Annotated in this window: 107 protein-coding genes and 7 tRNA genes (2 of these 114 running past the window's edge); 82 read left to right on the top strand and 32 right to left on the bottom strand. The window is 72.8% G+C overall.

The genetic code is table 11. The features are described 5' to 3' along the window. Positions 1–159 carry the final stretch of a GNAT family N-acetyltransferase gene (locus tag ACH499_RS25875; protein ID WP_399018624.1) on the top strand. It extends 423 nt beyond the left edge of the window, so only the last 159 of its 582 coding nucleotides appear in the window; its start codon lies beyond the left edge, outside the window; the stop codon is at positions 157–159. Positions 160–259: 100 nt separating this feature from the next. On the opposite strand, the gene ACH499_RS25870 is transcribed toward ACH499_RS25875, so the two are convergent. Then, complete coding sequence (locus ACH499_RS25870) at positions 260–1,102, bottom strand: siderophore-interacting protein (RefSeq protein WP_399018622.1); 843 nt, start codon at positions 1,100–1,102, stop codon at positions 260–262. Between the two features lie 166 nt (positions 1,103–1,268). Beyond that, positions 1,269–2,222 carry a 5'-3' exonuclease H3TH domain-containing protein gene (locus ACH499_RS25865; protein ID WP_399018643.1) on the bottom strand — a complete coding sequence of 318 codons (954 nt, stop codon included), beginning with the start codon at positions 2,220–2,222 and terminating at the stop codon, positions 1,269–1,271. A gap of 154 nt (positions 2,223–2,376) precedes the next feature. On the opposite strand from ACH499_RS25865, the gene ACH499_RS25860 reads away from it, so the two are divergent. The 4 genes from ACH499_RS25860 (at position 2,377) to ACH499_RS25845 (ending at position 7,800) form a co-directional block, all read left to right on the top strand. Further along, complete coding sequence (locus ACH499_RS25860; RefSeq protein WP_399018620.1) at positions 2,377–3,465, top strand: glycine betaine/L-proline ABC transporter ATP-binding protein; 1,089 nt, start codon at positions 2,377–2,379, stop codon at positions 3,463–3,465. Continuing rightward, on the top strand, positions 3,458–6,082 hold the full coding sequence (locus ACH499_RS25855) for an ABC transporter permease/substrate binding protein (RefSeq protein ID WP_399018618.1): 2,625 nt from the start codon (positions 3,458–3,460) through the stop codon (positions 6,080–6,082). Before ACH499_RS25860 ends, ACH499_RS25855 begins: the two co-directional genes overlap by 8 nt. A gap of 421 nt (positions 6,083–6,503) precedes the next feature. Next, positions 6,504–7,073, top strand: a complete 570-nt coding sequence (locus ACH499_RS25850; protein ID WP_356199519.1) for an XRE family transcriptional regulator — start codon at positions 6,504–6,506, stop codon at positions 7,071–7,073. Between the two features lie 7 nt (positions 7,074–7,080). Continuing rightward, positions 7,081–7,800, top strand: a complete 720-nt coding sequence (locus ACH499_RS25845; protein ID WP_356199517.1) for a helical backbone metal receptor — start codon at positions 7,081–7,083, stop codon at positions 7,798–7,800. Here the strand turns inward: ACH499_RS25845 and ACH499_RS25840 are convergent. After that, on the bottom strand, positions 7,727–8,884 hold the full coding sequence (locus ACH499_RS25840) for a TDT family transporter (protein ID WP_399018615.1): 1,158 nt from the start codon (positions 8,882–8,884) through the stop codon (positions 7,727–7,729). The two genes, ACH499_RS25845 and ACH499_RS25840, sit on opposite strands and share 74 nt — an antisense overlap. A 70-nt stretch (positions 8,885–8,954) precedes the next feature. Between ACH499_RS25840 and ACH499_RS25835 the strand changes: the two genes are divergently transcribed. Further along, complete coding sequence (locus tag ACH499_RS25835; protein WP_399018613.1) at positions 8,955–9,911, top strand: LysR family transcriptional regulator; 957 nt, start codon at positions 8,955–8,957, stop codon at positions 9,909–9,911. 105 nt (positions 9,912–10,016) lie between these two features. Here the strand turns inward: ACH499_RS25835 and ACH499_RS25830 are convergent, their stop codons facing one another. Beyond that, entirely contained in the window at positions 10,017–10,712 is a 696-nt protein-coding gene (locus tag ACH499_RS25830; RefSeq protein WP_356199514.1) for a gamma-glutamyl-gamma-aminobutyrate hydrolase family protein, read from the bottom strand. Positions 10,713–10,776: 64 nt separating this feature from the next. Then, positions 10,777–11,511 (bottom strand): FadR/GntR family transcriptional regulator, encoded by a 735-nt coding sequence (locus ACH499_RS25825; protein ID WP_399018611.1) that lies wholly within the window; start codon positions 11,509–11,511, stop codon positions 10,777–10,779. Positions 11,512–11,585: 74 nt separating this feature from the next. Here ACH499_RS25825 and ACH499_RS25820 point away from each other — a divergent pair, with 74 nt between their 5' ends. Genes ACH499_RS25820 through ACH499_RS25805 form a run of 4 tightly spaced genes read left to right on the top strand, consistent with a single transcriptional unit; the run spans position 11,586 to position 16,065 of the window. Then, complete coding sequence (locus ACH499_RS25820; RefSeq protein ID WP_399018609.1) at positions 11,586–12,950, top strand: glutamine synthetase family protein; 1,365 nt, start codon at positions 11,586–11,588, stop codon at positions 12,948–12,950. Between the two features lie 7 nt (positions 12,951–12,957). Continuing rightward, positions 12,958–14,349, top strand: a complete 1,392-nt coding sequence (locus tag ACH499_RS25815) for an aldehyde dehydrogenase family protein (protein ID WP_399018607.1) — start codon at positions 12,958–12,960, stop codon at positions 14,347–14,349. Further along, positions 14,346–15,128, top strand: a complete 783-nt coding sequence (locus ACH499_RS25810) for a 3-oxoacyl-ACP reductase (RefSeq protein ID WP_356199507.1) — start codon at positions 14,346–14,348, stop codon at positions 15,126–15,128. Before ACH499_RS25815 ends, ACH499_RS25810 begins: the two co-directional genes overlap by 4 nt. 37 nt (positions 15,129–15,165) lie before the next feature. Beyond that, positions 15,166–16,065, top strand: coding sequence for a DUF2510 domain-containing protein (locus tag ACH499_RS25805; RefSeq protein WP_356199571.1), 900 nt, complete (start codon positions 15,166–15,168; stop codon positions 16,063–16,065). Between the two features lie 12 nt (positions 16,066–16,077). Here the strand turns inward: ACH499_RS25805 and ACH499_RS25800 are convergent, their stop codons facing one another. Beyond that, complete coding sequence (locus ACH499_RS25800) at positions 16,078–17,280, bottom strand: amino acid deaminase/aldolase (RefSeq protein ID WP_356199505.1); 1,203 nt, start codon at positions 17,278–17,280, stop codon at positions 16,078–16,080. A 778-nt stretch (positions 17,281–18,058) separates the two neighbouring features. On the opposite strand from ACH499_RS25800, the gene ACH499_RS25795 reads away from it, so the two are divergent. The 3 genes from ACH499_RS25795 to ACH499_RS25785 all read left to right on the top strand — a co-directional run bounded on the left by ACH499_RS25795 (position 18,059) and on the right by ACH499_RS25785 (position 20,888). Beyond that, positions 18,059–18,871 carry a hypothetical protein gene (locus ACH499_RS25795; protein ID WP_399018604.1) on the top strand — a complete coding sequence of 271 codons (813 nt, stop codon included), beginning with the start codon at positions 18,059–18,061 and terminating at the stop codon, positions 18,869–18,871. After that, positions 18,868–20,049 carry a type VII secretion-associated serine protease mycosin gene (gene mycP / locus ACH499_RS25790; RefSeq protein ID WP_356199502.1) on the top strand — a complete coding sequence of 394 codons (1,182 nt, stop codon included), beginning with the start codon at positions 18,868–18,870 and terminating at the stop codon, positions 20,047–20,049. Before ACH499_RS25795 ends, mycP begins: the two co-directional genes overlap by 4 nt. Before the next feature lie 98 nt (positions 20,050–20,147). Beyond that, the gene (locus ACH499_RS25785; RefSeq protein WP_399018602.1) at positions 20,148–20,888 is read left to right on the top strand and encodes an SseB family protein; all 741 of its coding nucleotides are present in this window, start codon (positions 20,148–20,150) and stop codon (positions 20,886–20,888) included. Here ACH499_RS25785 and ACH499_RS25780 read toward each other — a convergent pair. Then, positions 20,885–21,241, bottom strand: a complete 357-nt coding sequence (locus ACH499_RS25780) for a DUF1844 domain-containing protein (protein ID WP_356199499.1) — start codon at positions 21,239–21,241, stop codon at positions 20,885–20,887. The genes ACH499_RS25785 and ACH499_RS25780 overlap by 4 nt on opposite strands. Positions 21,242–21,628: 387 nt before the next feature. On the opposite strand from ACH499_RS25780, the gene infC reads away from it, so the two are divergent. The 10 genes from infC (at position 21,629) to ACH499_RS25730 (ending at position 32,330) form a co-directional block, all read left to right on the top strand. After that, entirely contained in the window at positions 21,629–22,267 is a 639-nt protein-coding gene (gene infC, locus ACH499_RS25775) for a translation initiation factor IF-3 (RefSeq protein ID WP_356199569.1), read from the top strand. A gap of 110 nt (positions 22,268–22,377) precedes the next feature. Continuing rightward, positions 22,378–22,572, top strand: a complete 195-nt coding sequence (rpmI, locus tag ACH499_RS25770; protein WP_003977225.1) for a 50S ribosomal protein L35 — start codon at positions 22,378–22,380, stop codon at positions 22,570–22,572. A 96-nt stretch (positions 22,573–22,668) separates the two neighbouring features. After that, on the top strand, positions 22,669–23,052 hold the full coding sequence (rplT, locus tag ACH499_RS25765) for a 50S ribosomal protein L20 (protein ID WP_004002577.1): 384 nt from the start codon (positions 22,669–22,671) through the stop codon (positions 23,050–23,052). Between the two features lie 183 nt (positions 23,053–23,235). Then, on the top strand, positions 23,236–24,084 hold the full coding sequence (locus ACH499_RS25760) for an RNA methyltransferase (protein WP_356199497.1): 849 nt from the start codon (positions 23,236–23,238) through the stop codon (positions 24,082–24,084). A 54-nt stretch (positions 24,085–24,138) separates the two neighbouring features. Continuing rightward, positions 24,139–25,275, top strand: a complete 1,137-nt coding sequence (locus ACH499_RS25755; protein ID WP_356199495.1) for an ATP-binding protein — start codon at positions 24,139–24,141, stop codon at positions 25,273–25,275. A gap of 147 nt (positions 25,276–25,422) precedes the next feature. Then, positions 25,423–26,544, top strand: a complete 1,122-nt coding sequence (gene pheS, locus ACH499_RS25750; RefSeq protein ID WP_356199494.1) for a phenylalanine--tRNA ligase subunit alpha — start codon at positions 25,423–25,425, stop codon at positions 26,542–26,544. Next, positions 26,544–29,057: a phenylalanine--tRNA ligase subunit beta gene (gene pheT / locus ACH499_RS25745; protein WP_399018599.1), complete on the top strand. Its 2,514-nt coding sequence runs from the start codon at positions 26,544–26,546 to the stop codon at positions 29,055–29,057. Before pheS ends, pheT begins: the two co-directional genes overlap by 1 nt. Before the next feature lie 444 nt (positions 29,058–29,501). Next, positions 29,502–30,842: a transcriptional regulator gene (locus tag ACH499_RS25740; RefSeq protein WP_399018598.1), complete on the top strand. Its 1,341-nt coding sequence runs from the start codon at positions 29,502–29,504 to the stop codon at positions 30,840–30,842. A 121-nt stretch (positions 30,843–30,963) separates the two neighbouring features. Then, positions 30,964–31,509 carry an NUDIX domain-containing protein gene (locus ACH499_RS25735; RefSeq protein WP_356199489.1) on the top strand — a complete coding sequence of 182 codons (546 nt, stop codon included), beginning with the start codon at positions 30,964–30,966 and terminating at the stop codon, positions 31,507–31,509. A gap of 329 nt (positions 31,510–31,838) precedes the next feature. Then, positions 31,839–32,330, top strand: coding sequence for a hypothetical protein (locus ACH499_RS25730; RefSeq protein WP_399018596.1), 492 nt, complete (start codon positions 31,839–31,841; stop codon positions 32,328–32,330). 138 nt (positions 32,331–32,468) lie between these two features. Here the strand turns inward: ACH499_RS25730 and ACH499_RS25725 are convergent, their stop codons facing one another. Then, complete coding sequence (locus ACH499_RS25725) at positions 32,469–33,341, bottom strand: 3-hydroxybutyryl-CoA dehydrogenase (RefSeq protein WP_356199487.1); 873 nt, start codon at positions 33,339–33,341, stop codon at positions 32,469–32,471. Between the two features lie 173 nt (positions 33,342–33,514). On the opposite strand from ACH499_RS25725, the gene ACH499_RS25720 reads away from it, so the two are divergent. Beyond that, positions 33,515–34,750 carry a glycoside hydrolase family 10 protein gene (locus tag ACH499_RS25720; protein WP_399018593.1) on the top strand — a complete coding sequence of 412 codons (1,236 nt, stop codon included), beginning with the start codon at positions 33,515–33,517 and terminating at the stop codon, positions 34,748–34,750. 24 nt (positions 34,751–34,774) lie between these two features. Here the strand turns inward: ACH499_RS25720 and ACH499_RS25715 are convergent, their stop codons facing one another. Together ACH499_RS25715 and ACH499_RS25710 are read right to left on the bottom strand one after the other, a co-directional pair. Beyond that, complete coding sequence (locus tag ACH499_RS25715) at positions 34,775–34,969, bottom strand: DUF1918 domain-containing protein (protein ID WP_356199483.1); 195 nt, start codon at positions 34,967–34,969, stop codon at positions 34,775–34,777. Positions 34,970–34,997: 28 nt separating this feature from the next. After that, a complete protein-coding gene (locus ACH499_RS25710; RefSeq protein WP_399018590.1) occupies positions 34,998–35,966 on the bottom strand; it encodes a DMT family transporter in 969 nt (322 codons plus the stop codon). On the opposite strand from ACH499_RS25710, the gene ACH499_RS25705 reads away from it, so the two are divergent. Together ACH499_RS25705 and ACH499_RS25700 are read left to right on the top strand one after the other, a co-directional pair. Beyond that, positions 35,965–37,419: a PLP-dependent aminotransferase family protein gene (locus tag ACH499_RS25705; protein ID WP_399018588.1), complete on the top strand. Its 1,455-nt coding sequence runs from the start codon at positions 35,965–35,967 to the stop codon at positions 37,417–37,419. The genes ACH499_RS25710 and ACH499_RS25705 overlap by 2 nt on opposite strands. A 40-nt stretch (positions 37,420–37,459) precedes the next feature. Next, positions 37,460–37,900, top strand: coding sequence for a GNAT family N-acetyltransferase (locus tag ACH499_RS25700; protein ID WP_356199478.1), 441 nt, complete (start codon positions 37,460–37,462; stop codon positions 37,898–37,900). A gap of 102 nt (positions 37,901–38,002) precedes the next feature. Here ACH499_RS25700 and ACH499_RS25695 read toward each other — a convergent pair whose 3' ends face one another. From ACH499_RS25695 to ACH499_RS25685, 3 genes are all read right to left on the bottom strand, one after another. Next, positions 38,003–39,133, bottom strand: a complete 1,131-nt coding sequence (locus ACH499_RS25695) for a PP2C family protein-serine/threonine phosphatase (RefSeq protein ID WP_399018586.1) — start codon at positions 39,131–39,133, stop codon at positions 38,003–38,005. A gap of 222 nt (positions 39,134–39,355) precedes the next feature. Continuing rightward, positions 39,356–39,811 (bottom strand): DUF6314 family protein, encoded by a 456-nt coding sequence (locus tag ACH499_RS25690; protein ID WP_399018584.1) that lies wholly within the window; start codon positions 39,809–39,811, stop codon positions 39,356–39,358. A gap of 66 nt (positions 39,812–39,877) precedes the next feature. Further along, positions 39,878–41,077 (bottom strand): SMI1/KNR4 family protein, encoded by a 1,200-nt coding sequence (locus ACH499_RS25685; protein WP_399018582.1) that lies wholly within the window; start codon positions 41,075–41,077, stop codon positions 39,878–39,880. Between the two features lie 157 nt (positions 41,078–41,234). On the opposite strand from ACH499_RS25685, the gene ACH499_RS25680 reads away from it, so the two are divergent. From ACH499_RS25680 to ACH499_RS25655, 6 genes are all read left to right on the top strand, one after another. Then, positions 41,235–41,975: a VOC family protein gene (locus ACH499_RS25680; protein ID WP_399018580.1), complete on the top strand. Its 741-nt coding sequence runs from the start codon at positions 41,235–41,237 to the stop codon at positions 41,973–41,975. 150 nt (positions 41,976–42,125) lie between these two features. Continuing rightward, complete coding sequence (gene argC / locus ACH499_RS25675; RefSeq protein WP_399018578.1) at positions 42,126–43,154, top strand: N-acetyl-gamma-glutamyl-phosphate reductase; 1,029 nt, start codon at positions 42,126–42,128, stop codon at positions 43,152–43,154. After that, a complete protein-coding gene (gene argJ / locus ACH499_RS25670; protein ID WP_399018576.1) occupies positions 43,151–44,302 on the top strand; it encodes a bifunctional glutamate N-acetyltransferase/amino-acid acetyltransferase ArgJ in 1,152 nt (383 codons plus the stop codon). The genes argC and argJ overlap by 4 nt, the downstream gene beginning before the upstream one ends. Beyond that, positions 44,299–45,201 carry an acetylglutamate kinase gene (gene argB, locus ACH499_RS25665; RefSeq protein ID WP_356199465.1) on the top strand — a complete coding sequence of 301 codons (903 nt, stop codon included), beginning with the start codon at positions 44,299–44,301 and terminating at the stop codon, positions 45,199–45,201. The genes argJ and argB overlap by 4 nt, the downstream gene beginning before the upstream one ends. Beyond that, positions 45,198–46,403: an acetylornithine transaminase gene (locus tag ACH499_RS25660; RefSeq protein ID WP_399018574.1), complete on the top strand. Its 1,206-nt coding sequence runs from the start codon at positions 45,198–45,200 to the stop codon at positions 46,401–46,403. Before argB ends, ACH499_RS25660 begins: the two co-directional genes overlap by 4 nt. A gap of 7 nt (positions 46,404–46,410) precedes the next feature. Continuing rightward, entirely contained in the window at positions 46,411–46,959 is a 549-nt protein-coding gene (locus ACH499_RS25655) for an arginine repressor (RefSeq protein WP_356199461.1), read from the top strand. 61 nt (positions 46,960–47,020) lie between these two features. Here ACH499_RS25655 and ACH499_RS25650 read toward each other — a convergent pair whose 3' ends face one another. Together ACH499_RS25650 and ACH499_RS25645 are read right to left on the bottom strand one after the other, a co-directional pair. Beyond that, positions 47,021–47,728: a L,D-transpeptidase gene (locus tag ACH499_RS25650; protein WP_399018571.1), complete on the bottom strand. Its 708-nt coding sequence runs from the start codon at positions 47,726–47,728 to the stop codon at positions 47,021–47,023. Positions 47,729–47,731: 3 nt separating this feature from the next. Continuing rightward, on the bottom strand, positions 47,732–48,319 hold the full coding sequence (locus tag ACH499_RS25645; RefSeq protein WP_399018569.1) for a pyridoxamine 5'-phosphate oxidase family protein: 588 nt from the start codon (positions 48,317–48,319) through the stop codon (positions 47,732–47,734). A gap of 118 nt (positions 48,320–48,437) precedes the next feature. On the opposite strand from ACH499_RS25645, the gene argH reads away from it, so the two are divergent. The 4 genes from argH (at position 48,438) to ACH499_RS25625 (ending at position 53,096) form a co-directional block, all read left to right on the top strand. Next, entirely contained in the window at positions 48,438–49,871 is a 1,434-nt protein-coding gene (argH, locus tag ACH499_RS25640) for an argininosuccinate lyase (RefSeq protein WP_399018567.1), read from the top strand. A gap of 87 nt (positions 49,872–49,958) precedes the next feature. Further along, entirely contained in the window at positions 49,959–50,930 is a 972-nt protein-coding gene (locus ACH499_RS25635; RefSeq protein ID WP_356199453.1) for an aldo/keto reductase, read from the top strand. Positions 50,931–51,014: 84 nt separating this feature from the next. Further along, the gene (locus tag ACH499_RS25630; RefSeq protein WP_356199451.1) at positions 51,015–51,560 is read left to right on the top strand and encodes a helix-turn-helix domain-containing protein; all 546 of its coding nucleotides are present in this window, start codon (positions 51,015–51,017) and stop codon (positions 51,558–51,560) included. 3 nt (positions 51,561–51,563) lie between these two features. Next, positions 51,564–53,096: an MFS transporter gene (locus tag ACH499_RS25625; RefSeq protein ID WP_356199449.1), complete on the top strand. Its 1,533-nt coding sequence runs from the start codon at positions 51,564–51,566 to the stop codon at positions 53,094–53,096. Positions 53,097–53,165: 69 nt separating this feature from the next. Here ACH499_RS25625 and ACH499_RS25620 read toward each other — a convergent pair whose 3' ends face one another. Next, positions 53,166–53,837: a lysophospholipid acyltransferase family protein gene (locus ACH499_RS25620; protein WP_356199447.1), complete on the bottom strand. Its 672-nt coding sequence runs from the start codon at positions 53,835–53,837 to the stop codon at positions 53,166–53,168. 504 nt (positions 53,838–54,341) lie between these two features. On the opposite strand from ACH499_RS25620, the gene ACH499_RS25615 reads away from it, so the two are divergent. The 3 genes from ACH499_RS25615 (at position 54,342) to ACH499_RS25605 (ending at position 56,645) form a co-directional block, all read left to right on the top strand. Further along, the gene (locus ACH499_RS25615; protein WP_356199445.1) at positions 54,342–55,520 is read left to right on the top strand and encodes a glycerophosphodiester phosphodiesterase; all 1,179 of its coding nucleotides are present in this window, start codon (positions 54,342–54,344) and stop codon (positions 55,518–55,520) included. A gap of 75 nt (positions 55,521–55,595) precedes the next feature. Further along, a complete protein-coding gene (locus ACH499_RS25610) occupies positions 55,596–56,090 on the top strand; it encodes a sigma-70 family RNA polymerase sigma factor (protein WP_399018563.1) in 495 nt (164 codons plus the stop codon). A gap of 57 nt (positions 56,091–56,147) precedes the next feature. Then, positions 56,148–56,645 (top strand): GNAT family N-acetyltransferase, encoded by a 498-nt coding sequence (locus ACH499_RS25605; RefSeq protein ID WP_356199567.1) that lies wholly within the window; start codon positions 56,148–56,150, stop codon positions 56,643–56,645. A gap of 67 nt (positions 56,646–56,712) precedes the next feature. Here the strand turns inward: ACH499_RS25605 and ACH499_RS25600 are convergent, their stop codons facing one another. Together ACH499_RS25600 and ACH499_RS25595 are read right to left on the bottom strand one after the other, a co-directional pair. Continuing rightward, the gene (locus ACH499_RS25600; RefSeq protein WP_356199441.1) at positions 56,713–57,141 is read right to left on the bottom strand and encodes a hypothetical protein; all 429 of its coding nucleotides are present in this window, start codon (positions 57,139–57,141) and stop codon (positions 56,713–56,715) included. A 1-nt stretch (position 57,142) separates the two neighbouring features. Continuing rightward, entirely contained in the window at positions 57,143–57,502 is a 360-nt protein-coding gene (locus ACH499_RS25595) for a hypothetical protein (protein ID WP_399018559.1), read from the bottom strand. 652 nt (positions 57,503–58,154) lie between these two features. Between ACH499_RS25595 and ACH499_RS25590 the strand changes: the two genes are divergently transcribed. The 8 genes from ACH499_RS25590 to ACH499_RS25555 all read left to right on the top strand — a co-directional run bounded on the left by ACH499_RS25590 (position 58,155) and on the right by ACH499_RS25555 (position 69,639). Beyond that, positions 58,155–59,201: a methionine ABC transporter ATP-binding protein gene (locus ACH499_RS25590; RefSeq protein ID WP_399018557.1), complete on the top strand. Its 1,047-nt coding sequence runs from the start codon at positions 58,155–58,157 to the stop codon at positions 59,199–59,201. Continuing rightward, complete coding sequence (locus ACH499_RS25585) at positions 59,198–59,935, top strand: methionine ABC transporter permease (protein WP_356199436.1); 738 nt, start codon at positions 59,198–59,200, stop codon at positions 59,933–59,935. The genes ACH499_RS25590 and ACH499_RS25585 overlap by 4 nt, the downstream gene beginning before the upstream one ends. A 75-nt stretch (positions 59,936–60,010) precedes the next feature. Then, positions 60,011–60,838: a MetQ/NlpA family ABC transporter substrate-binding protein gene (locus ACH499_RS25580; RefSeq protein WP_356199434.1), complete on the top strand. Its 828-nt coding sequence runs from the start codon at positions 60,011–60,013 to the stop codon at positions 60,836–60,838. Between the two features lie 127 nt (positions 60,839–60,965). Further along, the gene (locus tag ACH499_RS25575) at positions 60,966–61,604 is read left to right on the top strand and encodes a GNAT family N-acetyltransferase (protein ID WP_356199432.1); all 639 of its coding nucleotides are present in this window, start codon (positions 60,966–60,968) and stop codon (positions 61,602–61,604) included. A gap of 114 nt (positions 61,605–61,718) precedes the next feature. Further along, the gene (gene cbiE, locus ACH499_RS25570) at positions 61,719–62,939 is read left to right on the top strand and encodes a precorrin-6y C5,15-methyltransferase (decarboxylating) subunit CbiE (RefSeq protein WP_356199430.1); all 1,221 of its coding nucleotides are present in this window, start codon (positions 61,719–61,721) and stop codon (positions 62,937–62,939) included. A gap of 347 nt (positions 62,940–63,286) precedes the next feature. Further along, the gene (cobT, locus tag ACH499_RS25565; protein WP_399018553.1) at positions 63,287–67,339 is read left to right on the top strand and encodes a nicotinate-nucleotide--dimethylbenzimidazole phosphoribosyltransferase; all 4,053 of its coding nucleotides are present in this window, start codon (positions 63,287–63,289) and stop codon (positions 67,337–67,339) included. Between the two features lie 223 nt (positions 67,340–67,562). Next, entirely contained in the window at positions 67,563–68,795 is a 1,233-nt protein-coding gene (cobA, locus tag ACH499_RS25560; protein ID WP_399018551.1) for a uroporphyrinogen-III C-methyltransferase, read from the top strand. A gap of 1 nt (position 68,796) precedes the next feature. After that, entirely contained in the window at positions 68,797–69,639 is an 843-nt protein-coding gene (locus tag ACH499_RS25555; RefSeq protein WP_399018549.1) for a TrmH family RNA methyltransferase, read from the top strand. Positions 69,640–69,896: 257 nt separating this feature from the next. Here the strand turns inward: ACH499_RS25555 and ACH499_RS25550 are convergent, their stop codons facing one another. Next, positions 69,897–71,345, bottom strand: a complete 1,449-nt coding sequence (locus ACH499_RS25550) for a serine/threonine-protein kinase (RefSeq protein WP_399018640.1) — start codon at positions 71,343–71,345, stop codon at positions 69,897–69,899. Positions 71,346–71,856: 511 nt separating this feature from the next. On the opposite strand from ACH499_RS25550, the gene ACH499_RS25545 reads away from it, so the two are divergent. The 3 genes from ACH499_RS25545 (at position 71,857) to ACH499_RS25535 (ending at position 73,571) form a co-directional block, all read left to right on the top strand. Beyond that, complete coding sequence (locus ACH499_RS25545; RefSeq protein WP_399018547.1) at positions 71,857–72,039, top strand: hypothetical protein; 183 nt, start codon at positions 71,857–71,859, stop codon at positions 72,037–72,039. Positions 72,040–72,256: 217 nt separating this feature from the next. Then, positions 72,257–73,192, top strand: coding sequence for a phosphotransferase (locus tag ACH499_RS25540; RefSeq protein ID WP_399018545.1), 936 nt, complete (start codon positions 72,257–72,259; stop codon positions 73,190–73,192). Positions 73,193–73,292: 100 nt separating this feature from the next. After that, entirely contained in the window at positions 73,293–73,571 is a 279-nt protein-coding gene (locus ACH499_RS25535) for a zf-TFIIB domain-containing protein (RefSeq protein ID WP_356199420.1), read from the top strand. Between the two features lie 56 nt (positions 73,572–73,627). Here ACH499_RS25535 and ACH499_RS25530 read toward each other — a convergent pair. The 5 genes from ACH499_RS25530 to ACH499_RS25510 form a co-directional block, all read right to left on the bottom strand. Then, positions 73,628–73,699, bottom strand: a tRNA-Val gene (locus ACH499_RS25530). Positions 73,700–73,713: 14 nt separating this feature from the next. Next, positions 73,714–73,785, bottom strand: a tRNA-Val gene (locus ACH499_RS25525). Between the two features lie 49 nt (positions 73,786–73,834). Beyond that, positions 73,835–73,906: transfer RNA gene (locus ACH499_RS25520), tRNA-Val, on the bottom strand. A gap of 1 nt (position 73,907) precedes the next feature. Then, positions 73,908–73,981, bottom strand: a tRNA-Cys gene (locus tag ACH499_RS25515). 38 nt (positions 73,982–74,019) lie between these two features. Then, positions 74,020–74,092 (bottom strand) — tRNA-Gly (locus ACH499_RS25510). Between the two features lie 176 nt (positions 74,093–74,268). Between ACH499_RS25510 and ACH499_RS25505 the strand changes: the two genes are divergently transcribed. The 3 genes from ACH499_RS25505 to ACH499_RS25495 are packed head-to-tail and all read left to right on the top strand — an operon-like array spanning position 74,269 to position 77,015. Further along, on the top strand, positions 74,269–75,321 hold the full coding sequence (locus ACH499_RS25505) for a chorismate-binding protein (RefSeq protein ID WP_399018543.1): 1,053 nt from the start codon (positions 74,269–74,271) through the stop codon (positions 75,319–75,321). Then, positions 75,318–76,139 (top strand): aminotransferase class IV, encoded by an 822-nt coding sequence (locus ACH499_RS25500; protein ID WP_399018541.1) that lies wholly within the window; start codon positions 75,318–75,320, stop codon positions 76,137–76,139. The genes ACH499_RS25505 and ACH499_RS25500 overlap by 4 nt, the downstream gene beginning before the upstream one ends. 51 nt (positions 76,140–76,190) lie before the next feature. Beyond that, positions 76,191–77,015, top strand: a complete 825-nt coding sequence (locus tag ACH499_RS25495) for a GNAT family N-acetyltransferase (RefSeq protein WP_399018539.1) — start codon at positions 76,191–76,193, stop codon at positions 77,013–77,015. Between the two features lie 21 nt (positions 77,016–77,036). Here the strand turns inward: ACH499_RS25495 and ACH499_RS25490 are convergent, their stop codons facing one another. Continuing rightward, on the bottom strand, positions 77,037–77,558 hold the full coding sequence (locus ACH499_RS25490; RefSeq protein ID WP_356199415.1) for a DsbA family protein: 522 nt from the start codon (positions 77,556–77,558) through the stop codon (positions 77,037–77,039). A 191-nt stretch (positions 77,559–77,749) separates the two neighbouring features. On the opposite strand from ACH499_RS25490, the gene ACH499_RS25485 reads away from it, so the two are divergent. Beyond that, entirely contained in the window at positions 77,750–78,196 is a 447-nt protein-coding gene (locus tag ACH499_RS25485) for a hypothetical protein (RefSeq protein WP_356199414.1), read from the top strand. Between the two features lie 149 nt (positions 78,197–78,345). After that, positions 78,346–78,525: a hypothetical protein gene (locus tag ACH499_RS25480; RefSeq protein WP_356199412.1), complete on the top strand. Its 180-nt coding sequence runs from the start codon at positions 78,346–78,348 to the stop codon at positions 78,523–78,525. A 60-nt stretch (positions 78,526–78,585) separates the two neighbouring features. On the opposite strand, the gene ACH499_RS25475 is transcribed toward ACH499_RS25480, so the two are convergent. Together ACH499_RS25475 and ACH499_RS25470 are read right to left on the bottom strand one after the other, a co-directional pair. Beyond that, on the bottom strand, positions 78,586–79,146 hold the full coding sequence (locus ACH499_RS25475) for a CGNR zinc finger domain-containing protein (protein ID WP_356199411.1): 561 nt from the start codon (positions 79,144–79,146) through the stop codon (positions 78,586–78,588). Between the two features lie 280 nt (positions 79,147–79,426). Continuing rightward, entirely contained in the window at positions 79,427–79,840 is a 414-nt protein-coding gene (locus ACH499_RS25470; protein ID WP_004002642.1) for an SsgA family sporulation/cell division regulator, read from the bottom strand. 191 nt (positions 79,841–80,031) lie between these two features. Here ACH499_RS25470 and ACH499_RS25465 point away from each other — a divergent pair, with 191 nt between their 5' ends. The 4 genes from ACH499_RS25465 (at position 80,032) to ACH499_RS25450 (ending at position 81,458) form a co-directional block, all read left to right on the top strand. Then, positions 80,032–80,484 carry a TIGR02611 family protein gene (locus tag ACH499_RS25465; protein WP_356199409.1) on the top strand — a complete coding sequence of 151 codons (453 nt, stop codon included), beginning with the start codon at positions 80,032–80,034 and terminating at the stop codon, positions 80,482–80,484. A gap of 79 nt (positions 80,485–80,563) precedes the next feature. Beyond that, positions 80,564–80,635: transfer RNA gene (locus ACH499_RS25460), tRNA-Val, on the top strand. A gap of 262 nt (positions 80,636–80,897) precedes the next feature. Continuing rightward, positions 80,898–81,347, top strand: a complete 450-nt coding sequence (locus tag ACH499_RS25455) for an SRPBCC family protein (RefSeq protein WP_356199407.1) — start codon at positions 80,898–80,900, stop codon at positions 81,345–81,347. A gap of 39 nt (positions 81,348–81,386) precedes the next feature. Next, positions 81,387–81,458, top strand: a tRNA-Val gene (locus ACH499_RS25450). 71 nt (positions 81,459–81,529) lie between these two features. Here ACH499_RS25450 and ACH499_RS25445 read toward each other — a convergent pair. Next, entirely contained in the window at positions 81,530–82,255 is a 726-nt protein-coding gene (locus ACH499_RS25445) for a 3'-5' exonuclease (protein WP_356199406.1), read from the bottom strand. Between the two features lie 171 nt (positions 82,256–82,426). On the opposite strand from ACH499_RS25445, the gene ACH499_RS25440 reads away from it, so the two are divergent. The 4 genes from ACH499_RS25440 to ACH499_RS25425 all read left to right on the top strand — a co-directional run bounded on the left by ACH499_RS25440 (position 82,427) and on the right by ACH499_RS25425 (position 86,910). Then, the gene (locus ACH499_RS25440) at positions 82,427–82,993 is read left to right on the top strand and encodes a DUF4365 domain-containing protein (protein WP_356199404.1); all 567 of its coding nucleotides are present in this window, start codon (positions 82,427–82,429) and stop codon (positions 82,991–82,993) included. Continuing rightward, positions 82,990–84,210 (top strand): hypothetical protein, encoded by a 1,221-nt coding sequence (locus tag ACH499_RS25435; RefSeq protein ID WP_399018535.1) that lies wholly within the window; start codon positions 82,990–82,992, stop codon positions 84,208–84,210. Before ACH499_RS25440 ends, ACH499_RS25435 begins: the two co-directional genes overlap by 4 nt. An 89-nt stretch (positions 84,211–84,299) precedes the next feature. Continuing rightward, positions 84,300–86,279, top strand: a complete 1,980-nt coding sequence (thrS, locus tag ACH499_RS25430; RefSeq protein WP_356199401.1) for a threonine--tRNA ligase — start codon at positions 84,300–84,302, stop codon at positions 86,277–86,279. A gap of 82 nt (positions 86,280–86,361) precedes the next feature. Then, positions 86,362–86,910, top strand: a complete 549-nt coding sequence (locus tag ACH499_RS25425) for an HIT domain-containing protein (RefSeq protein ID WP_356199399.1) — start codon at positions 86,362–86,364, stop codon at positions 86,908–86,910. Between the two features lie 48 nt (positions 86,911–86,958). Here the strand turns inward: ACH499_RS25425 and ACH499_RS25420 are convergent, their stop codons facing one another. Both ACH499_RS25420 and ACH499_RS25415 read right to left on the bottom strand, forming a co-directional pair. Beyond that, on the bottom strand, positions 86,959–88,620 hold the full coding sequence (locus tag ACH499_RS25420; RefSeq protein WP_399018532.1) for a hypothetical protein: 1,662 nt from the start codon (positions 88,618–88,620) through the stop codon (positions 86,959–86,961). Between the two features lie 218 nt (positions 88,621–88,838). After that, positions 88,839–91,037, bottom strand: a complete 2,199-nt coding sequence (locus ACH499_RS25415; RefSeq protein ID WP_356199396.1) for an elongation factor G-like protein EF-G2 — start codon at positions 91,035–91,037, stop codon at positions 88,839–88,841. 178 nt (positions 91,038–91,215) lie between these two features. On the opposite strand from ACH499_RS25415, the gene pgsA reads away from it, so the two are divergent. The 15 genes from pgsA to relA all read left to right on the top strand — a co-directional run bounded on the left by pgsA (position 91,216) and on the right by relA (position 106,552). Continuing rightward, entirely contained in the window at positions 91,216–91,941 is a 726-nt protein-coding gene (gene pgsA, locus ACH499_RS25410) for a phosphatidylinositol phosphate synthase (protein WP_356199563.1), read from the top strand. Beyond that, positions 91,938–92,885 (top strand): phosphatidylinositol mannoside acyltransferase, encoded by a 948-nt coding sequence (locus ACH499_RS25405; protein WP_399018530.1) that lies wholly within the window; start codon positions 91,938–91,940, stop codon positions 92,883–92,885. The genes pgsA and ACH499_RS25405 overlap by 4 nt, the downstream gene beginning before the upstream one ends. Beyond that, positions 92,882–94,048 carry a glycosyltransferase family 4 protein gene (locus ACH499_RS25400; RefSeq protein ID WP_356199393.1) on the top strand — a complete coding sequence of 389 codons (1,167 nt, stop codon included), beginning with the start codon at positions 92,882–92,884 and terminating at the stop codon, positions 94,046–94,048. Before ACH499_RS25405 ends, ACH499_RS25400 begins: the two co-directional genes overlap by 4 nt. Positions 94,049–94,187: 139 nt before the next feature. Further along, complete coding sequence (locus ACH499_RS25395) at positions 94,188–94,730, top strand: hypothetical protein (RefSeq protein WP_399018527.1); 543 nt, start codon at positions 94,188–94,190, stop codon at positions 94,728–94,730. 136 nt (positions 94,731–94,866) lie between these two features. Then, positions 94,867–95,778: a pyridoxal 5'-phosphate synthase lyase subunit PdxS gene (gene pdxS / locus ACH499_RS25390; protein ID WP_356199390.1), complete on the top strand. Its 912-nt coding sequence runs from the start codon at positions 94,867–94,869 to the stop codon at positions 95,776–95,778. Positions 95,779–95,797: 19 nt separating this feature from the next. Continuing rightward, positions 95,798–96,406 (top strand): pyridoxal 5'-phosphate synthase glutaminase subunit PdxT, encoded by a 609-nt coding sequence (gene pdxT / locus ACH499_RS25385; protein ID WP_356199388.1) that lies wholly within the window; start codon positions 95,798–95,800, stop codon positions 96,404–96,406. 47 nt (positions 96,407–96,453) lie between these two features. Next, the gene (locus ACH499_RS25380; protein ID WP_356199386.1) at positions 96,454–97,206 is read left to right on the top strand and encodes a YebC/PmpR family DNA-binding transcriptional regulator; all 753 of its coding nucleotides are present in this window, start codon (positions 96,454–96,456) and stop codon (positions 97,204–97,206) included. Between the two features lie 118 nt (positions 97,207–97,324). After that, on the top strand, positions 97,325–97,891 hold the full coding sequence (gene ruvC / locus ACH499_RS25375) for a crossover junction endodeoxyribonuclease RuvC (protein WP_399018524.1): 567 nt from the start codon (positions 97,325–97,327) through the stop codon (positions 97,889–97,891). After that, positions 97,888–98,493, top strand: a complete 606-nt coding sequence (gene ruvA / locus ACH499_RS25370; protein ID WP_356199382.1) for a Holliday junction branch migration protein RuvA — start codon at positions 97,888–97,890, stop codon at positions 98,491–98,493. Before ruvC ends, ruvA begins: the two co-directional genes overlap by 4 nt. A 27-nt stretch (positions 98,494–98,520) precedes the next feature. Further along, entirely contained in the window at positions 98,521–99,594 is a 1,074-nt protein-coding gene (gene ruvB, locus ACH499_RS25365) for a Holliday junction branch migration DNA helicase RuvB (protein ID WP_399018522.1), read from the top strand. A 175-nt stretch (positions 99,595–99,769) separates the two neighbouring features. Further along, positions 99,770–100,264 (top strand): preprotein translocase subunit YajC, encoded by a 495-nt coding sequence (yajC, locus tag ACH499_RS25360; protein ID WP_399018520.1) that lies wholly within the window; start codon positions 99,770–99,772, stop codon positions 100,262–100,264. Between the two features lie 131 nt (positions 100,265–100,395). Next, entirely contained in the window at positions 100,396–102,177 is a 1,782-nt protein-coding gene (gene secD, locus ACH499_RS25355; protein WP_399018518.1) for a protein translocase subunit SecD, read from the top strand. A gap of 1 nt (position 102,178) precedes the next feature. After that, on the top strand, positions 102,179–103,297 hold the full coding sequence (gene secF / locus ACH499_RS25350; RefSeq protein WP_356199374.1) for a protein translocase subunit SecF: 1,119 nt from the start codon (positions 102,179–102,181) through the stop codon (positions 103,295–103,297). Further along, positions 103,294–103,842 carry an adenine phosphoribosyltransferase gene (locus ACH499_RS25345; RefSeq protein WP_356199372.1) on the top strand — a complete coding sequence of 183 codons (549 nt, stop codon included), beginning with the start codon at positions 103,294–103,296 and terminating at the stop codon, positions 103,840–103,842. Before secF ends, ACH499_RS25345 begins: the two co-directional genes overlap by 4 nt. A 172-nt stretch (positions 103,843–104,014) precedes the next feature. Next, the gene (relA, locus tag ACH499_RS25340) at positions 104,015–106,552 is read left to right on the top strand and encodes a GTP pyrophosphokinase (protein WP_399018516.1); all 2,538 of its coding nucleotides are present in this window, start codon (positions 104,015–104,017) and stop codon (positions 106,550–106,552) included. A 75-nt stretch (positions 106,553–106,627) separates the two neighbouring features. Here relA and ACH499_RS25335 read toward each other — a convergent pair whose 3' ends face one another. Together ACH499_RS25335 and ACH499_RS25330 are read right to left on the bottom strand one after the other, a co-directional pair. Then, a complete protein-coding gene (locus tag ACH499_RS25335) occupies positions 106,628–107,857 on the bottom strand; it encodes a DUF349 domain-containing protein (RefSeq protein WP_356199368.1) in 1,230 nt (409 codons plus the stop codon). Positions 107,858–107,992: 135 nt separating this feature from the next. Beyond that, entirely contained in the window at positions 107,993–108,841 is an 849-nt protein-coding gene (locus ACH499_RS25330; RefSeq protein ID WP_356199366.1) for a peptidylprolyl isomerase, read from the bottom strand. Positions 108,842–109,020: 179 nt separating this feature from the next. Between ACH499_RS25330 and ACH499_RS25325 the strand changes: the two genes are divergently transcribed. The 4 genes from ACH499_RS25325 to ACH499_RS25310 form a co-directional block, all read left to right on the top strand. Then, positions 109,021–109,728 (top strand): MBL fold metallo-hydrolase, encoded by a 708-nt coding sequence (locus ACH499_RS25325; RefSeq protein WP_356199364.1) that lies wholly within the window; start codon positions 109,021–109,023, stop codon positions 109,726–109,728. A gap of 13 nt (positions 109,729–109,741) precedes the next feature. Beyond that, a complete protein-coding gene (gene hisS, locus ACH499_RS25320) occupies positions 109,742–111,004 on the top strand; it encodes a histidine--tRNA ligase (RefSeq protein ID WP_356199362.1) in 1,263 nt (420 codons plus the stop codon). Between the two features lie 189 nt (positions 111,005–111,193). Beyond that, positions 111,194–111,856: a vitamin K epoxide reductase family protein gene (locus ACH499_RS25315; RefSeq protein ID WP_356199360.1), complete on the top strand. Its 663-nt coding sequence runs from the start codon at positions 111,194–111,196 to the stop codon at positions 111,854–111,856. 43 nt (positions 111,857–111,899) lie between these two features. After that, positions 111,900–112,347, top strand: the 5' portion of a protein-coding gene (locus ACH499_RS25310; protein ID WP_399018512.1) for a replication-associated recombination protein A. The gene runs 908 nt beyond the window's last position; only the first 448 of its 1,356 coding nucleotides appear in the window; its start codon is at positions 111,900–111,902; the stop codon falls past the right edge of the window.

Genomic DNA, 112,347 nt, shown 5'->3' with positions numbered 1-112,347 from the left:
TTCCAGCGGCTGGAACTGCTGCACTCCGTGGCCAACGAGGCGTCGTGCCGCGTCGCGCGCAAGAGCGGGTTCGCCCTGGAGGGCACCAAGCGGCGGGCCCTCATGCATCCCGACGGCTGGCACGACATGCACCTGCACGCACGCGTCCACGGCGACTGAGGCGGACGGACGGCACGGGCCCGCGCGGCACGCGGGCCGGGGGCCTTCCCTCCGCGCGGCCGACGGCGGCGACCGCCCCCAGGCCGTGCTGTCGCCGCCCCTAGGCGGCCGGCGCGCCCTCCTGCTCCGCCTCGATGCGGGCGTTCCACTCCCGCTTGGACGCCTGCCAGCCGTCCTCGTTGTGGCCGAGCCGCCAGTAACCGGAGATGGACAGGTGCTCGCGGGGGATCTCCCGCTCGACCCGCAGGAGCCTGCGCAGCTCCTTCACGCAGCCCGCCTCGCCGTGCACGAAGGCGTGCACCCGGCCCTCGGGGAAGTCCAGGCCGCGTACGGCCTCCACGAGGGCCCGGCCCGCGGGACGGCCGCCGCGGTGCAGCCAGACGACCTCGACGTCCGAGTCGATCTTCTGCTCCTCCTCGGGCCCCGCGACCTCGACGAAGGCGTAGGCGCGGGCGCCGTCGGGCAGCGCCTCCAGGGACCGGGCGATGGCGGGCAGCGCGCTCTCGTCACCGGCGAGCAGGTGCCAGTCGGCGGTGGGATCGGGGGCGTAGGCGCCGCCGGGCCCCATGAAGCGGACGGTCTCGCCCGGCCGGACGCGTCGCGCCCAGGGCCCGGCGAGCCCCTCGTCGCCGTGGAGCACGAAGTCCAGGGTCATCTCGCCGTGCTCGGGGTCCCACTGGCGCACCGTGTAGGTCCGGGTCACCGGCCACTGCCCGCGCGGGAACTCCTCGCGGATCCGCTCCAGGTCGAAGGGCTCGGGGTAGGACACGCCCTCGGCGGGGAACAGCAGCTTCACATAGTGGTCGGTGCAGGTGTCCGCGGCGAGCGCGGAGACTTCCTCCCCGCCGAGCACCACGCGCTGCATGTGCGGGGTCAGCCGCTCGGTGCGGACCACCTGCGCGGTGTGCGGTGTGCGCGGCCTGCGGCCCGGACGCTCTGCCATGACGGCCTCCCAGATCCCCGAGTTAGGTTCACCTAAGTTAGCATCCCCGCCCCCGCCGGGGCCCCGTGCCCCACAGCTCCACCGGGCCGCCGGGCGCACCTTACGGCTTCCCCTCGCCGCGAGGCTGATTCCGTGCGCGGGCACGGCCTGCCCGGGCCCGGCGGGCTCAGGCGGCGAGCGTGGTGAGCGTGGTGAGCAGCCGCTCCAGGGATCCGCCCAGCCCCCAGCGGGCCGCCAGCTCCCCGAGGGCCGCGGGGTCGCGCGGGGCGTGGGGCAGGGCGGTGGGGACGTCCGGCAGCGGGACGTCGTCGGCGACCCGGACGACCTTCGGGGCGACCGCGAGATACGGCCGGGCCTCGGTCAGCCGCTTGCGCTGCGAGGGGGTGAGCTTCGCCGCCGGGTCGTCCACCGCCGCCAGGATCCCCGCGAGGTTCCCGAACTCGGCGAGCAGCTTGGCGGCCGTCTTCTCGCCGATGCCGGCCACGCCCGGCAGGCCGTCGCTCGGGTCGCCGCGCAGCAGCGCCAGATCGGCGTAGCCGCGGCCGTCGACGCCGTACTTCTCGCGCAGCACCGCCTCGTCGGTGAGCTGGAGCGTGCCGACGCCCTTGAGGGGATAGAGCACGCGCACACCACGGGCGTCGTCGACGAGCTGGTAGAGGTCCCGGTCGCCCGTGACGATGTCGACCGGGCCCTCTGCCCGCGCCGTGTACGTGCCGATCACGTCGTCCGCCTCGTACGCGGCCACGCCGACGCGGGCGATGCCGAGCGCGTCGAGGACGGCCTCGATGACCGGGACCTGCGGGGAGAGCGTGTCGGGCACCTCCTCCTCGTCCGGGCCGGCCGGGCGTTCCTCGGCGACGCGGTGCGCCTTGTACGAGGGGATCAGCTCCACCCGCCAGTGCGGCCGCCAGTCGGCGTCCATGCAGGCGACCAGGTGGTCGGGGCGGTGGTCCTTCACGAGGCGGTCGATGAAGTCGAGCAGTCCGCGCACGGCGTTCACGGGCGTCCCGTCGGGGGCCTTCACCGAGTCGGGCACGCCGAAGTAGGCGCGGAAGTAGAGGGAGGCGGTGTCGAGGAGCATCAGTCGTCCGGTCACGCCACGCATCATGCCGCAGGGCATGTGGGTGAGCGGTGGAAGGTGTGTGAACTGGGTCACTCATGTGTTTGGGTCGGGGCGATCAGGGCAGGCGCGCTCCCGGGTCGAAGCTGGTTGATGCATTCAACTGTTAGCCGGCCTTCGCACCCTGTCCCTGCCCCCGATCCAAGAGGTAAGCGTGTCAGCGAGGCTAGAGGCCGAGCACCTGTACAAGGTGTTCGGGAGAAAACCGGACCAGGCGGTCGAACGACTGCGCAAGGGAGCCGACCGGGAGGAGCTGCGCGCCGACGGCACCACCGCCGCCGTCATCGACGCGTCCTTCACCGTGGAGCCCGGCGAGATCTTCGTGGTCATGGGACTGTCCGGGTCCGGGAAGTCCACGCTGCTGCGCATGCTCAACGGTCTGCTGGAGCCGACCGCCGGGCACGTCCGCTTCGGCGGGCAGGACCTGACCGAACTCGGTGACCGGGGCCTGCGCGAGGTCCGCTCGCGGAAGATCAGCATGGTCTTCCAGCACTTCGCGCTCTTCCCGCACCGCAGCGTCCGCGACAACGCCGCCTACGGCCTGGAAGTGCAGGGCGTGCCCCGCGCCGAGCGCGAACGCCGCGCCGACGAGGCGCTCGCCCTGTGCGGCCTGGCCGGGTGGGAGAAGTCGTGGCCGGACGAGCTGTCCGGCGGTATGCAGCAGCGTGTCGGCCTGGCCCGCGCACTCGCCACCGACGCCGACCTGCTGCTGATGGACGAGTCGTTCAGCGCCCTCGACCCGCTGATCCGCCGCGACATGCAGGACCAGCTCCTGGAACTGCAGAAGACCCTGAAGAAGACCATCGTCTTCATCACCCACGACCTCAACGAGGCCATGCGCCTCGGCGACCGCATAGCCGTCATGCGCGACGGCCGCATCGTGCAGACCGGCACCGCGCAGGACATCCTCATGCGTCCCGCCAACGACTACGTCGCCTCCTTCACCCAGGACGTCGACCGCTCCCGCGTGCTCACCGCCGGCTCCGTCATGGAGACCGAGCTGAACGGCGACGAGGCCGACTGCGACTGCGAGACGGCCACGCCCGACACTCCCTTCACCGAGCTGTGCGCGATCAGCACTCGGGTGTCCCACCCCGTGGCGGTCCTGGACGCCGACCGCCGGCTCGTCGGCGTCGTCCCGGCCCGGCGCCTCGTCGGCTTCATGGGCGAGGACCGGAGCGCGGCCGACGGCGGCGACGCGCCGAGCGGGCACGGGCCGAAGAAGGTGATGTCCCGTGCCTAGGATCCCGCTCGGCGACTGGGTCAACGACACCGTCGACTGGCTGCTCGAACACGTCGCGTGGCTCTTCGACTTCTTCAAGACGGTCTTCACGGGCACCTACGACGGCATCAACGCCGTCCTCCAGGCGCCCGAACCGCTGCTGCTGGCCGGCATCTTCGCGGTCGTCGCCTTCTGGCTGCGCGGCACGGTCGCCGGTGTTCTCACCTTCCTCGGATTCGCGTTCATCGTCTCCATGGATCTGTGGGAGAACGCGATGATCACCCTGGCGCTCGTCCTGGTCGCCACGATCATCGCCCTGGTGATCTCGGTGCCCGTCGGCATCTGGGCGGCCCGCTCCGACCGCGTCAGCGGCGTCGTGCGGCCCGTGCTGGACTTCATGCAGACGCTGCCCGCGATGATCTACCTCATCCCGGCGATCCTGTTCTTCGGTACCGGAGCCTCCGCGGGCATCGTCGCCACCCTGATCTTCGCGCTCGCCCCGGGCGTGCGCATGACCGAGCTGGGCATCCGGCAGGTCGACAAGGAACTGGTCGAGGCCGCCGAGGCCTTCGGCACCACGCCCCGCAACACCCTGCTGCGCGTCCAGCTCCCGCTGGCCCTGCCGACCGTGATGGCCGGCGTCAACCAGGTCATCATGCTCGGACTGTCCATGGCCGCGATCGCCGGCATGGTCGGCACCGGCGGCCTCGGCGGCGACGTCAACGAGGCCATCGGCCAGCTCAACGTGGGCCTCGGCTCCGAGGCCGGCGTCGCCATCGTCATCCTGGCGATCTACCTGGACCGCATGACCAGCGCCCTGGGCACCCAGGTCTCCCCGCTCGGCCGCCGCGCCGCCGCCAAGGCCCGCAGCATGCAGGGCCTCAAGATCTGGTCCTACCGGCCGCACCCCAAGGTCGCCGCCGTCGGCGTGGTGATCCTCGCGCTGGTGGCCGGCGGCATGGGCGTCTTCGGCGGCGGCAGCGGCAGTGCCCCCGCCGTGGCCGCCGACAAGAACGTCGGCCAGGGCAAGAAGGTCAGCATCGGCTACATCCCCTGGGACGAGGGCGTCGCCTCCACCTTCCTGTGGAAGGAGATCCTGGAGCAGCGCGGCTACCAGGTCGAGGCCAAGCAGTTCGAGGCCGGACCGCTGTACACCTCCCTCGCCCAGGGCAGCATCGACTTCCAGACCGACGCCTGGCTGCCGACGACGCACGAGCAGTACTGGAAGAAGTACGGCAAGCAGCTCGACGACCTCGGCGCCTGGTACGACCAGACGTCCCTGGAGCTGTCCGTCCCGGCGTACATGAAGGGCATCGACTCCCTCGAGGACCTCAAGGGCAAGGCGGACCTCTTCGGCGGCAAGATCACCGGCATCGAGTCCAGCGCCGGCGAGATGGCCCTGCTCAAGAGCAAGGTCCTCAAGGAGTACGGCCTGGACAAGGAGTACAAGGTCGTCGACAGCTCCACCCCGGCGATGCTCGCCGAGCTGAAGCGCGCCTACGCCAAGCAGGAGCCGATCGTCACCACGCTCTGGTCCCCGCACTGGGCGTACAACGACTACGACCTGAAGAAGCTCAAGGACCCGAAGGGCGCCTGGGGCAAGGGCGACGGCGTGCACACGCTGTCCCGCAAGGGCTTCGCGGACGACAACCCGGTCGTCGCCAAGTGGCTGAAGAACTTCTCGATGACCGAGAAGCAGCTCACCAGCCTCGAGGCCGAGATCAACAAGGCCGGCAAGGGCGGCCAGCAGGACGCCGTCCGCGCCTGGCTGAAGAGCAACCCCGGCGTCGTCGACAAGCTGGCCCCGGTCGAGGGCGGCTCGGGTTCCGGCGCCACCCCGGCCGAGGCCAAGCGCCCGGTGGACGTCGCCTGGTTCCCGTGGGACGAGGACATCGCCGTCACCTACCTGTGGAAGAACGTCCTGGAGCGGCGCGGCTACAAGCTGAACCTCAAGCAGATGGACGTCGGCCCGGTCTACACCGGACTGGCCGCCGGCGACCTCGACCTCAACTTCGACGCGTGGCTGCCGCACGCCCAGAAGAACTACTGGGAGCGCAACAAGGACAAGCTGAACGACCTGGGCACCTGGTACGAGCCGACCTCGCTGGAGATCGCCGTCCCCTCGTACGTGAAGGACGTCAAGTCCCTCGCGGACCTCAAGGGCAAGTCCGACCTCTTCAAGGGCCGGATCATCGGCATCGAGCCCGGCACCGGCGAGATGCAGCTCCTCAAGAAGGAGGTCCTGCCCGGCTACGGCCTGGAGGACGAGTACAAGGTCGTCGACGGCTCCACCCCGGCCATGCTGGCCGAGCTGAAGCGGGCCTACGCAAAGCACGAGCCGGTCGCGGTCGTCCTGTGGTCGCCGCACTGGGCGTACAGCGAGTACGAGCTGACCAAGCTGGCGGACCCCGAGAAGGCCTTCGGCGAGGGCAACACGATCCGCACCATCTCCAGCAAGGCGTTCCCGGACCAGTACCCGCAGCTCACCGAGTGGATCAAGAACTTCCGGATGAGCGAGGACGAGCTCGGCAGCCTGGAGGCCGAGATCAAGAACCGCGGCCAGGGACACGAGGAAGAGGCCGTCGCGGCCTGGCTGAAGGAACACCCGGACATGGTCGAGCGGATGACCCCGCGGTAGTACGGCCGTCCGTACCGCGGTGGTACGGATTTTCGTACCGGACGTCCCCGAGGGGTGGGTCCGCGCTCCGAGCGAGCGCGGGACCCACCCCTCGGGTCTTTCCCCGCCCGCGGCACGGTTAGGATCCGGACAATCACGGAGCGCCATGCGACCGCCCGAGCCCTGCGGCGAGGCGGTGCGGACCGGCGGGAACACGCGGAGCCGCGTGTGCCTTGAACCGGTAGGACGTCCGCCACCGAGGGCGGACCGTCCGTCGCGTGGCGAGAACCGTGAGGTCGCGGCCACAGTGCCGGGACACCGATGTGACGGCCGCATGAAACGGTTCGCCGAACATGCGTAGGGTGCAGAGAAGTCCTCGACGAGGACGGAGCGCCCGGTCGCGGGCACGGCACGACGACGGGCGAAGGAGGGAGCCGGAGCGATGGGCGACCACAAAGACCAGCAACTCCGCGTGGGCGCGGCCGTACGGCGCCGGCGCCGGAGTCTCGAGCTGACCCTCGCCGCGGTGGCCGAGCGCAGCGGCCTGTCCGTGCCCTTCCTGAGCCAGATCGAGAACGACCGCGCCCGGCCCAGCCAGAGCTCCCTGGAGAAGGTGGCCGACGCCCTGCGCACCACGGCAGTGGAACTGCTCGCCGCCGCCGACCCCGCGTGCAGCGTGGACGTCGTCCGCGCCGAGGACCCGGACCCCGAGCTCGCGCCCAAGGTGCGGTCCCTGGTGCGCGGGCACCACCAGATGCACGCCTCGGAGTTCACCGGCGACCACGACGCCGGCCGGGAACTGCAGTACCGCAACGACCAGTTGATGTTCGTCGCCGAGGGCGCCGTGGAGATCGAGGCCGAGGGCCGCGCCTACCGGCTGGGCCGCGGCGACACGCTCTACCTGACCGGCGGGGTGCGGCACCGCTGGCGGGCCACCGTGCCCGACACGCGGCTGATCGTCGTCGCCGTCGCCGAGCACATCGAGGCCGTCCGGGACCGGCCGCGCCGGTGAGGCCGCGATGAGGGTCGTCTCCCTGGTGCCGTCGCTGACGGAGTCGGTGGCCCGCACGGTCCCCGGCGCCCTCGTCGGCGCCACCGACTGGTGCACGCACCCGGCCGGCCTCGACGTCGCACGCGTCGGCGGCACCAAGAACCCGGACGTCGAGCGCGTCCTCGCCCTCGCCCCCGACCTGGTGATCGCCAACGAGGAGGAGAACCGCGCCCCCGACCTCGACGCCCTGCGCGCGGGCGGGGCGGAGGTCCTGGTCACCGAGGTGCGCACGGTCCCGCAGGCCTTCACGGAACTGGACCGGGTGCTCACGGCCTGCGGCGCGCCCGCCCGGCCCCGCTGGCTGGACGACGCCGAGAGCGCCTGGTCGGCCCCGCCGTGCGCGGAGCGCCGCGCCACGGCCGTCGTACCGGTGTGGCGGCGGCCCTGGATGGTGCTGGGCCGCGACACCTTCGCCGGCGACGTCCTCGCCCGCCTCGGCGTCGACCACCTGTACGCCTCGCACGCCGAGCGCTATCCCAAGGTGCCCGTCGGGGAACTGCGGGAGGCCCGCCCGGACCTCGTGGTGCTGCCGGACGAGCCGTACCGCTTCACCGCCGACGACGGCCCGGAGGCCTTCCCCGGCCTGTCCTGCGCCCTCGTCGACGGCCGGTCGCTCACGTGGTACGGGCCGTCGCTGGCCGAGGCGCCCCGGCTGCTCGGCGCGGCCCTGCGAGCAGCGCGCCGCTGACCAGGCCGCGGGCGGTGTTCACGGCGGCGACGGCCCAGGCGGCGACCAGCAGGGCGTACAGGGCGATGGCGAGCACGTCACAGGCGACGAGTCCGGTCCGCCGGGCCAGCGCCTCGGCACCGGTGACACAGGTGCCCACGGGGAAGGTGAACGACCACCACGTCATCGAGAAGCCCATGCCCTCCCGCCGGGCCCGCAGGACGTGCGCGGCGGCGAAGGCCAGCCACATCAGCGCGAACCCCATCACCGGCACGCCGTACAGCACGGCGAACACGGCGAAGCCCTCGGCGTACGGACCCGGGACGGCACCGGGAGCTGCGTCCGCGAACTTCCCCACGGCGGTCGTGGACTGCCCGAGCGGGCCCAGCACCAGGAACAGCGACGGGGTGAGCGCGAGCGGCAGCGGACCGCCCGTGAGCAGCCTCCCGAAGATCACCGGGAGCGTCACCAGGGTCGCGAGCAGGCTCAGCCCGAACATGGCGACGCAGGCGAGCAGGAGCGTCTGGCGGGGCTGGCCCGGCGGCAGGTGCGGGACCAGCAGCGGACCGACCGCCGCCGACACCATGGGCGCGACGAGCGGCAGCAGCCACACGGGGCTGGCCTGCCCCGGCTCGATCCGGTGCCGCACGGCCATCAGGTACGGGACGGCGACCGCCGCGGCGAGTCCGGTCAGCGTGCCGGCCGTGAACAGGACCGTGCCGAGCGCGACCGCGGCCGGCTCGCCCGTCCAGTCCCGGCCCACGGTGAGGGCGCCGCCGCCGACCGCCAGCAGGGCCATGGCCAGGCAGCCGTAGAAGGGGGCCGCCGCCGGGTCCAGCAGATGCGCGCGGGCCTGGTCCCGGTGGTGCCGCCAGTGCAGCGACCGGGCCACGAGCAGGGCCGTCAGCAGCGCGAGGGACAGCGCCCATACGGCGGTGCAGGCGGTGCGCAGACCGGGCACGTGCCAGGGGAGTCCGGCGCCCGCCGTCCCCACGACGGCGGTGCCCATGACGCACGCGTACCAGTTCGGGCCGAGATGCCGGACGGCCGGGCGGCGCCGCGCCGGGGCGGCGGTGGGGGACAGGGGCTGGGCTGCGGTGACCATGTTCCTACCGTGTCGGCGCCCGACGTCCCTGACCAGGGACCATGCCCCTATGAGGGCATAAGCTGGGGTTATGAGCGACACCGATTTCAGGAGCGGCGGGGAGGGCGTACAGGGCGAGGCGGGGCGGCATGCGGCGGGCTCGCTCGCGCACCGGGTACCGGATCTCGGCGCCATGGAGCTGCTGCTGGCGGTGGCCCGGCTGGGCAGCCTCGGCGGGGCCGCGCGCGAGCTGGGCATCAGCCAGCCGGCCGCCAGCAGCCGCATCCGCTCGATGGAACGCCGGCTGGGGGTCGCCCTGGTGGACCGCTCCCCGCGCGGCTCCCGGCTCACCGACGCCGGGGCGCTGGTCACGGACTGGGCGCGGCGGATCGTGGAGGCGGCGGAGGCGTTCGACGCGGGGGCGCAGGCGCTGCGGGACCGGCGGGACTCGCGGCTGCGGGTGGCGGCGAGCATGACCATCGCCGAGTACCTGCTGCCGGGCTGGCTCGTCGCGCTGCGCACGCAGCTCCCCGACACCGCCGTGTCCCTGCTCGCCGGGAACTCCGCGGCCGTCGCGGAGCGGCTGCTCGCCGACGAGGCCGACCTGGGGTTCGTGGAGGGCGTGAGTGTCCCCACGGGGCTGGACTCGGCCGTCATCGCCCACGACCGGCTGCTCGTCGTGGCCGCGCCGAGCCATCCGTGGGCCCGCCGGCGCCGTCCGCTGGCCGCGGAGGAACTGGCGACGACCCCGCTGATCCTGCGGGAGGAGGGCTCGGGCACCCGGCAGGTCCTGGAGGCGGCGCTGGGGGGCCTGGCCCGGCCCCTGATCGAACTGTCGTCGACCACCGCGGTGAAGGCCGCCGCCGTCGGCGGAGCCGGCCCCTCGGTCCTCAGTGAACTCGCGGTGGGCGACGAGCTGACCCTGCGGCGCCTGGTCAGCGTGCCCGTGGCCGACGTCGCCCTGACCCGCGACCTGCGAGCCGTCTGGCCGACGGGCCACCGCCCCACGGGGCCGGCCCGGCGGTTGCTGTCCCTGACACGGGGCTGACGGGCCTCCCTCCCGCCGGATGCACGGGCCGGCCCCGCCGTCGTCGGCGAGGCCGCTCGCCGTACGTTCCCGCCGGGCCGCGGGGGCGCCGTCTACGGCGTCCCGTCACCCGGCTTCGCCCGCCGCCTCCACCAGTGCGCGCATCACCCGTACGTCCTCGCCCATCTCCGGATGCCACTGCACGCCGAGGGCCCAGCCGTCGGCGGGTGGGAGCTCCACCGCCTCGATCGTGCCGTCCGCCGCGTGGGCCGAGGCGAGCAGGCCCGTGCCGAGGCGGTCCACCGCCTGGTGGTGGTACGTCGGTACGAACGTCTCCTCCGCGACGGCGGCCGCGTACCGCGTCCCCGGCACCGGTGTGACCGGGTGGCCGCCGAACACGCCCACCACCTCGGCGTGGCCCTCGATGTGCTGGACGAGCGTCCCGCCGAGGGCGACGTTCAGCAACTGCATGCCCCGGCAGACGCCCAGCAGCGGGACGCGTGCCGTGAGGGCCGCCCCGATCAGCGCCAGCTCCCACGCGTCGCGGGCCCGGGCGGGCGGGCCGGTGCGCGGGTCCGGCTCGGCCCCGTAGCGCGCCGGATCCACGTCGGGGCCGCCCGCGATCACCAGACCGTCGAGACGGGCGACGGTGGCGGCGGCGTGCTCCGGCGCGTCCGGCGGAAGCATCGCGGCCAGCCCGCCCGCCCGCTGCACGAGCCGCGGATACCCGGCCGGCAGCAGCGCCGCCTCCAGTTCCCACACGCCCCAGCGCGCCCCGGACTCCAGATACGTACTGACGCCGATCAGCGGCCTGCCCGCCATCCGACCTCCCGGTAATGGACACGTCCCATACCTTTGCCGACGAGGCCGACGGCGGGCAAGACGCTCACGCCAGGAACCCCCGCAGCAGCGCCGCCGTCCCCGCGCAGTGCTCGCGCATGATCTCCCGCGCCCCGTCCGCGTCCCCGTCGAGCACGGCCTCCACCAGCGCGGTGTGCTGCCGCTGAGAGTGCTCCAGATTCCGCACCAGCAGCGGGATGCAGTCCAGCAGCCCGTTCACCGTCGCCCGGACGGCCGCGTACTGCGCGGTCAGCGTCGGCGAACCGCACAGCTCCGCGAGGGCGAGGTGCAACGCCGTGTCCAGCCGCCGGTACTCCGCGAGCGGCGCCTCGTGCGTGGCGTCCAGCGCCCCGCGCAGCCGCGCCGCCCGCTCGTCCGTCAGCCCGTGCGCGGCGCACAGCCCGGCCGCGCCCACCTCCAGCACCTCCCGGAAGCGCAGCACGTCCTCCAGGTCCACCCCGGCCACCCGGCGCCGCAGTTCGTCCTCGCCGCCGGCGTCCGGCCGGGGCAGGACGAACGTGCCGCCGTACCGGCCGCGCCGGGACTCCACCAGCCCCTCGTCCTGAAGCACCTTCAGCACCTCGCGCAGCGTCACCCGGCTCACCCCCAGCCGCTCCGCCAGTTCCCGCTCGGCCGGCAGCCGCCCGCCCCGCGGCACCAGGCCCAGCCGGACGACCTGGAGTATCTGCTCCAGCGCCTCCTCGAAGCCGTTGCCCGCCCGCACCGGCCTCAGCACGGGCGCGAGCCGGTCCGACACGCTTCCCCCGGACACCTCCGGCATACGGCCGCGCCCCCTTCCCAAGCAATGGTTCCCGGCAATACCTTATGGCTCCCGGCCAGAAGGAGGCTCTCCCCGTGGCAGAGCGCACACCCCCGCTCGGGGTCGAGGAACTGCACGCCCTCGTCGCCGCCGGTGACATCGACACCGTCGTCCTGGCCTTCCCCGACATGCAGGGGCGCCTCCAGGGCAAGCGGTTCGCCGCGCGGTTCTTCCTCGACGAGGTCCTCCACCACGGCACCGAGGGCTGCAACTACCTCCTCGCCGTGGACGCCGACATGAACACCGTCGACGGATACGCCATGTCCTCCTGGGACCGCGGCTACGGCGACTTCGTCCTGCGCGCCGACATGGACACCCTGCGCCGCCTGCCCTGGCACGGGGGCACCGCCATGGCCGTCGCCGACCTCGCCTGGGAGGACGGATCCCCGGTGGATGCCGCGCCCCGCCAGATCCTGCGCCGCCAGCTCGACCGGCTCGCCGGGCACGGCTGGAGCGCGCGGGCCGGCACCGAGCTGGAGTTCATCGTCTTCCGCGACACCTACGAACAGGCCTGGGACGCCGGCTACCGCGGACTGACCCCGGCCAACCAGTACAACGTCGACTACTCGGTGCTCGGCACCGGCCGCATCGAGCCCCTGCTGCGCCGCATCCGCAACGAGATGGCCGGCGCGGGCATGACCGTCGAGTCCGCCAAGGGCGAGTGCAACCCCGGCCAGCACGAGATCACCTTCCGCTACGACGACGCCCTCGTCACCTGCGACCAGCACGCCGTCTACAAGACCGGCGCCAAGGAGATCGCCGCCCAGGAGGGCATGGCCCTGACCTTCATGGCCAAGTACAACGAGCGCGAGGGCAACTCCTGCCACATCCACCTCTCCCTCGCGGACGCCGACGGCACCAGCCTCATGCCGGGTGACCGCGACGGCGGCATGTCCGACCTCATGCGGCACTTCCTCGCCGGACAGCTCGCCGCGCTCAGGGAGTTCACCCTGCTCTACGCCCCCCACATCAACAGCTACAAGCGGTTCCAGCCCGGCTCCTTCGCCCCGACCGCCGTCGCCTGGGGCCACGACAACCGCACCTGCGCCCTGCGCGTCGTCGGCCACGGCCGCTCCCTGCGCTTCGAGAACCGGCTCCCCGGCGGCGACGTCAACGCGCACCTCGCCGTCGCCGGCATGATCGCGGCCGGGCTGCACGGCGTGGAGCACCGCCTCGATCTGCCCGAGCCCTGCCCGGGCAACGCCTACGCCGCGGACTTCGCACACGTCCCCACGACCCTGCGGGAGGCCGCCGATCTGTGGGAGCGCAGCACCCTCGCCAAGGCCGCCTTCGGTGACGAGGTCGTCGCCCACTACCGCAACATGGCCCGCGTCGAACTGGACGCCTTCGACGCCGCCGTCACGGACTGGGAGCTGCGCCGCTCCTTCGAACGCATGTGAGGCCCCGTTGTCCGAAGAGCTGCGGGTACTGAACCCCGCCACCGAAGAGGTCCTCGCCACCGTCCCGGCCGCCGGCGTTGCCGACGTGGACGCCGCCGTCGTCCGCGCCGCCCGGGCCCAGACCGCCTGGGCCGCCCTCGCGCCCGCAGACCGCGCCCGGCTCCTGCGCCGCTTCGCCTCCGCCGTGGACGGGCACCTGGAGGAACTGGCCGCACTGGAGGTGAAGGAGGCCGGGCACACCGTCGCCAACGCCCGCTGGGAGGCGGGCAACGTGCGCGACCTGCTCGACTACGCCGCCGGGGGAGTGGAGCGGCTCACCGGCCGGCAGATCCCCGTCGCCGGCGGCCTCGACGTGACGATCCTCGAACCGCTCGGCGTCGTCGGCGTCATCGCGCCCTGGAACTTCCCGATGCCGATCGCCGCCTGGGGCACCGCCCCCGCGCTCGCGGCCGGCAACGCCGTCGTCCTCAAGCCCGCCGAGACCACCCCGCTGACCGCGCTCCGCCTCGCCCGGCTCGCCCTGGAGGCCGGGCTGCCCGAGGACCTGTTCCAGGTGCTGCCCGGGCACGGGCCTGTCGCGGGCGACGCGCTCGTCCGCCACCCCGGCGTCGCCAAGATCGTGTTCACCGGGTCGACCGCCGTGGGCCGGCGGGTGGCGGCGACGGGGGCGGCCCTCCTCAAGCCCGTCACCCTCGAACTCGGCGGCAAGAGCCCCAACATCGTCTTCGCCGACGCCGACCTGGAGGCTGCCGCGGCCGCCGCCCCGATGTCCTTCCTCGACAACTGCGGCCAGGACTGCTGCGCCCGCACCCGCATCCTCGTCCAGCGCGAGGTCCACGACCGCTTCCTCGGTCTCCTCGCGCCCGCGATCGAGGCCGTCCGCGTCGGCGACCCGGCCGACGAGAGCACCGACATGGGCCCGCTGATCTCCCGCGCCCAACTGGACCGCGTCCGCTCCCGCGTCCCCGACGGAGCCGAGGGCATCCGCGGCAAGGCCCCCGAGGGCGGCCCCGGCTTCTGGTTCCCGCCCACCGTCCTGACCGGCGTCGACCCGCGGGCCCCCGTGGCGGTCGAGGAGGTCTTCGGGCCCGTCGCCGTCGTCCTGCCCTTCGACGACGAGGCCGACGCCGTCCGCCTCGCCAACGCCACCGACTACGGCCTGTCCGGCTCCGTCTGGACCCGGGACCTCGGCCGCGCCCTGCGCGTGTCGGGCGCCGTGCGCGCCGGGAACCTGTCCGTCAACTCCCACTCCAGCGTCCGCTACTGGACGCCCTTCGGCGGGTTCAAGCAGTCCGGGCTGGGCCGCGAGCTGGGCCCGGACGCGCTGACCGCCTTCACCGAGACCAAGAACGTCTTCCTCAGCAACGTCCCGTCGAGCACGGAGGGCCCCGCACAGTGACCGAAGACATCGTCTGCCGCAGGCTCGTCGGCCGCACCGCCGTCGTCACCGGGGCCGGCAGCGGCATCGGCCTCGCCTCCGCCCGCCGGCTCGCCTCCGAGGGCGCCCACGTCGTCTGCGGCGACGTGGACGAGACCAGGGGCAAGGCGGCGGCCGAGGAGACCGGCGGCACCTTCGTCCACGTCGACGTCACCGACCCCGAGCAGGTCGAGGCGCTGTTCGGGACGGCGTACGACACCTACGGCAGCGTCGACGTGGCCTTCAACAACGCCGGCATCTCACCGCCCGACGACGACTCCATCCTGGAGACCGGCCTGGAGGCCTGGAAACGCGTCCAGGAGGTCAACCTCACCTCCGTGTACCTGTGCTGCAAGGCCGCGATCCCCTACATGCGGCGCCAGGGCAAGGGCTCGATCATCAACACCGCCTCCTTCGTGGCCCGGATGGGTGCCGCCACCTCGCAGATCTCGTACACGGCCTCCAAGGGCGGCGTCCTCGCCATGTCGCGGGAACTGGGCGTCCAGTTCGCCCGGGAGGGCATCCGCGTCAACGCCCTGTGCCCCGGCCCCGTCAACACCCCCCTGCTGCGGGAGCTGTTCGCCAAGGATCCCGAGCGCGCCGCGCGCCGCCTCGTGCACGTCCCGGTCGGGCGGTTCGCCGAAGCAGAGGAGATCGCCGCCGCCGTCGCGTTCCTGGCCAGCGACGACTCCTCCTTCGTCAACGCCACCGACTTCCTGGTGGACGGCGGGATCGCCGGGGCGTACGTCACACCGCTGTAGATCGCCCGCGCCCTCGCCCTACAGTGCCGGGATGAGCATGACGCCGCCGCCCGGCTGGTACCGCGATCCGTCGGCCCCGCACCACGAGCGCTGGTGGGACGGCACGGCCTGGACCGAACACCGGCGCGCGCCCGAGGCCTTCGGCCCGCCGGTGCCGCCGCCCCCGCGGCGAAGCGGGGGGCGCGGCAAGGCCGTCGCCCTCACCGCGGCCGCGGCGGTTCTGGTCGCGGCCGTGGTCACCGGTGCCGTCCTCCTCGGCGAGGACGGCACCGGGGCACCGCCGCGTACCTCCCCGACCGCGCCCGCCTCCCCGTCCACCGCGCCGACGAGCGGGCCGCCGAGCCCCTCCCCGTCCGTCTCCGACGGCCCCGCCGTCGTCGAGGACCAGCTCAACGGCATCACCTTCCCGCTGCCGGACGGCTGGGTGCTGCCGGAGTACGTCACCCAGGACGACGCCGTGATGACCACCGACGGCACCTACAAGTGCCCCGCCGACGGCAGCGTGTGCCGGCACGGACTCGTCATCTCCCGCACCGTCACCGCGAACGCCGAGAACTCCCCGAAGATCCTCGCCGAGCAGGACATCGAGGACGCGGCCGACGACGCCTACGAACGCAACCCCGTCGGCAGCAAGCCCTTCGGCGGCATCCGGTCCCACGAGGTCGTCGGCTCCGGGGCGGTCGCGGTCGCCGGACGCGCCGGGTACTACGTGCGCTGGCGGGTGACGACGGCCGAGGGACCCGGCGGCTACGTGCAGTCGATGGTCTTCCCGTCCACCGTCGGCACCGAGTCGCCCGTCCTCGTCCGCTATGTCTTCGACGCCGGCGAGGACGGGCCGCCGCTCGCCGACATGGACAGGATCACCGAGGGCATCCGGCCCGCCGGCGACGCGGCCACGGGCGGCGGCGCGGGCAGCGGCATCGGCCCCTCGCACTGACCGGGGGGCGCCCTACAGGAAGGTGCGTCCCTCGCCCCGGTACGTCGGCACCGTCGCCGTCACCCGGTCCCCCTCCACGAGGTGCAGCGCGTCGAACCGCTCGCACAGCTCGCCCGCCTTGGCGTGCCGGAACCACACCTTGTCGCCGATCAGCAGGTCGTCGGCGGGGGAGCCGAGCAACGGCGTCTGCACCTCGCCCGCGCCCTCCTGCGGGTCGTAGCGCAGCCCCTCGGGCAGATACGGGACCGGCAGCCGGTCGGCGCCGGCGACCCCGGAGGCCGGATAGCCACCGCCGAGCACGGTGACGGCCCCGACGCCGGGCCTGCGGACGACGGGCTGCGCGAAGAGCGCGGCCGGACGCCCGCGGAACGACGTGTAGTTGTCGAACAGCCGCGGCACGTACAGCCCGGACCCGGCGGCGACCTCCGTGACCGCGTCCTCCGCGGCGGTGTGCTGCACGCTGCCGGTGCCGCCGCCGTTGACGAACTCCAGGCCCGGCACCACCGCCCGCACCGCCCGCACCACCGCGGCGCGCCGCTCGGCGAGTTCGCGGCGGGCGGCGGCCTGCATCAGCCGCACCGCCCGCGACCGCAGCGGCCGTCCCGCCACCGCGTCCCCGACCCCGGCGACATGCCCTTCGTACGCCATCACGCCCACGACCTCGAAGCCCGGCCGCCGGACCACCGCGCGGGCCAGATCGGCGACCTGCGCGGGGGAGTGCAGCGGGGACCGCCGCGCCCCGACCCGCACCCGGCCGCCGAACAGCCGCAGGGAGGTGTCCAACTCCAGGCAGACCCGGACCACTTCGCGCCCGCCGTCGCGCGCCGCGTCGATGAGGCCGAGCTGCGCCGGGTCGTCGATCATCACCGTCACGGCGGAGGCCAGCTCGGGGTCGGCGGTCAGCTCCGCGTACCCGGCGCGGTCCGCGGACGGATAGGCGAGCAGCACGTCATCGAACCCGGAGCGCGCCAGCCACAGGGACTCGGCCAGCGTGAAGGACATGATCCCGGCGAAACCGTCCTTCGCCAGGGCGCGTTCGAGCAGGGCACGGCACCGGACGGACTTGCTGGCGACCCGGACCGGCTTGCCGCCGGCCCGGCGGACCAGGTCCGCCGCGTTGGCGTCGAAGGCCTCCAGGTCCACGATGGCCACGGGGGCGTCCAGATGGGCGGTGGCCCGGTCGTAACGGGCCCGGTCGGCGGCGCGCGCAGTCATGAACGAAGCCTGCCAGACGGGATTACCGCAGGGTAGGGGGACGTTCCGGGCCAATGCCCCGGCCACGCGGACTGGTTCCCCTCCGGGCGGGGGCACGCCGTAGAGTGACGCGCACGCAGGGCGGAACGGTCCGGGCAGCGGACCGGGTCCGCGCGGATGGCGGCCCGTCCGTGCGGGTATGCGTGCCCGGGACGGCGAGTCCGCGCCGGGCCCGGGCAGGAGAACGCCGGCCCGCGCCGGGGAACCGGACCGGGCCCGAGGAAACGGGGGGTGCATGAGCACGGAAGCGCGCCGCGCGTCCCACCCCTCGTCCCCGCCCCGCCCGGCGACACCGCCGCAGCCCCGCACGCCGTCCACCGCGCCCACCGCGGAGCCGATGCCGCGCGCCGCCGGGCAGGACGCGGACGCGACTCCCCGCCCGAGCACGACCGGGGAGTCGGCCCCGGCCGGCCCCGCCGGCGCCCAGAGCCCCGGTTCCGCCCCGCCCGGCCGCGTAGGCCCCCTGGGGACCGGATCCGCGCCCCCTCCGCCGCGCGCCACCGCCCGCTTCCCGGACGCCCCGCCGACCGTCGGCCGTGCCGTGGCCGCTTCCGGGCGGCGTGGTGGGCCGGCGGCGCCCGGCGCCCCCGCGGAGAGCCCGTCGGAGACCACCACACGGCTGCGCCCGGTCCCGGCGCAGGCCGGCCCGGGGACGGGCCGGGGCCCGGTGCCCGCGACGGGAGAGGCACACGCGCCGCGGCCGGCGACGGACCGGGATGGCGCCGCGCGACGGCCCAGTGTGTCGTTCGGGCGACCCGAGGGGTACGACGAGCACGCCCGGCCGCGCCCGCTCGGCGGACGCCTGCGGCCCCAGGCCGTCGCCGCGGCCGTCTGCCTCGTCCTCGGGGCCGGACTCGTCACCGGCGCCGTCACCGGGAGCTGGCTCGCCGGGGACTCCGCGGACGCCGAGGCGCGCAGCGCCTTCACCGCGGCCGGGGACCTGTGGCACAGCGTGCCCGTCGACCAGCTCTTCCCGCCCGTCGTGCAGGGACGCGGCGCCGGACCCGGCGGCGCGGACCGCATCTGGACCCGCGTCGCCGTCGCCCCCGACAGCGGCTGCGCCGGCGCCTTCGACCGGCTGCTGGCCGAGGTCCTCGCCCCGGCAGGCTGCGAGCGCCTGCTGCGCGCCACCTACACCGACGCCACGCAGAGCCACGTCACCACCGTCGGCCTGCTCTTCACCGAGGCCGACCCCGCCGCCGCCACCGCGCTGGCCGGCCGGTTCGAGAAGGAGGGCCTGGCCCGGCGCGCCGACCTCGTCCCGCGTCCGTACGCCGCCCGGGACACCGTCGCCGCCGGTTTCGGCACCCGCCAGCGCGCCGCGTGGACCGTGTCCGTGCTCACCGACGCCCCCGTCGTCGTCTACGCGGTCTCCGGCTGGGCCGACGGCCGCACCGTCGACCGGCCCGAGCCCGCCGAGGAGGCCATGGAGTCCGGCGCCACCTCGGCCGCGGCCCAGGCCGGCCTCGGTCACGAGGCGCAGGGCCTCGCCGACCGCGTCGAACGCGCCCTGCGCAAGAACGTCGGCCCGGCCCGGGGGGAGCCCTCGTGAACACCGCCACGACCCGCCGGACCGGCGGCACCCTCGCCGTCCTCCTCGCCGCCGCCCTCCTCCTCGCCCCGGCGCCCGCCGCGCACGCCGACGGCATCCGTGCCAAGCAGTGGGGCCTGGAGGCCCTGCGCACCCAGGAGGTGTGGGCCACCACCAAGGGCGCGGGCGTCACCGTCGCCGTCCTGGACACCGGCGTCGAGGCCGACCACCCGGACCTCGTCGGGAACGTCCTCACCGGCAAGGACCTGGTCGGCTTCGGAGCGAAGGAGGGCGACCGCTCCTGGGCCCGGCACGGCACCGCCATGGCCGGGATCATCGCCGGTCACGGTCATGGACCCGGCGGCACCGAGGGCGTCATGGGCGTCGCGCCGGAGGCCCGGATCCTCCCCGTCCGCGTGATCCTCGAAGACGGCGACCCCTCCCGCGCCCAGGCCCGCAAGACCCGCGGCAACGCCCTCGCCGAGGGCATCCGCTGGGCCGTGGACCACGGCGCCGACATCATCAACCTCTCCCTCGGCGACGACTCCGCCTCCGCCCACCCGGAATCGGCCGAGGACGAGGCCATCCAGTACGCCCTGCGCAAGGGCGTGGTCGTCGTCGCCTCGGCCGGCAACGGGGGCGAGAAGGGCGACCACGTCTCCTACCCGGCCGCCTATCCGGGCGTCATCGCCGCGACCGCCGTGGACCGCTTCGGCACCCGCGCCTCGTTCTCCACCCGCCGCTGGTACGCCACGGTCAGCGCGCCCGGCGTGGACGTGATCATCGCCGACCCGGACCACCGCTACTACGAGGGCTGGGGCACCAGCGCCGCCTCCGCGTTCGTCTCCGGCGCCGCCGCCCTGGTCAAGTCGGCCCACCCGGACCTCACCCCCGCCCAGGTCAAGAAGCTCCTGGAGGACACGGCCCGCAACGCCCCCGCGGACGGCCGCGACGACTCCCGCGGCTACGGCTTCGTCGACCCCGCCGCCGCCATCGAGGCCGCCGGACGCCTGGAGCCGCGCGGACTGAGGGCGGCGGCCTACGGCGAGAAGTACTTCGGCCCCGGGCCGGACGCCCCCGCGGACGACGACACGCCCTCCGCCTGGGCGGCACCGCTGGCCGGCGGCGCGGGCGGCGTCCTGATCGTCGCGTCCGTCGTCCTGTGGCGCACCCGCCGCCAAGACCTCGACGACCTCTGACCCGCCCCCGCCGTCCGGGCCGCCGCCGGCCGCCTGCTCCAGCCTGCTGAGAGAGCCCGGTGAGGGCCGCGGGGCACCCCCCGATAGGCTCGGTGACCGTGGCGAACAAGAACATTCCCGACCCCGGTTTCTCCGACGACGACGGCTCCGCCGACCCCCGGCTGAGCGCGGCGCTCGCCGCCTGGGCCGTGGACCGCACCGCCCTCGCGCCGGTACTGGAGGCGCTCAGGGGCACCCGGCTGCTCGTGCCCGTCGTGGCCGTCCTCGGCGAGGTCGAGGAGGACGAGAACGGACTGCGCCGCGAGAAGACCAGCGACATGGCCGTGCCCACCCTCAGGGCCGGGGACCGCACCGCCCTGCCCGCCTTCACCTCCACCGACTCGCTGGCCCTGTGGGACCCGGCGGCCCGCCCCGTCGCCGTACCGCTGCACCAGGCCCTGCAGGCCGCCGCCCACGAGAAGGCGGACACGGTCGTCCTGGACATGGCCGGGCCCGTGCCCTTCGAGCTGAGCGGCGCCGCGCTGCTCGCGCTGGCCGAGGGCCGGACGACGACCGACCCGCTGGCCGACCCGGCGGTCGTGGAGGCCGTACGCGCCGCCGTCGCCGCCGAGCCCGCCGTGCTGAGCGCCCACCTCGGGCCGGGGCAGGCCGACGGCACCCTGGCCCTGCTGCTCGACCCCGCGGCGGCCCCCGCCGAGGCCGCCCGCGCCGTCGCCGGACGGCTGGCCGCCGACGAGACACTGAGGGCCCGCCTGGTGCGCGGCCTCGACCTGGCACTGCTGCCGGCCGGGGCGACGCCGCCGGGCGAGCCCTTGTACGTGAAGGAGCGGCGGGACTAGCCGTAGACCGGGCCGGTGTACTTCTCGCCCGGCCCCTGGCCCGGCTCGTCCGGCACCAGCGACGCCTCGCGGAAGGCGAGCTGCAGCGACTTCAGGCCGTCGCGCAGCGGCGCCGCGTGGAAGGAGCTGATCTCGGTCGTGCTCGCGTCCAGGAGACCGGCCAGCGCGTGCACCAGCTTGCGGGCCTCGTCCAGGTCCTTGTGGGCGTCGCCCTCCTCGGACAGTCCGAGCTTCACGGCGGCGGCGCTCATCAGGTTGACGGCGACCGTCACGATCACCTCGACCGCGGGAACCTCCGCGATGTCGCGGGCCATGGCGTCGAAGTCGGGCGTCTCAGGAGGGGTCTCACTCATGCCGCTCACGATAGGCGCAGGAGGGATCCGGGCCGTACTCGGTCTCGGTTAGCCCTTCCCCCGGCGAGCTGCTAACCTTGTGTAACGACCGGTCGGACACGCGCGCCCCCAGGGCAGCGGGCCCGGCCCACAAGTGGAGGCTCCGAACTCCCACCTGGCCGTCCCCCGGGACGGCGGGTCACCGGTCAGGCGGTCCCGTCCTCGCGACGGCGATCGGCCCGAAATCGCGCCCCGCGACCATCGCGGCGGTGCTCCGGTAGCAGTTCCAGGAGCCCCGCCTGTGATCGTCCGGGGCATTTTTTGTGCGCCGGCGCGGTTAGGTCTAACGAACACAGACGTTACGCGGCTGTCCGCCAGACCGTCGCGTGGTGCTACCGAGGAGGATCCATCAGCGCCGAGCCCCGCATCAACGACCGGATTCGCGTTCCCGAGGTGCGACTTGTCGGTCCCAGCGGCGAGCAGGTCGGGATTGTCCCGCTTGCCAAGGCCCTGGAGCTTGCGCAGGAGTACGACCTCGATCTCGTAGAGGTCGCGGCGAACGCCCGTCCGCCCGTGTGCAAGCTCATGGACTACGGGAAGTTCAAGTACGAGTCGGCCATGAAGGCCCGTGAGGCGCGCAAGAACCAGGCGCACACGGTCATCAAGGAGATGAAGCTCCGGCCGAAGATCGACCCGCACGACTATGACACCAAGAAGGGTCACGTCGTCCGGTTCCTCAAGCAGGGCGACAAGGTCAAGATCACGATCATGTTCCGTGGGCGCGAGCAGTCCCGGCCGGAGCTCGGCTACCGGCTGCTGCAGCGTCTCGCGGAGGACGTCCAGGACCTCGGTTTCGTGGAGTCGAACCCGAAGCAGGACGGCCGGAACATGATCATGGTCCTCGGTCCGCACAAGAAGAAGACCGAGGCGATGGCCGAGGCTCGCCAGGCGCAGGAAGCCCGCAAGGCGGAGGCGAAGGCCAACCCCGGCAAGTCGCAGAACGCCGCGGACGCCGACGCCACGGCCGAGGCTCCCGCCGAGGCGTGACCCCCGGGGGCGCGAGCCTCCAGGACGTAACCGATACAAGAGCGACGCTCCACCGTGCCCGGTTTTCCGACCGGGCATCGGAGCGCCACCGACGAGGAGATAACGGCGCTATGCCGAAGAACAAGTCGCACAGCGGTGCCAGCAAGCGCTTCAAGATCACCGGCTCCGGCAAGGTGCTCCGCGAGCGCGCCGGCAAGCGCCACCTGCTCGAGCACAAGTCGTCCCGCGTGACGCGCCGCCTCACCGGCAACGCCGAGATGGCCCCGGGCGACGCCGCGAAGATCAAGAAGCTTCTCGGCAAGTGACGTCCGGCGCCACCGAGCGCCGTACGTCAGGACCGGGACCCATTCGATACCGGGCCGCGTGAGGACCACCGCGGCCCCGCTACAAGGAGTTAACAAGTGGCACGCGTCAAGCGGGCAGTCAACGCCCACAAGAAGCGCCGGGCGATCCTCGAGCAGGCCTCCGGCTACCGCGGTCAGCGTTCGCGCCTGTACCGCAAGGCCAAGGAGCAGGTCACCCACTCGCTGGTCTACAACTACAACGACCGCAAGAAGCGCAAGGGTGACTTCCGGCAGCTCTGGATCCAGCGCATCAACGCCGCTGCCCGCGCCAACGGCATCACGTACAACCGCTTCATCCAGGGTCTGAAGGCCGCCAACGTCGAGGTGGACCGCAAGATCCTCGCCGAGCTGGCCGTCAACGACGCCGGTGCGTTCGCCGCGCTGGTCGAGGTCGCCCAGAAGGCGCTGCCGAGCGACGTCAACGCGCCCAAGGCCGCGTGACGCCGCGCCGGCTCTGAGCCGACGTGACTGGACCCGCAGGTTGTGAACCTGCGGGTCCTGTCGTTGCCGTCCGCACCTGTCGTCTGCCCGGCCGCGGGCCCTGGTGTGGCTGGTCGCGCAGTTCCCCGCGCCCCTGACGGAGCGCTCCGGCCCGCGTCGAATCAACTGTGAAGGTGAAGAAGAGTGCGCCCCGCCGCCCCCGAGCTGATCTCTCCCCGCTCTCCCCGTGTCGTCGCCGCGCGGCGGCTGGCCAAGCGGAACTTCCGGGGGAAGGAGCGGCTGTTCCTGGCCGAGGGGCCGCAGGCCGTGAGGGAGGCCGCCGCGTACGGTGACACCCTGGTCGAGCTGTTCGCCACCGTCGAGGCCGCCGAGCGCTACGCCGACATCATCGGAGCCGCCCGGGACGCCGGCGCCCGCGTGCACCTCGCCGCCGAGCAGGTGATCGAGGACATCTCCACCACCGTCACCCCTCAGGGCATCGTCGGGGTCTGCCGCTTCCTGGACACCCCCTTCGAGGACATCCTCGCCGCCCGTCCGAAGCTCGTCGCCGTCCTCGCCCACGTCCGCGACCCCGGCAACGCGGGCACCGTGCTGCGCTGCGCCGACGCCGCCGGCGCCGAGGCGGTCGTCCTCACCGACGCCTCCGTCGACCTCTACAACCCCAAGGCCGTACGCGCCTCCGTCGGCTCCCTGTTCCACCTGCCCGTCGCCGTCGGCGTCCCCGTCGAACGGGCCGTCGCCGAGCTGCGGGAGGCCGGCGTGCGGGTGCTGGCCGCCGACGGCGCGGGCGAGGACGACCTCGACGCCGAACTGGACGCCGGCACCATGGGCGGGCCCACCGCCTGGGTCTTCGGCAACGAGGCCTGGGGGCTGCCCGAGGAGACCCGCGCCCTCGCCGACGCCGTCGTCCGCGTCCCGATCCACGGCAAGGCGGAGAGCCTGAACCTCGCCACCGCCGCGGCCGTATGCCTCTACGCGTCCGCGCGTGCACAGCGCGCCGCCGGAGGGTGCCGCTCCGTCACCGAGAGCTAGTAGGGTGGCCACCTCGGGGACCCCTCAGGCGTAGGTGAGAGGTGGGGTACGGGGATGAGTGTCGGCGCGAGCAGCGCACCGGGAGCACCACGGGTGCCGCGGCCGTCCGCGTCCCGGTCCGGTGACCCGGCCCAGCCGGCCTTCGACCCCGACGACCTGCCCGACGGCCTCGTCGTCGCCGACGCGCACGGACACGTCGTCGGCTTCAACGCCGCCGCCGAGCGCATCACGGCCGTCCGCGCCGCCGACGCCCTCGGACAGCGGCTGGAGAAGGCCCTGCCGCTGGAGGACCTGGAGGGCCGGCGCTGGTGGCAGCTCACCGACCCCTACGGCGGGCCGGCCATCCGGCGCAGGCAGCCCGAGCGCAACCTCCTCCTGCCCGGCGGACGGGAGGTCCTGGTCGCCGCGCGCTACGTACGGGCCGCGCCCACCGGCCCCGTCCAGCGTGTCGTCGTCACCCTGCGCGACACCGAGGCCCGCCGCCGCACCGAGCGCAGCCACGCCGAGCTGATCGCCACCGTCGCCCACGAGCTGCGCTCCCCGCTCACCTCCGTCAAGGGGTTCACCGCGACGCTGCTGGCCAAGTGGGAGAGGTTCACCGACGACCAGAAGAGGCTGATGCTGGAGACCGTCGACGCCGACGCCGACCGGGTCACCCGCCTCATCGCCGAACTGCTCGACATCTCCCGCATCGACTCCGGCCGCCTCGAGGTCCGCCGCCAGCCCGTCGACATCGGCGCCGCCGTCGGCCGCCACATCCAGGCCTACGTCGCCGCCGGACTGCCCGCCGACCGCTTCCTGCTCCGCCTCGTCCAGCCGCTGCCCGCGCTGTGGGCCGACCCCGACAAGATCGACCAGGTGCTCAGCAACCTCATCGAAAATGCCGTGCGGCACGGCGAGGGAACCGTCACCATCGACATCACGCCCGCGGCGTCCCCCCGAGAGGGAGAGGACACCGGCACGTCGGTCACGGTGAGCGACGAGGGGCCGGGAATCCCGGAGGAGTCCATGAACCGCGTCTTCACCCGCTTCTGGCGGGGCAGCAAGCGCGGCGGCACCGGCCTCGGGCTCTACATCGTCAAGGGCATCGTCGAAGCCCACGGCGGCACCATCACGGTCGGACGCGCCCCCGTCGGCGGCGCCGAGTTCCGATTTACGTTGCCCGTGGCGGCCCCGGCCTACCTCACCTGAGACGGCCGGCGACCCCACGGGCGCGATCCGCGTTCCACAGCCCCGTTAGACTCGGTCTTTGGCACCTTTGCGTCCAGTTCCGCAGACGAGAGGTCTCCGGACCGTAGACGGGGCGTTCCAGCCAGCCAATCGGAAGCACGGGAAGAGATGTCGGCACCGAATAAGTCGTACGACCCTGTCGAGGTCGAGGCGTTGAAACCGGAAGAGATCGAGCGCATGCGGGACGAGGCGCTCGCCGCCTTCGCCGCCGCGGACTCCCTCGACGCGCTCCAGGAGGCCAAGGTCGCCCACACCGGCGGCACGTCGCCGCTGGCGCTGGCCAACCGCGAGATCGGCGCCCTGCCCCCGCACGCCAAGGCCGAGGCCGGCAAGCGCGTCGGCCAGGCCCGCGGCGCCGTCAACAAGGGCCTCGCCGCGCGCCAGGCCGAACTGGAGGCCGAGCGCGACGCCCGCGTGCTCGTCGAGGAGGCCGTGGACGTCACGCTGCCCCACGACCGCGTGCCGGCCGGCGCCCGCCACCCCCTCACCACGCTCTCCGAGCGCATCGAGGACGTCTTCGTCGCCATGGGCTACGAGGTCGCCGAGGGCCCCGAGGCCGAGGCCGAGTGGTTCAACTTCGACGCGCTCAACATCGGCCCCGACCACCCCGCCCGCGGCGAGGCCGACACGTTCTTCGTGCAGGGCCCCGACGGCGGCGGCGAGTCCGGCGTCGTGCTGCGCACCCACACCTCGCCCGTGCAGATCCGCTCCGCGCTCGGCCGCGAGCTGCCGGTCTACGTGATCTGCCCCGGCCGCGTGTACCGCACCGACGAGCTGGACGCCACGCACACGCCCGTCTTCCACCAGGTCGAGCTGCTCGCCATCGACGAGGGCCTGACCATGGCGGACCTCAAGGGCACCCTGGACCACATGGTCCAGTCGCTGTTCGGCGCGGAGATGAAGACCCGGCTGCGGCCGAACTTCTTCCCCTTCACCGAGCCGAGCGCCGAGATGGACATGCTCTGCTACGTCTGCAAGGGCGCGTCCGTCGGCAACCCCGACCGGCCCTGCCGCACCTGCTCCAGCGAGGGCTGGATCGAGCTGGGCGGCTGCGGCATGGTCAACCCGCGGGTGCTCGTCGCCTGCGGCGTCGACCCCGAGAAGTACAGCGGCTTCGCCTTCGGGTTCGGCATCGAGCGGATGCTGATGTTCCGCCACAACGTCGAGGACATGCGAGACATGGTCGAGGGTGACGTCCGGTTCACCCGGCCGTTCGGGATGGAGATCTGATGCGGATCCCGCTTTCTTGGCTGCGGGAGTACGTCGACCTGCCGGCGACGGAGACCGGCCGTGACGTACAGGCCAAGCTCATTTCGGCCGGGCTGGAGGTCGAGACCGTCGAGCAGCTCGGCGCCGACCTCAAGGGCCCCCTCGTCGTCGGCCAGGTGCTGACCATCGAGGAGCTGGAGGGCTTCAAGAAGCCGATCCGCTTCTGCACCGTCGACGTCGGCCGGGCCAACGGCACCGGTGAGCCCCAGGAGATCGTCTGCGGCGCCCGCAACTTCGCCGTCGGCGACAAGGTCGTCGTGGTCCTGCCCGGCGCCACCCTGCCCGGCGGCTTCTCGATCTCCGCGCGCAAGACGTACGGCAAGACGTCCCACGGCATGATCTGCTCCAGCGACGAGCTGGGCATGGGCGACGACGGCACCCACGGCATCATCGTGCTGCCGCCGGAGACCGAGGTCGGCAAGGACGCCATCGAGCTGCTGGAACTGGTCGACGAGGTCCTGGACATCGCCGTCACCGCCAACCGCGGCGACTGCCTGTCCATTCGCGGCGTCGCCCGCGAGACCGCCATCGCCTACGGCCTGCCGCTGCGTGACCCGGCCCTGCTCGACGTGCCCGGCCCGAACGCGTACGGCTACCCGGTGAAGATCTCCGACCCGTCCGGCTGCGACCGCTTCACCGCCCGCACCGTGACCGGCCTCAGCGCCGAGGCCCGCTCGCCGATCTGGCTCCAGCGCCGACTGCAGAAGGTCGGCATGCGCCCGATCTCGCTCGCCGTCGACGTCACGAACTACGTGATGATGGAGCTGGGCCAGCCGCTGCACGCCTACGACCGCTCCCTCGTCCAGGGCACCATCGGCGTGCGCCGGGCGGCGGAGGGCGAGAAGATCGTCACCCTCGACGGCGTCGAGCGGAAGCTGCACGCCGAGGACCTGGTCATCACCGACGACCGCGGCCCGATCGGTCTCGCCGGGGTCATGGGCGGCGCCGACACCGAGATCGCCGACCACGACGACCCCGACAAGGGGACGAGCGACGTGGTCATCGAGGCCGCGCACTTCGACGCCGTGTCCATCGCGCGCACCGCCCGCCGGCACAAGCTGTCCTCCGAGGCATCCCGCCGCTTCGAGCGCGGCGTCGACCCGCGGGCCGCGGCGGCCGCCGCACAGCGCACCGTCGACCTGCTGGTGCTCCTCGCGGGCGGCACCGCCGAGGCCGGCGTCACCGAGATCAGCGCGCCCACCGCGCCGCGCACCCTCTCCATGCCCGCCGACCACCCGGACAAGGTCGCCGGCGTCGAGTACGGCCGCGAGACCGTCGTACGCCGCCTCCAGGAGGTCGGCTGCGACGTGTACGGGCAGGACGAGCTGATCGTCACCGTCCCGTCCTGGCGGCCCGACCTCACCGACCCGAACGACCTGGCCGAAGAGGTCATCCGCCTGGAGGGCTACGAGAACCTGCCCTCCACGCTGCCCCGGCCGCCCGCGGGCCGCGGCCTGACCGCCCGGCAGCGGCTGCACCGCCGTGTCGGCCGCGCCCTGGCCGGCGCGGGCTACGTCGAGGCGCCGAACTACCCGTTCGTCAGCGAGCGGGTCTTCGACCAGCTCGGACTGGACGCCGACGACCCGGCCCGCCGCGTGGTCAAGCTGGTCAACCCGCTCAGCGACGAGGAGCCCGCGCTGCGGACCTCGCTGCTGCCGGGCCTGCTCGGCGCGCTGCGCCGCAACGACGGCCGCGGCAGCCACGACCTCGCCCTGTTCGAGACCGGCCTGGTCTTCCACCCGCGCGACGAGCGACGCGTCGCCGCCAACCTGCCCGTCGACCGGCGTCCCAGCGAGGAGGACCTCGCCGCGCTGGACGCCGCCCTGCCCGAGCAGCCCCGGCACGTCGCCGTCGTCCTCGCGGGCGCCCGCGAGCAGGCCGGCTGGTGGGGCAAGGGCCGCCCGGCCGACTGGGCCGACGCGATCGAGGCCGCCCGTACCGTCGCCCGCGAGACCGGTGCCGACCTGGGCATCCGCAAGGGCCAGTACGGCCCCTGGCACCCGGGGCGCTGCGCCGAGCTGTTCGTCACCGTGGACGGCGAGGAGCGGGTCATCGGCCACGCCGGCGAACTGCACCCGCGCGTCGTGAAGGCCCTGGGCCTGCCCGCGCGCACCTGCGCGGCGGAGCTGGACCTCGACGCCCTGGAGCGGGTCGGCGACGGCACCCCGCAGGCGCCGGGCATCTCCACCTTCCCGGTCGCCACGCAGGACGTCGCGCTGGTCGTCGACGCCTTCGTCCCGGCGGCGGAGGTCGAGGCGGCGCTGCGCGAGGGCGCGGGCGAACTGCTGGAGTCCATCCGGCTGTTCGACGTCTACGACAACGCCGAGCAGCTCGGTGAGGGCCGCAAGTCCCTGGCGTACGCGTTGCGCTTCCGCGCGGGGGACCGGACGCTGACCGTCGACGAGGCCTCCGCGGCCCGCGACGCGGCGGTCGCCCTCGCGGGCGAGCGGGTCGGAGCGGTGCTGCGCAGCTAGCCGACGGTGTCGCCCGAGGGGCGTGGGGTTCCTGCCGGCCGGCGGCTGCGGGTAGTCGGTGGCCGGTGGGCAGTCCCCCGCGCCCCTCGATGGACGTCATCCCGACGCCGGCAAGGGGCGCGGGAACTGCGACCACGACGCACCCGCGGTCGACAGCGCATCCGCACCCCGAACGGCTTCGGTCGGACCGCTACGGCCGGCGGAGCCGTCCGCCCCGCCACGGAGTGTCGGGCAGGCGGCCGGGCGGACGGCCCGGGAACGGGCCGCCGCACTGTTACGAGGGGGAGCCGGCGGCCCGGCCGGCCTCTTTCGAGGCAGTTCAGTCAACCGGCCCGCGACCCTGCGCGACAGCGCGCACACCCTGCGGATGCACGTACTCCGTTCACACCCCGTGTGAAGCCCGGCACACTACGCTGTCGGCACCTGAACCACCGGGGGGCCACCATGCAGCCCAACACTCTGCTCGACGCGATCCTTGACGAGGCGGGCGTCTCGCACGCGGGCCTCGCCGCCCACGTCAACCAGGCGGGACGGGCGCGCGGGCTCACGCTGAGGTACGAACACACCGCCGTCGCCCGGTGGCTGAAGGGGCAGCGGCCCCGCGGCCAGGTCCCCGACCTGATCTGCGAGGTGCTCGCCGCCCGGCTGCACCGGCCCGTCACCCTGGACGACATCGGCCTCGGCGTGCCCGGTGAGCCCGCCGCCCCGCACACCGGCTCACTGTCCGGGTTCGTGGACCGCGCGACCGCCCTGTGGCGCTCCGACCAGCAGCGGCGCCCCCACCTGCTGGGCGCGCCCGCGCTCACCGGCACGCCCGCCGTGATGCCGGTGTGGGAGTGGGAGAACCCGCCCGAGGACGTGGACGTCTCCCGCGGCGGCCGGCACCGGGTCACCCCGGCCGACCTGGAGATGCTGCGCTCGGCCCGCACGCACTACGAGCAGATGTACCGCAAGGCCGGCGGCATCGCCACGCGCGCCCGCATCGTCGGCTTCCTCAACGCGGAGGCCGCCCCGCTGCTGCGCGGCGGCTACACCGACGCCACCGGCCGCCACCTCCACCGTGCCACCGGCGGCCTGGTCGCCGTCGCCGGCATCTGCGCGTACGACTCCGACGCGCACGGCCTCGCGCAGCGCTACTTCCATCAGGCGCTGCGCCTGGCGAAGGCCAGCGGCGACCGGGGTCTCGGCGCGTACGTGATCGCGCTGCTGGTCAACCAGGCCCTGTTCCTGCGGGAGTTCCGGCAGGCCGTCGCCTTCGCCGAGGCCGCGCTGCGCACCGCCGGCCGGCACATCACCCCCGCGCTCGCCTCCGACCTGTACGCGATGCAGGCCAAGGCGTACGCCCACCTCGGCGACGGCACGAGCGCCCTGGCCTGCATCCGGCGGGCCGAGCAGGCCGCCGAACGCATCCGGCGCGGACACGAGCCCGACGAGACCGGCTACGTCCAGCCGGGCCTGGTCAACGTGCAGGTGGCGGAGGCCCTGCTCAGCCTCGGGGAACTGGCGGCGGCCGGGGAGCACGCCGCGGCCGCCGTCGACACCCCGGCGCACGACCGGGGCCGAGTGCACCGGCTCGCCATGCTCAGCACGATCGAACTGCGCCGGGGCGACGCCGACAAGGCGGTGGCCACCGCCGTGCGGATGGCCGAACAGGCCCGCGGAATGGAGTCCCAGCGCCTGCGCGACAGACTCCGCGCGGTCCGCGAGCACCTGGTGCGCAGCGGCTGCGCGGGCACGGCCGATGCGGCCGAACTCATCGACGGGGCCCTGCGCGTACCGCTGTAGCCCCTGCGTCCTGCCGCCGGATCCCGCGCCCGCCGCTGCCGCCGTGAGCGGCCGTCGTGCGCCTGCTGCCGGACCGCTCCGGCTGCGATATTGCCACTCACTCAAGAAGGGTGGCAGAACCGTGCAATGGACAAAACAGAACGAACAAACTGTGTATGCGAACCGCTGGTTCAGCGTCAATCTCGCCGATGTGGAGCTCCCGGACGGCCGGCATCTCGACCACTTCCTCATCCGGATGCGCCCGGTGGCGGTCGCCACGGTCGTCAACGAGGCCCATGAGGTGCTCCTGCTGTGGCGGCACCGTTTCATCACCGACAGTTGGGGCTGGGAGCTCGCGGCCGGCGTCGTGGAGGAGGGCGAGGACATCGCGGCCGCGGCGGCCAGGGAACTGGAGGAGGAGACGGGCTGGCGCCCGGGGCCGCTGCGCCACCTCATGAGCGTCGAGCCGTCCAACGGCCTCACCGACGCCCGGCACCACGTCTTCTGGGCCGACGAGGGCGAGTACGTCGGACATCCGGTCGACGACTTCGAGTCGGACCGCAGGGAATGGGTGCCGCTCAAACTCGTCCCCGACCTGGTCGCCCGGGGCGAGGTCCCGGCCGCCAACATGGCGGCCGCGTTACTCCTGCTCCACCATCTGCGGCTCGGCCAGGACGGCGGGTCCTGAGAAATGGCGGGGGCCCGGCGCCTCATGGCGTGCCGGGTCCCCGGGAGGTTCCCCGGCCGCTCGCGCCCAGAGCGATGTCAGCACCCTGCGCGACGAGATCCAGGCATCCTCGGCAAGGCGACCGAGAGCGACAACTCCACCGACGAAGTCCTCAAGGCGCCGGTCGACCAGACCAACTACGGTTTCGACGAAGCCAGTTCAACGTCCTGACGAATTCGCCAGACCCTACCCGGATGCCGAGCAGTCCTCCGAGAGGTACCACCATGCCCCGTAGTCGACCGGTTCCCGGACCACGTTCCGCTCCTGCCTTCGCCGCCGTCGTTGTCGCCGTGCTGGCTCCCTTGGTCACGGGATGCGGCGCCGACGAGGAGACCCGGGACTACTCCGTGCCAGGCACCCTCTGCGGCATACGCGTCGATGCCGAGGAGCTCACTCCGTTCCTGCCGCCGGGGAAGAAGCTCTCCGTCAAGCCTGACGTCGAACCCGCGACGGCCTGGTGCGATGTGTCCGTGGACGGGAAGCTCGCCGTCAGAACGGTCCAGACTTGGTGGACGAGTGGCCATGACACGGCGTACTTCCTCCGCAGCCAGACCCTCGAGCGGGTGGAGGAGAGCGCGGACGCGGGGCGGTACGTGTATTCCGGCTGGCAGGCGTTCGGCAAGACGGAGGGCTGCGTCGACGAGAAGCGCGAGCAGGAGCTCTACACCGGCATCCAGGCCTACGGTTCCGACCACAGGGACGCCGACGCCATGAAGCGTCTGATCGCTTCCTTCACGAAGGAGGTCGAGAAGACGGACGCGTGTGACGGAATAGGGTCGTGAGCGACGCGTAGCTGCGCCGGCCGCGCGGAGGCCGGGCCGGACCCGGGAACGACGCGACGCAACGCCGTACAGCCGTCGACCCGGGGGAACGAGTGTGGGCCCGGCCCGGAAGCACCGGGTCGGGCCCACGATCGCGGTTCAGCCGTACGTGTAGAACCCCGACCCCGTCTTGCGGCCGAGGCGGCCCGCGTCGACCATGCGCTGGAGCAGCGGGGGAGCGGCGTACAGCGGCTCCTTGTACTCCTCGTACATCGAGTACGCGACCGAGGCGACGGTGTCCAGGCCGATCAGGTCGGACAGCTTCAGCGGGCCCATCGGGTGGGCGCAGCCCATCTCCATGCCGTTGTCGATGTCCTCGCGGCTGGCGATGCCCGACTCGAACATCCGGATCGCGGAGAGCAGGTACGGGATCAGCAGCGCGTTGACCACGAAACCGGACCGGTCCTGGGCGCGGATGGAGTGCTTGCCCAGCACCTTCTCCGTGAAGAGCTGCGCCCGGCTGAGCGTGCCCTCGGAGGTGGTGAGCGCCGGGATCAGCTCGACGAGCTGCTGGACCGGCGCCGGGTTGAAGAAGTGGATGCCGATGACGTGGTCCGGCCGCGAGGTGGCGACCGCCAGCTTCACCAGCGGGATCGAGGAGGTGTTGGAGGCCAGGATCGCGTCGGGCCGGGTCACGACCTGGTCCAGCACTTGGAAGATCTCGGTCTTGACCTGCTCGTTCTCGACGACGGCCTCGATGACGAGGTCCCGGTCGGCGAACTCGCCCAGGTCGGTGGTGAAGCTCAGGCGCGACTGCGTCGCCTCCAGCTCCTCCTCGGTGATCTTGCCGCGCTCGGCGGCCTTGGCGAGGGAGTTGAACAGCCGGGTACGGCCGATCTCCAGGGCCTCGCCGGTGGTCTCGGCGACCTTCACCTCCAGGCCGGCGCGGGCGCACACCTCGGCGATGCCCGCCCCCATCTGACCGCAGCCCACCACGCCGACGCGTGCGATATCTCCCGAGATGACGGTCACATCGTCCCTTTCGCTGACTCCACGGCTGAGGCAGGTCCGCCGGGGTCCCCGGCGCCTGCTCCGATCGTGCACGTTACCCCCGAAGCGCCGCGGATCCGTCGTCCGGGTCGGGCATGCTGGGGGCCGTACACGATCCGTGACCGCGCGGATCCGCCGAGTCGTGGAGGTTGTCCATGGGCCGCGTCTCCCGCCGGGCCTTCGCGGTGGCCGCGCTGTCGGCGCTCACGGCGGCACCCGCGGCGTCCGCGGCACCGGGGCGGGCCGGACACCGGCGCGGCGCGGTCACCGAGATGCGCGGCATGTGGCTGGCCACCGTGAACAACCGGGACTGGCCCAGCCGCGCCGGCCTGCGGGCCTCCGAGCAGCGGGCCGAACTGATCGAGCACCTCGACACCGCGGTACGCCACCGCCTCAACACGGTGATCTTCCAGGTGCGGCCCACCGCCGACGCGCTGTGGCCGTCGGAGTACGAGCCCTGGTCGCAGTACGTGTCCGGCAGCCAGGGCAGGGACCCCGGCTGGGACCCGCTGGGCACCGCCGTCGAGGAGGCCCACGCCCGCGGACTGGAACTGCACGCCTGGTTCAACCCGTACCGCGTCGCCCTGCGCGACGACCCGGCCCACCTGGTGCCCTCGCACCCCGCCCGCAGGAACCCCGACTGGGTGGTGCCGTACGCCGGGAAGCTCCACTACAACCCGGGGCTGCCCGAGGTCCGGTCCTTCGTGCAGGACGCGATGCTCGACGCGGTGCGCAAGTACCCCGTGGACGGCGTCCACTTCGACGACTACTTCTACCCGTACCCGGTGGCGGGCCGGACCTTCGACGACGACGGGGCCTTCCGCGCCCACGGCGGCGGGTTCTCCAGCAGGGCCGCCTGGCGGCGGGACAACATCGACCGGCTGGTGCGGGAGACCGCGGCCGGCGTCAGGCGGGTCCGGCCCACCGCCCGCTTCGGCGTCAGCCCCTTCGGCGTCTGGCGCAACGCGGCCACCGACGCACGGGGCTCCGACACCCGGGCGGGCGTGCAGACGTACGACGACCTGTACGCGGACACCCGCACGTGGGTGCGCGAGGGCTGGGTCGACTACATCGTGCCGCAGCTCTACTGGCACATCGGCCAGGACACCGCCGACTACGCGAAGCTGCTGCCCTGGTGGGCGGAGGTGGCCAGGGGAAGCCGGACCCGGCTCTACGTCGGCGAGGCACTCTACAAGGCCGGGGACCCGGCCGAGCCCGCCGCGTGGCAGGACCGCGAGGAGCTGTCCCGGCACCTCGCCCTGGCCGCGGGCCACCCACAGGTGCGCGGACACGTCTTCTTCGCCGCGAAGGACATGGCGGAGGACCGGACCGGCGCGATGGCGCGGGTGTCCGCCGGCCACTACGCGCAGCCCGCGGGCACCCCGCGCTGAGTCACGTCCGGGTCTCCCGCCCGTCTAGATGTGGATCTCCTTGTGCCGGATCTCGGAGTCGGGGCCGGGCGAGCAGACCGCCTCGTGCCCGTCCTCGAACCGGACCCGGTACGGCGGAGAGCCTTCCTTGCCCATCACTTCGATGATCTCGGCGACCTTGTCGTGCTCGCCGACCACCCGGCCGTGCTGCACGAGCTGGTCACCCTTCATCGCGTGCATCTGCGAGGCCTCCTCACGTGTGTGCCGCTCAACCCCGGGCCCGCTGGGTGACCGCGATGCACACCAGCACCGCCGCCGCCGTCAGCGGAGCGGCGACCGTCAGGTGCTCGCCCAGGAGTAGTACCGACCACACCAGTGTGAGCAGCGGCTGCGCGAGCTGCAACTGACTGGCCTTGGGGACTCCGACGGCCGCCATGCCCCGGTACCAGACGACCAGTCCCAGGAACTGCGAGCCCGCCGCCACCCACAGCAGTCCGGTCACGGCGTGCGCCGTCAGACGCACCGGCTCCCACGCCAGCGCCACCGCGGCGGCGGGCAGGGTGAGCGGCAGGCACAGCACCAGCGCCCAGCCGATCACCTGCCAGCCCGGCATCACCCGGGCCAGCCGCCCGCCCTCCGTGTAACCGGCCGCGCACACCAGCAGCGCCGCGAAGAGATAGCCGTCCGCGGTGGTGAACGCGCCTCCGCTCTGCTGCACCGTGAAGGCCACCACCGCCGCCGCGCCCGCCAGCGCCGCGATCCAGAAGGTGCGGGAGGGGCGGGTGCCGGTGCGCAGCGCGGAGAGCGCCGCGGTGGTCAGCGGCAGCAGGCCGACCACGACGGCGGCGTGCGCGGTGGTCGAGGACTGGAGCGCGAGCGTGGTCAGCGTCGGGAAGCCGAGGACCACCCCGGCGGCGACCACCGCGAGACCGAGCCGGTGCCGCCGCTCGGGCAGCGCGAACCGCCGCCGCGCGCCCCCCTGCTCCCGTGCGGGTCCGCCCACGGCCAGCAGGCACACTCCGGCGATCAGTGCGGCGAGGACACTGCGCACGGCCACGAGGGACCACGGGCCGAAGCCCTCCAGGCCCCAGGCGGTGGCGGGGAAGGTGAGCGAGAAGGCGACGACGCCGAGCGCGGCCTGCAGGATGCCGGACGACGTCCCCGCTGGGCCGGGTGCCGGGGTCCGACCGCTGACCGCTATCCGTGTCGGGGTAGTAGCGCTACTCTGTGCTCTCATGCAAGAGCGTAGCAGCGTCGCTGACCTGGCGAACCAGTTGCGACGGGAACTCGACCGCTACTCACCCGGTGGAAAGCTCCCGTCCAGCCGTGCCCTCGTCGACCGCTTCCGGGTGAGCCCGGTGACCGTCTCCCGCGCCCTGGCCCAACTGGCCGCCGAGGGACTGGTGGTGACCCGCCCCGGCGCGGGTGCCTTCCGGGCGCCCGCCCGCCCCGCCGCCGTCCCCGCCGGGGACACCTCCTGGCAGGAGGTCACGCTCAGCGCCGACGGCGCCGCCGACCTCGTACCGCGCACCGTGGACGCGTCCGGCGTCCTGGTCTCGCTCGCCGCCCCGCCGCCCGGCGTCGTCGAGTTCAACGGCGGCTATCTGCACCCGTCGCTCCAGCCGGAACGGGCCATGGCGGCGGCGCTGTCGAGGGCCGGCCGCCGCCCCGGAGCATGGGGCCGGCCCCCGATGGAGGGGCTGACGGAACTGCGGGAGTGGTTCGCCCGCGGCATCGGCGGGGCCGTCACCGCCGCCGAGGTGCTGGTCACCTCGGGCGGCCAGTCGGCGCTGACCACCGCGCTGCGCGCCCTCGCCCCGCCCGGCGCGCCCGTCCTCGTCGAGTCCCCGACCTACCCCGGCATGCTGGCCATCGCGCGGGCGGCCGGACTGCGCCCGGTACCGGTCCCCGTGGACACCGACGGCGTGCGGCCCGCCCTGCTCGCCGACGCCTTCCGTGCCACCGGCGCCCGCGTCTTCGTCTGCCAGCCCCTGTTCCAGAACCCGACGGGCGCGGTGCTCGCCCCCGAGCGGCGCGGCGAGGTGCTGCGCATCGCCCGCGAGGCCGGCGCCTTCGTGATCGAGGACGACTTCGTGCGGCGCCTCGTCCACGAGGACGCGGGCCCCCTGCCGCGCCCGCTGGCCGCCGACGACCCGGACGGCGTCGTCGTGCACGTCTGCTCGCTGACCAAGGCGACCTCGCCGAGCTTCCGGGTGAGCGCCCTGGCGGCGCGCGGTCCGGTGCTGGAGCGGCTGCGGGCCATCCAGGTCGTCGACACCTTCTTCGTGCCCCGCCCCCTCCAGGAGGCGGCGCTCGAACTCGTCGGCTCGCCCGCCTGGCCGCGCCATCTGCGCGCCGTCTCCGCCGAGCTGAAGGCCCGCCGGGACGCGATGACGTCCGCGCTGCGCCTGCACCTGCCCGAGCTGTCCCTCGCCCACATCCCCTCCGGCGGCTACCACCTGTGGCCGCGCCTGCCCGACGGCACGGGAGAGGCGGCCCTGACCGCCGCCGCCCTGCGCGCGGGCGTCGCGGTCGCCCCGGGCCGCCCCTACTTCAGCGCCGAACCCCCCGCCCCCCACCTGCGGCTGAGCTTCGCCGCGGTGGCCGGGACGGGCGAGATCGCCGAGGGCGTGCGCAGGCTGAGCGCCGCCTGGGCCGAGGTGCGCGGGCAGGCGGGGGCGCGCGGATAACGGGTCGACGCCGCCCGCGGGCCGCTGAGAGCATCCCGGCATGACCGACACGCCGCGCCTGCCCGAGGGCTACGAGATCTCCACCGACCCCGACCGCGTCGACGCGGCACGCGTGCACCGGTGGCTGTCCACCGACGCCTACTGGGCGCTCGGCCGGTCCCGTGAGAAGCAGGACCGGGCGATCGCCGGCTCGCTCAACTTCGGGGTGTACGCGTCGCTGTCGGGGGAGCAGGTCGCGTACGCCCGTGTCGTCACCGACCGGGCCACCTTCGCCTGGCTGTGCGACGTGTACGTCGACCCCGCGGTGCGCGGCAAGGCGATCGGCACCGCGCTGGTCGGAGCGGTGCGCGAGCACCTGAGGCCGTACGGGCTGCGCCGGATCATGCTCGCCACGCACGACGCGCACGGGGTCTACGAGAGGCTCGGCTTCACGGCGCTGGAGCGCCCCGACCAGTGGATGGTGCTCGCCTTCGGCCCGTGAGCCGCCGCCCGCCCCGGACGACTCGTCGGTCCCGCCTCTTGACCACGCCGACGCGCGCCGCTCCGTCGTGAGGTGCGGCGGTGCCGGTCGGGCGGACCTTTGTCACCTGCCACCCGTCACCGTCTCCTCGACCAGGTGATGCTCGTGCTCGTGCCCGTCCGGCTCGGCGGGGAACCTGCCGTTGGTGCGTTGGAGGGCGATCACGGCGGCGTCGTCGGCCAGCCGCCCGCCGACATGGGCGAGCAGGTCGGTGCGCAAGCGGCGGATCAGTGCCGGGGGGCTTTCGTCCGTCCAGGCGGCGGCGCGGTCGGCCAGCGGGTAGAAGACGCCCCGGGCATCGCGGGCCTCGATCAGGCCGTCGGTGTGCAGCAGCAGCACGTCGTCCGCTTCCAGGGTGAAGGTGTCGACGTGATAGTCGGGGCTGCTCCGCTCGAGTTCGCCCAGGCCCAGCGGCGGCGCGGGCTCGAGGACAGGCAGCGCGGTCACCTGCCCGTCGTGCAGCAGCAGGGGTGGCGGGTGCCCGCACGTGACCATCTGCGCCTGGGCGGTTCCGTCGGGGATGTCGACGACGGCGGCTGTGATGAAGCATTCCCCGGCCGTCTCCGCTTCGGCGGGCTCTGCCAGGTTCCAGCACACGCTCTGCTCCAGGTAGGCCACGAGGCCGGGCAGCGTGACCTGGCGGTGTGCGGCCTCCCGGAAGGCACCCAGCAAGAGGGCGGCGTCGCTGATCGCGGTCAGGCCCTTGCCCCGCGCATCGCCGATGATCAGCCGGGTGCCGGTAGGAGTACGGACGGCAGCGTAGAGGTCGCCGCCGATGAGTGCGTGCTCCTGCGCCGCCAGGTACATCGACGCCACCCGCAGCGGGCCGATCCGGCGCGGCAACGGCCGCATGACCACGTGCTGCGTGGCCTCCGACACCGTCCGTACCTGTGACAGCTCATGGGCGTGCCGCACCTGCAGGTACCGGAAGACGGTCACGATCACCGAGACCACCAGCAGGGCGATGATCTGCGAATTGAAGTACAGCGTCCCCAGGAGGTTCTGGTGTATGACGCCGATGCCCAGCAGCGCCCCCACCGCGACACCGCCCATCACCCCGGTCAGGACGGGGCCTGCGAACGACGCCGTGATCGCGGGCGCCACGACCAGCAGCGGACCCAGCGGCACACCGCGCGGGCTCAGTACGTCGGCCAGCACGATGGCCACGATCAGCCCGATCGGTACCGCCAGCAACGCACCGGACGCTTGCCGAGAGCGCTGCTGGTACGAGAACCGCTGCCGCAAGCCCACAAGTCCGGTCTACACCCCCCGGGCCATCCGCGCAGGCAGAGGACCGACCGCCGAAGCGGGACCGGGGCAGATCACGGGCCGTCGACGGCACGTGGATGACGCTCCTCGGCGCCTCCTGGCGGCGGCGGACGCCGACGACGACATCGACTGGACGGTGTCGGCCGACTAGGGCGTCTCGCCGGGCTCGCGGGTGTACTCGGTGGTCAGCAGCAGGTCCTTGGCCGGGCCGGCCACGCGCCACACCGTCCGCCAGTGGTCCGCGTCCCGGACCGTGAACTCGCCGCGGTAGAGGTCGGCGGCGCAGGGATGGTCGGCCACGTGGCGACCGGACGTCAGGTCCAGCGCGTGGAAGGGCCGCCCGTCCGCGAAGCGCACGTCGGCCGTGCCGGGCGCGGCGCCCGGCTCGTAGCGCAGCGTGCGCTCGGCGGGGCGGGACACGCCCCGCCAGGTGAAGACGCCGGACTCGTGGCCGCGCAGACCGCCGCCCGCCACGGACTCGAACAGGGTCGTCCCCGTGAAGCGGCCCGTGTCGCCGCTCGCGAGGTCGCGCACCTTCCGCTCCGTGCGCCACCGCCCCGCCAGGTGTGCCAGTACGTCCGGTACCGGCCAGAACTCGCCCATCCCGTGCCGCTCTCCGTCCCGGGCCGACTCCGTGCCCCGCCCTCCCATGGTGCCCGGCGGGCGGGCCTACCAGTACGCCGCGTCGTTCCAGGCCCTGAACCCGGCGTACTCCAGCGGATCGTCGTCCTCGTCCAGACCGGCCAGCCCCGGGGCGGCGAGGCGACCCCGCTGCCAGGCGACCAGGGTGTCCACCAGCCCGTGCTCGAGCGGCGCCCCCTGGCGGGCGTGCCGGGGCCACACGACGAGCGGCCACGCGTCGGGGGCGCCGCCCTCGGTGAGCCAGCCCAGGTGGTCGCCGTCGACGGAGTTGGCGAAGGGGAGGAAGCCGCCCGGCTCCGGCCAGGCGGAGAGCGGGAAGGAGTCGGGATGGTTGCGCCGGAGCATCCGGTACCCGTCCAGCACCTCCCCGACATGGGTGGCGAACCGCCGCTCCCCGGTCCGCAGCGGCGTCAGGAACCGCAGCCACCCGCTCCAGCACCCGGCGCCGTACTCCGCCATCAGTTCCACGTACTCCCGTGGCAGCCGTGTGCCCAGCTCGGCGAAGAGGCCCTCCCAGGTGCCGTCGCCGAGGTAGGGCCGCTCGGGCGGCGGCGACAGCAGGCGCAGCGCCTCCAGGCCGGTGCCGGTCTCCAGCGCGGCCCGGCGCTCCGCGTCCGTGAGCCGGGGCGGCAGGGCCGGGGGCGGCGTCCAGGGGGCCGCGTCCGGGAGGAACGCCGTGCGGGCGACGCTGCCGGGCAGCGGTCCCATCAGCGGGCCGGGCGGCGAGGGAAGCTCCCAGTCGTCGCGGACCATGTGCCGCAGATATCCGGTGAGCGTCAGGTCGTACGCGTGCCAGTCGCGCAGTCCGCTGCCGGGCACCGGTCCCTGGTGCCGGACGACCACCGTCCACTCGTCGGGGTCGGCGGAGACGGAGGTGTCCCAGAAGAGGGTGTCGGAGCCCCGGGTGCAGCCCCAGGCCAGCAGCCCGCCCGGCTCGGGGTGCACGGCGTACCGCTCCTCCTCGGGCAGGTCGCGCAGTTCGATCCGGGCCTCGCGGTGCGTCTCGCGCAGCCACTGCCCGTAGTCGAAGCGCCCGTCCTGCGCGCACGGCACGTGGATCCACAGGTACTCCCCGAAGTCCACGGGCCCGTACCGGTCGGCGAACCGCCTGTAGTCACCCGGCAGCCGCACCCCGAGCCACTCCTCGACCGCCGCCCAGTCCACGGGCACGGGGGCGGGCGGCCGTTCGGAGTGCGGTTCGGCGTAATCGGCGAGGTCGGCGGTCACGTGGTCGTCCTTCGGTGGTGGGCGGGCGGCGGCCGGACGGAGGGCGGTGCGATCGGAACAGGCATGATCGTATGCACGACCGGTGCGGCCCGGACGGGTCGGTCTGCCTTCGGTGACGCGCGCGCTCCGCGGGGGAGGGCTGCATAGGATCGCCGGCATGGCGCTGCGACCCGTACACGTGAACATCAAGGCCGTCGACAGCTCGGCGGTAGGCCGGTTCTGGGCGGAGGCGCTCGGCTGGAGCGCCTACGACGCGGGCGTGACCACCTACGTCGGACCCGCCGGCGGCCTCGTCTGGCCGGACCCCGTCTTCCTCGGCATCGACGTCGTTCCCGTCCCGGGCCCCAAGACCGCGGCGAAGAACCGGACGCACCTCGATCTCGCCACCACCTCGTCCGCCCACCGGGCGGAGCTGGTCGCGCGCCTGCGGGACCTCGGCGCCACGCCCGTCGACGTGGGGCAGGGCGACGTGCCGTGGACGGTCCTCGCCGACCCGGAGGGCAACGAGTTCTGCGTGCTGGAGCCCCGGGAGGTCTACCGGGACACCGGGCCGATCGCCGCGGTGGTGTGCGACAGTGCCGATCCGCGGGCCATGGCCCGGTTCTGGGACGAGGCGCTGGACTGGACCCTGCACGAGGCGACCGCCGACCGCGCGGTGCTGCGCTCCGCCAAGGGCGCGGGCCCCTACCTCGAATTCCTCCGCACGCCCGGTGCGAGGACCGCGCCGGACCGCGTCCACCTCGACCTCCAGCCGTACCCCGGCGAGGACAAGGAGGCGGAGGCGGCCCGCCTGCGCACCCTCGGCGCCACCGACCTCGACCTCGGCCAGGGCGACGTCCCCTGGACATGCCTGGCCGACCCCGAGGGCCACGAGTTCTGCGTCCTGTCGCAGTCCTGACCCCAAGACCGCCCGGCCGGCGGCCCCGCCGGCACCCTTCCCCGCTGACCGCACAGCCCGGCCGCACCGGCCGCCGCGGTGCCGCATGCATGGATTGCATAAACGTGCAGAGAAACGTATAGTCATGCCATCCAGGAGGAGGGTTTTCCCATGGCGGTACGTGCGGCGGTGGCCGGAGCGAGTGGATACGCGGGCGGAGAGCTGCTGCGTCTCCTCCTCGCGCACCCCGAGATCGAGATCGGCGCCCTGACCGGCAATTCCAACGCCGGGCAGCGGCTCGGCGCGCTCCAGCCGCACCTGCTGCCGCTGGCCGGCCGCGTCCTGGAGGCGACCACGCCCGAGGCGCTCGCCGGACACGACGTCGTCTTCCTCGCGCTGCCCCACGGCCAGTCCGCCGCCGTCGCCGAGCAGCTCGGGCCGGACGTGCTGGTCGTCGACATGGGCGCCGACTTCCGGCTGAAGGACGCCGGGGACTGGGAGGAGTTCTACGGCTCCCCGCACGCCGGCACCTGGCCCTACGGCCTCCCCGAACTGCCGGGCGCCCGCGCCGCGCTGGAGGGGTCCAAGCGCATCGCGGTGCCCGGTTGCTACCCCACCGCCGTCTCCCTGGCCCTCTTCCCGGCCTACGCCGCCGGCCTCGCCGAGCCGGAGGCCGTGATCGTCGCCGCCTCCGGCACGTCCGGCGCCGGCAAGGCCCCCAAGCCCCACCTGCTGGGCAGCGAGGTCATGGGCTCCATGTCGCCCTACGGCGTCGGCGGCGGCCACCGGCACACCCCCGAGATGATCCAGAACCTCGGCGCGGTCGCCGGGGAGCCGGTCTCCGTCTCCTTCACGCCGACCCTCGCGCCGATGCCCCGCGGCATCCTCGCCACGTGCAGCGCCAAGGCCCGCCCCGGGGTGAACGCCGAGTCCGTCCGCGCGGCCTACGAGAAGGCCTTCGCCGACGAACCGTTCGTGCACCTGCTGCCCGAGGGGCAGTGGCCGGCGACGGCGTCCGTGTACGGCTCCAACGCCGTCCAGGTGCAGGTCGCGCACGACGTCGCCGCGGGCCGCGTCATCGCCATCAGCGCCATCGACAACTTGACCAAGGGCACCGCGGGCGGTGCCGTCCAGAGCATGAACATCGCCCTGGGGCTCGACGAGACCACCGGGCTGACGACGATCGGAGTTGCGCCGTGAGTGTGACGGCAGCGAAGGGATTCACGGCGGCGGGCATCGCCGCCGGGATCAAGGAGAACGGCAACCCCGACCTGGCCCTCGTGGTCAACACCGGCCCCCGCCGCGCCGCCGCCGGTGTCTTCACCTCCAACCGCGTCAAGGCCGCGCCGGTCCTGTGGTCCGAACAGGTCCTCAAGGACGGGCGGTTGACCGCCGTCGTCCTCAACTCCGGCGGCGCCAACGCCTGCACCGGCCCCAAGGGTTTCCAGGACACCCACGCCACCGCCGAGAAGGCGGCCGAGCTGCTCGGCACGGGCGCCGGCGAGATCGCCGTCTGCTCGACGGGCCTCATCGGCGTCCTGCTCCCCATGGACAAGCTGCTCCCCGGCGTCGAGACCGCCGCCGGTCAACTCTCCGAGCACGGCGGCGAGAAGGCCGCCATCGCCATCAAGACCACCGACACCGTGCACAAGACGTCGGTCGTGACCAAGGACGGCTGGACCGTCGGCGGGATGGCGAAGGGCGCCGGCATGCTCGCCCCGGGCCTCGCCACCATGCTCGTCGTCCTGACCACCGACGCCGACCTCGAGAGCGACGTGCTCGACAGGGCCCTGCGCGCCGCCACCCGGGTCACCTTCGACCGGGTCGACTCCGACGGCTGCATGTCCACCAACGACACGGTCCTCCTGCTCGCCTCCGGCGCCTCCGGGGCCACCCCCGAGTACGCGGAGTTCGCCGAGGCCGTACGGACCGTGTGCGACGACCTCGGTCAGCAGCTCATCCGGGACGCCGAGGGCGCCAGCAAGGACATCAAGGTCGAGGTCGTCAACGCCGCGACCGAGGAGGACGCCGTCCAGGTGGGCCGCACCATCGCCCGCAACAACCTCCTCAAGTGCGCCATCCACGGCGAGGACCCCAACTGGGGCCGCGTGCTGTCCGCGATCGGCACCACCTCCGCCGCCTTCGAGCCCGACCGGCTCAACGTCGCCATCAACGGCGTCTGGGTCTGCAAGAACGGCGGCGTCGGCGAGGACCGCGAACTGGTCGACATGCGCTACCGCGAGGTCCACATCGTCGCCGACCTCGCCGCCGGCGACGCGGGCGCCACCATCTGGACCAACGACCTCACCGCCGACTACGTCCACGAGAACAGCGCGTACTCATCATGAGCACTACCCGCAAGCACACCGCCCTGCCCAAGGCGCAGATCCTCATCGAGGCGCTGCCCTGGCTGACGCGCCACAACGGCAAGACGGTCGTCATCAAGTTCGGCGGCAACGCCATGGTCGACGAGGACCTGAAGGCCGCGTTCGCCCAGGACGTCGTCTTCCTGCACCACGCCGGCCTCAGGCCCGTCGTCGTGCACGGCGGCGGCCCGCAGATCAGCGCCGCCCTCGACAAGCACGGGATCGTCAGCGAGTTCAAGGCGGGCCTGCGCGTCACCACCGAGGACGCCATGGACGTCGTACGGATGGTGCTGGCCGGTCAGGTCCAGCGCGAACTGGTCAACCTGCTCAACCAGCACGGCCCGCTCGCCGTCGGCCTGACCGGCGAGGACGCGCACACCATCACCGCCACCAAGCACCAGCCCGAGATCGACGGCGAACTGGTCGACATCGGGCGGGTCGGCGAGATCACCGACATCGACACGGGCGCGATCGAGGCGCTGCTGGCCGACGGCCGGATCCCGGTCGTCTCGTCGATCGCCCGTTCCGAGGACGACGGACATGTCTACAACGTCAATGCTGATACGGCGGCTGCGGCACTCGCTGCGGCGCTCGGCGCCGAGACTCTCATGGTCCTCACCGACGTCGAGGGCCTCTACGAGGACTGGCCGAACTCCGACGAGGTGATCAGCCGCCTCACCGCCTCCCAGCTCGAGAAGCTGCTGCCGGAGCTGTCCGCGGGCATGGTGCCGAAGATGGAGGGCTGCCTGCACGCCGTGCGCGGCGGCGTCACCACCGCCCGCGTCATCGACGGCCGGGTCCAGCACTCGATCCTGCTGGAGATCTTCACCGACGAGGGCATCGGCACGATGGTCGTGCCGGACGAACAGGGGGAGTCGTGAGCAACGAGGAACTGACCGCGCGGTGGCAGGGCGCGCTCATGAACAACTACGGCACGCCGCGCCTGCCCCTGGTCCGCGGCGAGGGCTCCCGGCTCTGGGACGCCGACGGCACCGAGTACCTCGACTTCGTCGGCGGCATCGCCGTCAACGCCCTCGGCCACGCCCACCCCGCGGTCGTCGACGCGGTGAGCCGTCAGATCGCCTCCCTCGGCCACGTCTCCAACCTCTTCGTCGCCGAGCCGCCCGTCGCGCTCGCCGAACGGCTGCTCCAGCGCTTCGGCCGCGACGGCAAGGTGTTCTTCTGCAACTCCGGCGCGGAGGCCAACGAGGGCGCCTTCAAGATCGGCCGGCTGACCGGGCGGCCGCACATGGTCGCCACCGAGGGCGGCTTCCACGGCCGCACCATGGGCGCCCTGGCGCTGACCGGGCAGCCCGGCAAGCAGGAGCCGTTCCTGCCGCTGCCCGGCGACGTCACGCACGTCCCGTACGGCGACGCCCAGGCGCTGGCGGCCGCGGTCACCGAGGACACCGCCCTGGTGATCATCGAGCCGGTCCAGGGCGAGAACGGGGTCGTCGTCCCGCCGCCCGGCTATCTGAAGGCGGCGCGGGCCATCACGGCGGCCACGGGCGCGCTGCTGGTGCTGGACGAGGTGCAGACCGGCATCGGCCGGACCGGGCACTGGTTCGAGTACCAGGCCCACGAGGGCGTCCTGCCGGACGTCGTCACCCTCGCCAAGGGCCTCGGCGGCGGACTGCCGCTGGGTGCCACCGTCGCCTTCGGGCGGGCCGCCGAGCTGCTGCGGCCCGGCCAGCACGGCACGACGTTCGGCGGCAACCCCGTCGCCTGCGCCGCCGGGATCGCCGTCCTCGACACCATCGCGGACGAGGGTCTGCTGGAGAACGTCAAGCGGCAGGGCGAGAGGCTGCGCGGCGGCGTCGAGGCCCTCGGCCACCCGCTGGTCGCCCACGTCAGGGGCGCCGGACTGCTCCTGGGTATCGTGCTCACCGAGCCGCTCGCGCCCACGGTGCAGCAGGCGGCCCAGGACGCCGGAATCCTCGTGAACGCGCCCGCACCCGATGTCGTACGGCTGATGCCCGCGCTGAATCTCGGCGACGACGCGGTGGACGCGTTCCTCGGGGCGCTGCCCGGCATCCTTGACCAGGCCCACGAGGCCCACGGGGACGGACGATCCGGAGAATGAGACGACGATGAGCCAGGCGCAGGAGCACGAGCAGACCAACGGGCCTGCCGTACCGCAGACCCGCACCGCACGCCACCGCCGGATCGTGGACATCCTCAACCGGCAGGCGGTGCGGTCGCAGAGCCAGCTCGCGAAGCTGCTCGCCGACGACGGGCTGACCGTCACGCAGGCGACGCTCTCCCGGGATCTGGACGAGCTGAACGCGGTCAAGATCCGCAACACCGACGGCGACCTCATCTACGCGGTGCCCAGCGAGGGCGGTTTCCGCACCCCGCGGGCCCCGCTCGGGGAGTCGGCCAAGGAGGAGCGGATGCGGCGGCTCTCCGCGGAGCTGCTGATCTCCGCGGAGGCGTCGGCGAACCTCGTGGTCCTGCGGACCCCTCCGGGCGCGGCGCAGTTCCTCGCCTCGGCGATCGACCAGGCGGAGCTGCACGACATCCTGGGGACGATCGCCGGTGACGACACGCTGCTGCTGATCAGCAGGGAGCCCACGGGCGGGCAGGCGCTGGCGGATCACCTGCTGCGCCTGGCCCAGAACGGCCCCAACGGCCACTGAACGCCGCGGCGGCCGCCGCCGTCGGCGGGGACACGGGTGATCCGTGCCGGCGCGCGGGCCCTCAGTACCGGGTCACCGCGGTCGCCCCGCCCGACGTGCCGATCGCGATGTGCGGCCGGGCCTTCGGGTCGGCCCAGCGCAGGATGCGGCGCATCGCGTCGGCCGGCACCGACACGCAGCCGGCCGTCGCCCCGCGCCCGTGGACGTGCAGGAAGATGCCCGCGCCGCGCCCGCGCACCGGACGGTGGTAGTTGAAGCCGACGACCAGGGCGTGGGCGTACTGCGTGGTGTAGGTGATCAGGTGCTCGGCCTCGGCGGCGCGGCAGTCGGCGGGGCGGGGCTCGGTCCAGCGGTTGTAGGCGCGGGAGCCGTTGTCCTGGCACCACCAGGAGTCCGCGCGGACCGGACGGTACCGGTACGCCGTCCCGCGCGGCGCGGCCCGGACACCGAACGCGTACGGCAGGTCGTACAGGCCCGTCGGGGTCGTGTCCGTGCCCTGGACGCGTGTCGTCCCCTCCGTGAGCCCCCTCGCCCCGAACCGGGCGGGCGCCGTGCCGGTCCTCACCCAGCGGCCGCCCCTGCGGTCCCACCAGGTGACGGTGCCGGTGGTCGAGCCCGTGTCGGGCGCGACGGCGGTGAGGAGCTGGGTGCCGCCACCGGTGTCCGCCATCCGGGCGGGCAGCGGCCGGGGTGCCGGACCGGGGGCGGGCGCGGTCCCGAGGGCCAGCGCGGACAGGGCGAGGAGGGCGGCGACGGGACCGGAGCGCATGGCTCAGACGCTGGACGGGGGCAGCGGCAGCGGCAGCCCGGGTAGTCCGTCCAGGCTGGTGGCCACGTGCTCCTTCTTGGCGAAGTACGCGCCGAGCGAGGCGTCGTCCTCCCGCGCGAACCGCTTGCCGTGCAGGTCCCGGTCGCTCTCGTACGCCATGAAGGGGACGGCGTACCCGCAGGTGTCGCGGATGAGCTCGGCGGTCACCACGATGACGGCGCGCAGCCCGTGCTCGCGGGGGTCGATGTCCGGGAAGCGGGTGAGCAGTTCCGGGAAGCGCGGGTCGTCGCGGAAGACCGGCTCGCCGCGGCCGTGCACCCGGACGATGTTCGGCGGGCCCTGGAAGGCGCACCACATCAGGGTGATCCGCCCGTTCTCCCGCAGATGCGCGATCGTCTCGGCGTTGGAGCCGGCGAAATCGAGGTAGGCGACGGTCAGGTCGTCCAGCACGGCGAAACTGCCGGCGAGGCCCTTGGGAGAGAGGTTGACCGTGCCGTCGGCCGCCAGCGGGGCGGTGGCGGTGAAGAAGAGGGGCTGCGCCTCGATGAAGGTGCGGAGTCTGCCGTCTATGCGCTCATAGGTCTTTCCCATGTCCGACGATTATGGGTGTACCGGGCATGACACGCCCTACCGTCCACTGGATTGACGAATCATGCAGAGTTCTGCATACTCATGCAGGCCAGTGATTGCACGGTGAGGAGCGACACAAGTGAGCAGCAACAACGGTGACGTACGGCTCTGGGGCGGCCGTTTCGCCGACGGTCCCGCCGAGGCCCTGGCGAAGCTGTCCGCGTCCGTCCACTTCGACTGGCGGCTCGCCCCCTACGACATCGCCGGCTCGCGTGCCCACGCGCGCGTGCTGCACAAGGCCGGTCTGCTCACCGAGGACGAGCTGACCCGGATGATCGCCGGGCTCGACCGGCTCGAGGCGGACGTCGCGTCGGGCGACTTCACCGGCACCATCGCCGACGAGGACGTCCACACCGCCCTGGAGCGCGGCCTGCTGGAGCGGCTCGGCCCCGACCTCGGCGGCAAGCTGCGCGCCGGCCGGTCCCGCAACGACCAGGTCGCCACCCTCTTCCGCATGTACCTGCGCGACCACGCCCGGGTCATCGGCGGGCTGATCGCCGACCTCCAGGACGCCCTGGTCGGCCTCGCCGAGGCCCACCCGGACGTGGCGATGCCCGGGCGCACCCACCTCCAGCACGCCCAGCCGGTGCTCTTCGCCCACCACGTCCTCGCCCACGCCCAGGCGCTCGGCCGGGACGCGGAGCGGCTGCGCCAGTGGGACGAGCGGACGGCCGTGTCGCCGTACGGCTCGGGCGCCCTGGCCGGATCGTCGCTCGGCCTGGACCCGGAGGCGGTCGCCGCGGACCTCGGCTTCGAGCACGGCAGCGTCGGCAACTCCATCGACGGCACGGCCTCCCGCGACTTCGTCGCCGAGTTCGCCTTCATCACCGCGATGATCGGGGTGAACGTCTCCCGGATCGCCGAGGAGATCATCATCTGGAACACGAAGGAGTTCTCCTTCGTGACCCTGCACGACGCCTTCTCCACCGGCTCGTCGATCATGCCGCAGAAGAAGAACCCGGACATCGCGGAGCTGGCGCGCGGCAAGTCCGGCCGCCTCATCGGCAACCTCACCGGCCTGATGGCCACGCTCAAGGCCCTTCCGCTCGCGTACAACCGCGACCTCCAGGAGGACAAGGAGCCGGTCTTCGACTCCATCGACCAACTGGAGATCCTGCTCCCCGCCTTCACCGGCATGATGGCCACCCTCACCGTGCACCGGGAGCGGATGGAGGAGCTGGCCCCGGCCGGGTTCTCGCTCGCCACCGACATCGCCGATTGGCTGGTCAGGCAGGGTGTGCCCTTCCGTGTCGCGCACGAGGTGGCCGGCGAGTGCGTGAAGGTCGCCGAGGCGGAGGGCAAGGAGCTGGACGAACTGACCGACGCGCAGTTCGCGAAGATCTCCGCCCACCTCACCCCCGAGGTCCGCACCGTGCTCGACGTCCCCGGTGCCCTCGCCTCGCGCAACGGCCGCGGCGGCACGGCGCCGAGCGCGGTCGCCGTCCAGCTCTCCGAGGTGAAGGCGGACGTGGCGGCCCAGCACGAATGGGCCGGAGCGAGGAAGACGGTCTGACGCACCGCACGAACCGGCGCCGAGGCGAAGGTCGTCACGGGTTACGTTGGTCGCAGCCGCACCGGAGCCGACCGAACGGAGCCCGCGATGCCCTTCGCCCGTCTCGCCGCCGCGACGACGCCCACCTGCCACATCGGCCTGGGCCTCGCCGCCGTCGGCCGCCCCGGCTACATCAACCTCGGCAGGGACCGGGACCTCGGAGAGGACCGCAGCGTCGAGACGATGCGCATGCGCACGCACGACCTCCTCGACGCCGCCTACGCGCAGGGCGTCCGGTACTTCGACGTGGCCCGGTCCTACGGTCTGTCGGAGGGGTTCCTCGCCGCCTGGCTGCGCGAGCGGCCCGACGCCGCCGACGTGGTCGTCGGCAGCAAGTGGGGCTACACCTACACGGCCGACTGGTCCACCGACGCCGAACAGCACGAGGTCAAGGACCACGGCGTCGCCACCTACGAGCGCCAGCGCGCCGAGACGGAAGCCCTGCTCGGCGACCGGCTCGACCTCTACCAGATCCACTCGCTGACCCCCGACAGCCCGGCCCTCACCGACAGGGAGCTGCACGCGAAGCTGGCCGAGGCCGCCGCGAGGGGCGTCACCGTGGGCTTCTCGACCAGCGGCCCCGCCCAGGCCGACACCATCCGCGCCGCGCTCGCCGTGACCGTCGGCGGCGAGCCCCTCTTCCGCACCGTCCAGTCGACGTACAACGTGCTGGAGACCTCCGCCGGGCCCGCGCTGGCCGAGGCGCACGAGGCGGGGCTCACCGTGATCGTCAAGGAGGGCATGGCCAACGGGCGGCTGGCCGAGCCGCACGCGCCCGACGTCCTGAAGGCGGTGGCCGAGGAGACGACCCAGGGCTGCGACGCCGTCGCCCTCGCGCTGATCCTGCGCAGTCCCTGGGCCGGGGTGGTGCTGTCCGGCGCCGCCACCGTGGCCCAGCTCGGCTCCAACCTGCACGCGGCCGTCGTCGACCTCGACGACGACCAGGTGGCACGCCTCGGTGCCCTCGCCGAGGACCCGCACGCCTACTGGGAGCGGCGCGGCCGGCTTCCCTGGCACTGAGCACCCCCTCGGTGACCCACCTCCTTGTGAGTCACCCATGCCCTGCGTGAGACAATAATGTCTCATGTGGGCTATCGTTGTGTCATGGCTGTCGACCGAGAACAGGTACTGCGCAGCGCCGCGGCCCTGCTGACCCGCAGAGCCACCGCGACGATGGACGAGGTCGCGCGGGCGGCCGGGATCAGCCGCGCCACGCTGCACCGCCACTTCGCCGGGCGCGACGCCCTGGTCCGGGCGCTCGAGGCGCTCGGCATCGCCGAGTGCGAGGCGGCCATGGACGCGGCCCGTCCCGACGAGGGGCCGGCGGCCGACGCGGTGCGCCGGCTGGTGCGCGAGATGGAGCCCGCCGCCGGACTGCTGGCCTTCCTCTACACGGAGAACCAGCTCTTCGAGGGCGAGCAGCAGAACGAGGGCTGGGCCCGCATCGACGCCCGGCTCACCGAGCTGTTCCGCCGGGGCCAGGAGAACGGCGAGTTCCGCATCGACCTCACCCCGGCCTGGCTCACCGAGGCGCTCTACGGCCTGCTGGCCTCCGGCGCCTGGGCGGTGACCGAGGGCCGCGTGGCCCGCAACGACTTCACCCACATGATCGTCGAGCTGCTGCTCGGCGGCGCACTTCGGAGAGAGTGAACCATGACCCGCACCCTGCGGACGGCGCAGCCCACCGAGGCGGTCAGGCGCCCCGGTCGCTGGCTGGCGCTGTCCGTCCTCGTGCTGGCCGTACTGCTGGTGGCCGTCGACGCGACCGTCCTCGGCCTCGCGACCCCCTACATCAGCGAGGACCTCGCCCCCTCCGGCACCCAGCTCCTGTGGATCGGCGACGTCTACTCCTTCGTCATCGCCGGTCTGCTGGTCACCATGGGCAGCCTCGGCGACCGCATCGGCCGCAAGCGGATCCTGCTCCTCGGCGCCACGGCGTTCGGCGCGATATCGGTCCTCAACGCCTACGCGCACACGCCCGAGGTGATGATCCTCGCCCGGGCCCTGCTGGGCGTCGCGGGCGCCACCCTGATGCCCGCCACCCTCGCCCTGATCCGCAACCTCTTCCACGACCCGCGCGAACGCAGCCTCGCCGTCGGTATCTGGGGCGCCACCGCCTCCGCGGGCACGGCGGTCGGCCCGATCGTGGGCGGCTTCCTGCTGGAGCACTTCTGGTGGGGCTCGGTCTTCCTGATCAACCTGCCCGTCATGGCCGTCCTGGTCCTCGTCGGCGTCAAGCTGCTGCCCGAGTCCCGCAATCCCCACCCCGGCCCGTGGGACCCGGCCAGCGTCGTCCTGTCCCTGGTCGGCGTCGTCGGCATCGTGTACGCCGTCAAGGAGGCCGCCACGCACGGCTTCGCGTGGGCCACGCTCGCCGCGGGCCTGCTGGGCGCCGCCGCGGTGTACGGCTTCGTCCGCCGCCAGCTCACCATGCCGGTCCCGCTGCTCGACATGCGGCTGTTCCGCAGCAGGGGCTTCAGCGGCGCCGTGCTGGCCGACCTGCTGACCATCCTCGGTCTGTCCGGACTGGTGTTCTTCCTCTCCCAGTACCTGCAACTCGTACAGGGCAGGCGGCCGTTCGAGGCGGGGCTCGCGGAACTGCCCGCCGCGATCGGCGCGGTGGTGGCCGGACTGATCGCGGGCCGTGTCGCCCGCCGCTTCTCCGTGCGCGCCGTGGTCTCCGGCGGGCTCGCGGCCGTCGGCCTCGCGCTCGCCGTGCTCACCGTCATCGACCAGCACACCGGCTATCCGCTGCTCGGCACGGCCCTGCTGGTGGTCGGCGTCGGCGCCGGGTTCTCGTTCACCGTCACCGCCGACGTGATCCTCTCCAGCGTGCCGGGGGAGCAGGCCGGCGCCGCCTCCGCGGTCTCCGAGACGGCCTACGAACTCGGCGCCGCCCTCGGCATCGCGCTCCTCGGCTCCGTCGTGACCGGCGTGTACCGGGACTTCACCGGCCCGGCGGGCACCCCGGCCGCGGCCCACGAGTCGCTGGGCGGGGCGGTCGAGGCCGCCGCGGAACTCCCCGCGCACTCGGCCGCGGCGCTGCTCGACGCCGCCCGCCAGTCCTTCGTCGACGGGCTCACCCTCGCGTCGGGCGTCGGCGCGGCGGTGCTGCTGGCGGCCGCGGGCGCGGCGTGGTTCCTGCTGCGCGGCCAGCGCCTGGACGACGGCGCCGGGCACCCGTAGCCCCGGAAAGACACCGGGGGCGGGCCGCTGTTCGGGCGGCCCGCCCCCGGTCGGTGCGTCAGCGCGGTGTCACGCGGCCTTCGCCTTGCTGGCGTACATGTCCACGTACTCCTGGCCGGACAGCCGCATGACCTCGGTCATCACGGAGTCGGTCACGGCCCGCAGGACGTAGCGGTCGCGGTCCATGCCCTCGTAGCGGGAGAACTCCATCGCCTCGCCGAAGCGCACCGTGACCTTGCCCGGCCGGGGCAGGCCCGCGCCGCCCGGCTGGAGCTTGTCGGTGCCGATCATGGCGAACGGGACGACGGGGGCGCCCGTCATCAGGGTGAGGCGGGCGATGCCGGTGCGGCCGCGGTAGAGGCGGCCGTCGGGGGAGCGGGTGCCCTCCGGGTAGATGCCGAAGATCCGGCCCTCGTCCAGCACCCGGCGCCCGGTCATCAGCGCCGCGACACCGCCCCGGCCGCCGTCGCGGTCGACCGGGATCATGCCGACGCCGGTGAAGAACCAGGCCATCAGCCGGCCCTTGAAGCCCTTGCCGGTGACGTACTCGTCCTTGCCGATGAAGAAGACCTGCCGGTCGCAGACGAGCGGAAGGATCATCGAGTCGATGAACGTGAGGTGATTGCCGGCCAGGATCACGGGACCGTCGCCCGGGATGTTCTCCACGCCCTCCACCTGTGGGCGGAACATCAGGCGCATGATCGGACCGAGCACTGCCTTGATGAGCGCGAAGCGGGACAACGGGCCCTCCGGTGTCGGGGATGCGGTATGTGTCTGTGCAGGTGAGGACATTACTCGCGGCCGAGGGGGTCGCGCACGTCGGGTTGACCGAGCCATTGCCCGGTGTTGACGCGTGTTCACCTGCGGTGCAGGGCGCGGCGCGGCCGCGGCGCGGACCCGGGGGATGTGAGGCAACTCGCGTCCGCACGGCTCCGCGGGGACCGGCGTCGCCGCCCCTCGGGGCGCCGGCACCGCCCCGGATCGAAGCACGCGCGAGGCGCGAACCGCGTGAGGCGCGCCGTCGGCACGTGCCCCGGGTCACCGGCCCCGCGGCCCGGCTCCGGCGTCCGCCTACCCCGGCACCGGCGTCGCAAGCCGACGGCAGGTCATACATCCCGTCCCACCTGCCCCTCCACCCCCGTCCGACATCCAGGGTCACCTCCGTATTCGGTACGCGGTCTCCCGCTGGTCATGTACGCGCCCCTACGATCGGCCCGCACTGACGGTCGAGAGCGGGAGGGCCCCATGGGAACGCAGGAGTCGGACGAGCGGACGGGCGGCACCGGACGGCGGGCGCTTCTGGGCGCGGCGGTGCTCGGTGCGGGCGGAGCCGTACTGGGCCTGTCCGGCACGGCGAGAGCCGCCGACGCCCGGCGCGGCGGGCAGGGCGGGCGCGGCGGGCTGAAGGGCCTGCCCGTCCCGACGGTCATCGGCCACCGCGGCGCCAGCGGCTACCGGCCCGAGCACACCTTCGGCGCCTACGAACTGGCCCTGGACATGGGCGCCGACATCGTCGAGGCCGGCGACCTGGTCCCCACCAGGGACGGCCACCTCGTCTGCCGCCACGAACCGGAGATCGGCGGCACCACGGACGTCGCCGAGCACCCCGAGTTCGCCGACCGCAGGCGCACCAAGCTGCTCGACGGCGTCTCCACCACCGGCTGGTTCACCGAGGACTTCACGCTCGCCGAGCTGAAGACGCTGCGCGCCACCGAGCGCATCCCGGCCAACCGCCCGCACAACACCCTCTACAACGGGCGCTGGGACATCCCCACCTTCGAGGAGGTGCTCCGCTGGCAGGACGAGCAGACCCGCAAGCGCGGCAAGCAGGTCTGGATCTACCCCGAGCTGAAGCACCCCACGTACTTCCGGGGGCTCGGCCTCGCCACCGAGGAGCGCCTCGCCCGGCTGCTGCGCGCCCACGGCAAGGACAAGAAGCACTCGCCGGTCATCATCCAGTCCTTCGAGCCCACCAGCATCCAGCGGATGAACAAGCTCGTCGGCAACCCCCTCGCCGTGCTGCTCTCGGGCGCCAGGACCCGCCCCTGGGACTTCGTCGAGAGCGGCGACCCCCGCACGGTCGCCGACCTGATCACGCCGCGGGGCCTGGAGGAGATCGCCTCCTACGCCCAGGGCATCGGCCCCACCCTCGACCTGATCATCCCGAAGGACTCGGCCGGCAGGCTCACCCGGCCCACCACCCTCGTCGCCGACGCGCACCGGGCGGGCCTGATCCTGCACCCGTACACCATGCGCAACGAAAACCCCTTCCTGCCCGCGGACTTCCGCAAGGGCACGGACCCCGACGCCTACGGCGACGCCTTCGGGGCCTTCCGGGCCTACTTCGCCACCGGCATCGACGGTGTCTTCACCGACCAGCCGGACACGGGCGTCCTGGCCCGCGACGCGTTCGTCAACTCCTGAGTGATATCCACCCTTTGGGGTGACCTTCGGCTGCCCCGGGCAACCGCCGCCCGGGGCAGCCGCGTCGCACCGAATATGACGCACGACCTGGTCGCCACCCTGCGGCCGCTGCTCACCGCGGAGGCCTCGGCCGAGGCATATGCCTCCGGAGCCGACCCCGGCGACCTGGAACAGGCGGTCTGGTTAAGGCTCCTGGAGCGCCTGGAGGCCGACGGCCCGCCCCACGACCCGCACCGCTGGCTGCGCAGCGCCGTCCGCATGGAGGCCCGCCGCTGCCGCCGCACGACCCGCGCCGAGCGGCCGTACGCGGCCGAACCCGCCGACGCCGTCGAGCGCGAGCCCGAGCAACTGGCCCTCACCGCGGCCCGCCACCGTGCCCTGCACGACGCGGTGCGCAGGCTGCCCGGCCGCTGCCCCCGGCTGATGCAGGCCCTGCTGTCGCCGAGAGACCTCACATACCGGGAGATCGCGGGGGAGTTGGGTATCTCACAGGGCAGTCTTGGGCCGGAACGCTCCAGATGTCTGGGTTGTCTTCGCCGATTGCTGACGCCGGAGGTTGCGGCCCGCTGACGGCGGGGATAGGAGTGGGGGACCACAGGTGATCAGGTGAGCGGGAGGCATGCGCACATGGGCATGAGCGTGACCATCTCGGCGGCGACCGAGCGGGATGCCGAGCAGATCTTCCGGTTGCAGTACCTCTGCTTCCAGAGCGAAGCGGCGCTGTACGGCAACTACAGCATCGACCCGCTCGTCCAGACCCTCGACTCCGTGCGCGAAGAGGTCGCCGCCGACTGCGTCTTCGTGGCGCGGCTCGGCGACGAGGTCGTCGGTTCGGTCCGGGGGCGGGTGACCGAGGACGGGGCCGCCTCCATCGGCAAACTCTGCGTCCACCCCCGCCTCCAGGGACACGGCATCGGCGCCCGGCTGCTCAAGGCCGCCGAGTCCGCCCTCGCCGAGGAGCGCGGCGCCACGCGCTTCCGCCTGCACACCGGCCACCGCAGCGAGGGCAACCTGAGCCTGTACCGGCGGGTCGGCTACGAGACGGTCGGCACCGCCGAGGGCGCGGACGGCGTCCCGATGATCGTGCTGGAGAAGGCGGCGGGGACGTACGCGGCCACCGCGTGACGGAACCCCGGCGGCAGGCGGGGCACGGCGCACGGGTCCGGCGACGCGGCGCGGCCGCCCGACGACGTCAGGCGGCATCCCCCTGAGGGGCGTTGCGGCGCAGCCAGTACAGCGCGGACAACGGCAGCAGCACCGGGATGAACAGATACCCCATGCCGAAGTCGGACCACACGGTCGCGTCGGGGAACACCGACGGCTCGATCAGGGTCCACGTGCCCACGGCCAGCACCCCGACCAGCTCGGCCGCGCAGCACACCACGGCCGCCCGCCGGGCCCTCTCGCCGCCGCGCACCAGGGTGTAGGTGATGAAGCCGTACACGACGCCGGCGACGGCCGACAGCGTGTAGGCGAGCGGTGCCCGGTCGAACTCGGTCGAGATCTGGTACACGGACCGCGACACGGCACCGACGACCATCACGCCGTACAGCCACACCAGCAGGATCCCGGGCCCGCCGGCCAGCCTGGTCCGGGACGCCCTCTCCTCGGTCGCCGCCATCTCAGCCTCCCCAGATGTCGTACAGCCGGACCTCGAGGACGGCGAGGACCACACCGCCCGCGGCGACCGTCAGCGAGCCCCAGCGGCTGCGCTCGGCCAGCGACATGAACGCCGCCGCCGGCACGCAGGCGAAGGCGCCCAGCAGATACGCCACGAAGATGGCCGTGCCCTGGACCGGCTGCTCGCCCCGCGCCAACTGCACGATCCCGACCACGAGCTGGAGCAGGGCCAGCGCCGAGACCACCGCCATGCCGATGAAGTGCCAGTCCTTCGTCGGCTGGTCACGGTAGGCGGCCCAGCCGCACCAGGCGGCGAGGAGCAGCGCGGTGACAGCGGTCACCAGCGTCAGGACGTCGAGCATGCCAGCGACCCTAATACGCCCCGGAAGGCCCGCCGCGCCCGGCCCCGCCCGGCCGGGGCGCGCGGGGACGGCCTCGTGGGGCCTCTCGGGCCCGGACGGGCCGCCGGCACGGCCACCGTGGCGTTGGCCACAACCCGCCGGGCCCGCGCTCTCCACGCGGACCCGGTCGCCGACGGCCTCCCGGCGCCGTCCGCACTGGTCACCGACGGGAGTTCCGGGATCTCCGCCGGGACCGGTCCGCGCCGCCCGCGACCGGTCACTGTCCATCGTTGTCCAGTATCCGGACAGCAGTGGCCGTTCCCGAGAGCCGGTCTGCTTTACTGATCGCATGAGCACCACGAGCGACCGCACCCCTGCGACCGAGGCGACGATGACGCCCGGTGCTCGTTGTATGTGCCGAATGTGCGCCTTCTAGAGGGCCCCCGCACCGTCTGAGCCTCGCGCCCCGAAGCGAGCGCCGCTCCCGCGCGCCCCGAGCCCGCGGCCGAGCCACGCCCCGCGCACACGTTTCTCCCCGGTCCACCCGCCTCGGCGCACCGCCACCGCGAGAACCGTGCCGCGTTCCGAAGGTCCCCCGAGAACCCCGAAGAACAACGCCCCCGTGCCCGGCGCGCACCCCCGCGCCGCGCACTCGACAGTGACGGAAACCCACGTGATCACCACATCGGGCCTCACGAAGGTCTATCGGTCGCACCGCTCCAGCGGCCGCGAGGTCACCGCCCTGGACGGCGTCGACCTGCACGTCCGCGAGGGAGAGGTGTTCGGCGTCATCGGCCAGTCCGGCGCCGGCAAGTCCTCGCTCATCCGCTGCGTCAACCTCCTGGAACGACCCACCTCCGGCACGGTCACCGTCGCCGGACAGGACCTCACCGCCCTGGCCGGCCGCGGCCCCCGCGCCGGCCGGGAACTGCGCCGGGCGCGCAGCCGCATCGGCATGGTCTTCCAGCACTTCAACCTGCTGTCCACGCGGACCGTGCAGGACAACGTCGAACTGCCCCTGGAGATCCTCGGCATCTCCGGGAAGGAACGTTCCCGCAAGGCGCTGGAGCTGCTCGACCTGGTCGGCCTCGCCGACAAGGCCAAGGCGTACCCGGCCCAGCTCTCCGGCGGCCAGAAGCAGCGCGTCGGCATCGCCCGCGCGCTGGCCGGCGACCCCAAGGTGCTGCTGTCCGACGAGGCCACCAGCGCCCTGGACCCGGAGACCACCCGCTCCATCCTCCAGCTCCTGCGCGACCTCAACCGCGAGCTGGGCCTGACCGTCCTGCTCATCACCCACGAGATGGACGTCGTCAAGAGCGTCTGCGACTCGGCCGCCCTGATGGACCGGGGCCGCATCGTCGAGTCCGGCACGGTCGGCGAACTCCTCGCCACCCCGGGCTCCGAACTGGCCGCCGCGCTCTTCCCGGTCGGCGGCGAGGCGACGGGTGACGACCGCACCGTCCTCGACGTCACCTTCCACGGCGAGGCCGCCACCCAGCCCGTCATCTCCCAGCTCTCCCGTACCTACAACATCGACATATCGATCCTCGGCGCCGCCATCGACACCGTCGGCGGCCTCCAGATCGGCCGGATGCGCATCGAACTCCCCGGCCGCTACGAGGACAACGTCGTACCCGTCGGCTTCCTGCGCGAGCAGGGCCTGCAGATCGACGTCGTGAACGACGACCGTCCCGCGCTGGTGAAGGAAGGTGCCAAGTGACCTGGTCCGAGATGCAGCCCCTGCTGGAGCAGGCGTCCTGGGAGACCCTCGTCATGGTCGGCTGGTCCACCCTGATCGCCGTGGCCGCGGGCCTGCCGATCGGCGTCCTGCTCGTCCTCACGGACAAGGGCGGCCTGCTGCAGAACGTCGTGGTCAGCAAGGTCATCGGCCAGATCGTGAACCTCGGCCGCTCGATGCCGTTCATCATCCTGATGGTCGCGCTGATGGGCTTCACCCGCTGGCTCACGGGCACCACCATCGGCAGCGAGGCCGCGATCGTGCCGCTCGCCATCGGCGGCATTCCCTTCTTCGCGCGGCTCGTCGAGACCGCCGTGCGCGAGGTCGACGGAGGGCTCGTCGAGGCCGTCCAGTCCATGGGCGGCAACACCTGGACCATCGTCCGCAAGGTCCTGGTCCCCGAGGCGCTGCCGTCGCTGATCTCCAGCACCACCACCACGGTCATCGCCCTCATCGGCTACTCGGCCATGGCCGGCACCGTGGGCGGCGGCGGCCTCGGCGACCTCGCCGTCCGCGTCGGCTACCAGCGCTTCGAGACCGGCATGATGTGGATCACCGTCGCGCTCCTCGCCGTCGTGATCTCCCTCATCCAGTTCGCCGGCGACTTCGCGGCCCGCTCCCTGCACCGCCGCGGCGGACGCTCGGGCCCCGCGCCCCGGCTCCGGCTGCTCAAGGCCAAGGAGCCCGAGGCCGCCGACGTGAGCAAGGCCGCCTGACGCGCCGCTCACCCTCCCGAAAACTCCCCGTTCCACCCGATACGGGGTCGCACCACCTCAGGAAAGGCACTTTTCGTGCGTAACACCGCCAAGATCACCACCGCCGTCCTCGCCGCCGGAGCCGTCACGTTCGGCCTGACCGCCTGCGGCTCGGACAAGGACGCCGCCGCAGACACCTCCGGCCCGCTCGTCGTCGCCGCCAGCCCCACCCCGCACGCCGAGATCCTCAACTACATCAAGGACAACCTGGCGAAGAAGGAGGGCCTCGACCTCCAGGTCAAGGAGGTCAGCGACTACGTCACGCCGAACACCTCGACGGAGGACGGCTCGGTGGGCGCGAACTTCTTCCAGACCAAGCCGTACCTCGACGACTTCAACAAGAAGCGCGGCACCCACATCGTGCCCGTCGTGGACGTGCACCTGGAGCCCCTCGGCCTCTACTCCCACAAGGTCAAGAAGGCCGACGACCTGAAGAGCGGTGCGACCGTCGCCGTCCCCAACGACACCGCCAACGAGGCCCGCGCCCTCCAGCTCCTCGCGGCCAACGGGCTGATCACCCTCAAGGACGGCGCCGGCACCGCGGCGACCCCGGCGGACATCACCAAGAACCCGAAGAACCTCAAGTTCAAGGAGCTGGAGGCGGCCCAGACCCCGCGCTCCCTGGACGACGTCGACGCCGCGGTCGTCAACGGCAACTACGCCATCGGCGCCGGCCTCAAGCCCGCCGAGGACGCCCTCGTCCTGGAGACCGCCAAGGGCAACCCGAACAGCAACCTCCTCGCCGTCAAGGAGGGCCAGGAGAACGACCCGCGCGTCAAGAAGCTGGTGAAGCTCCTCACCTCGCCCGAGGTGAAGAAGTTCATCGAGGACAAGTACGACGGCGCCGTCCTCGCCTCCTTCTGATCCGGCCGCTCGCCGCACCAGGGGTCCGCCCGGCAGGAGCGGACCCCGTGGTGCGGTTGAGTGCTTTCATGCTGCATGCTGGGCAGTTCAGCAGACCCTGACGGTCACACAGGTTACGGAGCGGCGCATGACGAGCACCTTCCCCAACATCTCCATCAGCACGGAGCGGTTGGTGCTGCGCCCCCTCGACGAGGACGACGTGCCCGCCCTGGCGGCCATGATGAACGACGAGCAGGTCGCCGCCTGGACCCACGTCCCCCAGCCCTTCACCGAACAGGGCGCCCGCACCTGGATCACCGAGTACGCCCCCGCCGAACGCACCGCCGGCCGCGGACTCGACCTCGCCGTCACCGAGTTCCTCACCCAGCGGCTGGTCGGTGTCGTCCAGCTCACCAAGACCAACTGGCACGTGCGGTCCACCGAGCTGTCGTACATCGTCGCCCCCTGGGCCCGCGGCGAGGGCTACGCCTCCGAGGCCGCGCTCGCCACCGCCCAGTGGCTCTTCGGCGACCAGAAGTTCGAGCGCATCGAGCTGCGCACCGCCGCCGACAACACCGCCTCCCAGCAGGTCGCCCAGAAGATCGGCTGCATCAGCGAGGGCGTCCTGCGCAACGCCTGCATAGCCCGCGCCCGCGCCGACGACGGCACCTGGAACGAGGTGCGCACCGACTTCATCGTGTGGAGCCTGCTGCCCGAGGACATCGAGGGCGCCCAGGAGCGCCTCACCGGCAGCGAGGGCCTCACCACCTTCACCGACTGGCACTGACCTGGAGGACCGCGGCGTCGCCACCACGCCCCGGGCCGACCAGGTACCCTCACGGAGCCCGCCCACGAGCGGATCCGCGACCACCACCTGCGAAGACCCTGGAGACTGACGACGATGGCCGATCGGGTCACGGTGATCGGCTGGGACGGCTCGCCGCTGACCGCCGCCGCACGCGCGGCCCTGGGTGCCGCCACCCTGGTGGCGGGCGCCGCCCATCACCTCGCACTCCCCGAAGTACCGCCCGCCGCCGAACGCGTCCGGCTCGGCAGCGTCGCCCTAGCCGCCCGCCGCATCGCCGCCCACCGCGGCACGGCGGTCGTCCTCGCCGACGGCGACCCCGGATTCTTCGGCGTCGTACGCACCCTGCGCGCCCCCGAGTTCGGCCTCGAGGTCGAGGTCGACCCGGCCGTCTCCTCCGTGGCCGCCGCCTTCGCCCGGGCCGGAATGCCCTGGGACGACGCCCAGGTGGTGGTCGCCCACCCCCGTACGCTGCGGCGCGCCGTGAACATCTGCCGGGCCCACCCCAAGGTCGCGGTCCTCACCTCGCCGGGAGCCGGCCCCGCCGAACTCGGCCTGCTGATGGAGGGCGTGCACCGCACCTTCGTCATCTGCGAGGAACTCGGCACCGCGCGCGAGCAGGTCACCGTCGTCACCTCCGACAAGGCCGCCGACCACACCTGGCGCGACCCCAATGTCGTCATCGTCGTCGGCGGCGTCACCGGACCGGGACCCGCGGCCGACGGGGGCGGCTGGATCGCGGGCCGCGACCCCGCCACCGGACCGCGCGGCTGGTCGCTGCCCGCCGAGGCGTACGGCGGCGGCCTCGGCGAGGGCGAGACCGACCTGCTGCGCACCGCCCAACTGGCCCGGCTCGGACCGCGCCCCGGCGACCTCGTGTGGGACATCGGCTGCGGCAGCGGCGCCTTCGCCACCGAGGCCGCGCGCGGCGGCGCCGCCGTCATCGCCGTCGACCGGGACGCGGACGCCTGCGCCCGTACCGAGGCCACCGCACGGCACTTCGGAGTCCAGCTCCAGACCGTGCACGGCATCGCCCCGCACGTCCTGGAGAACCTCCCCGAACCGGACGTCGTCCGTGTCGGCGGCGGGGGAGCGGCCGTCGTCTCCGCGGTTGCCGACCGCCGGCCGCAGCGCATCGTCTCCCACGCGGCGACCCGCGACGCGGCCGAACTCGTGGGCAGGGACCTGTCGGAGCACGGCTACCGCGTCGAGTGCGCCCTGCTGCAGTCCGTGGGGCTCGACACCCGCGCCTGGACGGAGACGGAGCGGAGCGTCGCGTTCCTGCTCAGCGGGGTGCTCCCCGACCGCAACCCGTGATCGGATCGTCGTACCGCGCGAGGTAGGCTGGCGGATTGTTGTACCGCACTGGGACACCGGACGCTTCGTCGTCCAATGTCCTGAAAACCCGCCAGATTCAGGTGGCGTGTGGTACGGCGCAACCGGAGGACGCGCAAACGTGGCGCAGTCCACAGCGGACCGTCGCGGATCAAGCTGTCGTGACGGGGCAACGACCGCGACAATGCCACTCAATGGCTTTGTCGTCTTTTCCGGCAGGTCGTTCGTGCCGCTGGGCACGCACGCTCGTTCTTCACTACGGGGCGGTCGGTGCGCCGTCCCCGGTGAGCTGGTCGTAGAAGCACTAACCGATGGGCGAGGGGTTACGCATGACCGACACCGGCCAGATCCCGGGCGAGGGGCTGCCGGAGAACGCAGGCATGGTGGAGCAGCCGGGCGTCCCCGCACCCGGCGCGTACACCTACCTCTCCGAGACCACCGCCGAGGACGAGGACCTGTTGCTGCTGCCGGGCGCCCAGAGTGCCTGGGGCAACGAGGTCGCGCCGCCCGCGCCCGAGCCGGTCGTCGAGACCGTGCACCAGCCGGGCCCGCACGAGATGTCCGGCCGCGACAGCGGCTCGGTCGACCTCAGCGGCGTCCGTCTCCCGGAGCCCGCGGCCGCGCCGGCGCCGCCGCGCCGGCCGCTGCATCTCGGCCCGCCGATCCCCGACACCTCCGCGAGCCCCGTCCGCTCCCTGGCCGACCGCGGCCCCGCCGACGTGCCGGTACGGCACCCGGGCCCGCCGACCGTCGGCCCCGAGTACCTCGACGTCCCCCAGACCGCCGCCATGCCTCCGCAGGGGGCGGCGCCGTGGGGCGCGCAGGCGGCGCCTGCGGAAACGGTTGTTCCGGTGCCGGAACAGCATGCGGGGCCGGCGGGCGCCGCCGAGGCCCTCGTGAGCCGCGTGGCGACGGAGGCGGTGGCGGCGGCCGGAGGGGTTCCGGCGCCCACCGAGGAGACGCCGGGCGAGGCCGCCGCGCCGACCGCTGACGCCGGTGCCGCGCAGGCCGGTGACACGCAGCCGGGTGACGGGACGACCGACGACGCGGGGACGGTGCTCGCTCCCGACGCCGGCACGCCTGTCGCCGATGGTGCCGCTGCGGCTGACGGTGCCGCGGTGGTCGAGGGCCCGGCTGTCGCCCACGGCGGGGCCGCGGCCGACGGAGCGCTCGCGGTTGACGGTGCCGTGTCCGACGGCGGCTCCGCGACGGAGGCCGGTACCGCGACCGAGGGTGCCGCCGTGACCGAGGCCGGCCCCGAGCCCGAGGGGGCTGCCGCCACCGAGGGTGCGGCTGTTCCCGACAGCGACCCGACCGGTGCTCCCGTGGCCGAGGGCGTCTCCGCCCCCGACGGTGCGGCCGAAGCAGGCGACGTGCAGGCGCCCGTGACCGACGCGGCGCCCGCGAGCGCCGAGGTTCCGGTCGCCGCAGCGCCCGCCGAGCCCGCGACCGACGGCGAACCGGCGCAGGACGCCGCGCGGGAACTCCCCGCGCACGCTCCCGACGCCGTGCCGGCACCCGACGCCGAGCCCGGTCCCGAGGCCGTGCCGGGCACGGAAGCCGCACAGGCCCCGGAAGCCGGGGTCCCCACGGACGCTCCCGAGCCCGTGCTCCCCGCGGAATCCCCCGAGGCCGTGGCGCCGTCGGATGCCGAGGCCCCCGAGGCCCTGGCACCGACGGCCGCGCGGACCGCCGAAGCGCCGGCCCCCGAGGCCACGCCGACGGCCGCCGAGGCACCGGAGGCCGTCCAGGCCGCCGCCGTCCCCGCCACGCCGGAGACGGAAGCCGCGCGGACGGCCGCCCCCGGCACCGTGCCGCCGGGCGAGTCCGCGCCGTCGGCGGAAGCGGGCGCACCCGAGTCCGCGCCGGTGGCCGAGACGTCCCCCGAGCCCGCCGCGGAAGCCCCCGGGCAGCCCGCGACGACGGAGGCCCCGGCAGCCGCGGAGCCGACGACGGCCCCCGCACCCGAGCAGCCCGCCCCGGCCGCGCAGCCGACCCCGGCCACCGGACCGGCGCCCGCCGACGCCCCGGCCGCGGCGGCCGAACCCGCCCCGGCCGACGTGCCGCAGGCGACCCCGCCCGCCGGCACCCCCCTGCCCCAGGACGCCCAGGCCCCCGAGGTGCCGGGTCCCGAAGCCGGCGCACCCGAGCCGACCCCGCAGGCACCGGCTGCCCCGCAGGCGCCGGCCGCTGCGCAGGAACCGATCGCCCCGCAGACGCCGGCCGCGGAGGCCACCACCCCGCAGCCCGCGCCCGCGCAGAACGAGGCCCCGCAGCCCCACGCACCCGTGCCGCCCGCCGCCCAGGGCCCCCAGTCCGTCACGGACACGGACTCGCCCCGGGAACCGGCGGAGCCCGCCGCGTCGCACGCCGACCAGCCCGTGGGCCGGTTCGTCCAGGTCGACGGCGGTCAGGTGCCCACCACCCCGCACCTCGCCCCGACCCCGCCCGAGGGCCTGGTCCTCCCCCCTCAGGCCCAGGAAGCGCCGACGGCCGCCCCCGCCGTGGAGATCCCCGCCCCGCGCGAGGCCGACACCGACGTCGTACAGAACGCCGACGACCTGGACACCCGGGGCGCCGACCAGGAAGACCGGGAAGACCCGCAGCACGTGAGCACGGCCGAAGCGGCAGACGTACGACAGCCCGCCGGACCGGCGGCCCCCGCCTACGGCGACGCCGAACGCGAGGCCGTCCTGAAGGTCATGCGCGAACGCCGGGACATCCGCAACGGCTTCCGCAGCGACCCCATCCCGCACGAGGTGCTGCTCCGCGTCCTGGAGGCCGCCCACACCGCGCCCTCCGTCGGCCACTCGCAGCCCTGGGACTTCGTCGTCATCCGCTCCGACGAGACCCGGCGGGCCATGCACGAACTGGCGACGCGTCAGCGCGAGGCGTACGCGAAATCGCTCCCCAAGGGCCGGGCCAAGCAGTTCAAGGAACTGAAGATCGAGGCCATCCTCGACACCCCGGTCAACATCGTCGTCACGGCCGACCCCACCCGCGGCGGCCGGCACACCCTCGGCCGGCACACCCAGCCGCAGATGGCGCCGTACTCCTCCGCGCTCGCCGTCGAGAACCTCTGGCTCGCCGCCCGCGCCGAGGGCCTCGGCGTCGGCTGGGTCAGCTTCTTCGACGAGCGCGAGATGGTCCGCGTCCTCGGGCTGCCCGAGCACCTGGAGGTCGTCGCCTACCTGTGCGTCGGGTACGTCGACGAGTTCCCGGACGAGCCCGAGCTGATGCAGGCCGGCTGGTCCAAGCGCCGCCCGCTGTCGTGGGTCGTGCACGAGGAGACCTACGGCCGCCGTGCCCTTCCCGGAGAGGACCCCCACGACCTGCTCGCCGAGACCGTCGCACAGATCCGCCCGCTGGACGCCAAGGCGCTCGGCGAGGCCTGGGAGCGGCAGAAGCGCATGACCAAGCCGGCCGGGGCGCTCGGCATGCTGGAGATCATCTCCGCGCAGCTCTCCGGGCTGTCCCGGCAGTGCCCGCCCCCCATCCCGGAGCCCGCGGCCGTCGCGGTCTTCGCCGGCGACCACGGCGTGCACGCCCAGGGCGTCACCCCCTGGCCGCAGGAGGTCACCGCCCAGATGGTGGCCAACTTCCTGGGCGGGGGAGCGGTCTGCAACGCCTTCGCCACCCAGGTCGGCGCCGAGGTCTGCGTCGTGGACGTCGGTGTCGCCGCCGACCTGCCCGCCACGCCGGGCCTGCTGCCCCGCAAGGTCCGCGCGGGCACCTCCGACATGACCACCGGCCCCGCGATGACCCGCGAGGAGGCCAAGCAGGCCATCGAGGTCGGCATCGAGACCGCCCGCGACCTGGTGGCGGCCGGCAACAAGGCGCTGCTCACCGGCGAGATGGGCATCGCGAACACCACCGCGTCCGCCGCCCTGATCTCCGTCTTCACCGGCGCCGACCCCGCCGAGGTCACCGGCCGCGGCACCGGCATCAACGACGAGACGCTGGCCCGCAAGACCGAGGTCGTGCGCCGGGCCCTGGAAGTCCACCAGCCCGACCCGGCCGACCCCATCGGCGTGCTCGCGGCGGTCGGCGGCTTCGAGCACGCGGCCATGGTCGGCCTGCTGCTCGGCGGCGCCTCCCTGCGTACGCCGGTGATCCTGGACGGCGTCAGCGCCGGCGCCGCCGCCCTGGTGGCCCGCGCCATCGCCCCCGAGGTGCTCGCGGCCTGCATCGCCGGCCACCGCAGCGCCGAACCCGGCCACGTCGCCGCGCTCAACAAGCTCGGCCTGCGCCCCCTGGTCGACCTCGACCTGCGCCTCGGCGAGGGCACCGGCGCGCTGCTCGCCCTGCCCATGGTGCAGAGCACCGCACGGGCGATGCACGAGGTAGCCACGTTCGACTCGGCCGGCGTCACCGAGAAGTAGCGTCGCCTGCGGCAGGGGAGCCCGGGACCCACGGTGCCGGGTCCCCTGCCGGCGTGCCGCGGTCACGTCCAGGCGTCCCGCACGCCGGAACGCCTGGGCACGACCGGCCACGGCCCGCACCCGGGCACGGCGGTCCAACCACCGGACCGCCCGCACCCCACGCACCGTCCCCGCCGTAAAATCCGCACGTCAGCGCCACCGCCACCAGAGGAGCCGTCCCCTCATGGCCGAACACCCCGCCTACCCCGTAGGCCTCCGCCTCGCCGGCCGTCGCGTGGTCGTCCTCGGCGGCGGGCAGGTCGCCCAGCGCCGCCTCCCGGCCCTCATCGCCGCGGGCGCCGACATCCGCCTCGTCTCCCCCGGGGCGACCCCCTCGGTCGAGGCCATGGCCGACGCGGGCGAGATCACCTGGGAGAAGCGCCCGTACGCGGAGGGCGACCTCGCGGACGCCTGGTACGCCCTGATCGCCACCAGCGACACCGACGCCAACAACGCCGCCTCCGCCGAGGCCGAACGCCACCGCGTGTGGTGCGTGCGCTCCGACGACGCCGACCGGGCCACCGCCTGGACGCCGGCCACCGGGACCAGCGAGGGCGTGACGGTCGCCGTGCTCACCACCGACGCCAGGGGCCGCGACCCCCGCCACACCGCCGCCATCCGCGACGCGGTCGTGGAGGGCCTGCGCGACGGCACCCTCGTCGCCCCGCACCACCGCACCCGTACGCCGGGCGTCGCCCTGGTCGGTGGCGGCCCCGGCGACCCGGACCTCATCACCGTCCGCGGCCGTCGCCTCCTCGCCGAGGCGGACGTCGTCATCGCCGACCGGCTCGGCCCCCGCGACCTGCTCGCCGAACTCCCGCCCCACGTCGAGGTGATCGACGCGGCGAAGATCCCGTACGGCCGTTTCATGGCCCAGGAGGCCATCAACAACGCCCTCGTCGAGCACGCCAAGCAGGGCAAGTCGGTCGTACGCCTCAAGGGAGGCGACCCGTTCGTCTTCGGACGGGGCATGGAGGAGGCCCAGGCGCTGGCCGCGGCGGGCATCCCGTGCACCGTCGTCCCGGGCATCTCCAGCTCCATCTCGGTCCCCGGCGCGGCCGGCATCCCGGTCACCCACCGGGGCGTCGCCCACGAGTTCACCGTCGTCAGCGGCCATGTCGCCCCCGACGACGAGCGCTCCCTGGTCGACTGGCCGTCGCTGGCGAAGCTGACCGGCACCCTCGTGATCCTCATGGGCGTCGACAAGATCGGCCGGATCGCCGAGACCCTGGTGGCGCACGGCAGGTCCCCCGAGACCCCGGTCGCCCTCGTCCAGGAAGGCACGACCGCCGCCCAGCGCCGGGTCGACGCGACCCTCGCCACGGTCGCCGAGACGGTCGTCGCCCAGGAGGTCAAGCCGCCCGCGGTCATCGTCGTCGGCGAGGTCGTCCACCAGGGGCCGCAGGGAACCGTGTGACATGGCCGAACCCCTCACCCTCCGCGACCCCGACGACCCGCGTCTGCACGACTACACGGACCTGACCGACGTCCAGCTCCGCCGGCGCCGCGAACCCGCCGAGGGCCTGTTCATCGCCGAGGGCGAGAAGGTCATCCGGAGGGCCGTCGCGGCGGGCCACGAGATGCGGTCGATGCTGCTGTCGGCCAAGTGGCTCGACGTCATGCGCGACGTCATCGAGGCCACCCCCGCCCCGGTGTACGTGGTGGAACCCGAGCTCGCCGAACAGGTCACCGGCTACCACGTGCACCGCGGCGCCCTCGCCTCCATGCGGCGCGAACCCCTGCCCGCGGTGGCCGACCTGCTGCGCACCGCGTCGGCTCCCGGGCGGGGGGAGGGGACGGCCCGGCGCGTCGCCGTCTTCGAGGACATCGTCGACCACGCCAACGTCGGCGCCGCCTTCCGCAACGCCGCCGCCCTCGGCGTCGACGCCGTCCTGCTCACCCCGCGCTGCGCCGACCCGCTCTACCGGCGGTCCGTGAAGGTGTCGATGGGCGCCGTCTTCCAGGTGCCGTGGACCCGGCTGGAGTCCTGGCCGGCGGACATCGAGACGCTGCGCTCCGCGGGCTTCACGGTCGCCGCGCTCTGCCTGAGCGACCGGTCCGTCACCCTCGACGAACTCGCCGCCCGGGACCACGACAGGCTCGCCCTGCTGTTCGGCACCGAGGGCACGGGACTCACTCCCGGCGCCCTGGCCGCGGCGGACGAGCACGTGCGCATCCCGATGGACGCGGGTGTCGACTCGCTGAACGTGGCGGCGGCATCGGCGGTCGCCTTCTACGCGACCCGGCCCCGTACGGCCTGACCGCAGGACACCGACGGTCCGGCCGCGGCCGAGGCGCGGAGTACGGGCACCGGCGTCGTCCGTGGCCGACGGCGTTGCCGAGCGCCGCTCGCCGCAGCCGAAGCGGGCCACGCCGGAGCCGTCACCCGGGCCGGAGCGAGCACATCCGGGAAGCCCCCGGCCCGGACAGCTCGGCCGCCGGACCCGCCGGATCCCGGACCCGCGGCCCCCGGGAAGGACAAGGCCTCGGCGCCCGGGGGCGGCGGATCCCGAGCCCCTCAGACCCCGGGCACTCCGGACCCCGAAACGTCCCCCCGCTCCTGGTGATGCTGCTGCTGGACCCGCACACCGCCCCGGTCGTCACCGAGCCCCCGCGACGGCCCCTGGCAGCCCTGCGCGGCGGCGATGCCGAGGGCGACCAGGAGCGTCACCACCACGAACACGGTGAGCCGCTGCCGCAACAGCCGTGGATTGGCAGGCCGCAGCCTGGTCCCCGTGGTCCTCGGCCCCTGACGGCCGGTCCCGCCCCGGGACCCGGACCGGGTGCCGTTGCCGGGACGTGAACCGCCCCGCCCGGTGGAACGGGAGGCGGGCGTGGGCCGCGCTCCGGACCGCGGCCCGCCGCGCGAGCCGCCACGGGACGGGCTGTCGCCCCGCGAGGACGAACCCCCACGGGACGGCACGCCCCCGCGGGCGGACCCCCCGCCGCGCGACGGGGTGGCGCCCCGAGCGGGCCCGCCGCCGAGGGAGCCCGAAGCACCACGGGGCGGGGGAGTGCCCGGCTGTCCCTGAGCGCGCCGCGGGGCACGCTCACGCTCCGGATAGGTGTCCGCGAGCCGGACCGAGGGACGGTCGGCCTCCCCGGAACGCGGCGCGGGCGGCCGTACGTCGGCGAGCCCCTGGGCCTCCCGGGCCGCGATCTCCTTGAGCCGCAGGGAGAGCTGCAGAGTGCTGGGCCGTTCCTCGGGATCCTTGGCCAGACAGGCGCGGACCAGCGGCGCCAGCGCGTCGGGCACACCCTGCAGTTGCGCCTCCTCGTGCACGACGCGGTACAGCATCACCTCGGAACTGCCGTGCCCGAAGGGCGAGTCGCCCATCGACGCGTACGCCAGCGTCGCGCCGAGCGAGAAGACGTCCGTGGCCGGCGTGACGGCGGCGCCGCGCACCTGCTCGGGCGCGAGGAAGCCGGGCGAACCCACCGCCGTGCCGACGTGTGTGAGCGTCGAGGCGCCGGTGGCCCAGGCGATGCCGAAGTCGATGATCCGCGGCCCCTTCGGGGACAGCAGGATGTTGGACGGCTTCAGGTCCCGGTGCACGACCCCGGCCTCGTGCACGGCGACCAGTCCCTCGGACAGGGCGGCCCCGACGGCGGCGACGTCCGCCGCACACAGCGGGCCCTCCTCGACGACCTTGTCGTGCAGGGAGGGCCCGGGAACGTACTGCGTGGCGAACCAGGGACGGTCCGCCTCCAGGTCGGCGGCCACCAGCCGCGCCGTGCACCCGCCGCGGATCCGCCGCGCCGCCGACACCTCGCGGGCGAAGCGGGACCGGAACTCCTGGTCCTCCGCGAGATCGGGCCGGATCACCTTCAGCGCGACCCGCTGCCCCTTCTTGTCGGAGCCCAGGTAGACCACGCCCATACCGCCCGCGCCGAGCCGCCTGTGAAGCCTGAACGAGCCGACGACGCGCGGGTCCTCGCGCCTCAGGCGCATCATCGCCATGTTCATCCCCGCTGCCCGGTCCCTGTGACGTGCCACAGCTTACGTTTCCCCGGCCGCCCGCGCGCAGAGGCCGCGCCCTCTCGTCCCGAGGGATTGTCGGTACGGGGCGGGAGAGTTGAGGTCCGGTCAGGGGTCGCGTGGCCGGGATCCACCGGTACGGCTGAAGATCCAACCGTCCGCCGTCGACGGGGGATTGACCCCGGAAGGACGATCACACCGGGAGGCGTCGTACCCGGGTCCCGGCGGCTCACCGGAGTACGGCCGGGGTGATCGAAGTCACCGCCCGGCGGGTTCCCTTCCGGGAAGACCCCGAGATGCGGGAGCCGGTCTCCACCCAGGGGAGTACGTCGCAGGTCATGGCTCATCCTCCGGGAGGCCCGGCAATCGGTACGAGGGCATGACGCGGGGAGGGGCCCGGGCACCTAGATTTGAGGTCAAGCGGCGGGTGCAGCACTCGTCCCCCGAGGTCAGACGCCCGCCGCTGCCAAGGACAACGGAATCGGTCAGGAGAGGGACCATGGCCCTTACGGCACCGCGGACACTGATCCGCACACGCGCACAGCGCCGTCAGGGACGCCGTCACCCCGTGGTGGCGACGATCATGGCCCTGCCCCTGGCGGTCCTGCTCCTCCTCGTCTTCGACGGGTGGGAGACAGTGGCCACACAGGCGTCGTCCGTGGGTGTGATGCTGGGGCGCTGAGAAGCGACCCCAGGCCCGGAAGAGCGGTCCGGGCGGGGACATCCACCCATGAAACCCCGTGGGGACGGGGGTGCGGCGGACGGCAGAATGCCGGCGTAGCTGGGGAGCTGCGCCGGCATCGCCGTTTCCCCCGCCCCCGCCACTCCTGACCACGGGCCACCCCGCCGTCCCGGCGGTCGGCCACCTGGCCACGCCCACCCCCCGTACCCTCACCCCCGTGACCCCCAGCCCCCTCCTCCCCGCCCTGACGACCCACGCCAGAGACACCGCCCACGCCCGCACACCCACCTGCCCCTGCGGCGCGGCCACCCTCGCCGACCGCCCCGACGCCACCGTCGTCCGCCACGCCGGCACCGTCGCCAAGGCCCACGCCCCGGACGCGGACCCCGCCGAGCTGGCCCTCCGCCTCACCGTCGCCGGCCGCCTCCCCGGCATCCTCCTCCCCCCGCTCACCCCGGTCCCCGCCGACCTGCACGGGCGCTGCGTCACCCACTGGCCGTACGGCACGCCCGTGGACCCCGACGCCCCGGACGCGGCTCCCTGGGAGGCCGCGGCCACCCTCCTCGCCCGCCTCCACCGCGCCCCGGCCCCCGCCGCCGCACCGCTGCCCCCCATGCGCGGCCCCGAGAAGGCCGCCCGCGCCCTCGCCCGCCTCCGCGCCGCCGCCCCGCACCATCCCGCCACCGCCCCCGTCCTGCGGGCCTGGGCCACCCTCCCCGCCTGGGCGCGGGACGAGGCGCCCATGCCGGACACGAGCACCCTCTGCCACGGCGACCTGCACCTCGGCCAGCTCGTGCGCCACCCCGCCCCCGACGGCCCGTGGCTGCTGATCGACGTCGACGACCTGGGCGTCGGCGTACCCGCCTGGGACCTCGCCCGCCCGGCGGCCTGGTACGCCTGCGGCCTCCTCCCGCCCGACGAGTGGGACCGCTTCCTGACCGCCTACCGAGCGGCGGCCGGCCCGGCCGTCCCGGGCGACGGCGACCCCTGGCCCGCCCTGGACGCACCGGCCCGCGCCCTCACCGCGCAGACCGCCGCCAGGGCCGTCGCCAAGGCCGTGGCGGAGGGCCGCCCGCTGGACGAGGTGGAGCACTCCCTGGTCGACGCCTGCGCGCGCATGGCCCCCGTCCCGCCCTCCCGCCCGCCGAGTTGAGCGCGGTTTCGTCCGAGTAGGGTGCAACCGACCGCCGCCGGACGGAGTCTGTCCCGGCGATACGCGAAGCAGTACCGACCGGCGAGGAGTTGAGCCGAGCATGCAGTGCCCCAAGTGCCACGCACCGATGCACACCTACAACCGCAACGGCGTTCAGATCGAGCAGTGCAGCGGCTGCCGCGGGATCTTCCTCGACTACGGGGAGCTGGAGTCCCTGACCCGCCTGGAGGCCCAGTGGTCCCAGCCCGCGCCGCCGGCCCCGCCCGCCGCCCCGCAGCCCTACCCGGCCGCCCAGGCCCCCGCCTGGGGCGCCCCGCAGGCCGGCCACTACGGCCACCACCGCCACAAGAGCTTCGGCCGCATGCTCTTCTCGAGCTGAGCACCGGCACGACGGAGCCCCCGGCCGTTCGAGACGGCCGGGGGCTCCGGGTGGTGTGGACGATACTGGGATTGAACCAGTGACCTCTTCCGTGTCAGGGAAGCGCTCTCCCGCTGAGCTAATCGTCCTGGGAGACACTGCGTGCGCGATACTGGGATTGAACCAGTGACCTCTTCCGTGTCAGGGAAGCGCTCTCCCGCTGAGCTAATCGCGCGGGGCCCTCAGGAGCCAGGATCTTCGCGGATCCCGGTCCTTGCGGACAGTGGACGATACTGGGATTGAACCAGTGACCTCTTCCGTGTCAGGGAAGCGCTCTCCCGCTGAGCTAATCGTCCTTGGAGGTGGAGACGGGATTTGAACCCGTGTAGACGGCTTTGCAGGCCGTTGCCTCGCCTCTCGGCCACTCCACCAGGAGTGTAGAGGACCCGGGAGGCCCCCTGTTCCTGCGAGCGGACGACGAGGCTCGAACTCGCGACCTCAACCTTGGCAAGGTTGCGCTCTACCAACTGAGCTACGTCCGCCTGTCGGTTCGGTCCGCTTCCGCGTCCCGGCGACGTGTTGAACTCTAGCGGATTCCCGGGCCAGCACAAAAACGCGTTTGCGCAGCGTGCTGCGGTGCCCCGGCGCACGGACCGGGTCAGGGCACCCGGAAGGACACGTTCGGGTCACCACGGGCACCCCGCCTAGACTCGGCCATGTGCTCGACCTTCCGCCCCTCGCCCGCTTCGGCGACCGCCTCGCCACCGGCCTGCTCGACGTCACCGACGACCCCGCCGCCCTGGACTCCCGGGGCTTCTGGGCCGTGTGCGCGGACTTCGAGGGCCGTCTGACCTGCGCACGCTTCGCCGACGTACGGACACGGGCCGTTCCCGCGCCCGTGCCGGGCCGCTGGCGGGGACCGGCCGTCGGCGACTGGACGTCGTCCCTCGACCGCACCGCGTACACGGCCGCCGTACGGCGCATCCGTGAGCACATAGCGGCCGGCGAGGTCTACCAGGCCAACCTCTGCCGGGTGCTGTCGGCGCCCGTCGCCGCCGACGCCGACGTGGACGCCCTGACCGCGCTGCTGGCCCGCGGCAACCCCGCGCCGTACGCGGGGACGATCCGGCTGCCCGGGCACGGCGTCGAGATCGCCACCGCCTCGCCCGAGCTGTTCCTGCGCCGCGACGGCCGGACCGTCGAGTCCGGGCCGATCAAGGGGACCGGGCGGACCGAGGCGGACCTGCTGGAGAAGGACTACGCCGAGAACGTGATGATCGTGGACCTGGTCCGCAACGACATCGGCCGGGTCTGCGCCACGGGCAGCGTCACCGTGCCCGACCTGTGCGCCGTCGAGAAGCACCCCGGACTCGTCCACCTGGTCTCCACGGTCCGGGGCGAGCTGCGCGCCGGCGCCGGCTGGCCGGAACTGCTCGGCGCAGCCTTCCCGCCCGGCTCCGTCACCGGCGCCCCCAAGTCGAGCGCCCTGCGGATCATCGAGGCGCTGGAGCCCGTGCCCCGGGGCCCCTACTGCGGCGGCATCGGCTGGGTCGACGCCGACCGGGGCACCGGCGAGCTGGCCGTCGGCATCCGCACCTTCTGGATCGACCGGGCCGCCGGGCTGCTCCGCTTCGGCACCGGCGCCGGCATCACCTGGGGCTCCGACCCCGAGGGTGAATGGCGCGAGACCGAACTCAAGGCGTCCCGGCTGCTCGCGGTAGCGTCGGGTGCGTACGAACCGGACGCACAGGGAGAGGCACTGCGGAAGTGAAGATCTGGCTCGACGGCGGGCTGCGGGACAGCGAGTCCGCCCGTGTCTCCGTGTTCGACCACGGACTGACCGTGGGTGACGGCATCTTCGAGACGGTCAAGGCGGTGGACGGCAGGCCGTTCGCGCTGACCCGGCACCTCGACCGGCTGACCCGCTCGGCCCGGGGCCTCGGCCTGCCCGACCCCGACCTGGACGAGGTCCGCCGCGCCTGCGCCGCGGTCCTCGAGGCCGATCCGGTGCCGCTGGGCCGGCTGCGCATCACCTACACCGGCGGCCACGGCCCGCTCGGCTCCGACCGCGGCGAGCACGGCACGACCCTGGTCGTCGCCCTCGGCGAGACCGCCCGCCGGCCCGACTCCACGGCCGTGGTCACCGTCCCCTGGACGCGCAACGAACGCGGCGCGCTCACCGGCCTGAAGACCACCTCCTACGCGGAGAACGTCGTCGCCCTCGCCCGGGCCCGCGAACACGGCGCCGGCGAGGCCCTGTTCGGCAACACGGCCGGGCGACTGTGCGAGGGCACCGGCTCCAACGTGTTCGTCGTCCTCGACGGCGAGATCCACACCCCGCCCCTCGCCTCCGGCTGCCTCGCCGGGATCACCCGCGCCCTGGCCGTCGAATGGACCGGCGCCCGCGAGACCGACCTCCCGCTGGACGTCCTCGAACACGCCGACGAGGTCTTCCTGACCTCCACGCTGCGGGACGTGCAGGCCGTCCACCGGGTGGACGACCGCGAACTGCCGGGCGTACCGGGCCCGGTGACCGCCAAGGCCATGCGGATCTTCGAGGAGCGTTCGGCGGACGACCTCGACCCCTGACCCTCGATATTCGGCTGCTGCCGAGGCCGTGCCAGGGGTAGAACACCCCTGATGACCACGACCCTGCGGCCGACCGAGCCGCTTCAGAGCGCGGCCGACGGGACGCGTTCACGCCGCTACCAGGTGTGCGTGAACAGCCGTCCCGTCGGCGCGGTACACCTGGGCACCGATCCCGCCTTCGGCCCGTCGGTGGCCGTGATCCACGAACTGAGGATCGACGAGCCCGACCGCCGGCGCGGAAGGGGAACGGTGGCCGCGCTCGCCGCCGAGGAGGTGGCGCGGAGCTGGGGCTGCCGGCAGATCCAGGTGAGCGTCACCGGCGACCTGGAGGCGGGCTCGCGCCTCGCCGGCGCGCTCGGCTACGCCCTGCGCAGCCGGGGGATGGTCAAGATCCTCGGCGCCACCCCGCCCGCCCTGCCCGCGGGCAGCGGCGCGCGGTCCATGACACCGACCGAGTACGCCGCCTGGCACGCCCACGAGTCGGAGCAGTACGCGCGTACCTGGCAGGAGCGGGGCATGTCGGAGGCCGCGGCCCGGGCCAAGGCCCGGCACGACCACGACACGCTGCTGCCCGACGGCCTCGACACCGAGAACATGCTGTTCAGCGTGGTGGAACACGACGGCGACCGGGTCGGCACGCTGTGGCTGGCACTGCGCGACGACCAGGCCTTCGTCTTCGACGTCGAGACCGACCCGGCCCGTCGCGGCCGCGGACACGGCCGCACCCTGATGCTCCTGGCGGAGGCCCAGGCCATCGCCGCGGGCCGCCGCCTGCTCGGCCTCAACGTCTTCGCGGGGAACACCCCCGCCGAGCGGCTCTACGAGTCCCTCGGCTACGAGACCACGCGGCTCAGCTACGGCAAGGCGCTGCTGTAACGCCGGCGGCACGCGCCGGGCTCAGACCTCGGGTTCGGCCAGGAGCCGGTCCGCGATCTCCTCGATGCGCTCGCGCAGCCCCTCCTGGCTCCTGCCGCCGTCGAGGCGCACGCCGTCGATCACGTACGTGGGGGTGCCGGTCACGCCGATCGCCTTGCCCTCGGCCTGGTCGGCGTCGACGATCAGGATGTGCCGGCCGTCGACGAGCGCCGTGTCGAACTCCTCCGCGTCCAGCCCCAGCTCCCGGGCCACCTCGACCAGGAGGGCCTCGCCCGCGCGGTCCAGCTCGGCGACCCGGTCGAGCACGGCCTCCACGTACGGCCAGCCCCGGCCCTGCGCCACGGCCTCCTCGGCGGCCTGCGCGGCGGCGAAGGCGTGCTTGTGCTTCTCCAGCGGGAAGTGCCGCAGCCGCACGTCCAGCCGGTCGCCGTAGCGGGCGCGCAGGGCGCGGATGTCGTCGAGGGCCGTGTGGCAGTCCGGGCACTGGAGCTCGCACCAGACGTCGAGGACCGCAACGGCGGGGGCGGGGGAGGAGTCGCTCATACCCCCAGTCTCCCAGCCCCGGCACAGCGTCCCGAACGGACCCCGGCGCACGCCGTCACCGGCACCTGGGGAGGAGCCGACCCCTAGATCTCCCTGATCTGTGTCCGGAGCGTGGCCCCTTCCTGCCCCGACGGTGCAGGATGGAAGGGACGAAGCGCTCATGCCCGACCGAGCCCAGCCTGGAGGACCGGATGATTGCCGAGACCGTCTGCTCCGCGGTGTCCGCGGCCGGCCTGGGCATCGCGGCGGTCACCGCGTACCGCCGGCGTTTCCTCACGGCCGCCCGGATCGCCGCCTACGCGCTGATCCCCGTCGGCCTGGTGATGACCGGCGTCGTCGACTGGCTGGCCGACACGGCCTTCAGCCCGACGGCCTGGGCCGGCTTCGGCGTGCTCGGCGCGGCCTGGCTGCTCTTCATGACCACCCGTGCCGTGGAGCGCCGCCGTGGCGGCACCCGCAAGGAACGCAAGCAGGCCCGGGCCGCCGCCCGGCGCGACGCGGTCGCCCCCGAGGCCTCCAAACCCTCCCTGGCCGGCTCCGGGCCCCGCCCGGCGGCCCGGCCCGCCGCGAGCGCGCCCCGCGGCGGCGACGACGACTTCAGCGACATCGAGGCCATCCTGAAGAAGCACGGCATCTGAGCGGGCGGACGCCCACCGGTCCGAGGCCGTCAGCGGGCGCTCCGGAACGATCACAACGTGGACCGCACATTGCGGTTTCAACGAACGACCGGTCCTTGCGGGCGTGTTGACCACACGCGGCGGCCGCGCTGCGTCATCATCGCGGCGAGATGCCGGACCCCACCGAGCTGGACGCACAGCTCGATACGAGACAGAGCGAAACCGCGCTTGTGCAGGACGAACCGCGCGGCTGCCTCTTCGCCCTTTCCCAGCCACCGCTGATGATCTTCCTGGCGGTGATCGGGTGTCTGCTCCTCATGGCTTCGTTGCACGACCTGCTGTTGCTGTGAGCCGTACCCGCGGTCCCCGGCGTCACCCGCCGGGGCCGTGTCGCCCCTTCCTCGGCTTCCTCAGCCCGTGGCCTCCTTGCGTCGCGCCCGGTACGCGGCCACGTGCAGCCTGTTCCCGCACGTACGGCTGTCGCAGTACCGCCGTGAGCGGTTGCGGGAGAGGTCCACGAAGGCGCGCCGGCAGTCGGGCGCCTCGCACCGGCGCAGCCGCTCCTGCTCCCCGGCGACCACGAAGAACGCCAGCGCCATCCCGCAGTCGGCGGCGAGGTGGTCGGCGACCGAGGCGCCGGGCGCGAAGTAGTGGATGTGCCAGTCGTAGCCGTCGTGGTCGGTGAGCCGGGGCGTGGTGCCGGCGGCGGCGACCAGTTCGTTGATCAGTCCGGCCGCGGTACGGGGCTCCGGGGCCGCGAAGACGGCCGCGAACCGTCCGCGGATCTTGCGCACCGCAGCGAGGTCCAGCTCCGAGAGGACCCCGACGTCGCTGATCTCGTGCGTTCCCACGAAGTCCGCGAGTGCCGCGACGTCCGGCAGTCCGTCCGGCGCCGACTCGTCCTCGGGGACGGTGTTGACCAGATCCACCACGGTGTCGAGCGCGCACCGGGTGTCGTGGGTGATCAGCACGTTCTGCTCCCTGGCCTGGGGATCGGGCGCGGGCGCCCTCCGATGCTGGCCGATGGTAGTGGCTCGCGCGGCGGCCTGACCGGCTCCGCGTCACGCTCCTGCCCGCGGTTGCCCGTACAACGCGGGCGGACCGGCCCCGGTTCCCGCCGGACGCGCACGCGCACCGGCGCCGCCCCGCGGAGGACCGCGGCGGCGACGCCGGTGTGTGCCGTATGCGGTTGTCCGGGCCCGTGCCGTCACCCCGAGTCGACGGCGCCGGGCGGCTTCACGGGGCCTCGCCCTAGCTTTCCGCCAGGATGTGCGAGAGCTCCTGGTCGAGGTCGAAGTGCCGGTGTTCCGTGCCGGGGGGCACGGCGGCGTCTGTGCGCTTCAGGAAGGACTCCAGAGCCCGCGCCGGGGCCTCGAGCAGTGCCTCGCCCTCCGGGGAGCTCAGGGCGATGCACACGACGCCCTGACCGTGACTGCGCGAGGGCCAGACACGGACGTCGCCCGTGCCGGTGGGGCGGTGGAGGCCTTCGGCGAGGAGGTCGCGGGCGAACACCCACTCGACGGTTTCCTCGGCTCCGGTGTGGAAGGTGGCGTGCACGGCGTAGGGGTCGGCCGTGTCGTACCGCAGGCCTGCGGGGACAGGCAGGGAGGACTCGCTCGACACAACGAGGCGCAGGTGCAGCTCGCAGCTGACCGTGGTGTTCATAAGCGCCAGGGCCTTTCGCTCAGTGTGCGCTCGGGGATTCGCACGTCGGCGAAATCGACATGCCACCTACGGTGCCGTTGTAAACCCCTCTGCGTGTTTTGCGTGCCTTTACGTAACTCTTCCGGCCGAAAGATCGTTCGCGCAGTGCACCCATTCCGGTGACAGGTTTCGCTCCGGTAGTGTCTGGCTGTATGAACACGGGGAGTAACAAGGCCGGCGAGGCGACCGTGGCGCAGGGCCTGTCGGGGACGGACGGCGCCACGGGGGAGCGCGCGCTCGGTTCGCGGGCGCCGGAATTCGTGAAGGCGCGCCGCGCCCTGCACCTGAGCTGGCAGGTCGGCGTCTTCATCGTGGGACTCGCGGTGGTCGTGACCGGCATCATCATGCTGCCGCTGCCCGGGCCCGGCTGGGTCGTGATCTTCGGCGGCATGGCGATCTGGGCGACCGAGTTCGTCTGGGCGCAGCTCGTGCTCCGCTGGACCAAGCGCAAGGTGACCGAGGCGGCACAGCGCGCGCTCGATCCCAAGGTGCGGCGCCGGAACATCATCCTGACCTCGATCGGCCTGGTGATCATCGGCGTGCTGGCCGGGATCTACCTGTGGAAGTTCGGCCTCCAGATGCCCTGGAAGATCAAGGACCAGTGATCGGCGGCGGGGGCGGGGCCTCCTCGCCCCCGCTGGTCACGGGCACCCCCTGACATGGGGTAATGTTCTTCCTGCGTCCGGGCGATTAGCTCAGTGGGAGAGCGCTTCGTTCACACCGAAGAGGTCACTGGTTCGAACCCAGTATCGCCCACCGGATCATCAGGCGGCCCGGCTCACCGATCGTGAGCCGGGCCGCTTTGTCGTGCTCGCGACTCCACGGGCGGTCGGCCGCGGTCATGACCGGACGGTAACGATCCGTTGTTCCCGAAGAGCGTCCGACTCCTGAAACAAGCTCAGTGGCGCAACTCCGCGGGAGAATTCGCCGGCACGATTCCGGAATGCCGTCGGATTTCTCGGCGTACGGCACGCGGGGAATGGCATGCGACGGAAGCCGATGCGGGCACACTCCACGGGTGGACTGGAACCATTACGTCTTCCGCAGCCTGTGGGCCCTGCCCGTGCCCGCCCCCGCCGTCTACCGCGAACTGGAGCGGATCGAGGACTACCCCCGCTGGTGGCCCCAGGTGCGCGAGGTCACCCGCCTCGACGACACCGGCGCCGTCGTCCGGATCCGCTCCCTCCTCCCGTACGACCTCACCCAGACCGTGCGGGAGCGGCGGCGCGACGCGGCGGCCGGCGTGCTGGAGGTGTCCCTCTCCGGCGACATCGAGGGCTGGGCCCGCTGGACGGTCGCGCCGGACGGCACCGGCGGCAGCCGTGTCGTCTACGACCAGGTCGTCGACGTCCGCAAGCCCCTGCTGCGCCGTCTCGCCGTGCCGGGACGGCCCCTGTTCCGGGCCAACCACCGGCTGATGATGAGGGCGGGGCGGCGCGGACTGGCCGCCCGTCTGGGAGCGGTTTGAAGCAACCGCGCCGGGACCTGTATTGTTCAGTGCGTTCCCGGGCGATTAGCTCAGCGGGAGAGCGCTTCGTTCACACCGAAGAGGTCACTGGTTCGAACCCAGTATCGCCCACAGACAAGAGGACGCGGTCCGTGCACAGCACGGGCCGCGTCCTCTTCTCGTTCTCCTGCGCGATCGAGGGTTCACGCCGCCGCCGGCAGGTCGGGGCGCAGGGGCCAGGCCGGGTCGACGGCCTCCTGGGTCCCGTTGAGCGCGAACCACGCCTCCAGGCCCCGTGCCTGTCCCGCGTGCCACACCGCCTGCAGGGTGTGCAACTCGGCGGCCGACAGGCGCTCCAGCCGCGCCTGGAAGCGGCGCCCCACCGCCCGTACGACGCCCATCGCGGCCAGCGCGTCCGCCGCCGCGTCGTGCGCACCCTCCAACTCGACGCCGTAGTGCGCGCACAGATCGGTGAGGGTGCGGCGGCCCTTGCGGTAGCGGTCCAGGTGCTTGTCGAGGACACGCGGATCCAGGACGTGCAGCGGCGCCCGCTCCAGCCGGGCGGCCAGCGACGAGGCGCGGTGGCGGCGCAACTCCCGGTCCAGCAGCGTGAGATCGAACGGCGCGTTCATCACCACGAGCGGACGCCCGACCCGGGCCTGCTCGCCCAGCGCCTCCGCTATCTCGTGCATCACCGGCGCGGGCCAGCGGCCGTTGCGCTGCAGATGCTCCTCCGTCAGCCCGTGCACCGCCGTCGCCGCCTCGGGCACCGGCACACCCGGATTGACCAGCCAGCGTGTGACGCGGGGCCGCAGACCCGGCGCGTCCTGCACGACCAGGGCCGCCGAGACGATCCGGTCGCTCTCGACGTCCACACCCGTCGTCTCCGTGTCGAAGGCCGCCAGCGGCCCCTCGAACCAGCACGTCATAGGGCTTCAACTCCTCGTCCCGGTACGGCTGCTGACGCGCCGTCCCTCTGTCCCGTTTCGGTGATACCCGGGCTGTTTGCGACGTACGCCGGAAGGACACAACAGGAGTACGGGTCTTTGCAGTTCAGCGGCCCGCAGTGGGGATACACCAGTTCTGGAAGGCTGTTGGCCATGGCCATAGCGCAGCCCGAACGGGGCGGGCTGCTGCCCGAGCGCGCGGCGCCGCAACGCGGCTCCCTCGCCACCACCGCCTGCATGGAGACGCTGCAGGTCGGCTATCTGCACGCGGTCGCCGCGGCGGCCGGCTGCTCGCTGTCCCAGCCCTTCCCGGACAACGGCATCGACTGGCACGTCAGCCACAGCGCGCCCGGGCACACCGTCGACGACGAGGTCACCATCAAGGTGCAGCTCAAGGCGACCTACCAGATACCGCCCGGCCCGCCCGGCCGCTTCTTCTCCTTCACGCTCGACAACGACCACCTGGCCAAGCTCGCCCGCACCCCGGTGTCGGTGCACAAGATCCTGGTCGTGATGATCGTCCCGCGCTCCCGGGACCAGTGGCTGCGGGCCGGCCACGACCGGCTGGACCTCAGGCACTGCTGCTACTGGACCAACCTCGCCGGACACCCGGTCACGGGTCGTCGGCGCACCACCGTGCGGATACCGACCGCGCGGGTCTTCGACGACCGGGCGCTGTGCGAGATCATGACGCGGGTCGGGACGGGAGGCACTCCATGACGCACCGCCCGCTCCACGAACCCCCGCGCCCTCTCCGCCCGCATCCCGCGGGTCCCGAACCGGACGGCGCCCCGCCCGGGCCCGGCACCGTCGACCCGGCCGTGCTCGCCGCCCTGCTGCACCGGCACGGCTGGCACCGGCGCGGCGGAGCCCCCGGCCGCTACGGACGCTGGACCCCGCCCGGCCCCGGCGGCGGCGCCACCAGCCTGCTGGTGCCCGACAGCCGCGCCTTCCCCGACAGCGACGACCTGCTCGGCGAGGCCCTGCTCGCCCTGTCCCGCAGCGGCACGCCCTCCGCCCGGGAGATCCTCGTCTCCCTCGCCGTGCCCAGCGACGAGATCCGCTGGTGGCGCGACCTGCCGCCCGGCCCCGCAGGCACCGCCGCCTGGACGGCCGAGGAGCACCTGCGCTCCGCCGCCCGGCACACCCTGCTCGCCGGGGCCCTCGCGACCCGCGCCCGGGCCGGGTACCACGGGGCCCGGCACCGCCGTGCCGCCGCCGCGTCCCTGGAGAACGTCCTCGTCGGCCCCGCCGCCGACGGCCGCCGCCTCACCGCGTTCGTGCCCGTCACCACCGGCCGCCCCCTCGCCGTACGCCTGCACCAGGCCCTCTTCGCCGCCCGCGAGGCCGTCGACTACCGCCGGGCCACCGGCGCCATGGACGCCTTCGACACCGCCGTCGCGGCGGGCGTCAGCCAGGAACTCACCGAAGCGCTCGTCGCCCTCGTCCGGGGCACCGAGGGCGCCCGCGTCGCCGTCACCTGGGCGCCGGCCGCCGGAGTCCCCGAGGGCTGCGCCGCCCTCGCCGAGCCCGTCGAGTTCTCGCCCGGGGACCTGCCCGCCCTGCGCGAGGCCGGGGTCCGCTACCGGCGCGCGGAGCCCTCCGTGCCGGTGCGGCTGACGGGCACCGTCGTGCGGATGCGCCGGACCGGGCCGCGCGGCACCGGGACCGTGCGGCTGCGCGTGCTCTCCGGGGCCGAGGTCCCGCACGTACGGGTCACGCTGGACGAGGAGGCCTACCGGATCGCCGGGCACGCACATCTGCTCGGCCTGCCCGTGCGGGTGCTGGGGCGGCTGGAGAGCCGGGGCGGATTCCGCCGCCTCACCGGGGCCTGCGAGGTCGTCCCCGCGCAGGTCGACGACGCCGAGCGGGACCGGCTGATGAAGGCGCTCCAGGAGAACCTGGACGTCTTCGGCGAAGCCTGCGCAGAGGAATGATTTCGACCGGGGCGGGGCCTGGTCGGTACGATCGCTCGTGCGTGCGCTCCGGTATGGCGCCGCAGCCCCACTTCAGTCAGGAGAGACCGGTGTCAGACGTCCGTGTGATCATCCAACGTGATTCCGAGCGGGAAGAACGCGTGGTGACTACGGGCACTACGGCCGCCGAGCTCTTCGCGGGCGAGCGCTCGGTCGTCGCCGCCCGTATCGGCGGTGAGCTCAAGGACCTCGCGTACGAGCTCCGGGACGGCGAGACCGTCGAGGGTGTGGAGATCTCCTCCGAGGACGGCCTCAACATCCTGCGCCACTCCACCGCGCACGTCATGGCGCAGGCAGTGCAGGAGCTGTTCCCCGAGGCCAAGCTGGGCATCGGCCCGCCCATCAAGGACGGCTTCTACTACGACTTCGATGTCGAGAAGCCCTTCCACCCCGATGACCTCAAGGCCATCGAGAAGAAGATGCAGGAGATCCAGAAGCGGGGCCAGCGCTTCTCCCGTCGTGTCACCAGCGACGAGGCCGCCCGCGAGGAACTGGCGGACGAGCCGTACAAGCTGGAGCTGATCGGGCTCAAGGGCAACGCCGCGCAGGCCGCCGACGGTGCCGAGGCCGAGGTGGGCAGCGGTGAGCTGACCATCTACGACAACCTCGACGCCAAGACCGGCGAGCTGTGCTGGAAGGACCTGTGCCGTGGTCCGCACCTGCCGACCACCCGTGTCATCCCGGCCTTCAAGCTGATGCGCTCGGCCGCCGCCTACTGGCGCGGCAGTGAGAAGAACCCGCAGCTCCAGCGCATCTACGGCACCGCCTGGCCGACCAAGGACGAGCTGAAGCAGTACCTGGAGTTCCTCGCCGAGGCCGAGAAGCGGGACCACCGCAAGCTCGGCTCGGAGCTGGACCTGTTCTCCTTCCCGGACGAGCTGGGCCCCGGCCTCGCGGTGTTCCACCCCAAGGGCGGCGTCATCCGCAAGGTCATGGAGGACTACTCGCGCCGCCGGCACGAGGTCTCGGGCTACGAGTTCGTGAACACCCCGCACATCTCGAAGGAGCACCTCTTCGAGATCTCCGGGCACCTGCCGCACTACGCGGAGGGCATGTTCCCGGCCATCCAGTTCGACGAGCAGAACTACCGCCTCAAGGCGATGAACTGCCCGATGCACAACCTGATCTTCAAGTCCCGGGGCCGGTCGTACCGCGAGCTGCCGCTCCGGCTCTTCGAGTTCGGGACCGTGTACCGGTACGAGAAGTCGGGAGTCGTGCACGGCCTGACCCGCTCGCGCGGCTTCACCCAGGACGACTCGCACATCTACTGCACCAAGGAGCAGATGCCCGAGGAGCTGGACACGCTCCTCACCTTCGTCCTGGACCTGCTGCGCGACTACGGCCTGACCGAGTTCGAGCTGGAGCTGTCCACCCGTGACGACTCCGACAAGTTCATCGGCTCGGACGAGGACTGGGAGGAGGCCACCGAGGCGCTGCGCCAGGCCGCCGAGAAGCAGAACCTGCCGCTGGTCCCCGACCCGGGCGGTGCCGCCTACTACGGTCCGAAGATCTCCGTGCAGGCCAAGGACGCCATCGGCCGGTCCTGGCAGATGTCCACGATCCAGGTCGACTTCAACCAGCCCAAGCGGTTCAACCTGGAGTACACGGCGGCCGACGGCTCTCGCCGGCAGCCCGTCATGATCCACCGCGCGCTCTTCGGCTCCATCGAGCGGTTCTTCGGTGTCCTGCTCGAGCACTACGCGGGTGCCTTCCCGGCGTGGCTGGCGCCCGTCCAGGCGCTCGGCATCCCGATCGGCGACGCCCACGTGCCGTACCTGCACGAGTTCGCCGAGAAGGCCAAGGCCGCAGGCCTGCGCGTCGAGGTCGACTCCTCCTCGGACCGCATGCAGAAGAAGATCCGCAACGCCCAGAAGCAGAAGGTGCCCTTCATGGTCATCGCGGGTGATGAGGACATGGCCAACGGGGCCGTCTCCTTCCGGTACCGCGACGGCTCGCAGGAGAACGGCATCCCCGTCGACGAGGCCATCGCGAAGATCGTGAAGGTCGTCGAGGAGCGGGTGCAGGTCTGACCGTACGGAGGGACCCTCGGCCCCCGGGAGCGATCCCGGGGGCCTTTTCCGGGGCCTCCCGGTGACGCCATATGCTGCACGCATGACGAGTGAGCCGGAGCAGCAGATCGGAGTGGGGACGCAGGACGCGTTCCAGCGCCTGTGGACGCCCCACCGGATGGCCTACATCCAGGGCGAGAACAAGCCGAGCGGCCCCGGTGCCGACGACGGCTGCCCCTTCTGCTCGATCCCGGCCAAGTCCGACGAGGACGGTCTGATCGTCCGGCGCGGCGAGCAGGTGTACGCGGTGCTGAACCTCTACCCGTACAACGGCGGCCACCTCATGACGGTGCCCTACCGGCACGTCGCCGACTACACCGAGCTGACCGACGCGGAGACCGCCGAGCTGGCGCTGCTCACCAAGCAGGCGATGACCGCGCTGCGGACCGCGTCCGGCGCCCACGGCTTCAACATCGGCATGAACCAGGGCTCGGTGGCCGGCGCGGGCATCGCCGCGCATCTGCACCAGCACATCGTGCCCCGCTGGGGCGGCGACACCAACTTCATGCCGGTCGTCGGCCACACGAAGGTGCTGCCGCAACTGCTGGGGGACACGCGCACGATGCTGGCGGAGGCCTGGCCGGCGGGCTGACGTCCGGCTCGCGCCGAGCCGCCGGCCCCCGGCCGAACCGCCGGAGGTCTACGCGTCGTACACGTCGGCCTTCCGCGGCGAGGGATCCTGCACCGCCGTGCTGAGGAAGGCCGACCGCGCGCCGAACTTCTCCGTGTCGACGCCGTTCTCCTCCAGCACCTTGATCGCCGCCGAGTGCACCACCCGCAGCACCGGCGTCGCCGCCCGCAGCGCGTCGTCGGCCATGAAGCGGTGCCGCCACGGCTGGTCCGCCCACGCGTGCCGCAGACCGAAGGGCTCGGGCAGGCCGATCGTGCCGCCCAGCCAGTTCAGCAGCGGCGGGTACCAGGTGAGCGGGGCACGCACCGCGAGCCGCACCACCTCGTTGGCGGTGACCAGCGGGAGCATCACCTTGCGGGTCTCCCACGGCTTGAACGACTTGGCGACCTCCTTGGAGGGCGCCTCCGGCTTGGTCGTGAACAACGAGTTGACCGGGCCCAGGGCGTGACCGGTCACCTCGATGCGCAGCGTGGAGTGCAGCACGGTCACCGTGATCATCATCGTGATGACCAACTGGCCGTCCCACAGCGTCCACTGCACGCCCAGGTAGTGCCGGTCGCCGGCGCCGAACTGCTGCTTGTTGCAGATCTCCTGGACCGCGTGCGGCTTGACCTGGTATGCCTCGACGTCCGTGCCCTCCGGGCGCGACACCGCGCTCGCGTTCTCCCCGATCGGCGTGACGATCCAGTGCCGTATGGAGGGCTTCGTGAAGCCGCCCGTGTTCAGCGGGCCGCGCTCCAGCAGGCTGAGCTGGTCGTGGATGGAGCGTATGACGTCCCAGCTCCGGAACGGGTGGATCTCGCGGCTGGGGTCGGCGGGCACCAGCTCCTCGGCGAGCTGCCAGCTCCCCCAGCGGGTGCCCATGCCGAGGATGCCCTTGGGGCCGGCGTAGAAGACCGAGTTGGACTGCTGCTCGGCGCCGAGCCTGGCCAGGGACTGGCGGAGCTGCTCGGCCGCGGTCTCGTTCGGGTTGCTGGGCACGGCCTCGGGGACCTTGGCGCCGACGCCGCTGCCGGACAGCAGGCCGTCCCAGCGCTCACGCAGCTCCCTGGCCGTGCTCTCGCAGATCCGCTTCGCCGCGTACCAGCCGACGACCGGCATCACGACCGAGGCGCGCGCGTACCAGGCCCAGAAGCCGGAGAACGGCATCTTGATCAGGAACAGCACCGCCAGCGCGGCGATCGCCACGAGCACGGCGGTGCCGAGGGCCCTGGCCTGCTTGTTCTCCGCCTTGGCGACGGTGGTGCGGATCTGGAAGCCGAGCAGCCAGACCAGCGTGCCGGGCAGGAACAGCACACCGCACACCAGGCTGATCATGGTCAGCTTGTTGTCGCGGGCCTTGCGGATGCCGTTGGCGGCCAGGCAGTGCTCGACGACCACCTGGGGCTCGGCCCCGAAGGACTGGATGAGGGGCTTGCGGTCACCGCCGAGCATGCGGTCGGCGACCGCGCGGGAGAAGGCCTCGCCGAGATTGGGGCGGAAGATCGTCGCCCAGGAGCGGCCCGCGTTGACGGTCGTTTTGTGCCACTCGTTGTCGGCCTTCTTTATCTCCTCCACCGGGTTGTCCCGGTAGGCGGCCGAGGCCAGCGCGAAGGTGGCCGTCTGCCCCCCGTCGTCCGTACGCGGAACCTGCGGTCCGAAGAAGTCCGCGTAACCGCCGTCAACGGCCATTCCCGCCCCCGATCGCCACCACTGTCGCTCCTGCGGCCTTCCCGACTTCCCTGCCCCGCACACCTGTTGATCAGGTCATCAGCGTATCCGCCGTCACCGGCGTGCGTCACGGGACGGCCAAAGGCGCCCCAGCGTACGCGGGTTGACCCCCTGGTGCGCCGTCGCGCGCCGGGTGGGAGCCTCCGGCGCGGGGGCGGCCCGCGCCGGGGCAAGCGCCGTCAGGACGCCGCGCGCACCTCCTCGCGCAGGCGTTCCGCGACCTGGGACGGCATCGGTTCGTGCCGCGCGTAGCTGCGGTCGAAGCGCGCGGTGCCGTGGGACAGGGAGCGCAGGTCCACCGCGTACCGGCCGATCTCGATCTCGGGCACCTCGGCCCGGATCAGGGTCCGTCCGCCGCTGGTCTGCTCGGTGCCCAGCAGCCGGCCGCGCCGGCCCGACAGGTCGCTCATCACCGGGCCCACGTACTCGTCACCGACCAGCACGCTCACCTCGGCCACCGGCTCCAGCAGGTGGATCTTCGCGTCGGCGGCGGCCTCCCGCAGCGCCAGCGCGCCGGCCGTCTGGAAGGCGGCGTCGGAGGAGTCCACCGAGTGCGCCTTGCCGTCCAGCAGCGTGACGCGCACGTCGATCAGCGGATGGCCGGAGGCGACGCCCCTGGCCGCCTGGGCCCGCACGCCCTTCTCGACCGACGGGATGAACTGCCGGGGAACCGCGCCGCCGACCACCTTGTCCACGAACTCGATGCCCGAGCCGCCCGGCAACGGCTCCACCTCGATCTCGCAGATGGCGTACTGCCCGTGCCCGCCGGACTGCTTGACGTGCCGCCCGCGCCCGGTCGCCCGGCTCCCGAACGTCTCCCGCAGGGCCACCTGGTGCGGTACGACGTCGACCTGGACGCCGTACCGGCTGCGCAGCCGCTCCAGGGCGACGTCCGCGTGGGCCTCGCCCAGGCACCACAGGACCACCTGGCGGGTGTCCTGGTTCTGCTCCAGCCGCATCGTGGGGTCCTCGGCGACGAGCCGGGCGAGGCCCTGGGAGAGCTTGTCCTCGTCGGGTTTGCTGTGCGCCTGGATGGCGAGCGGCAGCAGCGGGTCGGGCATCTCCCACGGCGCCATCAGCAGAGGGTCCTCCCTGGCCGACAGGGTGTCCCCGGTCTCGGCGCGGCTCAGCTTGGCCACGCACGCCAGGTCGCCAGCGATCACGTGGGTGACCGGCCGCTGGAGCTTGCCGAACGGTGTCGACAGGGCGCCGATCCGCTCGTCGACGTCGTGGTCCTCGTGGCCGCGGTCGGCCAGTCCGTGCCCGGAGACGTGCACCGTCTGGTCGGCGCGCAGGGTGCCGGAGAACACGCGGACGAGGGAGATCCGGCCGACGTACGGGTCGGAGGACGTCTTGACGACCTCCGCGACCAGCGACTCGTCCGGGTCGCACATCCGCAGCTCGCGCGGGGTGCCGTCGAGCGTGGTCACCCGGGGCGCCTCGCGTTCCAGCGGCGTGGGGAAGCCGCGCGTGACCAGCTCCAGCAGCTCCACCGTGCCCAGTCCCTGCCGGGCGCCCTCGGCGGCGGGGGCGGCGGCCAGGACGGGGAAGAAGGCGCCGCGCGCGACGGCCCGCTCCAGGTCCTGGATCAGCGTCTTGACGTCGACCTGCTCGCCGCCCAGGTAGCGGTCCATGAGGGTCTCGTCCTCGCTCTCGGCGATGATCCCCTCGATCAGCCGGTCGCGCGCCGCCTCGATCAGCGGCAACTGGTCCCCGACCGGCTCGGACTCCTCGCGCACGCCGGAGGAGTAGTCGAACAGCCGCTGCGTGAGCAGCCCCATCAGGCCCGTCACGGGCTCGTGGCCGTCGGGCGCCCGCGGGCCGCGCAGCGGCAGGTAGAGCGGAAGCACCGCGTCGGGGTCGTCGGCGCCGAACGCGTCCGCGCAGATCCGGGTCATCTCCTCGAAGTCCGCCCGGGCCGCCTCCAGGTGCGTCACCACGATCGCCCGCGGCATGCCGACGGCCGCGCACTCGTCCCACACCATGCGGGTCGAGCCGTCCACCCCGTCGGAGGCCGAGACGACGAAGAGGGCCGCGTCCGCGGCGCGCAGACCGGCCCTGAGCTCACCGACGAAGTCGGCGTATCCGGGGGTGTCCAGCAGGTTGACCTTGATGCCGTCCCATTCCACCGGCACCAGGGAGAGTTGTACCGAGCGCTGCTGGCGGTGCTCGATCTCGTCGTAGTCCGAGACGCAGCCGCCGTCCTCCACGCGGCCCGCCCGGTTCACGGCTCCCGCGGTCAGCGCGAGGGCCTCCACCAGAGTCGTCTTGCCCGATCCGGAGTGGCCGACCAGCACCACATTCCGTACGGACGCGGGATGGTCGGCCGCCGTTGCCCTGCCGGCGGCTCCGGGGTGGGTATGTGCCTTGTCGCCCATGTCCTTGCCTCCCGTGCACGGTGAGGTCGTGTGGGCGCGGACTCGCGGACCGCGTGCAGTGGCGGCTCCGGCGACGCCCGCGGTCCTTCGAGACTCCCACTCCCGTCACGCCGCGTCCATACGGAAGCAGAGGGCGGTGCGGGTGCCCGTCCGCCGCACGGGCCCGTGCGTGACTACGATGGGCCAGCCGGTGGCCAGCAAGGGCCGCGCGGCCACACCGACCGTCGGGAAGGCCATGCTGAACAAGTACGCGCGTGCATTTTTTACGCGTGTCCTCACACCGTTCGCCGCGTTTCTCATCCGCCGGGGCGTCAGCCCCGACACGGTCACGCTCATCGGCACCGCCGGAGTGGTCGCGGGTGCGCTGGTCTTCTACCCCATGGGCGAGTTCTTCTGGGGCACGGTCGTGATCACGCTGTTCGTGTTCTCCGACCTCGTCGACGGCAACATGGCCCGTCAGCTCGGCCGCTCCAGCCGCTGGGGCGCCTTCCTGGACTCCACCCTCGACCGGGTCGCCGACGGCGCGATCTTCGGCGGCTTCGCGCTCTGGTACGCCGGCCGGGGCGACGACAACGTCCTGTGCGCCGTGTCGATCTTCTGCCTGGCCAGCGGGCAGGTGGTGTCGTACACCAAGGCGCGCGGCGAGTCGATCGGTCTGCCGGTCGCCGTCAACGGGCTGGTGGAGCGCGCCGAGCGGCTGGTGATCTCCCTGGTCGCGGCCGGTTTCGCGGGGCTGCACAAGTTCGGTGTGCCCGGCATCCAGTACCTGCTGCCGGTCGCCCTGTGGATCGTCGCCGTCGGCAGCCTCGTCACGCTGGTTCAGCGCGTCGTCACGGTCCGCCGGGAGTCGGCCGAGGCGGACGCCGCCGCGCAGCGCGGCCAGGACACCGAGGCGGCGAAGTGAGCGTCCGGGAGCGGCTGACCGACGGCCTCTACGGCGCCGGCTGGAGCACGGTCAAGAAGCTCCCCGAGCCGGTCGCCGCGCGGCTCGGCCGGACCGTCGCGGACCTCGCCTGGAAGCAGCGCGGGGCGGGGGTCCGGCGGCTGGAGAGCAACTACGCGCGCGTGGTGCCCGACGCGGGCCCGGAGCGGCTCGCCGAGCTCTCGCGCGCCGGCATGCGCTCGTACCTGCGCTACTGGATGGAGTCCTTCCGGCTGCCCGCCTGGAGTGCCGAGCGCGTCAGGTCCGGCTTCGCCCCCAAGGACCTGCACCACCTGACCGAGGGCATGGACGCGGGCAAGGGCGTGGTACTCGCCCTGCCGCACCTGGCCAACTGGGACCTCGCCGGCGCCTGGGTCACCACCGAACTGGGCATCCCGTTCACCACCGTCGCCGAGCGCCTCAAGCCGGAGACCCTCTACGACCGCTTCGTCGCCTACCGCGAGAGCCTCGGCATGGAGGTCCTGCCGCACAGCGGCGGCACCGCCTTCGGCACCCTGGCCCGGCGGCTGCGGGACGGCGGACTGGTCTGCCTGGTCGCCGACCGCGACCTGTCCGCCTCCGGCGTGGAGGTCGGCTTCTTCGGCGAGACGGCCCGGATGCCGGCCGGCCCCGCCCTGCTCGCCCAGCAGACCGGCGCGCGACTGCTGCCGGTGACCCTCTGGTACGACGACTCGCCGGTCATGCGAGGCCGGGTGCACCCGCCGGTCGAGGTGCCCGCGTCGGGCACCCGGAGCGAGAAGACGTCCGTCATGACACAGGCGCTGGCCGACGCCTTCGCCACCGGCATCGCCGACCACCCGGAGGACTGGCACATGCTCCAGCGGCTCTGGCTGAAGGACCTCGACCCGGCCAGGGCACCCGGGGCTTCCGGGTCCTCCGAGGCCACCGGGCGGGACGCCTCGTGAGGATCGGCATCGTCTGCCCGTACTCGTGGGACGTGCCGGGCGGCGTCCAGTTCCACATCCGCGACCTCGCCGAGTACTTCCTCCGCCTCGGCCACGAGGTGTCCGTCCTCGCCCCCGCCGACGACGACACCCCGCTGCCGCCGTACGTCGTCTCGGCCGGGCGCGCGGTGCCGGTGCCGTACAACGGCTCGGTGGCCCGGCTGAACTTCGGCTTCCTGTCGGCGGCGCGGGTACGGCGCTGGCTGCACGAGGGCGCGTTCGACGTCATCCACATCCACGAGCCGACCTCGCCCTCGCTGGGCCTGCTGACCTGCTGGGCGGCGCAGGGTCCCATCGTGGCGACCTTCCACACCTCCAACCCGCGCTCGCGGGCGATGATCGCCGCGTACGCCATCCTCCAGGCGGCCCTGGAGAAGATCAGCGCCCGGATCGCGGTGAGCGAGTACGCCCGCCGCACGCTCGTCGAGCACCTGGGCGGGGACGCGGTGGTGATCCCCAACGGCGTCGACGTCGGCTTCTTCGCGGACGCCGAGCCGAGGCCCGAGTGGCAGGGCGACACCATCGGCTTCATCGGGCGCATCGACGAACCCCGCAAGGGGCTGCCCGTCCTGATGGGCGCCCTGCCGAAGATCCTCGCGGAGCGCCCCGGGACCCGCCTGCTGGTCGCCGGGCGCGGTGACGAGAAGGAGGCGGTGGCGTCGCTGCCCGCCGAGCTGCGCTCCCGGGTGGAGTTCCTCGGCATGATCAGCGACGAGGACAAGGCCCGCTTCCTGCGCAGCGTCGACCTGTACGTGGCGCCCAACACCGGCGGCGAGAGCTTCGGCATCATCCTCGTCGAGGCCATGTCGGCGGGCGCCCCGGTGCTCGCCTCCGACCTGGACGCCTTCGCCCAGGTCCTCGACCAGGGCGCGGCCGGCGAGCTGTTCCCCAACGAGGACGCCGACGCGCTGGCCGAGGCGGCGGTGCGGCTGCTGGCCGACCCGGACCGCCGGGCCGAACTGCGGGAGCGGGGCAGCGCTCACGTGCGGCGCTTCGACTGGTCGACGGTCGGCGCGGACATCATGTCCGTCTACGAGACGGTGACGGCGGGCGCGGCGGCGGTGGCGGCGGACGAGCGGGCCACCGGGCTGCGCGCGAGGTTCGGCCTGGCGGCGAAGGACTGAACGCCGGTTCGCGCACGGCCCGTCCCGGGCGTGAGGACGGGGCCGTCCGGGCGACGGGCTTGCGGGGGCGCGGACCCCGGTGGCCGCCACCGCCGGGCAGCGCCCGACCCGGCGGAGTACCCCCGTAGGCTTGCCGTCCGTGACCCCAACCCTCATCTGGATCCTGGTCGTCCTCGTCGCGATCGGCCTGTACCTGAGCTGGACGGCGGGCCGGCTGGACCGGCTGCACGCCCGGATCGACGCCGCCCGTGCCGCGCTCGACGCCCAGTTGCTGCGCAGGGCCTCCGTGGCCCAGGAACTCGCGACCTCGGGCGTGCTCGACCCCGCCGCCTCGATCGTCCTGTACGAGGCCGCGCACGCCGCGCGGCAGGCCGAGGAGGAGCAGCGGGAGGTCGCCGAGAGCGAGCTGAGCCAGGCGCTGCGGGCCGTGTTCGAGGACGCCCGGCAGGTCGAGGCGGTGCGCGAGGCGCCCGGGGGAGAGGCCGCGGCCGGCGAACTGACGGAGGCGGTCCGCAAGGTGCCGATGGCCCGTCGCTTCCACAACGACGCCGTGGGGGCCGCCCGCCGGCTGCGCGAGCACCGCAAGGTGCGCTGGTTCCGGCTGGCCGGACACGCCGCCTTCCCGCTGGCGTTCGAGATGGACGACGAGCCGCCGCCCGCCCTGGTCGAGCGGGCCTCCTGACCGGGCCGCCGGGCCGTCATCCACCGCCGTGGCCCAAAAGGATCCACCGGCTGCCCATTGGCCCTTGCTGTGGCCTGGTCCGATCACGTTTCCTCAGTGCTGCAGAAACCCCCTTTTCTCCACCAGTGAGGTACCCGTGTCCAGCACGTTCTCCGAAAACCAGGCCCCCGAGACCGGCACCGCCCGCGTGAAGCGCGGCATGGCGGAGCAGCTCAAGGGCGGCGTGATCATGGACGTCGTCACGCCGGAGCAGGCGAAGATCGCGGAGGACGCGGGCGCCGTCGCCGTCATGGCCCTGGAGCGGGTCCCGGCCGACATCCGCAAGGACGGCGGCGTGGCCCGCATGTCCGACCCGGACATGATCGAGGGCATCATCAACGCGGTGTCCATCCCCGTGATGGCCAAGTCCCGCATCGGCCACTTCGTCGAGGCCCAGGTCCTCCAGTCCCTCGGCGTCGACTACATCGACGAGTCCGAGGTCCTCACCCCGGCCGACGAGGTCAACCACTCCGACAAGTGGGCCTTCACCACCCCCTTCGTCTGCGGCGCCACCAACCTCGGCGAGGCCCTGCGCCGCATCGCCGAGGGTGCCGCCATGATCCGCTCCAAGGGCGAGGCCGGCACCGGCAACGTGGTCGAGGCCGTCCGCCACCTGCGCCAGATCAAGAACGAGATCGCCCGCCTGCGCGGCTACGACAACAACGAGCTGTACGCCGCCGCCAAGGAACTGCGCGCCCCCTACGAGCTGGTCAAGGAGGTCGCCGAGCTGGGCAAGCTCCCGGTGGTCCTCTTCTCCGCCGGCGGCGTGGCCACCCCGGCGGACGCCGCGCTGATGCGCCAGCTCGGCGCCGAGGGCGTCTTCGTCGGCTCCGGCATCTTCAAGTCCGGCGACCCCGCCAAGCGCGCCGCGGCCATCGTGAAGGCGACCACCTTCTACGACGACCCGAAGATCATCGCGGACGCGTCCCGCAACCTCGGCGAGGCCATGGTCGGCATCAACTGCGACACCCTCCCCGAGACCGAGCGCTACGCCAACCGCGGCTGGTAGGACGAGGGACACCGAAGACATGAGCGACACCCCCGTCATCGGCGTCCTGGCCCTCCAGGGTGACGTACGGGAGCACCTCGTCGCCCTGGCCGCGGCCGACGCCGTGGCCAGGCCGGTCAGGCGCCCCGAGGAACTCGCCGAGGTCGACGGCCTCGTCCTGCCCGGCGGCGAGTCCACCACCATCTCCAAACTGGCCGTCCTGTTCGGCCTGATGGAGCCCCTCCGCGCGCGCGTGCGCGACGGCATGCCCGTCTACGGCACCTGCGCCGGCATGATCCTGCTGGCCGACAAGATCCTCGACCCGCGCTCGGGCCAGGAGACCGTCGGCGGCATCGACATGATCGTGCGCCGCAACGCCTTCGGGCGGCAGAACGAGTCCTTCGAAGCGGCCGTCGGCGTCGAGGGCGTCGAGGGCGGTCCCGTCGAGGGCGTCTTCATCCGGGCCCCCTGGGTGGAGTCCGTGGGCGCCGCCGCCGAGGTGCTCGCCGAGCACGACGGCCACATCGTCGCGGTCCGCCAGGGCAACGCGCTGGCCACGTCGTTCCACCCGGAGCTGACCGGGGACCACCGCGTCCACGCCCTCTTCGCCGACATGGTGCGCGCGAACGGGGCGGCGGAGTCCTTGTAGGATTCCTGCGTTCGTTCAAAGACGGGTTACGCGAAGGAGACAGGCAGATGTCCGGCCACTCTAAATGGGCCACGACGAAGCACAAGAAGGCCGTCATCGATGCCAAGCGCGGCAAGCTCTTCGCGAAGCTGATCAAGAACATCGAAGTCGCGGCCCGCATGGGCGGTGCCGACATCGACGGCAACCCGACGCTCTACGACGCCATCCAGAAGGCGAAGAAGCAGTCGGTGCCGAACAAGAACATCGACTCCGCGGTCAAGCGCGGCGCCGGCCTGGAGGCCGGTGGTGCCGACTACGAGACGATCATGTACGAGGGTTACGGCCCCAACGGTGTCGCGGTGCTCATCGAGTGCCTCACCGACAACCGCAACCGCGCCGCCTCTGACGTCCGCGTCGCCATGACCCGCAACGGCGGCTCCATGGCGGACCCGGGCTCGGTCTCCTACCTGTTCAACCGCAAGGGCGTCGTGATCGTCCCCAAGGGCGAGCTGACCGAGGACGACGTGCTCGGCGCGGTCCTGGACGCGGGCGCCGAGGAGGTCAACGACCTCGGCGAGACCTTCGAGGTCATCAGCGAGGCCACCGACCTGGTCGCGGTCCGCACCGCCCTCCAGGACGCCGGCATCGACTACGAGTCGGCCGACGCCAACTTCGTGCCGACCATGCAGGTCGAGCTGGACGAGGACGGCGCGCGGAAGATCTTCAAGCTGATCGACGCCCTGGAGGACAGCGACGACGTGCAGAACGTCTTCGCCAACTTCGACGTCAGCGACGAGATCATGGAGAAGGTCGACGCGTAGGCGCCGGCGAGCGCACAGCGGCATCCGGCGGGCCGGAGGGACACGTCCCCCGGCCCGCCGCCGTTGTCGGTGGCACCCGATAGCCTGCACAAACAGGTGATCGACGGGAGGGTGTGGCGTGCGCGTACTGGGGGTGGACCCGGGACTGACCCGCTGCGGGATCGGTGTCGTGGAGGGCGTCGCGGGCCGGCCGCTGACCATGCTCGGCGTCGGAGTCGTCCGCACCCCCGCCGACGCCGACCTCGGCCGGCGCCTCGTCGCCGTCGAGCAGGGCATCGAGCAGTGGCTGGACGAGCACCGGCCGGAGTTCGTCGCCGTGGAGCGCGTCTTCAGCCAGCACAACGTGCGCACCGTGATGGGCACCGCCCAGGCCAGCGCCGTCGCCATCCTGTGCGCCTCCCGCCGCGGCATCCCGGTCGCCCTGCACACCCCGAGCGAGGTCAAGGCCGCCGTCACCGGCAGCGGACGGGCCGACAAGGCCCAGGTGGGCGCCATGGTGACCCGCCTGCTGCGGCTCGCCGCGCCGCCCAGGCCCGCCGACGCCGCCGACGCGCTCGCCCTCGCCATCTGCCACATCTGGCGCGCCCCCGCGCAGAACCGGCTCCAGCAGGCCGTCGCACAGCACACCACCCACGCCACCCGGGCTCCGCGAGCCCCGCACGCACCGAAAGGCCGAACGGCATGATCGCCTTCGTCAGCGGCACGGTCGCCGCCCTCGCCCCCGACACCGCGGTGGTCGAGGTCGGCGGTGTCGGCATGGCCGTGCAGTGCACGCCGAACACGCTCTCCGCCCTCCGGGTCGGCCAGGCCGCGAAACTGGCCACCTCCCTCGTCGTCCGCGAGGACTCCCTGACCCTGTACGGGTTCGCCGACGACGACGAACGCCAGGTCTTCGAGCTGCTCCAGACCGCCAGCGGCGTCGGCCCCCGCCTGGCGCAGGCGATGCTCGCCGTGCACAGCCCCGACGCGCTGCGCAGAGCCGTCTCCACCGGCGACGAGAAGGCGCTGACCGCCGTCCCCGGCATCGGCAAGAAGGGCGCCCAGAAGCTGCTGCTGGAGCTGAAGGACCGCCTCGGCGCACCCGTCGGGGCCCCCGCCGTCGGCGCACCGGTGAGCACCGGATGGCGCGACCAGCTCCACGCCGCCCTGATCGGCCTCGGGTACGCGACCCGCGAGGCCGACGAGGCCGTCTCCGCCGTGGCGCCCCAGGCGGAAGCCGCTGGGGGCACGCCCCAGGTGGGGCAGTTGCTCAAGGCCGCCCTGCAGACACTGAACCGCGCCCGATAGTCCGTAGCGAGAGCCGAGGCACACCTCATGAACTGGGACGACACGACCGACACCGAAGCCGCGGGCGAACGGCTGGTGGACTCTGTCGCCGACGGCGAGGACCAGGCCGTCGAGGCGGCCCTGCGCCCCAAGGACCTGGGCGAGTTCATCGGCCAGGAGAAGGTCCGCGAGCAGCTCGACCTCGTCCTGCGCGCCGCCCGCGCACGCGGGGCCACCGCCGACCACGTCCTGCTCTCCGGCGCGCCCGGCCTCGGCAAGACCACCCTCTCCATGATCATCGCGGCCGAGATGGGCGCCCCCATCCGCATCACCTCCGGCCCCGCCATCCAGCACGCCGGGGACCTCGCCGCGATCCTCTCCTCCCTCCAGGAGGGCGAGGTGCTCTTCCTCGACGAGATCCACCGCATGTCCCGGCCCGCCGAGGAGATGCTGTACATGGCGATGGAGGACTTCCGCGTCGACGTCATCGTCGGCAAGGGCCCCGGCGCCACCGCCATCCCGCTGGAGCTTCCCCCCTTCACCCTGGTCGGCGCCACCACCCGCGCCGGACTGCTGCCGCCCCCGCTGCGCGACCGCTTCGGCTTCACCGCGCACATGGAGTTCTACGGGCCGGCCGAGCTGGAGCGCGTCGTCCACCGCTCGGCGGGCCTGCTCGACGTCGGGATCGACACCGCCGGCGCAGCCGAGATCGCCGGTCGCTCCCGCGGCACCCCCCGTATCGCCAACCGCCTGCTGCGCCGGGTCCGCGACTACGCCCAGGTCAAGGCCGACGGCCTGATCACCCAGGAGATCGCCGCCGCGGCCCTCGCCGTCTACGAGGTCGACGCCCGCGGACTGGACCGCCTCGACCGGGCCGTGCTGGAGGCCCTGCTCAAGCTGTTCGGCGGCGGCCCCGTCGGCCTGTCCACGCTCGCCGTCGCCGTTGGTGAGGAACGTGAGACGGTGGAAGAGGTCGCCGAGCCGTTCCTCGTACGGGAGGGGCTTCTCGCCCGCACCCCGCGCGGACGGGTCGCGACCCCCGCCGCATGGGCGCACCTCGGCCTCACCCCGCCGCGTTCGCAGACCTCCGGAAACGGACAACAGGACTTGTTCGGGGCGTGACGACGCCGTCACGAAGAGGACATTCGCCGGAGCAGGAACCCCGGTGCCATGCTGAGCGTTGTTCCATGCGCGCGGACTCGCTTAGACTCCGCCGATGCCGCCCCCGTCGGCGGCGCACACACCCCCAACCATCAGGCCGCTCAGCATCGCGGTCGTGTGAAGGAAGTACCGACCCGTGAGTCTCGTGACCCTCCTCCCGTTCATCGTGCTCATCGGGGCCATGTTCCTGATGACCCGGTCGGCGAAGAAGAAGCAGCAGCAGGCCGCCGACATGCGGAACCAGATGCAGCCCGGTTCCGGTGTCCGCACCATCGGGGGCATGTACGCCACGGTCAAGGAGGTCAGCGAGGACACGGTCCTCCTCGACGCCGGCCCGGGCGTCGAGCTGCTCTTCGCCAAGAACTCCATCGGTGCCGTGCTGACCGACGACGAGTACAACCGCATCGTCCACGGCATCGAGCACGACCTGAAGTCCGACGCCGACATCGTCCCGGACGACGCCTCCTCCCTCACCGAGACCGACGCCTCCGCCGCCGACGACTCCGACGACACCCCCGTCGACCTCGGCAAGAAGGATGCGGCCGACGAGCCGAAGGCCGACGCCGCGCCCGCCGAGGCGACGACGGACGAGCAGCCGAAGAAGTCCGACGGCGGCTCCGCGGCCAAGTAGCCGAGTCCTCCCGGGGTGCGCGGATCGTTCCCGCGCACCCCGCGACCGCGGCACGCGCGGATCCCCACACCATGTGATGGCCGCCGGTGCGCCGACCCGGCGCGAAGCGGCTCGAGAGGGAGTACGAACAGGTGGTAGCGCCTAAAAAGGGAAAGAACGCGAGCGCCCAAAGCAAGCCCGGGCGCTCGCTGGCCCTGATCGTGATCGTCATTGCGGCGCTCACAGGAGGCATGTTCGCCTCCGGACACACGACTCCGCGTCTCGGGATCGACCTGGCGGGCGGCACCAGCATCACGCTCAGGGCGGTGCCGGAGGCGGGCCAGGAGTCCGCGATCAACAAGACGAACATGGACACCGCAGTTGACATCATGAACAACCGTGTCAACGGTCTGGGTGTCTCCGAGGCCGAGGTTCAGACCCAGGGCGACCGGAACATCATCGTCAACATCCCCAAGGGTACGAACTCCAAGGAAGCCCGGGCCCAGGTCGGCACCACCGCCAAGCTCTACTTCCGCCCGGTCCTCACCACCGAACTCTCCGGTGGCGCCGCGACGGACAGCCCCGCCCCGAGCGCATCCGACAGCGCCGGCGACAAGGCCACCGACAGCGCCACGGACAAGGCCACCGACCCGGACAAGGCCACCGGCACCGACAAGGCCGCCTCGCCGTCCGCGTCCGCCACCTCCCAGGGCCGCGCGGCCTCCGACGCGCTGAAGGCCGACCCCAGCCCCTCCGCGTCCGGCAAGCCCTCCGGCGACGCCTCCCCGTCCCCGAGCGCGAGCGCCTCCGGCGACGACGCGACCGCCAAGCTCCAGGCCCAGTACGCGGCCCTCGACTGCACCGACAAGGCCGCCCGCGCCAAGGCCGGCGACGGCGCCAAGCCCGGTGACTCCACGGTGGCCTGCGGCCAGAACTCGCAGGGCCAGTGGCAGAAGTACATCCTCGGCCCCGCCGCGGTCGACGGCACCGACGTCGACAAGGCCCAGGCCGTCTTCAACACCCAGACGGCCGCCGGTTGGACCGTCACGATGAAGTTCACGAACGAGGGCTCCAAGAAGTTCGCGGACATCACCGGCAAGCTGGCCCAGAACCAGTCCCCGCAGAACCAGTTTGCCATCGTCCTGGACAACGAGGTCGTCTCCGACCCGTATGTCAGCCAGGCCCTGACCGGCGGCAACGCGGAGATCTCCGGCAGCTTCGACCAGGAGGAGGCCCAGAGCCTCGCCAACATGCTGTCCTACGGCGCCCTGCCGCTGACCTTCAAGGAGGACAGCGTCACCACCGTCACCGCCGCGCTCGGCGGTGAGCAGCTCCAGGCCGGTCTGATCGCCGGCGCCATCGGACTCGCCCTGGTCGTCCTCTACCTGCTGGTCTACTACCGCGGCCTGTCGTTCATCGCCATCGCCTCGCTGCTGGTCTCCGCGAGCCTCACGTACGTGATCATGTCGCTGCTCGGCCCGACCATCGGCTTCGCGCTGAACCTGCCGGCCGTGTGCGGCGCCATCGTCGCCATCGGCATCACCGCGGACTCGTTCATCGTCTTCTTCGAACGCGTCCGCGACGAGATCCGTGAGGGCCGCTCGCTGCGCCCCGCGGTCGAACGGGGCTGGCCGCGCGCCCGGCGCACCATCCTGGTCTCCGACTTCGTGTCCTTCCTGGCCGCCGCGGTGCTCTTCATCGTCACCGTCGGCAAGGTCCAGGGCTTCGCGTTCACGCTGGGCCTGACCACCCTGCTCGACGTGGTGGTGGTGTTCCTCTTCACCAAGCCGCTGCTCCAGCTCATGGCCCGCCGCAAGTTCTTCGCGAGCGGCCACAAGTGGTCCGGGCTCGACCCGAAGGCCCTGGGTGCCAAGCCGCCGCTGCGCCGCACCCGCCGTCCGTCCGCCGGCCCCGTCGACCCGAAGGAGGCGTGAGATGTCGAAGCTCGGCAAGCTCGGCGCCCGGCTGCACCATGGCGAGGTCGGCTACGACTTCATCAAGAACCGCAAGATCTGGTACGGCATCTCGATCCTGATCACCATCACGGCCATCGTCGGCCTGGCGGTGCGCGGTCTGCACATGGGCATCGAGTTCCAGGGCGGTGCGGTCTTCACCACCCCGAAGCACATGAGCGCCTCGGTGTCCCAGGCGGAGACGTACGCGGAGGAGGCCTCCGGCCACGACGCGATCGTGCAGAAGCTCGGTGACGGCAGCCTGCGCATCCAGATCGCGGGCATCGACACCGGCAAGTCGGACCAGATCAAGGACGACCTCTCCAAGGACCTGAAGGTCGACGCGGAGAAGATCAACGCCGACCTGGTCGGCCCCAGTTGGGGTGACCAGATCGCCAACAAGGCCTGGCAGGGCCTCGGGATCTTCATGGTCCTCGTGGTGATCTACCTGGCGATCGCCTTCGAGTGGCGGATGGCGCTCGCCGCGTTCATCGCGCTGATCCACGACATCACCATCACCGTCGGCATCTACGCCCTCGTCGGCTTCGAGGTCACGCCGGGCACGGTGATCGGTCTGCTCACGATCCTCGGTTACTCGCTCTACGACACGGTCGTCGTCTTCGACAGCCTCAAGGAGCAGACGAAGGACATCACCAAGCAGAGCCGCTGGACCTACAGCGAGGTCGCCAACCGGTCGATCAACAGCACCCTGGTCCGCTCCATCAACACCACGGTGGTCGCGCTGCTCCCGGTCGGCGGCCTGCTGTTCATCGGCGGCGGCGTCCTCGGCGCGGGCATGCTCAACGACATCTCGCTGTCGCTGTTCGTGGGCCTCGCGGCCGGCGCCTACTCCTCGATCTTCATCGCCACGCCGCTCGTCGCCGACCTCAAGGAGGCCGAGCCGCAGATGAAGTCGCTCAGGAAGCGCGTCCTGGCCAAGCGGGCCCAGGGCGGAGCCCAGGACGACGCGGCCGAGGCCGCCGCCGACGGCCCGTACGCCGACGACGAGCACGAGGAGGCCGCCCCCGCCGTGGTCGGCCCCCGCAACCAGTCCGCGTCCCGCAGCCGAGGCCGCGGCCGACCCTCCGGGAAGCGCCGATGACCGAGCTCGCCAACCTCCCGTCGCTGCTGCTCAGCCGCATCCGCGACGTGGCCGACCACCCGGAGCCGGGCGTGGTGTTCAAGGACATCACCCCGCTCCTGGCCGACCCGGCGGCCTTCGCCGCGCTCACCGAGGCCTTCGCCGAGGTCGCCCGGCGCACCGGCGCCACCAAGGTCGTCGGCCTGGAGGCCCGGGGCTTCATCCTCGGCGCCCCCGTCGCCCTGCGCTCCGGCCTCGGCTTCATCCCCGTCCGCAAGGCGGGCAAGCTCCCCGGCGCCACCCTCGGCCAGGCCTACGACCTGGAGTACGGGTCGGCGGAGATCGAGGTGCACGCCGAGGACCTGGCCGCCGACGACCGGGTGCTGATCGTCGACGACGTCCTCGCCACCGGCGGCACCGCCGAGGCGTCCGTGCAGCTCATCCGCAGGGCCGGCGCGCAGGTCGCGGGCCTCGCCGTGCTGATGGAGCTGGGCTTCCTCGACGGCCGCGCCCGGCTGGAGCCCGCGCTGGACGGCGCCCCGCTGGAGGCGCTCCTCACCGTCTGAGGCGGCATCGACGCACCCTGAGGCGGGCCCGGAGGAATCCGGCGCCCGCCTCCGGCGTTTCTCCCGTTGCAGGCCCTCACCCCGGCCGGAAGGCGATCCGTGGGCCCAGGGTGGCTACCATGGGGTTTCCGGAGCCTGACCGGGGGACCCGGATCGCGCACGAGGAGTCCTCTTGCCAGACGAGGCCCAGCCACTGACCGCAGCCAAGCCCGAGTCCGCCTCGGCAGCGGCCGCGAAGCCCGCGCCCAGCGGGCCGCAGGCGAAGAACGACACCCGCGGACCGATCCAGCACGCCCCGACCGCGCCCGTCGACAAGCCGGCCGAGCAACAGCCGCACGCCAAGCCGCGGCCGCCCGAGCGCGACCGCAACGCCCCGGTGGTCCGCACCCCCGTCGGCCAGCCCGCCCGCTCCGGCTCCTCCAACCGCGTCCGCGCCCGCCTCGCGCGCCTCGGCGTGCAGCGCGCGAACCCGTACAACCCGGTCCTGGAGCCGCTGCTGCGGATAGTGCGCAGCAACGACCCCAAGATCGAGACGGCCACGCTGCGCCAGATCGAGCGCGCCTACCAGGTCGCCGAGCGCTGGCACCGCGGCCAGAAGCGCAAGAGCGGCGACCCGTACATCACGCACCCGCTCGCCGTCACCACCATCCTCGCCGAGCTGGGCATGGACCCGGCCACGCTGATGGCCGGGCTGCTGCACGACACCGTCGAGGACACCGAGTACGGCCTGGAGGACCTGCGCCGCGACTTCGGCGACGTCGTCGCCCTGCTCGTGGACGGCGTCACCAAGCTGGACAAGGTCAAGTTCGGCGAGGCCGCGCAGGCCGAGACCGTGCGCAAGATGGTCGTCGCCATGGCCAAGGACCCCCGGGTCCTGGTCATCAAGCTCGCCGACCGCCTGCACAACATGCGCACCATGCGCTACCTCAAGCGGGAGAAGCAGGAGAAGAAGGCGCGCGAGACCCTGGAGATCTACGCGCCGCTCGCCCACCGGCTGGGCATGAACACCATCAAGTGGGAGCTGGAGGACCTCGCGTTCGCGATCCTCTACCCCAAGATGTACGACGAGATCGTCCGCCTGGTCGCCGAGCGCGCCCCCAAGCGCGACGAGTACCTCGCCATCGTGACCGACGAGGTCCAGCAGGACCTGCGCGCGGCCCGCATCAAGGCGACCGTCACCGGCCGCCCCAAGCACTACTACAGCGTCTACCAGAAGATGATCGTCCGCGGCCGTGACTTCGCGGAGATCTACGACCTGGTGGGCATCCGCGTCCTCGTGGACACCGTCCGCGACTGCTACGCGGCGCTGGGCACGGTCCACGCCCGCTGGAACCCGGTTCCGGGGCGGTTCAAGGACTACATCGCGATGCCCAAGTTCAACATGTACCAGTCGCTGCACACGACGGTCATCGGACCCAACGGCAAGCCGGTCGAGCTGCAGATCCGCACCTTCGACATGCACCGCCGCGCCGAGTACGGCATCGCCGCGCACTGGAAGTACAAGCAGGAGGCCGTCGCCGGCGCCTCCAAGGTGCGCACCGACGTGCCCAAGGCCGGCAAGGACAAGGACGCCATCAACGACATGGCGTGGCTGCGGCAGCTCCTGGACTGGCAGAAGGAGACCGAGGACCCCGGCGAGTTCCTGGAGTCGCTGCGCTTCGACCTCTCGCGCAACGAGGTCTTCGTCTTCACGCCCAAGGGCGACGTCATCGCGCTCCCCGCCGGGGCGACGCCGGTCGACTTCGCGTACGCCGTCCACACCGAGGTCGGCCACCGCACCATAGGAGCACGGGTCAACGGCCGGCTGGTGCCGCTGGAGTCCACCCTGGACAACGGCGACCTGGTGGAGGTCTTCACCTCCAAGGCGGCCGGCGCCGGTCCCTCCCGCGACTGGCTGGGCTTCGTCAAGTCGCCGCGCGCCCGCAACAAGATCCGCGCCTGGTTCTCCAAGGAGCGCCGGGACGAGGCGATCGAGCAGGGCAAGGACGCCATCGTGCGCGCCATGCGCAAGCAGAACCTGCCGATCCAGCGCATCCTCACCGGTGACTCCCTGGTCACGCTGGCCCACGAGATGCGCTACTCGGACATCTCCGCGCTGTACGCGGCGATCGGCGAGGGGCATGTCTCCGCGCAGAACATCGTGCAGAAGCTGGTCCAGGCCCTCGGCGGCGAGGAGGCCGCCACCGAGGAGATCGACGAGTCGGTGCCGCCGTCCCGCGGCCGCGGCCGCAAGCGCCGCACCAGCGCGGACCCGGGCGTCGTCGTCAAGGGCGTCGAGGACGTGTGGGTCAAGCTGGCCCGCTGCTGCACGCCCGTGCCCGGCGACCCGATCATCGGCTTCGTCACCCGCGGCAGCGGCGTCTCGGTCCACCGCAGCGACTGCGTCAACGTGGACTCGCTCTCCCGTGAGCCCGAGCGCATCCTCGACGTCGAGTGGGCGCCCACCCAGTCGTCGGTCTTCCTGGTCGCCATCCAGGTCGAGGCGCTGGACCGCTCCCGGCTGCTTTCGGACGTCACACGGGTGCTGTCCGACCAGCACGTCAACATCCTCTCCGCGGCCGTCCAGACCTCCCGCGACCGGGTGGCCACCTCGCGCTTCACCTTCGAGATGGGCGACCCGAAGCACCTCGGACACGTGCTGAAGGCCGTACGGGGCGTGGAGGGTGTCTACGACGTCTACCGGGTGACGTCCGCGCGCAGGCCCTCGTAGAAGCGCTGACACGGGAAACGGGGAGGGGCCCGGCGGATGTCTCCGCCGGGCCCCTCCCCGTCGCTCCGGGCGGGCTCAGCCGCCGAACTCCTGCAGACCCTTCAGGGCCTGGTCCAGGAGTGCCTGGCGGCCCTCCAGCTCGCGCTGGAGCTTGTCGGCCTTGGCGTCGTTGCCCTGGGCGCGGGCCTGCTCGATCTGGGACCGCAGCTTGTCCACGGCGGCCTGGAGCTGACCGGTCAGCCCCTCGGCACGCGCACGCGCCTCCGGGTTGGTCCGGCGCCACTCGGCCTCTTCGGCCTCCTGGATCGCCCGCTCCACCGCGTGGACGCGGGCCTCGACCTTCGGCCGGGCGTCGCGCGGCACGTGGCCGATGGCCTCCCAGCGCTCGTTGACCGAACGGAACGCCGCCCGGGCCGCCTTGAGATCCGTGATGGGCAGGATCTTCTCGGCCTCCTCGGCCAGCTCCTCCTTGAGCTTGAGGTTCTCCGCCTGCTCCGCGTCCCGCTCGGCGAAGACCGAGCTGCGGGCGGCGAAGAACACGTCCTGGGCGCCGCGGAAGCGGTTCCACAGGTCGTCCTCGTGCTCCCGCTGGGCGCGGCCCGCGGCCTTCCACTCGGCCATCAGGTCGCGGTACCGCGCCGCCGTCGGACCCCAGTCTGTCGAGTTCGACAGCGCCTCGGCCTCCGCGACCAGCCGTTCCTTGGTGCGGCGGGCCTCCTCGCGCTGCGCGTCGAGCTGCGCGAAGTGCTGCTTGCGCCGCTTGGAGAACGCCGAGCGCGCATGCGAGAACCGGTGCCACAGCTCGTCGTCGGACTTGCGGTCCAGACGCGGCAGGCCCTTCCAGGTGTCGACCAGGGCCCGCAGCCGCTCGCCGGCCGCGCGCCACTGGTCGGACCGGGCCAGTTCCTCGGCCTCCGCGACCAGCGCCTCCTTGGCGCCGCGCGCCTCGTCGGACTGCTTGGCCCGCTGGGCCTTGCGCTCCTCGCGGCGCGTCTCCACGAGGGCGACGAGCTTGTCCAGCCGGGCCCGGAGAGCCTCCAGATCACCGACCGCGTGGTGCGCGTCGACCTGCTCGCGCAGATGCTCCACGGCGGCCAGGGCGTCCTTCGCCGACAGGTCGGTGGTCTTCACACGCTTCTCGAGGAGGCCGATCTCGACAACCAGGCCCTCGTACTTGCGTTCGAAATAGGCCAGCGCTTCCTCGGGGGAGCCTGCCTGCCAGGAACCGACGACCTTCTCGCCGTCGGCCGTACGCACGTACACGGTCCCCGTCTCGTCGACGCGGCCCCACGGGTCGCTGCTCACAGCGCCTCCTCCACATGATGCCTGCGGAGGGCTCTGCTGCCCCCGGGCATCGTCCACAGTTTCGTCACGGCCAACATAGGCGACCGGCGGGGGGCCTGTCCGCATCCTGCGCGACCGAAATTCCGCAGTTGGGGCTCAGGATTTCGTCACCGTCGCCTTGTTGATCACAACCGTCGCGTTGGGCGCGGTGTTGCCGGTCGTCGGGTCCATGGCCTGCGCACCCGCGTCCGCGATCTTCTTCAGCACCTTCATCCCCGCCTCGGACACCGTGCCGAACGGCGTGTAGTCCGGCGGGAGCTGGCTGTCCTGGTAGACGAGGAAGAACTGGCTGCCGCCCGAGTTGCGGCCCTGCTGCGTCTGCGCGTTGTACTGGTTGGCCATCGCCACCGTGCCCGCCGGGTACACGTTGCCCTGGAGGCTCTTGTCCTTCAGGTTCTCGTCGGGAATCGTGTAGCCGGGGCCGCCCATCCCCGTGCCCTGCGGGTCGCCGCACTGGAGCACGTAGATGCCGGTGTCGGTCAGCCGGTGGCACTTCGTGTGGTCGAAGTAGCCCTTGCCGGCCAGGAAGTTGAACGAGTTGACCGTGTGCGGCGCGGCCGACGCCTTCAGTGCGACGTCGATGTCACCGCAGGTGGTGGACAGCTTCATCGTGTACTTCGCCGACTTGTCGATGGCCATCGCAGGTTCCTTCTCCCAGGTCTGCGTCCTGGCCTTGCCCCCGGCGGGCTTGTCGCACGGGTCCGGCGCCCTGCTGCTCGCGGAGGCGCTCGGAGTGGCCTCCGCGCTCGCGTTCGTCTTGTCGTCGTCCCCGAGGACCACACCGGTCGTGTAGAGCGCGACGCTGCCGATCAGGATGACGCCGAGCACCGACGCGATCGCCGCGTTGCGCATGCGCGCCTTGCGCCGCGCGGAGGTGCGTCGCTGCTGCTGCCGCAAGAACTTCTCCCGGGCGAGCTGACGCCGCCGCTGCTCCTGGCTGACCACCGGGTTCTCTCCTCATGCGTCGTGTGCCGACCGGTACGCGTGCGCGCGACGGACCGAGCGCGTGCGTGTAGCCCCGTACCGTATATGGGTTCGCTGAGGAAACGGCACCGCCGGTAGGCTCTGACCACGGGCGCAGCCCGCCCGCAGACCGCCCGTACCGCCACAAACGAAGGACGATCGTGCTCATTGCCGGGTTCCCCGCCGGTGCCTGGGGGACGAACTGTTACCTCGTCGCCCCCGCCGCCGGTGAGGAGTGCGTGATCATCGACCCCGGCCACCAGGCCGCCCAGGGAGTCGAGGAGGCACTCGCCAAGCATCGGCTCAAGCCCGTCGCCGTCGTCCTCACCCACGGCCACATCGACCACGTGGCCTCGGTCGTCCCGGTGTGCGGCGCGCACGACGTGCCCGCCTGGATCCACCCCGACGACCGCTACATGATGGGCGACCCCGAGAAGGGGATCGGCCGCACCATCGGCATGCCGCTCATGGGCGAGCTCACCGTGGGGGAGCCGGACGACGTCAGGGAGCTGACGGACGGCGCGAAGCTGGAGCTGGCGGGCATGGAGCTGACGGTCGCGCACGCGCCGGGCCATACCAAGGGGTCGGTGACCTTCGGCATGCCCGAGGCGGCGGACATCCCGCCGATCCTCTTCTCGGGCGACCTGCTGTTCGCCGGCTCCATCGGACGCACCGACCTGCCCGGCGGCGACATGGCCGAGATGCTCGACTCGCTGGCACGCGTGTGCCTGCCGCTCGACGACTCGACCGTGGTGCTGTCCGGCCACGGCCCCCAGACGACCATCGGCCAGGAGCGCGCCACCAACCCGTATCTGCGGCAGGTGGCCGCCGGCCAGGGCGCCCCCCGGGCTCCCCGACGAGGAATGTGACGAGAGACCTTCCGTGAGCACCTTCAAGGCCCCCAAGGGCACGTACGACCTGCTGCCCCCCGACTCCGCCAAGTACCTGGCGGTCCGCGAGGCGATCGCCGCCCCGCTGCGCAACTCCGGCTACGGCTACATCGAGACGCCCGGCTTCGAGAACGTCGAGCTGTTCGCCCGCGGCGTCGGTGAGTCCACCGACATCGTGACCAAGGAGATGTACGTCTTCGAGACCAAGGGCGGAGACCGGCTCGCCCTGCGTCCGGAGACCACCGCCCCCGTGCTGCGCGCCGTCCTGGAGGCCAACCTGCACAAGGCGGGCAACCTGCCGGTGAAGGTCTGGTACTCGGGCTCGCAGTACCGCTACGAGCGTCCCCAGAAGGGCCGTTACCGTCACTTCTCCCAGGTCGGCGCCGAGGCGATCGGCGCGGAGGACCCGGCGCTGGACGCCGAACTGATCATCCTCGCCGACCAGTCGTACCGCTCGCTGGGCCTGCGCAACTTCCGCATCCTCCTCAACTCCCTGGGCGACAAGGAGTGCCGCCCGGTCTACCGCGCCGCGCTCCAGGACTTCCTGCGCGGCCTGGACCTGGACGAGGACACGCTGCGCCGCGCGGAGATCAACCCGCTGCGCGTGCTGGACGACAAGCGCCCCGACGTGCAGAAGCAGCTCACCGACGCCCCGCTGCTGCGCGACTACCTGTGCGACGCCTGCAAGGCGTACCACGAGGAGGTCCGTGAGCTGATCACGGCGGCGGGCGTCGTCTTCGAGGACGACCCCAAGCTGGTGCGCGGCCTCGACTACTACACCCGCACCACCTTCGAGTTCGTCCACGACGGCCTCGGCTCCCAGTCCGCGGTGGGCGGCGGCGGCCGCTACGACGGCCTGTCCGAGATGATCGGCGGCCCCGCGCTGCCGTCCGTCGGCTGGGCCCTCGGCGTCGACCGCACCGTCCTCGCCCTGGAGGCGGAGGGCATCGAACCGGACATTCCCGCGGCCACCTCCGTCTTCGCCGTCCCGCTCGGCGAGGAGGCCCGCCGGATCCTCTTCGCCAAGGTCACCGAGCTGCGCAAGAACGGCGTCGCCGCCGACTTCTCCTACGGCGGCAAGGGCCTGAAGGCCGCGATGAAGGCGGCCAACCGCTCGGGCGCCCGCTACACGCTGGTCCTCGGCGAGCGCGACCTCGCCGAAGGCGTCGTCCAGCTCAAGGACATGGAGTCCGGCGAGCAGACCGCCATCGGCGTCAACGAGATCGTGGCCGAGCTCGAATCCCGCCTCGGCTAGCGACCGCCGCACCCGGAGGCGCACGCGTTCGCTCGCGTGTGCCCCCGGGGAACGGGCATCGGCCGGAATGCCACGCCCCGGAGTGAGTGGCCGTACGTTCATAGGTTCAGCGAACACCGCTCCTACACGCCCATGCGGCACAATGGCCCTGCCCGAAGCAGGCCCGACTCGAGTGACGGAATCGGCGTGATGAGCAGGACCACAGTGAAGGACGTCCCGACCGTGTCAGAGCCCGGGCCGGAACCCGTCTCCGGGACACCGCGCACCGAGGGCGCGAGCCGCGCCTTCGCCCTGATGCTCGTGATCACCGGCGCCGCCGGAGTGCTCGCCGCGTGGGTCATCACGCTCGACAAGTTCAAGCTCCTCGAGGCCAAGGTCGCCGGGACCACCTTCACCCCCGGGTGCAGCCTGAACCCGGTCGTCTCCTGCGGCAGCGTCATGGAGAGCGACCAGGCGACCGTCTTCGGCTTCCCGAACCCGATGCTGGGCCTCGTCACCTACGGCATCGTCGTCTGCGTCGGCTTCAGCCTGCTCGCCCGCGCCCGCTTCCCGCGCTGGTACTGGCTCACCTTCAACGCCGGCTGCCTGTTCGGCGTCGGCTTCGTCACGTGGCTGCAGTTCCAGTCCCTGTACCGGATCAACGCGCTGTGCCTGTGGTGCTGCCTGGCCTGGGTCGCCACCATCGTGATGTTCTGGTACGTCACGTCCTTCAACGTCCGCAAGGGATTCCTGCCCGCGCCGGGCTGGCTGCGCGGCTTCTTCGGCGAGTTCGGCTGGGTGCCGCCCGTCCTGCACACCGGCATCGTCGGCATGATGATCCTGACCCGGTGGTGGGACTTCTGGACGTCCTGACAGCGCCCGCCGCGTTGTCAGTGCGTTGATTTAGGGTTCTTGCGTGGAGCCCGACCTGTTCACCGCCGCAGCAGAAGAACGCCAGGAGAAGGACCCGGCCGGCAGCCCGCTGGCCGTCCGGATGCGCCCCCGCACCCTCGACGAGGTGGTGGGCCAGCAGCACCTGCTCAAGCCCGGCTCACCGCTGCGCAGACTGGTCGGCGAGGGCGCCTCCGGCCCCGCGGGGCCCTCCTCGGTGATCCTCTGGGGCCCGCCCGGCACCGGCAAGACGACCCTCGCGTACGTCGTCTCCAAGGCCACCAACAAGCGCTTCGTGGAGCTGTCCGCGATCACCGCCGGGGTCAAGGAGGTCCGCGCGGTCATCGACGGCGCCCGCCGCGCGGTCGGCGGGTACGGCAAGGAGACCGTCCTCTTCCTCGACGAGATCCACCGCTTCAGCAAGGCCCAGCAGGACTCGCTGCTCCCCGCCGTCGAGAACCGCTGGGTCACCC

Origin of the sequence: Streptomyces sp. NPDC018947 (assembly GCF_044390505.1) — a bacterium.
Taxonomy (GTDB): Bacteria; Actinomycetota; Actinomycetes; order Streptomycetales; family Streptomycetaceae; genus Streptomyces.
Note: the sequence above shows the minus strand (reverse complement) of the source record. Positions and strands in the feature narration are given on the sequence as shown.

Excerpts from the sequence above, each read along its gene's own strand:
- ACH499_RS25635 (WP_356199453.1), top strand. The coding sequence starts at position 49,959 with ATGCCCTTCGCCCGTCTCGCCGCCGCGACGACGCCCACCTGCCACATC.
- ACH499_RS25715 (WP_356199483.1), bottom strand. The coding sequence starts at position 34,969 with ATGCACGCGATGAAGGGTGACCAGCTCGTGCAGCACGGCCGGGTGGTC.
- ruvA (WP_356199382.1), top strand. The coding sequence starts at position 97,888 with ATGATCGCCTTCGTCAGCGGCACGGTCGCCGCCCTCGCCCCCGACACC.
- ACH499_RS25415 (WP_356199396.1), bottom strand. The coding sequence starts at position 91,037 with ATGGGCGACAAGGCACATACCCACCCCGGAGCCGCCGGCAGGGCAACG.
- ACH499_RS25480 (WP_356199412.1), top strand. The coding sequence starts at position 78,346 with ATGCCGGACCCCACCGAGCTGGACGCACAGCTCGATACGAGACAGAGC.
- ACH499_RS25755 (WP_356199495.1), top strand. The coding sequence starts at position 24,139 with ATGAGTGTCGGCGCGAGCAGCGCACCGGGAGCACCACGGGTGCCGCGG.
- ACH499_RS25850 (WP_356199519.1), top strand. The coding sequence starts at position 6,504 with ATGGGCGACCACAAAGACCAGCAACTCCGCGTGGGCGCGGCCGTACGG.
- ACH499_RS25865 (WP_399018643.1), bottom strand. The coding sequence starts at position 2,222 with ATGCCCTGCGGCATGATGCGTGGCGTGACCGGACGACTGATGCTCCTC.
- pheS (WP_356199494.1), top strand. The coding sequence starts at position 25,423 with ATGTCGGCACCGAATAAGTCGTACGACCCTGTCGAGGTCGAGGCGTTG.
- ACH499_RS25710 (WP_399018590.1), bottom strand. The coding sequence starts at position 35,966 with ATGAGAGCACAGAGTAGCGCTACTACCCCGACACGGATAGCGGTCAGC.
- rpmI (WP_003977225.1), top strand. The coding sequence starts at position 22,378 with ATGCCGAAGAACAAGTCGCACAGCGGTGCCAGCAAGCGCTTCAAGATC.
- ACH499_RS25610 (WP_399018563.1), top strand. The coding sequence starts at position 55,596 with ATGACGCACGACCTGGTCGCCACCCTGCGGCCGCTGCTCACCGCGGAG.
- ACH499_RS25465 (WP_356199409.1), top strand. The coding sequence starts at position 80,032 with ATGAACACGGGGAGTAACAAGGCCGGCGAGGCGACCGTGGCGCAGGGC.
- ACH499_RS25830 (WP_356199514.1), bottom strand. The coding sequence starts at position 10,712 with ATGGCGGGCAGGCCGCTGATCGGCGTCAGTACGTATCTGGAGTCCGGG.
- ACH499_RS25495 (WP_399018539.1), top strand. The coding sequence starts at position 76,191 with ATGACCACGACCCTGCGGCCGACCGAGCCGCTTCAGAGCGCGGCCGAC.
- ACH499_RS25420 (WP_399018532.1), bottom strand. The coding sequence starts at position 88,620 with ATGGCCGTTGACGGCGGTTACGCGGACTTCTTCGGACCGCAGGTTCCG.
- ACH499_RS25445 (WP_356199406.1), bottom strand. The coding sequence starts at position 82,255 with ATGACGTGCTGGTTCGAGGGGCCGCTGGCGGCCTTCGACACGGAGACG.
- ACH499_RS25645 (WP_399018569.1), bottom strand. The coding sequence starts at position 48,319 with ATGGGAAAGACCTATGAGCGCATAGACGGCAGACTCCGCACCTTCATC.
- pdxT (WP_356199388.1), top strand. The coding sequence starts at position 95,798 with ATGAGCGACACCCCCGTCATCGGCGTCCTGGCCCTCCAGGGTGACGTA.
- ACH499_RS25470 (WP_004002642.1), bottom strand. The coding sequence starts at position 79,840 with ATGAACACCACGGTCAGCTGCGAGCTGCACCTGCGCCTCGTTGTGTCG.
- ACH499_RS25545 (WP_399018547.1), top strand. The coding sequence starts at position 71,857 with ATGGCCCTTACGGCACCGCGGACACTGATCCGCACACGCGCACAGCGC.
- ACH499_RS25650 (WP_399018571.1), bottom strand. The coding sequence starts at position 47,728 with ATGCGCTCCGGTCCCGTCGCCGCCCTCCTCGCCCTGTCCGCGCTGGCC.
- ACH499_RS25870 (WP_399018622.1), bottom strand. The coding sequence starts at position 1,102 with ATGGCAGAGCGTCCGGGCCGCAGGCCGCGCACACCGCACACCGCGCAG.
- ACH499_RS25740 (WP_399018598.1), top strand. The coding sequence starts at position 29,502 with ATGCAGCCCAACACTCTGCTCGACGCGATCCTTGACGAGGCGGGCGTC.
- ACH499_RS25805 (WP_356199571.1), top strand. The coding sequence starts at position 15,166 with ATGACGCCGCCGCCCGGCTGGTACCGCGATCCGTCGGCCCCGCACCAC.
- pgsA (WP_356199563.1), top strand. The coding sequence starts at position 91,216 with ATGGGCCAGCCGGTGGCCAGCAAGGGCCGCGCGGCCACACCGACCGTC.
- pheT (WP_399018599.1), top strand. The coding sequence starts at position 26,544 with ATGCGGATCCCGCTTTCTTGGCTGCGGGAGTACGTCGACCTGCCGGCG.
- ACH499_RS25550 (WP_399018640.1), bottom strand. The coding sequence starts at position 71,345 with ATGAACATGGCGATGATGCGCCTGAGGCGCGAGGACCCGCGCGTCGTC.
- ACH499_RS25680 (WP_399018580.1), top strand. The coding sequence starts at position 41,235 with ATGGCGCTGCGACCCGTACACGTGAACATCAAGGCCGTCGACAGCTCG.
- argC (WP_399018578.1), top strand. The coding sequence starts at position 42,126 with ATGGCGGTACGTGCGGCGGTGGCCGGAGCGAGTGGATACGCGGGCGGA.
- cobT (WP_399018553.1), top strand. The coding sequence starts at position 63,287 with ATGACCGACACCGGCCAGATCCCGGGCGAGGGGCTGCCGGAGAACGCA.
- ACH499_RS25490 (WP_356199415.1), bottom strand. The coding sequence starts at position 77,558 with ATGAGCGACTCCTCCCCCGCCCCCGCCGTTGCGGTCCTCGACGTCTGG.
- ACH499_RS25825 (WP_399018611.1), bottom strand. The coding sequence starts at position 11,511 with ATGCCGGAGGTGTCCGGGGGAAGCGTGTCGGACCGGCTCGCGCCCGTG.
- cobA (WP_399018551.1), top strand. The coding sequence starts at position 67,563 with ATGGCCGAACACCCCGCCTACCCCGTAGGCCTCCGCCTCGCCGGCCGT.
- ACH499_RS25625 (WP_356199449.1), top strand. The coding sequence starts at position 51,564 with ATGACCCGCACCCTGCGGACGGCGCAGCCCACCGAGGCGGTCAGGCGC.
- ACH499_RS25780 (WP_356199499.1), bottom strand. The coding sequence starts at position 21,241 with ATGAGTGAGACCCCTCCTGAGACGCCCGACTTCGACGCCATGGCCCGC.
- ACH499_RS25845 (WP_356199517.1), top strand. The coding sequence starts at position 7,081 with ATGAGGGTCGTCTCCCTGGTGCCGTCGCTGACGGAGTCGGTGGCCCGC.
- ACH499_RS25425 (WP_356199399.1), top strand. The coding sequence starts at position 86,362 with ATGACGAGTGAGCCGGAGCAGCAGATCGGAGTGGGGACGCAGGACGCG.
- ACH499_RS25535 (WP_356199420.1), top strand. The coding sequence starts at position 73,293 with ATGCAGTGCCCCAAGTGCCACGCACCGATGCACACCTACAACCGCAAC.
- argB (WP_356199465.1), top strand. The coding sequence starts at position 44,299 with ATGAGCACTACCCGCAAGCACACCGCCCTGCCCAAGGCGCAGATCCTC.
- ACH499_RS25575 (WP_356199432.1), top strand. The coding sequence starts at position 60,966 with ATGACGAGCACCTTCCCCAACATCTCCATCAGCACGGAGCGGTTGGTG.
- ACH499_RS25800 (WP_356199505.1), bottom strand. The coding sequence starts at position 17,280 with ATGACTGCGCGCGCCGCCGACCGGGCCCGTTACGACCGGGCCACCGCC.
- ACH499_RS25485 (WP_356199414.1), top strand. The coding sequence starts at position 77,750 with ATGATTGCCGAGACCGTCTGCTCCGCGGTGTCCGCGGCCGGCCTGGGC.
- secF (WP_356199374.1), top strand. The coding sequence starts at position 102,179 with ATGTCGAAGCTCGGCAAGCTCGGCGCCCGGCTGCACCATGGCGAGGTC.
- ACH499_RS25605 (WP_356199567.1), top strand. The coding sequence starts at position 56,148 with ATGGGCATGAGCGTGACCATCTCGGCGGCGACCGAGCGGGATGCCGAG.
- ACH499_RS25720 (WP_399018593.1), top strand. The coding sequence starts at position 33,515 with ATGGGCCGCGTCTCCCGCCGGGCCTTCGCGGTGGCCGCGCTGTCGGCG.
- ACH499_RS25315 (WP_356199360.1), top strand. The coding sequence starts at position 111,194 with ATGAGCAGGACCACAGTGAAGGACGTCCCGACCGTGTCAGAGCCCGGG.
- ACH499_RS25435 (WP_399018535.1), top strand. The coding sequence starts at position 82,990 with ATGACGCACCGCCCGCTCCACGAACCCCCGCGCCCTCTCCGCCCGCAT.
- ACH499_RS25630 (WP_356199451.1), top strand. The coding sequence starts at position 51,015 with ATGGCTGTCGACCGAGAACAGGTACTGCGCAGCGCCGCGGCCCTGCTG.
- ACH499_RS25705 (WP_399018588.1), top strand. The coding sequence starts at position 35,965 with ATGCAAGAGCGTAGCAGCGTCGCTGACCTGGCGAACCAGTTGCGACGG.
- ACH499_RS25380 (WP_356199386.1), top strand. The coding sequence starts at position 96,454 with ATGTCCGGCCACTCTAAATGGGCCACGACGAAGCACAAGAAGGCCGTC.
- ACH499_RS25345 (WP_356199372.1), top strand. The coding sequence starts at position 103,294 with ATGACCGAGCTCGCCAACCTCCCGTCGCTGCTGCTCAGCCGCATCCGC.
- ACH499_RS25615 (WP_356199445.1), top strand. The coding sequence starts at position 54,342 with ATGGGAACGCAGGAGTCGGACGAGCGGACGGGCGGCACCGGACGGCGG.
- cbiE (WP_356199430.1), top strand. The coding sequence starts at position 61,719 with ATGGCCGATCGGGTCACGGTGATCGGCTGGGACGGCTCGCCGCTGACC.
- ACH499_RS25600 (WP_356199441.1), bottom strand. The coding sequence starts at position 57,141 with ATGGCGGCGACCGAGGAGAGGGCGTCCCGGACCAGGCTGGCCGGCGGG.
- ACH499_RS25440 (WP_356199404.1), top strand. The coding sequence starts at position 82,427 with ATGGCCATAGCGCAGCCCGAACGGGGCGGGCTGCTGCCCGAGCGCGCG.
- ACH499_RS25690 (WP_399018584.1), bottom strand. The coding sequence starts at position 39,811 with ATGGGCGAGTTCTGGCCGGTACCGGACGTACTGGCACACCTGGCGGGG.
- ACH499_RS25840 (WP_399018615.1), bottom strand. The coding sequence starts at position 8,884 with ATGGTCACCGCAGCCCAGCCCCTGTCCCCCACCGCCGCCCCGGCGCGG.
- ruvB (WP_399018522.1), top strand. The coding sequence starts at position 98,521 with ATGAACTGGGACGACACGACCGACACCGAAGCCGCGGGCGAACGGCTG.
- ACH499_RS25835 (WP_399018613.1), top strand. The coding sequence starts at position 8,955 with ATGAGCGACACCGATTTCAGGAGCGGCGGGGAGGGCGTACAGGGCGAG.
- ACH499_RS25555 (WP_399018549.1), top strand. The coding sequence starts at position 68,797 with ATGGCCGAACCCCTCACCCTCCGCGACCCCGACGACCCGCGTCTGCAC.
- ACH499_RS25595 (WP_399018559.1), bottom strand. The coding sequence starts at position 57,502 with ATGCTCGACGTCCTGACGCTGGTGACCGCTGTCACCGCGCTGCTCCTC.
- ACH499_RS25655 (WP_356199461.1), top strand. The coding sequence starts at position 46,411 with ATGAGCCAGGCGCAGGAGCACGAGCAGACCAACGGGCCTGCCGTACCG.
- ACH499_RS25700 (WP_356199478.1), top strand. The coding sequence starts at position 37,460 with ATGACCGACACGCCGCGCCTGCCCGAGGGCTACGAGATCTCCACCGAC.